Origin of the sequence: Leptospira adleri, assembly GCF_002811985.1 — a bacterium.
In the GTDB taxonomy this organism is placed as follows: Bacteria; Spirochaetota; Leptospiria; order Leptospirales; family Leptospiraceae; genus Leptospira; species Leptospira adleri.
On the sequence record NZ_NPDU01000005.1, the window covers coordinates 1 to 105061 of the forward strand.

A 105061-nucleotide genomic window follows, 5' to 3' on the forward strand; every position below is an offset into this window, starting at 1 on the left:
CATTGTTAGCCGGTGAATTTTTCGGTCCGCTTCCGATGAACGGAGGAACCGGGGTGGAAGAATTGATTCTTTCAAACCGAGTTTCCTCGTCGAAGCCGATCATTCAAACGTCGCCGCCGGCGGACGCGGATAAAATTCTGCAGAGCGGATACAACTTGGAGCTTCAGGAATCGGATTACCAAAGGATTCCGGAAGAATTTTTTCCGGGAACGAGCGTTCCTTCGTTTCCGGGAGGTCTGACTTCCGCAAACGTTGGAACTCAAGCGCCCACTTTTTCCACCCCGGTTCCTCCGTTCATCGGAAGCGGACCGAAAAATTCACCGGCTAACAATGATAAGACGCTTGGATCGATCGGTCCTTTCAATTCAATTGGTTCGAATTCTGAAAAATCGGATCGATTTGCAAAGAACGGATCATTTGTACTCATGATAGTTGCCTACGTCGACATTCTCCAAAACTCCTATCGCATCATCCGTAAGAATCGCTGCGGAACAATAAAGAGAGATCAGATAGGATCCGATCGCGGAACGGTTGATTCCCATAAAACGAACCGATAGTCCGGGAGTTTGTTCTCCCGGTAATCCGGGTTGAAAGAGTCCGATCACGCCTTGTTTTTTTTCTCCCACTCTCAAAAGAAGAATGTTCGTTTTTCCTTCCGTCGATTTCGGTTTACTTTCGCCGTTTACCAAAAGTTTATCGCAAGGAATGATTGGAAGTCCTCTCCAAGTCAGAAACTGCGTTCCGAAAAGGGAAACCGTAGCAGGCGGAACGCCCCTTCGTGTACATTCTCGTCCGAAAGCGGCGATCGCCAAAGGATGAGCCAAGAAGAAGGACGGTTCCTTCCAGACCTTTGTGATGAGTTCATCCAAATCGTCAGGAGTCGGAGGCCCTTTGCGGGTGGAGATTCTTTGATTTTTAGACGCGTGTTTTAGAAGTCCGTAGTCGTCGTTATTGATGAGTTCGTTCTCCTGACGTTCTTTTACGCTTTCGATTGTTAAGCGAAGTTGTTCCTTGATCTGGTCGTGCGGAGTGCTGAACAAATCGGAAACTCTCGTATGCACGTCCAATACCGTTGATATCGCGCTGAGAGTGTATTCTCTCGGTTGTTCTTCGTAGTTGACGAAAGTTTCAGGTAAGGGTTGTTCGTCCTTTTGTCCGCACAAAACGTCGACACTCGTATTGTCTTTGACCCGATTGACTCTCAGAGTTCCGGACTCGAGGGGTTTCCAGTCCAAAAAACGTACGAGCCAGCGGGGCGTGATGGCTCCGTACTGGGGCGCTGTTTTGGTTGTGTTCGCTAATTTGCGCGCGGCGTTGTCGCCAAGGGAATGTTGTGCGGTCGGATCAGCCATGCCGATGTCTCCTGGGTTCTAAATTCCTTTTAGACTGTTCTTGAAAATTAATCTTTTCAATTAAGAACAAGAACCATCGACTTCGTCCTGGTAAATAAACGCACAAGATATTACACATTCTGAAAGTATATTATACATTTATTATGTTTTTTATCGTTGTTTCGATGTTTGTCTTAAGTGAGTTTTCATGCTTAATATTCGCATCAAAAATGAAAATCTTTTTTTGAACCGGAAATCGTTTTATCGTTTTTCTTAAGAGAGTTGGAATTTTGATCCATGGATTATATGATTTGCATACTCGGTTGCGGTTCGATGCGTTAGCGTGTCAAATTTTAAATTCCGCTTTCATCTTTTTGAGAATTTAGAATCTAAGAATGAAATGGATTCGTTATATAATAAGTTTGTACGAGTAACGTAAAGGATGGATTCAACGTTGATCAATATTTTCTATCTTGAGAATTCGAATTGGTTCGATTTTCGGAAGAAACGGTTTTCTTTTTCATTCTCTGAATTCGTCCGGAAGGAATCTTCGAGGCAAAAAAGGTTTAAATATCTTTTCGAGAGAAAATGGTTGTTTAGAACAAAACAAACTTTCAATAAAATAAAGACAACAATTGCTCGGATGCAAACACGATCGGAAGTTCCAAAAATTTATAGAACCCATTCGATGCTCGGACTTGTTCTCATAAACCCCAAATTTTTCAATCCTCTTTTGAGACAAAGAGAAGCATACGATTTCAAAAGAGAATTCTTTCCGAATTCTTTCAATGATTTCGTTTTTGAGTTTTAAAATGGAAATAAGTTATAGAATCTCTGTGAAGCGAGGATGGTTCCTCGCTTGATAGAAAAATGGATTTTCAAAAAACGGCTTTGAAGCGGCATATTCGGACTTTTAGGCTTGACCGTTCCTCAATCCGAATCGACAATCTACGACGTTTCTTCCGTTCTAATTTCTTTTTCCAAACGCGCGAGGGAAGCGGTTGAAATTCTCAGATTGAATGACGTGATGATCCATATTCTTCAAACCATCCTCGAACAAGCGCACGCCGGTTACTGGGAAAAGAATTTTTTAAAAAACACGAGCTATCTTTCACCGGCTTGGAAATCCATGCTCGGCTATGAGGATCACGAATTGGAAAATTCGATTCGGACCTGGCAATCTCATATTCTCCCGGAGGATCTGGATCAAGTTCGTAACGAATTCGAAGAATACCTCAAGTCTTATGACTTAAACCAACTCTACGAATCGGACATTCGCTTTCTTCATAAAAACGGAACGATCGTTTGGTTCCGATGTACTTGTAAACTTGGCGAAGTCGATCCTGACGGTAAGCCGGTCCTCATGCTCGGCACTTACTTCAATGTAACCGAGTCTAAAAAGATCGAGTCCGAATTGAAACTTACGGTGGATCGTCTCGGACTTGCGACAAAAGCCGCGAAGGTCGGAATCTGGGATTTGGATCTGATCGAAGACCGTCTTTCATGGGACGAGGCGATGTATGAATTGTACGGAGTCAAGGCCGCTACTTTTTCCGGCGCCTACGCGGCTTGGGAGGCGGGACTTCATCCGGAAGATTTGGAACGTTGTAGAATCGAACACAAAAAAGCGGTGGAAGGAATCAAGGATTTCGATATGGAGTTCCGAGTGATTTGGCCTAACGGATCCATTCGACATATCAAAGCGATCGCGATCGTTCAGAGAACCGCATCCGGTCGCGCGTTTCGAATGGTGGGAACCAATTGGGACATCACCGAACATAAAAATGCGGAGACTGCTCTCAAAGAAAGTTACGAGTTGACGAAGGTCTTTATCGAAAAGGCGCCTTCCGCGATCGCGATGTTCGATACTAACATGTGTTATATGGCGGCTTCCCAGCAGTGGCTTTCGGATTACGGACTCGTCGGAACCGAAATTTTAGGACATTCTCATTACAAAATCTTTCCGGAGATCGGAGAAGAATGGAAGCAAATCCACAGAGAATGTTTGCAAGGCAAGGTTCAAAGAAGAGACGAAGAATTATTCATCCGTAAAGACGGAACTTCCCAGTGGATCATCTGGGAAGTGCGTCCTTGGTATCGTTCCCAAGACGAAGTCGGCGGCGTCCTCATGTACACGGAAGATATAAGCGTCCTCAAACACAAAGAGTTTGAAAGAAGTCGTCTTGAGGAAATATTAACCCGAACGAACGAAGCGGCGCGTATCGGTTCTTGGGAATTGGATCTCGAAACGAACACGCGAATTTGGAGCAAGGTGACGAAGGCGATCTTCGAACTTCCGGAAGATTACGTTCCTACCGGTCAGGAGGGGGCGCGCTTTTTTAAAAGCGAATCAGAAAGAAAACGGTCCGCGGACATTCTTGCGGAGTCGATCGCCTCCGGAAAACCGTTCGATTTTGAAGTGGAGATCGTCACCGCAAAGGGAAATTTTGTTTGGACCCGTTCCATCGGCAAACCGGAATACTTAAACGGAAAGTGCATTCGAGTTTCAGGTACGTTTCAGAATATTCAGGAACAAAAAGAAAGGGAACTCGCTCTTCAGGGGACGCTGAATATTGTCAACGATCAAAACGAAAGACTATTAAATTTCGCTCATATTGTTTCGCATAATCTGCGTTCGCACGCGGGAAATATCACGATGCTCCTCAAAATTTTGGAGGAGGCGACGACCGACTCCGAAAAAGAGGAAATGATCCGTTACATCAAGAAGGCCTCGGATAGTCTGATGGATACCGTCCTAAATCTGAACGAAGTCGTATCCATTCAAACAAATAAGAATATTCAAAATACTGAAATTTCTTTGAAAGATTATATCGAGAAGGTTTCCCAGACGATCTCCGGAGAAATTCAAAAATACAACGTAAAAATTCACAACTTGGTTTCGGATTCCGTTCGGGTAAAATGTAATACCTCCTACATGGAAAGCATTCTGCTGAATTTTTTGACCAACGCGGTGAAATACAGACATCCCGAACGAGATCCCGAGATCACTCTCAGCTCGGAATTCAGGAGCAACCGGATCGTTTTGAGTATTCGAGACAACGGAATCGGAATCGATCTGAATAAAAACGGCGATAAACTTTTCGGCATGTATAAGACGTTTCACAGCAATCGAGATTCGAAAGGAATCGGACTTTTTATCACGAAAAATCAGGTGGAAGCGATGGGCGGAAAAATCGAAGTGGAAAGCATACTGAATCAGGGGACGACGTTTCGGATCCTTTTTCTTTGAAACTATATTAAAAAATTAGAATACGGTAAAGGTAAAATGAATCTAGAGGAAAATAAACAGATTGTCCGAAGCTATTTCCAAAGAATGAACGAAAAACAATTCACCAGCGCCGTGGAATTGTTAAGCGACGACTTGGTATGGTGGATCATCGGTAAAACCAAGGTTTCCGGAAAGAACGATAAGCGCGCCGTTCAGCTCGGTTTCAAACTTCTGCACAGAACCTTTTCCGATTTTCATTTTTTACTTCACGACTTCACAGCGGAAGAGGATCGAGTTTCCCTTACGGCGGAATCGAAAGGAAAGCATTCGAACGGAAAATTCTATAACAACCACTACCACTTCCTTTTTATCGTCCGTAACGGAAAGATACAAAGCGCGAAGGAATATTTGGACACCGAACACGCGATTTGGATAGAACAACCGGAGAAAGAATCGGTCTCTTGAGTGATATACCTTCTTTAATAACGCGGTTTCAGGAAGGAAGAACTCTAAGTTTAGGAAATATTTTTTAACCCGATTTCCGGTCCTTACAATCTAACTTCTACACCATGAAAATTCTTGCGATCTCGGGGAGCCTTCGTTCCCAATCCACAAATTCCGCTCTACTTCGCGCCATTACAAAAGTAGCTCCGGCCGAAATGGAAATCATCACCTACGATGAATTAGGCGAACTGCCGCATTTTTCGCCGGACATTGACGGGGAAAATTCTCCCGAAGTCGTACTACGTTATCGGAAAGCGTTGAACAACGCGAACGGCGTTTTGATCTGCACTCCCGAATACGCGCACGGAATTCCGGGAGTGCTTAAAAACTCTTTGGACTGGGTGGTCGGTTCGGGCGAATACGTAGACAAACCGGTGATGGCTCTCAGCGCTTCTCCGTCTTATATGGGAGGAGACAAAGCGCACGCTTCCTTGTTGCAAACCCTGAAAGTTATGAACGTAACGGTGGTAGAATCCGCTTCCTTTTGCGTAACCCTTGCGCGCAAAAAAATCAATGATCGGGAAGAATTGATCGATGCGGAAACGAAAGCAAAGTTCGAGAACGCCTTCGCCGATTTTGCAAAAGCGATTCAAACTTCCGTACAAACATCCGCGAGCGCGGATTCTTCCAAGAGCGTCTAACGTATTTAGGCACGCAGCATTTTTACTTTTTCTTTTTTTTGGGACTTGCTTTTTTCTTAGGAACCGATTTCGCTTTTTTGGAAGGGCTTTTCGTATTGGAAATCGTGCCCGTTGAAAGATAAGATTCGATTCTTTCCGCGACGTTCTCCCATCCTTCGTCCAACATCAGATTGTGACCCATATTCGGAAAAATTTGAGGTTCGACTCCGTATGCCTTCGCTGTGAGAGTCACTTCCCACGGGGGAAAAAATCTGTCTTTTTCGCCTCCGATCACGAGGAGAGGAGTTTTGATTTTTTTGGTTTTCGGAAGAGAAAAGATCAACATTCCAAGGAAGGCGAAAAAGGATTCGTCTTGAAGACGGGAAGCGTAGTGAAACGCTTTTGTGTCGCTTAATAATTTTGAAAAGAAAAGTTCCTGGCTCAGTTTTGGATCTTCCACGAGAGGAAACAGGGAAAGTGTCGCAAGAACTCTCAGAAAACGAATCGGATGTTTGAATAACAATTCCAGAGTGATTCTAAAAACTCCGTAGGGAGGAACGCTCGCGAGTAAAACCGCTTTCGGAACATGAGCGGTTTCTAATGTTTTTTGCACGACCAGTCCGCCCATGGAATGGCCTACTAAAACCGTCGATTGCGGCAGTTGATCCAGAACTTTTCGAACGTCTTGAACGTAGTTCGCGATCGAAGTCCAACGAAACGAGCCGGTGCTCGGACTTTTGCCGTGTCCTCGGAGATCGAGCGTGTAAACTTCGTAACCGGCTTTTTGAAAGTAGGGCACAAAATTTTCCTGCCAACACCAGCCTCCGTGCCAAGCCCCGTGAACAAAAAGGATCGGCGGTTTTCCGGTAGTAGAAGTTTTCGAAGATTTAGTCGCGGGATTGTGTTCGTAGTGGACCATAAAAGTGACGAAAATCTCTTCGATCCTCCAAAGACTGCAACGAAAAAACGGAGTGTGTCGTTATAAGAATATAAAATTCGATAATTGAGAAAACACAAAACGCGCGTTTGTCGAATTAAAAATTCTCACCCTTTCGGATTAGAAAAGAAACTCATGTTTTGAAAATCTGCCTTCCGTAAAAACGTAACGTTCCCAATCTCCGTTTTCAAATTCGACGATCGCCTGATGGGCGTTCCTATCTGCGATTCTTCCGCGTAAAACCCTCGGGATCGAAGCGACGGAGAAAGAATCGAGTTTTGCGGTTACGAAAATTTTCTCTTCTTCTTGTTCGATTAGAACGGTCAAGTCGACGGGGTTGGAAGAAGAATTTCGAACGATTTGTATCGTATACGTTCCCGTGAGATTTGGAAATGGACTCTCTGTTCGAAGTGATACATTCATAAGATACCGCCGATTTTATAACAATGATTGTTAAACGAATTTGAACCGAGATTCTATGAAAGAACGCCGTTTGTTTAAAAGAATTCAAAGTCTGCTGAATGCGAAAAGAAAAACGGCATAGGATTTATGCCTGTGCCGACCAGAGTTGGAGATTTTATTTGTGAGGGGAATATTAAAAATATTCAATGTATTTTAGCCGCTTTCAATCGTTTAGAGAGGGCATCGTTTGGAATAGGAGCTTTGGATTAATTTTTCTCCTTTATCCGCAAGATCCGGAAACAACCGGATGTTGATCCCGTATCTTTTTTGAGCGTTTTCGAGTTTGCTCAAACAGATGGAGACTTCCTCCGATTCGGCTCCTTTTGCCCTTTCGACTTTTTCACATTCACATTTGGTTTCGCCGAGCACGGTTGCGTATTCCACAAGCGCGGCGAGTCCCGAATCCGACTTCGTTTTACAATTCCCGAAGGAAACGATCGAAAAGAAGATACAATAAAGAGAGAAAAATTTTCTCATTCTCGAGTCCTTGCCAAATTCCGAAATGATGAAGATTATACGAAGGTCCGTCCGGTTGATTTTACTTACAGCCTGTCCCAAAATCTTATTTTATTTTGTCGAAAAGATCAAGCGGCAAGGTTCTGTCCCAGTTTTATGACAGAACCTTATAAAAATCGAATGAGAAAATCCCTCGAAGCGAAGTTTTGATAAGACATTTTATTTAAGTAAGAGTCAAGGAAGAATCCGATTCGCGACCCTTATAGTCATAGGGCCTTTCACCCTATGTCCGAGAGAAGTCGAAATCTATATTCAAAAATAAGAATATAGAATCAGTAAACGAGTCGATACGCTTTTGAAGTTCCGGCGGGGGCTTCGGGTAATTCTTCAAATCGAAGGTGTTTTTCGCGAACCTGTTCGAATACGGATTGAGTCACAAGGATTTCACCCGCTTCGGCGGTATCTTCACCGAGTTTACTCGCGGTGTTGACCTCGGAACCAAAAACGTCGGTGTCTCCGATTTTCAAAACCTTACCGAACCCGAGTCCGACACAGAGAAGGATTTTTTCCTCGGGAATTTTATCCTGGTTGTAGCTTACAAGAATCTGCTGCATCTTGATCGCGGATTCGATCCCTTTGCCTACGTTTCTAAAGATCACAAGAAAACTATCGCCTTCGGATTTCAAAAGGATTCCATCGTGGTCTTCGATGATCGGGATAAGAATTCTTTCGGACTCGTGAATCGTTTGTAAAAAGTGAATGATTCCGAATCGTTCGACACCTCTTGAAAAGCCGGAAAGATCCGTGAACATCACGCACCATTCTTCGCCGAAAAGATCCCAAATTCTTTGATCGATCTTCGCCTTGTCCGCGCCCGGTTGCAATCTGTCTTGGATCAATTTTTCCAATCTGTCTTCGGAAGCGCTCGCTCCGATCGTTCTTCGAAATGCCATAATACCTCTTAGGAGAATTTAGAAATGAATTCAGGGGAAATTAGAATCCGAACGTTGTACCCAGAAATATCCCTCTGTCAATGGGAATCCGAAACTGTCCTTTCAATTTCGAACGAAATTCGGATAGAATGACCGAAAAAATTTATTATATTAGAATAAATTCTTTTATATGAGAATTTATTCTTGCTAAGATCGATTCTTCTGTTCAATTGGCGGAAAATCCATGAAAGAAAATTTCCGAAATTCCGAGGTCGTTTTTCGAAAGGGAATCTCTCTGTTTAGCCTAACGTGTATGGCGATCGGACTTACGATCGGAGGCGGAGTTTTCGTTCTTTCCGGAATTGTAGGAGCTTCCGTGGGACGTTATCTGCCATGGCTGTATGCGGTCGCCGCGATTCCGATGTTTTTTGCGATCGCGCCCGTAGCCGCTCTGGGAACGATTTTTCCGGCGTGCGGAGGGAATTATTTTTATCCGAGTCGTTTTCTTTCTCCGTTAGTCGCCTTTCTCGGGATCTGGTTTTTTATAGTCACGGCTTCGCTGGGGCAGATGCCTCTGTTTTGTATCGCGACCGCCAAATTTTTGGAATCCTTTTTCCCGGAATCGGAGACGACTCTTGCGTTTTTGATTCTTAGTTTTTTTTATCTCCTCAATCTTTTTGGTCTTCGCTTTGTGGTTTGGATTCAGACTTCGATGGTTGTTCTTTTGGTCGCGGGACTTCTTGTTTTTATCGGTTTTAGCGTTCCCGCGTATGTTCCTTCTTTGCCGAGCGTTTCCGAGTTTCCGGGTTGGAAAAAAATACTCTATGGAGTTTCACTTCTAACTTTTACTTATTTCGGATCGAACGCGATCGTCGAGTTCGGAAACGAAACTACGAATCCCGGGAAGAATCTTTTTAGGGCATTTTTTCTCGCGTTTCCGATCGTTACGATCCTTTACATCGGAGTCGCCTATGCGGTTACGGGTTATATTCCGAAAGGGACAAGCCTTCTCTCCGAAAATCCGGTGACGGAGAGCGCTAAGATTCTTTTTCCGGAATTGATATATTCAGTATTAATCATATTTTGTCCCGTGTTGGCTCTGGGAACTTCCATCAACGGTCTTTTTTTGATTCTTACCAGCTCTTCCGAATTCGTGATTCAAGACGGAATTTTTCCGGAATTTCTAAACCGAAAGTTTTTCTTCGCTTCCTCAAAGCCGATTCTTCTGACTTTGTTTTATATTCTTTCTTTGTTCGGTTTGATCGGAGGTTGGAATTTGGAAATTCTCGCTTCCTATTCCACTCTGGGATGGCTCTTCTTATTCCTTCCTCTTTTGATCGTCTTCTTGAAGCTCGAAAAAAGATTCAGAAACGAATCCAGGATTCTTTTTCCCGCTTCCAGATTTTTTTTGAAGATTTCCGCATATTGGGGTTTGTTCTTCATTCTTCTTTTCATCTTGTTTTTGTTAAACGACCTCAGGGAAGGGGGAAAGTTGCTTCTGCTGCCGTTTGTTTTTGCGGCCGGTTTAGTATATTATTTATTTCGAATGCGTTATCTGCGTCGTTTCGAAAAATACCGGAAGCGGTTTGACAGGAACGAAGAGGATCTCATCCAAATCAGACTTTCGGAGGAAAGAACATGAGTAGAATTTCTTTGACGGAATACGAAACTTCGCCCCAGGAAGTAAAGGAACAATACGAACGTCAGATCGAAAAAAACGGCAAGATTACCCACATGAAGCGTACTCTTCTTCATTCCCTTCCGTCTTACAAGGCGTATATGGAATGGTATGTTCTTAGAGACGAGATAGTTCTGTTTTTGGGAGAACGGACATTTTTGGAAGGCGCCACGCCGCGCGAAATCGCGGAACGATCGGCTGGAAATCTGCTTCCGGTTCCTTGGATCGAAGTGGAGGACGTGGCGGAAGCCGTGCTCTATCTGTGTTCGAATAAGAGTCGTTATGTGACGGGGACGCAGCTCGTTTTAGATGCCGGTCTTTTGACGCGATGAAGAATTTAGATCGATGAAAATCCGAGCGAGGATTTTATTGCCTCTTTGAAAGAAAGTGGTAGGTGTTATGATTTTTGTTCGTTTTTCGTTTTTTATCCTGAGTTTCGTTTTGTTCGGTTGTTTTTATTCTTCTCCGATCCGAACGATCGCCCTCAAGCAGAATACGATTCCCGTAAATTGGGAGGAGAGAACGAACGAGGCCGTTCGGATTCTTCAGGACCTGATTCGAATTCGGACGGAAAGAAAAAACGAAATCGAAGTCGTTCGTTATCTCCAGGCTCTTTTGCAAAAGGAAGGCATTCCTTCCCGGATCTACGCTTCGAAAGAACATCCCGAACACGCCAATCTCGTCGCGGTTCTCGAACCTAAAAAACCGAACGATCTTAAGGGGATCATTTTGGGAAATCACAGCGACGTCGTCGAAGCCGACGCGACCGAATGGACCGTTCCTCCTTATTCGGGACAGGTCGTCGACGGAAAAATTTACGGAAGAGGAGCCTTGGATATGAAGGGCCTCGCGGTGATGCAGCTCGTTGCGTTTTTAGAGTTAAAACGTTCCAACGTAGAACTCAAACGAAAGGTAATGTTCCTTTCCCTCGCAGACGAGGAAAGCGGGAGCGTTTGGGGAGCGCGTTATATGGCGAAGGAACACAAAAACATATTCGAAAATTATGATACTATGTTGAACGAAGGCGGAGTTGCCACGAAGGACGTCGGGATTCCCGGTTCCACGATATTCAACATTCAATACGCGGAAAAAGGAAATCTCTGGATAAAACTCAGGGCAAAAGGACAGAGCGGTCACGGAAGCGCCCCGACCTCAGATTACGCGACTTTAAATCTGATTCGTTTTTACGAAGAAGTTTTGCGCTACGACGTCGGAGTGAGAATCACCGATGAAACAAGGGCTTATTTTTATCAGCTCGGAAAGGTCGCATCCTTTCCCACTTCTTTCTTTTTAAAAAACGCATCCAATCCTTTCATCAAACCCTTTCTTACTGGAACTCTGAAAAAGAGCAAACATCTGGCGGCGATGACTAGCAATACGAAAGCGATTACCGGAATCGAGTCCTTGGAGGGCGACGGATATAACGTTCTTTCCGGAGAAACATTAGGAAAACTAGATATTAGAGTTCTGCCGGGGTTTGATACGAAAGATTACTTCGAAAAAATCCGCGAAATCGCGAAAACGTACGGAGTGGAAGCTGAGATCATAGACGAGATAGGCCCCGACGATTCGCCGTTGGAAGACGAATTGTTTCAGATTCTTGCAAACGTAAGCGTTTCCAAAATACCCGGAAGCGTCGCCGCTCCTTTTATGTCGTCGGGAAAGACGGATAACGCGAGATTTAGGAGAATCGGGATTCGTTGTTACGGACTCAATCCCGCGATTCTAACTTCTAAAGACACGGAAACTCTTCACGGCAAAGACGAAAATATCAGCATAGAAAATTTGAAACTGGGTTCCATGATCCTGTTCGAAACTCTTTATCAGTATGCGACCCCGTAAAAATGACGCTGGACCCGGTGAAAGTCCGGGTCGTTTGATTTTAACTTTTTTAAAGGGATTTTAAGAAGTTGATCAGGTGCGTTCTTTGACGGATATCCAGCCTTAAAAAATGATTCTTACTTTTTTCCGCCTCTCCTCCGTGCCAGAGAATGGCTTCGCTCAGATCTCGTGCTCTTCCGTCGTGAAGATAACGTGTGTGACCGTTTACTTCTTCGAAGAGTCCGATTCCCCAAAGAGGAGGAGTTCTCCACTCCGCGCCGTTCGCTTCTTCGTCCGGTCTTTGGTCGGCGAGTCCTTCTCCCATGTCGTGTAACAAAAGATCCGTATAAGGCCGAATCGTCTGATTGGAAAGATCGGAAAAATTCGAATCCGAACCGGTTAAGATTTTTGGAATATGACAATTTTTGCAACCCGCTTTGAAAAATATTTCCTTTCCGAGGAGAACGCTTTCGTTGGACGCCTTTCTCCTCGCCGGAACCGCGACCAGTTTCATATAGTTCGTGATCGCGTCGATCTTTGATTGGGGAACTTCCGGACTTCCTCCGTTCGCCGCCGCTTGGCACTGAGTCTGTATGGTCGTGCAGTTTTCGTTCGGAAAAAGAGGGGACGTGATTCCCAGATCTCCTAGGAACGCGGCCGAATTTTGACGGATCAAACTCGGGTTGTTCGCTTTCCATCCGAATCTTCCGAGAGTCGCGCCGGAACCGCTTAGGTTTGGAATGTAATTCGGCTTTCCCGAAATTCCGTCCCCGTCCTGATCGTTCGGGTCCGCGAAGGAAAGGATCGTTTTTTCAGGGACCGCTTCCAAAAGACCGAGTCCGATCACTTGTTGCGGAGTTCTCAACGAAAATTTCGCGTCGGCGGCGAAGGGACCGTATCCTAAATTCGAAAAATTGAATATAGGAGAACGTAAGTAATACGCCGAACCGTCTTCGAACCTTCCTTCTATTTCATCGTAGCTCAGAGTCACGGCGCCTTCCTTGGAAACTCCCGCGGCAGAATTCGGTTGAAACTGACCTCCATACTGAGGATCCGGAGAATGCGAATTCGCGCCGGAACTCAAACGAACGAGGCTGAAAACGAGAGCTTCTCCGTCCTCTTCCAAAGCCCTGCCGTTTGCAAAGTGACAGCTAACGCAGGAATTGGAATGAAAGAGCGGGCCGAGTCCGTCCCGATCCGGAAGTGTGGAGGAAAATCCCGGAGTCCAAGGAACTTCGAATACGGCTTGTCCCACGGTAAATTCCGAAATTACGTTCAATGAAACGTTGGGCGCGAATTGCCGAAAGGCCGAACCTCCGAAAGAAAAACTAGTCATCCTGCTTCCTCCTTGAAATTCCTCTCCTTCCTCGTAATCCCAGGGATTGGAGGAGGGAAGATTGGAAAGAACGAGAAGAGCCGCTCCGAGCTCAAAACAGGAAACGTCCGAAGAACAACGGTTCTCCTTTTGAATTCTGCATCCTCCGAAAAAAAAGGAAATCAAAGTAAAAAGGAGAAACCAGATTCTTCCTTTAAACAGATTTTGAGAAAGAATCCGTATGGTTTGTGTCCGATTGTCAAAATACATTCTAAAATTAAAATATTACGGAAGATTGATGGAGACGGGAGTCGCCGCGCCCCAATTTGTCTGGAGGTCCGGTCTTCCCAGGGAGCCCTTAAAATTCCAACCCCATCCGTAGACGGAACCGTCTCCTAAAAGGGCGAAGTTATGGGTCGCACCGCATCCGAAATGGATCAGACCTTTGATTCCTACTACCGCGCTTCCGGGCGCGTAAACTTTGGAAGTCGCGGTTTCTCCGATTCCGAGATTAGCCGTCGTTCCGTTGGCTCCCCAGCCCTTCACGGTTCCGTCGTTTAACACGGCGAAGCTCTGAGTTCCGCCCGCCCAGACGGATACTGCATTTTGAATATTCAAAACTTCTGTTGGATTTGAGGCGGGGCCCGGAGAACCGCTTCCCCCGATTCCCACTTGACCGCTCGCATTCAGACCCCAAGCAAGAACTTTGCCGTCCGATCGAAGCGCCAAGAGATGATCCCTTCCGTTTGCGATTTGTTTGATTCCGCTAAGACCCGAAACTTTGAGAGGAGTGGATTGGATCGCGGTTGCGGAGTCGATCATTCCGTTGCCTAAATTTCCATACTGATTTCTTCCCCAGACGTAAACGTCTCCGTTTGAAGTGAGCGCCGCGGAATGTTGTGATCCGGCGATTACCTGGATTACGTCGTTCAAGCCGACTACCGGAACCGGATTGGAGGAGATGGTGGTCGCCGTCATTCCGGTCGCTCCGTTTCCCAACTGACCTACGTTATTCAGACCGAAGGAGAGAACGGTTCCGTCGGATTTTAGGACGAGTGCGTGATCAAAACCGAAGGCTCCCATAACCGCGTCGTTGATACCCGGGACTTCCATAGGCGGGAGTCTGGTTCCTGCCGCGGAAGGAGTTGCCGGGTCCGTGTTGTTACTTCCGATGCCGAGTTGACCGTTGGCATTGGTTCCCCAAGTGAAGACCTTTCCGCTTTTGTGAATCGCCATCGAATTGTTTTGCGTAAAGTGGATGCTCGAAATATCTCCGATCGAATTCAACTTCGTGATGACATCGTTGATCCCGTCTCCTGTGGAAATCCCCGTTCCCAGCTGACCGAAATTGTTTCTCCCGACAGTGTAGACGTTTCCGTCTTTTAGAAATCCGGAGTGCGCGGCTCCTGCGGAGAGTTTGGTTCCGAAATAAACCCGGATTTCTTTTTGTAGGATCTCCCCGTTTGCAGGTTTCCAGCGAAAAAGAATCGTGTTTTCACCGTTCGCAGGTTTGAAAGCCGGGACTTTCACCAGATTCTTTCCGTCGGAAGAAAGAGTAGGGTCCGCGTTTACGGAGGCGATCGATTCTCCATTACGAATCACTTCTAAGGTTCCCGTTTCCGTCGCGGAAACGCTGGGTTCTAATTTGTAGACGGAAACGATGTCTCCGTCCTTCGGAGAAACGATCTCGAAGGAGCCGCTTGGAGAAGAGCCGGTCGGTCCAAGGGCCAAGGCTAAGGAGGCCAGAGCGTTCGAACCGGATGATTTTTCGCCGCAGCCAAGGATCCAGAAAAGGCTGAAAAGGAAGAGTAATTTGGATTTCATGATTTCCTCTTTTTTAATTGATATCGAGAGTGAATCTCAATATCAATCTAGCCATCCAAAAGAATCGGGAGTCAGAGTCAAGGATTTCTTTCCAAAGGGAAGGGGGTGGAGTTGTTTTTGAACTCGAATTCCTTTGCATTTGACAGAGCGGATAAGATCCGTAAAGTCGTGAAAATTCTTTCCAGGAGAATTCTTCAATGAATCGTAAAACTTGCATTTTTATACTGATCCTTCTTTTGTTATTCGGTTTTTGGAATTGTAAAAAGGAACTGAGCGTTTCTATGGCGACTTCCACCTCCTTGAGCGATAAACTCGCGTTTGCTGCGTTAGGCGGCGGTTCCTGGAAGCCCGAGGCAGGCGCGGAATTCGTAAAGATGCACTTCTATCCGGACGAAGGGTTTCAACTCAAAAAAGTCGAAGTCGATTCCTGTAAGGGAGAATTCAGCGACGCGGTTACGGCCTATATCAACTTCGACGAACTCAGCGCTTCCGCCACGTTAAGCGGAACCAAGGCGACCGTCGCTTTTGAAAAACCGGTTTATTCACGATCAGTAACGATCAACTTCCGAAAGAACAAGGACCTTTGTATCGGAGAAATCCGATTCTACGACGAAAGGGACAAACCGTTCTCCCTCAAACTTCCGAAAATCGTGGAAGGTTCCGCAAAGGCTTCCGAAACCGCAAACCCGGTTTTGTCCTACGACGTGATGAACCTTTTCGATTCCCGTTACGAATACGCTTGGGCCTCCGATAAAAAAGGCAAAGGTGTCACTCTCGATTTCAAATTCAACGAACCTCAAAAAATAAATTCGATCAAGATCTGGAACGGTTATCAAAGATCGGATCAACACTGTTACTCTAATGGAAGGTTGAAGAGCGCGACTTTGACCGGAGACAACGGTTACGTTCAGAGAATAAAAGTCCAAGATATTCTCGGTCCGCAGGAGATCGCCCTGGAAAAAACCTTCGAAGGCTCTTCTCTGCGTTTGACTGTCGATGAAATTTTTGCGGGCAAGATGTACAAAGGATTGGTTCTCAGCGAGATCCGTTTCGGTAAGGATAAGAATTGGATTCTCATCAATCCGATTTCGAGATCCCAGAGCATCGCCGAACAGAATCACCTTCAATTTACTCCGCCGGATTTGGACACGATCTTGAATCACGGACTTCGAGGTTCCGAAGTTTCCTCGCTTCCGGAGGAAATTCAAAGTACGGAAACGATCGCGGAAACGGAACCTAATACTTCCGCGGCTTCTACGGAAGAAACAAACGGAGTCCGAATCGAATCCAACTGGTCCTTGAGAATGCGTTCGGACGGCTCCTTCTTTATGGAAGGAAACACACAGGATCAAAAAAGCGACGAGACGGGTTACGTGAATAAGACGAGCAAATTTTACGCGATCGGAAATTACGAGGTCAAGGAATCGTCGGCGGATTCCTTAAAACTCAGAGTCTTCGGGTATATGAGAAAATATTCATCTTCTTTCGAGGAAAAATACGGAGACATGGACTGCAACGGCTGCGGCAGAGATTGCAACATGGCGGAAACGGATCCGGATAAAAAGGAAATTATTTTTCAAGATTTTATCACGATCAAAAAGTTAAACGGAAACGTCTACGTTCAAAACACGAGTCCGAGTCGTAAGCTCGACTTCAAAACCTTGGAGATGTCTCTGGAGTGAAGTTGTTTCTCGGTTTTATACGGATCTCCCTTTTTCTTTTTCTAATCTTAGAATGTAAAAAGGAATCCGCAGGTTCCGATGGGCAAAGATGGGAACCTGAGGAAAACGATCCCAATCGTCAAATCCGGGTTTCGATTCTTTGGGAGAAAAAAAGTTTTCCGTTCGAGATGGAACTTTTTGAAGGAGCTTCCCAAAGACCGATGGATCTCTGGGCGACCGGAACCGTGAAAAAAATTTCGGAAGCGCCCGTTGCGTCTCCGATCTCCGGAAACGATCTTTATCTCAAACCCGGTTCCAAAAAGAAATTTGTATTAGTGGTTCGTAATACAACCGACCGAGATTTTTATTTTTTTGCGGCCCCGCACTCGATGGAACCAGCGGAAAGCGCTCTGGGTTTTAAGTTTAAATGTCTGTGTATCAACCACGCGTTTTATATTCCTGCCGGTGAAATCTGGTATCGGGTGGTCGAGCTCAGAACCGGAGGAGAAGCCCTGGGAAAAGAATTAAAAATTGCTCATACACTTGTCGGGATGGACGAGGAAAGAATCAAAATCTATCAAAAAAGAATCGGGTCGGGAACTTCTTCCTCAAGCGAGGATTGATCGATTTTGTTAAGCGAATTCGTTTTTTGGTCCGGCAAATTTGAATTCTTAACTTCGAAAAAGAAACGTTGAGGCAAACTTTAATCCTCGAAAAAAAGCTGAGTAGTGCAACTTCCTGTGAGGAAATCCGTCTTTGAAAAAAAAGTTCGAGAATAAAATTCGAAATTCTCTTTGAGATCGGCTTAGAAAAGATCGAAATCAAAGAGAAAGATTCGTTTTGAAAAAGAGGAGGGTCAGTTCTTTCCGTAAGGGGAGTCCGCGCCGCGTCCGCCGCAAAGCACGATCTTGTTTTGAATCCTGCAATTCTGTTTGGATCCGTCAAAAGAGGAACTCATCGTTCCTTCCGCCGAGTTTCTTTCGTCTTGGAAGTCCCCTTCATAGACGCTCGTATCCGGAAACCGAACCTTACCCGGTCCCATCATCGCACCCGCCTGGAAGGTTCCTTCCAACAGAGCGCCGTTTTTAAAGATATAGGTTCCTTTTCCTTCCTTCAGATCGTCCTTAAACGTTCCGTCGAATTTGTCGCCGTTGGCGTATTTGATTCTTCCGGAACCGTTTCTGAGATCGTTTTGAAAGGCGCCTCTGTACTCGTCGCCGTTATCATAGATATAAGTTCCGATTCCCGAGGCGCAGTCTCCTTCGATACAACCTTGAGTCGGCTTTGCGTTCGGGTCTGCGCTGGCGGAACGATTTTCCGCGCCGGAAGAATTCGATTCTTCCGTTTCATTGTTCTGAGGTTCGTCTTCGGAATAGGCCGATCTTCCGGCTCCGCTCGCGGATTCGTTAGGCGCCAACTTCTTATCGCCGCCGGAACACTGGGTGAAAAGAATCAAAAATACGAACGTGCTTAAGAACGTCGAAAGTTTAGAATTTTTTAAAGAGACAAAACGAGCCGCAAAAACCCTAAAGAGAATCATAATTTTCGAATACTGAATGGAAGCATTTCTACCGGAGTTCATAGTCAAAATATTATTAAGTAAGCTGAAATCTGTCAAACCGATTTCTATTTTAAGAGTTCGGAGACCGGCATCGCTTGCTGATTGATAAACGAAGGAAGTTTCGAACGTATCTTTTGATATAAGAATAAATAAAAATGTCTCATAAGAGGATGAAATAAAATTCTATCGAGGACTCTCGTGTCTTTATTTTTTCGAATGAATGATTTCAGCAAAAGTTTAGACATAAATCCGGGAATTCTTTTGCGGGATAGAATTCTAAATTTATACGCATCCGGATAATTTTCCGCGTAGATCTTTGCAAGATGAATCGTCTCCTCTAAGAGATAGTTTTGTCTTTCCGGATCGGGAAGATAAAGAAGTTCTCTGCAAAACGCGAACAACTGAAACGTGTCGTATTGAAAACGAAAGTTGTAATTCAGTGAAATTCTTTTTGCGATTCTTCCCATCTCCTGTAAACTTTCAAACGCATCGTATCCCTTTTTTACGGAATCTTCTTTGTCTTTGCAAAAGGAATCGTAGAGAATTCTGAAATGATCGCTCACCGTCACGCGATCCCAGGTGATATGAAGCAAGGGCGGAATCCTGACCCTGTGGATATAGAGTTGTTGATTTGCAAATTCGGGATCGTAGAGAAGATTTAAAATCACGTTGTCCGAAAGGCGTAAGAATCGGACGAACTCCGAAAGATTTTTTCTTCCGTAAAACTTGCGGATGCTTTTTTTTACGCTCCAGTCCTTTTGAAAAAGCCCGATGCAGACAAAGGTGTTGAGTTCGTTCCAATACGAAGTATTCTTCAAAAACGTAATATTCTTAAAGGAGGACCATCCTCCCGTTTGGCACCAAACGCTGAATCCGATCAGATTTTTCGCTTTTTTTAGTTCTTCTTTGTAGGACGCATATTGCCAGCCGACAAAGGACGGGAACTCTCCGAATCCCTCGTATTCTCTTCTTGCCTGGAATTCCACGAGTTTTGGCCTTTCGTCCTGAAAGAAAAGGGAATTGAGTTTTAGATAACGGAAAAAATCTCCTTCTCCGTATTTCATGGAGATGATCAGGTTTTCTGTCGGAATACCCCGGAATACATTTTCGTAGGTTTTTGAATTCCAGATGAGATCTCCGATCGGATACGCGCCGATCGTCCAGGTCCGGAATATTAATGTTTTTGAATGTTTTTTGAATACGGGAAGAATTTCCTTCAAAAGCCGGTTTGCGTCTTCCGGAGTTTTTAGAAAAAGTCTGCTCCTGAATTCTCCTTGAACGTCGACTCCGTCGGATTCTCCGATTCTTAAAATGATTCCGTCTATGTTTTCAAACTCGGAAAAGAGTTTTTCCAAAACTGAAACAAAAAGAGAAACAACCCGATCGAACTCTCCGCTCGTTTCTTTTTCGATATAAGAGTTGGAAAAGAGAAAGTCGCTCGTGAGAAATACTTTCATCCGATTTTTCTTCGCGGTTTTAAAAAGTTTACGATAGGATTTTTGATAGGATTGAATTTTAGAACGAAGAACAGCCGGATAAAAAGGGAAGTCGACGAGAAAGGAAAGTTCGTCTATCGAGATCGCGTTGTACCCCATCTTGCCGACTCTCTTTACGTAAGAATCGAAATTCTCGCGTATCCTTTTGTGAGTCCTCTTTCTGAATTCTCGGTTTTTTTCTAAAAGCCCGATCGGCGCCTTGGACCAGTTGTGCGATTTGCCTGGAGCCTTTACAAAAAAAGGAGCGCTCGAATCGATGAGCGCTATATCCAAATTCATCTAAGGGTTGTCCTTTTTAAAACGGATCGTCTCGAGAGTTCCCGCGACTAAAATCAAAACTCCTCCCGTGATTTCCCGATAGCCCGGAATGTCGCCTAATATGATCCATGCGAGAAGAATGGAATACACTGGCTGGATGCTGGAAAGAATGCCCGCGGTTTTCAGTTTTAACTGAAACATGGACTTTACGTAAAGAGTGTGCGCGAACGCCGTAAAAAAAGTTCCGAGCAGAATCATAAGGCTCAAAGAACGTATGTTCGTCGGAATCGGATCCCAGTAACAAACCGGTGCGAGAAAAAAAGCCGCAGTAATCGATTGTAAGAACATCACCTGAGCGCTTGCGTGATGGGAAAGAAATTTCTTAGTGATCAGATTTCGATATGAGAAGGTGAACGCGGAAAAAAGACCGGAGAGAATTCCCAAAAACAAATCGTTTCCGGGTTTCAAATCCGGAACGAGAATTCCGACTCCCAAAAGAACCAGAAGCGCGAGAAATAGATCCGTTTTTCTAGGTCTGGTCGCAAAGTAGATTGGTTCGATAAAAACCGTGATGACCGGATGAGTAAACAAGGTGAGAACCGCGATCGCAGGAGAAGCAAGTCGAGCGGACGCGAAGAATGTGATCCAGTGGACCGCCAAAAGAATCCCGCTTCCGAGAGAGGCAAAATTCTCGGACTTGCTCGTGAAAAAAACGGGTTTGCCCCTCCATTTTAAAAAGAGATAGAGTCCGGCGCTGGCAAAAACGGTGCGGCTGAACGTGATCATCCAGACGCTTTCGTCGATCAACTTTGCAAAAAGGATATTTCCGCTGATAAGAAGCATCGCGAACTGAAATTCAAGGAATGTTTTTGTTTTGGATTCTGAGGACATGGAGGACTCTTCAACCAAAAGACGAGAAAGCTTTTTCCTGGAAAACAAAATTGATTTTTTTAAAACGAAAGAAAATCGAAAAAGAGAAGAAACTGTTTTGAAATTGTAAAACGGACCTTTCCGTTTCGAAAAAACGGAAAGGTGGGACTTTTGTTATGCGACTTCGGTTTCGATCGGATAATAACGATTGGCTCGGAGCATACTTTCAAAATCGTTAAACCGAATTCCGTAACGTTTCATCGCAGGATGAACGAACGGCGCCACCATCTGTCTGAGATAGAACGGTTGATTTACCACGAAGTGATGGATTCCGTGAGTGCTTCCGAAGTTAAAGCAAAAGAGGTGAAGAGGTGCCAAAAACCAAACGTTCAGAACTTGAGTCTGCTGATTGATATTTTTCACGTCTCCGTAGTAGTGCATATTGGAAGAAACGATCTGAATGCACGATTGACGGATCCAGTTGGGGATCAAGTAGATCACCGCCGCAGTGTTGAGAAAGGCGCGGGTCGGTTCTAAGAATTCGGAGTAGGGAATAGAATTTTGCAAACCGAGGAATTGACTTGTGTAGTGGAGGAGATTGAGTCCGAGAAAATTGTACCAAAGAGTGTAATAGACGACGAGCCAAGGCCAACTTTCTCTAACGATTTCCTTTCTTTTGAACTTGGGAGCGTCCTTCGCCAATTTTCTAAAATTAAGAATCGCCGAAATGTTTCCGTCGATCATAGCGAAGAACCGAACAAGTCCCGCCTTCATTCCGTTTCCGATCAGTCTTTCCTCGATATCGTCTTTGTTTCCGGAGACCTTGTGATGCAAGGTGTGGATCATTCTTCGATACCAAGGACTGATCGTGTTTCCGCGGAAAATCCAAACGGTCCAGAAGATCAGATTCTGCATCCTTTCGTCGTCTTTGAAGTAAAGATTGTGAATCGTATCGTGTTCTATCTCGTGGAGAAACGAAGCAAAGATCGCGTTAGCGACGATTGCGATCCAGGCCGGAATCGCGTTTGCGACGTAAAGCCCCGCGGTGAGAATCATAAGAGCCGCCGATCCGAACGTGATCGAAGCTCCCAAAAAATCCTGATGTTTCAAAATGGGAAATTTCTTTCTAAGATTTCGATCTCGAAATCGAATCCAACGCATGATCTTGATATTCTTTTCGCGCAACTGGAGTGTTTCCCATTTTTTGGGTTTTCTATTCGGAAGAATTTCTGTTTTCGCAAGTGTCAGAACGCTCATCTGGACCTCTTTTTCGTTTGGAGTTAGCCGTGATCTTAATTCCTTTTTTGGAAAGTGTCGTCTCATTCTATCGATTCGGTCGGGTGACGAAGTCGGAATCGATAAATTGCGGCCGGTAAACGACCGAAATTCCCGCTTGGAGGAACCGTCGGTGTTCGAGGTTTTACGTGAGAATGCTGTGACGATCGATTTTTGTAAGAGTTCCTACAAATACCGAAAAAGAAACTCTACTTGTCAAAAGTAGGCTTCTATGATGGAGGAGAATCTCCCCGAGGTTTTCCCTCCACCTGCGGCGCGACTCATAGAGGGTTGGCGCATTGAGTTTCACTAAGCCGGGCGCGCGGTTTTCACGGCGGATTTTCGGAATTCCGCCGGGTTTCTTTTGAGATAAAACAACGTTCGTTGCTGGAAAAATTAGGACGAATTACGAAAGATTTCCTTTTCTCTCGGAATTCTAAATAGGAGCGAAGAAGGTCTCGTTTTAAGATTCAGCTTTGGTTTTCTTTCAAAGACTTCGAACGATATTCGCTCGGAGTCAAACCCGTATGTTTTTGAAAGGCGCGGTTGAAGGAGGACTTGGTTCTAAATCCGACGGAATATGCTATATCGAGAATACTCTGTGTGGATTCTTCTTTGAGAAGACTACAAGCCTCGGAAACTCGAAAATCGTTTACAAAGACCGAAAAATTCTTACCCAATTCCTGATTTAAGAATTCGGAAACTTGATGCGTGGAAAGTGCGAGTTCGTCCGCGAGATCGCCGAGGCCGAGGTCTTCGTCCCGATATAGACGATCTCTTTCCATCAACTGCATTAGATTTTCCTTAAGAACCTCTCGATCGATTCCCACAAGAAGGGAACGCGCGTATTTTGCCCTCGTCGCTTGTGTGACTTCTTGGAGCTTCTGAAAGAATCCGGGATTTCTATGACCGATCAGATAGGCGGCACAGAGGGCAAATCCCATTCCGCCCGTAGTTAAGATTAGAAAGTCGGGAATCTTCGTGATAAAAAAGAAGGCCCCTAAAGTAAGATGAAGAAGAGAAGCTACAGCGAGAAAACTCAGAATTCTTGCAGTAGGTTCCGATTTCCAGACCTCCCATCTCCAGAGATCCTTAGAACTTTTCAAAACAAGGGAAATGTAAAGACCGATTCCAAAAACGGCAGGAAGTAAAATCCAATCCAAAGGGCTTGGAAAAATCTTTTTGACAAAGATCTCGTGTAGAACCGATTGAATGTCCGGATAAAAAAACAAAACCGCAAAGTAGATCAGAATTCCGGAGAACGGAAGAATGCAGTGAAAGATCGTTTCTTGTTTGGAGGCGGGAAACGATTCTCCCGTGCTCTCTTTGTAAATTCCGTACAACACGGGACCGACGGAGTAGAGCGCCGGGATATGAAGGAGAATCAGCCAGGAAAGTGAACTCTCTTTCGAGGTAAGAATCGAAATGGAACTCCCTTGTAGGATGGACATTCCTAAAAATAGAAATCCTAAAAGATAATTGAGCCGGTTCTTATGAAGGAGGACGATCTGTCCCAGAAACATCAGACAACCCAGGGAGGTTCCGAAAATTCCCATCCAATGAAAGATAGAATGAATTGTATTTGGGAGAAAGTGAACGGATTGTGAGGAAGGAAAACCGAACTCGGACACAAGTGCGAACGTTAAAGGTCCGTGCGGCTTCTGTCAAGGGAGAAAAGCCGGAGCTTCTCCCCCTTGAAAAAGATCAGTATCTAGATCTAGATTTTTCCGGAAAAGGTTTTTTAGGAAGCGCTTCGTTGACTTTGATTTCTCTTCCACGGATTTGAGTTCCGTTTAAGCCGTCAATCGCCGCATTTCCTTCGTCTTTGTTCGCCATTTCCACGAAAGCCAGTCCCCGGGATTTGCCGGAAAGTTTATCAGTGATGATGCGTACAGAGGTTACTTCTCCAAAAGATTCAAAAGCTTTACGGAGATCGTCTTCGGTTGCCTGATAGGCGAGGTTGCCTATGTAAATGTTCATGAGAAAGGGTCCTTACAAAAAATTACTGGCTTTTAATTCTGAAACAGTTACTAGGTGAGACCAATCAATCAGCGGGATTCGGGAGAGAGATGACCTTTCCTGGTTGCTTACATAGTTCAAAAGTTCTCAACTGACCCGGGAAAAGGCAGCTAAAAATTCCAGTCGCGCTCACGGTAGTCAGAGTCAAAAAAATGTCAAGAAAATCTCATATTTTGTGTAAGGAACCGTGAAAAATCAAAACTTAAATTTTACATTTCTTTGATTTTGGGATCCGGTTTGCCCCTATGTCTCGCATACGCGAGCGTTTGCTCTTATTTTTTTGAACTTGGATTTTTTAAAATTCAGTCGTTCGATTCTTATCCTTTTCGATTGAAAAGAATTCTTCCTCGATGTAAGAGACCTTTTTGTTTTGCGGTTGTTGCGACTTCTTTCCGTTCTTCGAATGCCATTTTTCTTTTGTTCGGAAAGATTTTTAGTTTTTGAATGTGAATTGAAAATAAGATTTCCTTCGAACCCGATTCCAAAGATCGAATTTCAAAATTCAAAAAACGGAATCTGATTCTTCCCACTTTTCGTTCTAAAGAAAAGTTTAAGAAGAATTCTTACATTCTTTATTTCATAACGATTGTTATGTTTTATTTGTTGTCCGGATTTTCGAATCTCCTCCGGTATTTTTTCTTCCCTTCTTTTAGAATATAAGCCCGAAATAAGGGAGCTGTATCCGGTTTTCGTATTCTTTCCATGCGATTTGAAATGGAGAATTGAAAATGAAATTCTTATCTTGGAAATATACGGCGATCCTTTGGATCCTCTGCGGATTTCTTTTTTGCAAACCGGAGGAGAAGAAATTCGACGCTCTTTCCTTTTACGATAATATTGCCGACGACGGCGGATTGAAACTTTTCAATCTTCTCAACGAATATCCTTCTTTGAAGGCGGGATTTCAAAGTCTTCAACCGGAACAGTTCAACGTCAGATTGGACAGTTCCATGCGCAAACCCGCTCGCAGAGATATCACCGGTTTTTTGAGAGTTTCTTCCGATATGCTTTTGAAGCCGGAAGCGCGAGTAAGGGAATCTCTTCTCAAAGCGAATACTCTGATTCATCGTCTGAAAGACGCGCCTTCCGGCGCCTTTGAAGGAATTCTTCCCTGGCTGGAAAGAATTAGGAAATACCCGGGCCAGGTTGTTCGAAATCTTTCGCCTATCAGTCAAAAGGCGCTCATCTATCTTTACAATACGTTTAACACGGGTGATACGGAGATAAAATACAAGGAACTTTCCGCGGCGCTTGCGGATCCGGATATGACCGAATTGTTTCAAGATCTGGAAACGGTTCTTCACAAAGCCTTGGTTCAAAATTCAAACGCCCGATCCGGAGTAGAGTCCATTCTCAAAGGAATGATCGATCCGACTTTGAGCGCGGATAAGGTTCTCAAAAATCAGATGATCCGCCTGATCGCCGAAATCGGAAACACGTTTCAACAAAGGGCGGGTTTTAGCGATTTTAAGTCCTCGGATACGACTCTTAAAGATCTGATCGTTAATTTAGAAAAATATTATACTGTCGGAGGTTCGGTCCACGATTCTTCCTCCGTCAACGATTATCGTGATCCGGATTATCCTTCGGACTTCGCGGTCGTACTTACGGAAGTTTTCCGTTATCTCAGGCCGATGCTGACTAACGGAGGATCCTTTACTAAAGATCCGAATGTCCTCTTAGGAAAGGAGTTGAGTAAGAATCTTTTCAATCTCGGATTTTTGACCTCCGTCGAGGATGTCGATTTTTCTCTGAAAGAATTGATCCGTATGGATTATCTTGGAAGGGATCGTGCTTACGGCGGCTTTGAATATAAGATTTCGGCTTTAGAACATCTGCTGTTTCTCCTAACGCTTGCGGATACTTACGGGTTTCGATGGGAGAATCCCGCCGATACTACGATCATGAGTTTGGAACCGAGTTCGGCGAACGGCGGGCCTATGACGGGAGGAGTTCTTACCGTCGGAGACAGCATCTACGCTCTGGGTTCGGCGATGACCGGCAACCTCGGCGTCAAAGCGTTCTTAAATCAAAGTGCGAACGACCAAGCCGTGTTTCGAAACGGGGATTCGAATTCTCCAATTCCCTTTACGATGGGAATCAACACTCCCACGTTAGCGCTTCTCGAAGCTCCCGATCCTTCCACGGTTCCGTCCGCAACGGATCCCGTATTTACAAAGACGATTCCTTTTATGATGAAGTTGATCGTGAACGTGGTATTTTCCGGGGGCGGTCCGTACTATAACAAAAACCGAATCGATTCAAACGGTAATATCTACAGCCTCGACGGAAATCTTTATATGGATTCTTTTGGAAACGATCTGATCTATAAATCTTCTTGGTCCAGTTCCGAGTTTCGCATCAAAGTTTCAGACACGGCTTCCGGCGCATGTACGAACGGAAGTTTGTGCCGTTGGGTCGGTCCAGGCGGAAGAGAAACTAACGCAAATTATGCGAACAACCAATTTACGCCCGTAGCTTCCGGAGTGAACGAAAGCGGCGCGAAAGGTTGGAGCATCCCCATTTGGGAAATCGCAAAGTCCGGTTCCGAAAGGGCTCTGGAATCGGATGAAGAGGCGATCTATAAGAATTTCCAGTGGTTGCTTTCCGAAAAAAGAATGGTCGCAGTGATTCCTCTTCGAGCTTCCTTAGGTCCGGGAGTTCCTTATAAGATGGCGGCCTTTGTGACCGTGATCGCGAACGGACTCAAAGGTTTGATGGGCGCAAAACCTCAGTTCCAAGACGGAGGAAGCTGTTCTTCCAAGATCAACGGAAAGTGGATCCGGCTCGGTTCCCTCTGGAAACCCGGGTGCGCTTCTTCCACTCAGCCGAATTTTAGAACGGCCGGAACTCCGGTCCTTCCGGAGAATTTTTCGACTCTTCCCGGAGACAGTATGTTTTTTTTGGAAGCCTGGGACTACGGAACGAGCGGGAGTAATCCGATCACTTTTAATAGTTTAGGAGATTCTAATGTTTACAATATCTTCTATCCTCCGAGTTCCCAATACGGGGTTTTGCCTCCCGTATTCGCATTCAATTTTCCCGTTATGGAAAGACTTTCCTTTTTGACTTCCGATTCGGTAACTCCTTCTCAAGTGAATTCGTATTGGAATCAGAGAAACAAACTTCTTCCTTTGATCGTTTCTCTCGCAAAAGTCCTCGCGGATCAGAGCGATTCTTTAAATCAAAAAAATCCGTTTCAACTTCTCACAGGACTGAGCGCCGCTTTGACTCGTCCTCTTCTCACGAAGACCGTGGATTTAGAAACGAATTCGGGAGGAACGACGATAACAATCGTAAAGACCGCCTTGCCGAACGGAAGATTTAGAAACAGACTCGCAGGTCAGGACGAATATCTTTTTCGTCAGAATGATCCGGTCACCGAGGAACCGATTCGAAGTCCGCTTTCGGTTTTGATCGAAAAAGAAAGGGGGTTTCAAGACGGAATTTTGAATCTGGTTTCCAAAACGAAACTTTTAACCAATCTTGTTCGGATGTTGGCCGAGATGGGAAGACCGAGCAGACAAACGGGTGCGGATCTTTTTTTCGCCGGCCTTGCATCTTTTTGCGGCGAGATAAAAATTTCTTCGGAGTCGCCTAGTCCGGTTCAGTTCAATCTTCAGACTTATCTTGAAAAGTTGCGGAGCGATCTGGCCGTTTATCCCGACACAAGACCGACTAACGTGTATGATCCTCTCTGGGACGACATGGGAGTTGTCGCGGTCAGATTGAGAGATTATCTTTCGAAAGATTCCGTCTATTCGTTGATTCCGATGTTTGATTTTTCGATGGATCTTATTTTGGAAGTCAAGCCTAGCGGAGAGGAGGTAGTCCATCTTCTCAATCTTTTGGGTTCGATCTTCCAAAATAAATCCGGCGAAAGAGACTTTCTCGTAACCGGTCTTTTGACCTCGGACATGCCGGCACTCATACAAGTGTCCGCGGCTTACGGAAGAAGTATCAACGGAGTTCTTATGGGCTTATCTCTTACGGGAGAATTTTTCAGTTACATAGAAGCGGATATGAACACGCCCTACACGATCCGGGATATCTTCGACGATCTGGATCGACTTACGGTTTCCGATATGGTGCAGAGTCGATCCGGAAATCATTCCCTTCTTTATAGCGCCGGAGTTTTGATGAATCTTTTCGCGGACATCACCGAAAGGGGGAGGAAACCCTTTCCGGATGGGGCCGTCTTTTGGGATCGTTTCAACAAGAATGAAGATTCCGCCACTTACTGGGATAACTTGACCAGTATATTCAGTCGCTAATCGACGGATTGCCTCAATCTAAATCTCTAAAAGCTGAATCCATGGAGCCGGCCCAAAAGGACCGGCTTTTTTTGCGAGGCTCGCTTTCGGATTTCAAAGTGCAAATTCCTTTTGATCCGAAGATGCCTGCGATTTTGAGACAAATATTTTCGTGCTTCAAATCGGATTTGTTCCAATTTCTTCTAAACCCGACTTGAAGTTCAAAGATAAGAGAATCTTGCGGAGGGATTGTTTGCCGGAAGAATCGGAGGTTTCGTCAATTGAGGCCATTTCTTCCATTCTTCGAAGATTGAAGCGGGTTTTGAGCCGTGCATTTTGAATTCTTTACAATCGAAAAAATCGGCTTATCAAAGGAGTGGGGGAGTTTCCACATTTCTTTAAAAAGAACAAGCGTAATAAAAAAATCTTTTTTATTCGAACATTCGAAAAAAAACCAAAATATAAGTATTGAGTAAGTCTGAAATCGGCCCGCTCCGTATTCTTTCCTTTGTTTTTAAGGGAAATAGAACGAGACAGGACGGAGTTTCAGATGCTAATTCAGAAAATCAAATTTATCGGACTCGTAATCTTCATGAGCGCTCTTTGGGTGAATTGCTCCGATAAAAAGAAAGATTCCGGTTTTGATCTTTTGGCGCTTTTTGATATAGGTGGAACTTCCGGCGGGCAGAGTCCGAACGCGTCGGTGATTCCTGCCTACAACAACGTGGACAATAACGTCGCGACTTTGCCTGCGAACTTCGGACAATCGGGGCCTCAGGCTCATCTCTTTATCAATTCGTATGAAAACGTAAATCGATATAAGGACTTGGAGATTCAATTCTCCAAACCGATGAACCGCGCGCTTACAGAAGCGAGCATAACGTTGCAGGGAACTTCCGGAGCTTTGGCAGGACCGGGAATCGGAGCGGAATTTTACTGGGCAAGCGAGCAAAGACTGATCCTCAATCCGTATAGAGAATTAAAACCGGGAGAAAAATACACTCTGTCGATAAGCCAAAACGCTTTGACGGTTTCCAACAAACCTCTCATCTCCTATTCTCAAGAATTTAAGACGACATTAAACTATTCCCTTAACAATTCGATCGTTCAGGGAGCCATGACCCGCGCTCTCAACGGAACCGACGATATTTCTTTTGATACCTCCGCGGATATAACGATCAATTCCACGTTTCAAAATCCGGTGAACGGAGAGAATTATATAGACTCGGTTTATCTGAGAAAAAGCGGATCCGGTTCTTCGATCAAAATTTGTCCGAGCTCCGTACCGGGTTCATCATGTTCTATGAATCCGATCAGTCTAAATCTTTCCGGTTCCGCTCTTCCTCCGGCAATCGGAGGAAACACCTATTACTACGAGATTCAGACAAAGTTCGGGCAGAGTTATAAAAAATACTTCAGCTTCAACTACGGAAATCTAACAAACGCAAACAATCTTCTTGCGAATATTTCAAACGGAGTAATGGACGAAGCGCAGATGCTTCCTTTTCTCGGAAAAGTCATTCAGAAATTTACGACAGGAGCCTTTAAGGTTCAGGACAACAACGGAACTCCGAGAACGTTTCAGGAATTCTTAATAGGACTTCCGGATCACTCAAAAAAGAAATTTTTTGACAACGGCCAATGGAACATCGGAGAGGCTTGTATTCGCCCCGGACAAGCGGGTTCAGGCGGAACCAACAAAATAGACGATTTTAAGAATCAAGAATTTATTTCCGTACTAGGCGCGAAACCCGGCTCCGAAGGAAGAGGTTATTGTTGGGTTCCGTCTTCGACTTATCCTACTTATCCAACTTCGATCGTCGGACCAAAAGGCGCAGAGGATCAGGGAGAATGGGCGTTCGATAAATGGCCGAAAGCTGCTGCTCCTTTCAGCAGATACAACGCTCCTTTGGAGGATTCTTTGGGAGCGGCGAGTATGACGATGGATGTCTACGTTACCGATATGAGACTTCCTTCCTTCGTTAAAAATTCTTCCGGAACACAACTTGGAAATATTTCGGCCGACCTCAAAGTAAATCCTGGAACGGCGAACACTTCTCCCGGACTCGGTTTGGATCTGAGTTCGCGTTATGTGGAGGTTGATCTTTTTATCGTTTCCCGATACGAGGATTGGTACACGATTTTTATTTCGCCGGGCACGCTTATGTATTTCAAGACCACGGCCCGATTGAATTGGGATCCGAATGCAGATCCGAACTTAAACGGCGGAAATAACGCTCTACCTAACATTTATCTCACGACTCCTTCTTTAAGAATGGCGAGAGCCAGAAATTCCCTTTCAGTGGATTCAACGGGAGCCGTTTCTATGGCGGTAAGAACTCCGTTTGCGGTAAACAATTCCGTCTTTCCGAATAATCCGAGTAATGCGGACATCGATTCCGTAACAAATAACTTCTTCGTATTGCCTTGGTCCAATCCTACTTTTCTTCCGATGGGAATCTATTCCGGCGCCGAGGATACGAAAGATTTTATGTACACCGCGCCGATGGAATACATCGCATCCAACGAAGGAGGAGTGGACAACATTCTGGTTCCTTTGATCGGAAGGGGAACGGTTCAAAATCTTGCGGGTGGAACGGTTCCTTACGTAAAGGGAATTATCACTCAGTATATGTTAAAAGACATCGTTCAAAGAATTGCACCTAACGTGCTGAACTCCGTGGTGGGAGCCCTGAGAGACGACGGGGTGACGATTCAACTTCCGAGTTATCTTCCGCCGCCTTTGAAGAACTTTCCTTTGACGGTTAAGATGAAACTCAGACAGGAGAGCGTGATCAAACACGACGGAATCAACAAAGGACTTGTGAGCAATCTGGATCTTTCCTTTTCAAGTAATTACGTGGACCCTCAGGGAAAAGGACTTAGGACCCAGGCCGCAAAATCAGGGATGATTCTTACGCGAAACTCGGCGACTCCGTTTCCATCCGCGTACCAGTTTACTCAAAGTCACGCAAATCCGGGCTTTCTGCTTTCCTTACATTCGGATACGATTTCTCAGGCGGCCTTTCATCTCTGGCAGAGAAGGGGGCTCGACATCAATATGAACAAGGCTTTCATCGATACGATCAACAGTTATTCCGGAGGAAATCCTCTCTTTCAGTTGACGACAACTTTGCTGAAAGCCTCGCCTATCATTACGATTCTCGCGCCGGGAAGAGAAAAATTGCAGGGTTTAGACGGTTCAAACGCGTTAGCTCCGGCCGCGAAACCGTACGACGATATAGAAATGGTCATGGAGCCGGTCTTGGCTCCGAGCGTAAAATTCAAACCGATGACCGGAGCCGGAATCCCAAAGTTGCGGTTGTTTTTTACGGAGATGCAATTGAAGATCGTGGCAAAAAAACCGGCAAGTTGTACGGGGCTTACCGGTGCGGAATTGACCGATTGTGGAAACGATACGAGGCCGAGCGGTTATTCTTACACGTTAGGCGCCGTTCGTATCAGTCTTTCTGCGGACGCGGATTTTAAGTTTATAACTTTCTCCAATCCGAACAACGATCCTAATTTACAAAACTTGAATGCGCTTCAGGTAGTCCTTTCGACTTCGAATCTGGATTATACGGTCGAAGTGTTGGAAGGGCAGGCATACAATCCGTTCGGATTGGATCCGGATGGAATCTACAGCGTGATCGAACCCTTGGTGACTTCTCTCGTGGTTCCATTGATCAACAGCATCTTGAAGGAAGTACCGCTCCCGCCGCAGATCAACTTTCCTAAGTTAAGACATCCCTCGAACAACACAGCTTGCGCGATCAACGCGAGAAGTAACGTTATACAGTTCTTCACTCTCGCAACGGAGAATACTTCGGATCCTTATATGTTAGGCGGAATGAGATTTGTCGGAGCGGCGGCGAACGATCCGAGTTCATTGATCATTTGTCCTTAATGCGGTTCGGACCTTTAGAGAAATCCGTCCGAGGCTTTGTCAAAGAAGGAAAAACGATCCTCTCCTTTGAAACGATTTCAAAACTCGCTTGGTCGCAGGAAGTCCTACCTATGAGAAAGAGAAGAACAACGTTTATTTTGTTTCCTCTTTCTTAAAAAAACGCAAGTTTCTCTAAAAAACTAATTTCAAAATCGGAATTCTCTGCTTTCTAATACTTGCTAAAGAATTTTGATTGATAAAAAATTATGAGCTTTTATTCACAATTTAACTGAACAGTTGTAAGATAAAAAAGGTATTTGAAAATAAATGAATATAACGCTCTATCAGATTTCATGCTACTTAGTGACGACGATTCTCGCTTACAGGACGCTTCACAATTTATTCCTATTTTATAAGAATAGAAAACAAATCTATCTCCTTCACTTCGCGTTCTTGCAGGTTGCCTACGGATTTTACCTTTTATTTTTTACGAAAACGGTCAATGCTGCCAGCGCTCAAGACGCTTTGGTTTGGGAGCGTTTTGAAAACGCTTGCATCCCGATCTTTGGAATGAGCTTAGTCCTCTTTGTAAACAGCTATCGCAGAATTTTTAGCAAAGACTTTGTTTATCTATATATTCTTCTCAACGTGCTCTTATCGGGTGTGATTCTTGCCGATCCGAATTCTTACCATATCGGACTCGCGCACGAACGAAAGTTTCCGGCTCTGGGAATCGTCATCTATGAAACTGACCAACCGCTTTTGGTTCAGTATTTTTATCTTTCCGGAATTCTGATGATTTTCTGGACCTTATTCAAGGTTATCACTCAGTTCTTACGAAACTTATTTAGAAATCTATTTCTCTTAGTAGGTTTGATCATCTTTTTCACGAACGCTTTTTTGGATATCCTGGTCGCGATGGATCTGCTTCCGTTTCCGTACACTTCCCATTTTAGCTTTTTGATTTTGATGTTCTCCGTGGATTCATTCTTAACTCTGAACAAGTCGGGAAGGGAGATTCGGGAAGAATTAAAACAAGCCTTGGTTTCTCCTCAGGAATTCGAAATGAATCCGACTCAATCAATCGGTTCGAAAACGAAAGCAGAAAAGGTGAACGCCGCTTATGCGAAGATCGGTTCTCCTGAAGGAGAGAGGGAACAGATTTTTATTCGGGCTCTCGGAAGTTTGGAACTGGAAAAGGGCGGGGTTCGCATTCCTCAGACTGAGATATCGAGTAAAAAGAAGATGCTCAAACTTGTAAAAATTCTTTTGGTGCGTTTCGAGAAGGGAATCCATAGAGAAGAACTACTGGAACTTTTATGGCCGGGAATGACCGATAAGAATGCGTTAAACAGTCTTCACGCTCTTTGTTTCCGATTGCGGAGAATTATCGGAAACCCGGAAGCATTGGTGTTTTCCGAGGATCGTCTTTTTTTCAGACAGGATCTTGTTCAGACCGATTTTCAGATGTTCGAAAAACACTACGAAGGCGGGGCCAAAGCCCTTAGGAAAGGGGATATGGAATTGGCGATCCAGGAATTTCGTTTTGCGAGAGCCTTTTACAGAGGAGATTTTTTCGACTTTGATTTGTATTTTCCGGAATCGGAGATCAGAAGAGAATACATTCGAAAGAGCCTGATTGAAATATTTCGATTTCTGTGCGAGAAGGACGCGGAAAGAAAAGAGATGGAAGGTCTTTTGGAAGATTCCGCGAGTTGGATTCGTTTGGACGACTTGGACGAACGCGCTTGGAGATTTCACTTCGAAGCGCTCTTACAATTAGATCGGAAGAACGAAGCCCTTCGAAAATACGAGGAGTTTCGAAAGTCTCTGAGGAAAGAATTGGGGGTGGAACCAGAATCGGAAACTCTCAATTTGATCGAAAGAATTCGGTCCGGAGCGGTGAGTCGCGCTTAACGTATTGCGATTCTGGATTTTCTTCTTTCTCGATTTTGATTCTTCGGTGAAGGAATCTGTCTTAAGGAAAGATAACGAACGTTTTGCCATCAATGAACTTCTAATCAATTTATAAGAATGGCTTTTGAAATAAAACGACCATTCTAAAAAAAAGTCATGGACGGATCCGACGCCATGATTAAGTTTCATTAAAATCTCTTAAGCGATAAATATGTTCCAAACGAAAATTCAAAAATCAAAAGTTGGTTTCCTCTTATTTGTAACGATTGTTACAATAAGCGCATTCTCTTGTTCGTTGGTTTACAACGTTACGGGAAGGACGATTTCTTCCTATGCTGAGGATCATCTGATTCCTTATATGCTTGGATCCAAAGACTTGGATTCGATTTGTAGCGCCGGCGTTAGCTTGGCTCCGCTGATAGCTTCCTTTGAAAGAGTGAGTAAAAGTCCTGATCTTCCGGTTCTCGTCGCGATGCTCGGAGCAGGAATGTGCGCGGAAAAAAAAGCGCAGGAAGCCGAACTCCATTATCTCTCGGCGGTTCGTAAGGGAAAGGGAGACGAAGCGACGGACCACCAGGCGGTGGAGATTCGAAATCACGGTCTTGCAGCGAAACGATACGGGGAAGCGTACCGCAGATTCAATCTTTACTACGGGGAATGGAACGGCAAATGTCCTTCCCTTTCAAAGGAAGATCAGTTTTACTATTTGATCGGACTTTCAGCGAGTCTTCTTGCGATTCTTCACGATCGTGCGGCGCAAGGAGTGGGTAACGTTCCCACCGACATTCCTTCGATTGTGTCTAACGCATCCAAATGTCTGAACCCGGAAGAATGGTGGGGAGTGCCCCTCGCGCTGGAAGCAATCATCTGGCTTTCGATTCCGGGCGCAACTCCGGCGGGAAAAGACCCGTTTCAACAACTCGATCGCGCGGTCGCGTTAGGCGACAAGGCGGGCGTGAGTCTTTCACGCGCCTTTCAGATTCAAGCGTTAGCCGGAAGAGGAAACCAGGAAGCGATCAAAAAGGCTGTGATAGAGCACGCTAAACTTTTGGAAAAAGGACAATCGCGACCGGACTATCAGCTTTTGGAAGCCTACGCGGAGCAACTTTCCAGACACGAATCCGATAAAATCTGGATCAAAGAGAAAGGACACAGAGGTCCTTTGCTTCTTGGAAGTTTCCCGCAGGGAAAAAGGGACATGAAGGAAGACGACGATCTACTGAAAGGCCTTTGAACTTTTACGCCATTCTAATTTGAATTCAATTGATAGGAGAACATCCATGAAAAAAATCCGTATATTTTTAATCGCGACCGTAGCTCTTCTGCTGACGTCATCCGTCTTTGCGGCGGATCCGATCAACAAGACGATCTGTATCTTCGATCCTTCCGGAACGCACGGCGATATTTATAAGTCAGCTCTTCGCTATCAAGCGCAGGCTCTCAATTGGGGAATCCGTCTGGAGCCGAAGGCATATACGGACGAGGTAGTTGCAAACTCCGACTTCAAAGCGGGAAAGTGCAACCTCGCGTTTCTGACGAGCCTTCGCGTTCGCGGTTATGTTCCTCAATCGGGATCACTCGAAGCGATCGGTGCGCTTCCTTCCTACGATCTTTTGAAAAGAACGATCGACGTTTTGTCCAATCCTAAGGCAAGACAGCTCAACGTTGCCGGAGAATACGAAACGATGGCGATGTTTCCGGGGGGCGCTGTTTATCTTCTTTTGAGGGATAAGAATCTTCGTTCCATAAAGGATCTCGCGGGAAAAAAGATCGCAACTTTAACGTATGACCAAGCGGCTACGACGATGGTAGACGTCGTAGGATCTTCGATGGTTCCGGCGGAGATCGCCACTTTTGCGGGAATTTTTAACAACGGACGGGCCGACGCGTGTTATTCTCCCGCGGTCGGTTTTAAACCTCTGGAACTTATGAAGGGTGTTGTGCCTAACGGAGGAATCGTTAAGTTTCCGATAGGGCAACTTACGTTTCAGATCGTGGGAAAGACCGCGGATTTTCCTGCGGACTATGGAAATCAATCCAGACAATGGGCCGCCACACAATTTGAAACGATGCTTGAGCTTACAAGAAAAGCTGAGAAGGAAGTTCCTGCGAAATATTGGTTGGAAGTTCCGAAAGAGGAAATCAAGGGATACTTCGAAAAATTCAGAGAGGTTCGTATCAAACTCAGAGACAAAGGCGTTTATCACGCTTCGATTCTCAAACTTATGAAGGGTGTTCGTTGCAAAGCCGACGCAAACGCTGAAGAATGTTCCGATTCCTTAGAATAAAAAACATGGCAAAAAAAATCGTATCCTGGGCGGTTCTGCTCTTTCTTTTCGTACCTCTGGTTCAAAGTTTCGGTCAATTGGTACAAGCTCGAATGCTCGAGCTTGGGGAAACCATCTGGCCGCGTTATGCGGAAATTCGGATCAGCTGTATCGCATCTGAAATCAATTCTCAGGAAAAAGTCGAAGTAAGCGCATCCGATTCCGCGCTTCTCGACGAATTGGATCTCGGATCCGGAAATTCAAAAACCGGCGCTAAGAAGGAGAACGTTCCGGCATCTACCGCGCTGACTCCGTTGGAATTGACTTTCGGGCAAAAGTTATATTGCGGAACGGAGAGAAAACTATCAACGATTACTATCTTTGCGATCGATTATATTCCGATGACGATGGTGATTCTTCTTCTCGTCGCCGGGATCGTATCTACGACGAGACGATATCATATCGCTCTCAAAAATCCCGAAAATCGAAAGGAAGAATTGGCCTCGGAGGGTAGTCAGATCGCCGCGAACCTGATCCTCATCCTTTCCGCTTCTTATATGCTTCCCTTTAGCAAAGGTGTGGAGGCACAGATTCAGATCCTCTGGATCGGCGGATTACTTTTTCTTACGGCGTTGAACGTAAAGAATATTATGAATTCGGAATTTACCAATTTATCGGAAGGACAAGCTACGAGCAGATTGTCAGAAATTCTTCTTGCGATTCCTTTGTATTGTTGGATGGCGCTTGTTTGCGGAATTTATTTTACGCTGATCGAACATCATCCCGCTGGCCTCGCGATTTATCTTCAAAAGCTGACGGCTCACGCGACCCTTTATATTCAGATCGGTCTTTACGTCTGGACCGGAATTTTACTCAGAGATACTTCGTTAGGAAGAAGATTTTTCGACCTTCTGAAACCGTGGAAATTGCCGGCAGAACTTTTAGCGGTAATCGTCGTAATCGCCGCGGCGTTGCCTACCGCATACAGCGGCGCCTCGGGTATCGTTGTGCTCGCGTTAGGCGCGACAATCTTTGTGGAACTGAGAAGGGCAGGCGCTTCTCAGGAAAGAGCGTTAGCCGCAACTGCGATGAGCGGAAGTTTAGGAGTGGTTCTGCCTCCTTGTCTACTCGTAGTCATCGTGGCTTCTTTGAACTTGGACGTGACTACAGACGAACTTTTTCACTGGGGATGGAGGGTCTTTGCCGTTTCCACGACTCTTTTTTTGGTGGTGAGTTGGTTTTTGAGAAAGGGATCTTGGAAGATTCAACCTGAACAGAACGCGCTCGGGAAAACTTGGGAAGTCTTTAAGCCCTTCAGTCTTTATATCTTGATCGCCGTGGTTATCGTCTTCGTTCTCGTTTTCGGTTTGAATACCCATTTCGACGAACATACCGCTCCGTATATGCTTCCCATCGCGATGCTTGCTTTGATCTACTGGGATCACAAACAAAGTCAAAAGGAACATCATCCCGCCTCGGGCGCAAGGGACGTGATCAAAATTTCAAGAACTTCCTATGATACTGGCTCGCACTTGGGAGCGCTTCTGATGTTAATGGGGCTTTCTGCATGTATGGGCGGAGTTTTTGAAAGGTCGAACGTGATCAATCTTTTCCCGACTCAGTTGGGCTCGCCGCTTTCGGCGATGATCATTCTTACATTTGTCTTAGTGATCATAGGAATGCTCATGGATCCTTACGGGGCGGTGATTTTGGTTTCGGTGACGCTTTACCCGATCGCAAAGGCGAACGGGATTCATCCATTGAACTTTTGGATGACCGCGTTAGTCTCCTTTGAATTGGGATATTTGACGCCTCCGGTCGCGCTCAATCATCTCCTGACCAAACACGTCGTGAGGGAATATCTTGAAAAAGAACCGAACCTTCATCACGAGAGTTTTTTTTCAAGATACGAAAGGGTGATCGTTCCGATCATAGTCTTGTTTTTGACTTTGATTGTGACGGCGTTCGGCCCTCTTTTATATCAAAGTTGGAATTCTTAAAATAAGGATTCAGATTCTTCCCTTTAAAAAAAGCACGGAAAAATTTTCCGGGCTTTTTATTTTCGAAAGAATGAGACTTAAAAAAATCTCCGTTCGGAAGATACGGATTGTTATTGTAAACCGCCAATATTTCGGGGAATCCGGAAACCAAATTCGATACCGTTAAAGATTCTTGCAAATCTGCATATCGTAAAAATTTTGATTCTTGAGTTATTTAAAAAAATCAAAAAAGATAAGAATCAAAATTTCCAATCAGAAACGAATGCGTTATAATTCAGAAAAATTGAAAGCCGTCGAAACATTCGAAATAATGAATGTATTTCGATCGGGATCGACGGTTCCGGTTCGTCTAAAAACGGACCGGGGAGAGATGGTCGCGAAATGGACAAAGTCCGCTCAAGGGCCGATCAATAATATTTCGGATTGGATCGGTTTGAATTTGGCGAGAGAACTGGGACTTGATTCTCCGAAGACCTTTATTGTTCACGTAAAAAGGAGAATTGCAAATTCCGTACGGGAAACCGAGATTCGCGAAATGATTGAAAAGAGCGAAGGACTAAATTTAGGAATCGAATATTTGGAAAGTTTTTCGCAGTGCGACTCGGAACAACTGGATCGTATTTCAAAAGAACAAAAGGAACTTTGTTTTCTTTTCGACGTTTTGTTTTTAAACTTCGACAGAGATCGAAACAATACAAACATCATCGGAAATGGAACTCTCTATTCCTGGGTGGATTTCGCGTCTTTGATGGAAGTCATTTGCCTTGTAACCAAGCAATCGCAGCCTCCGACGAGCGTTTGGGAAAGGCTACGTTATCATCCTTTTTATCAAGAGGATTTGAATTTTAAATTCTTAAAAAAAATGGACCGAGAGAGAATTCGGAAAGTCTTAGACGGACTTCCGGACGTATGGTTGGAGGTCTACGATTCCGACGCGTTACATTTAAGAGAGGAACTTTTTTTGAGAATAGATTTTCTTTTGACTAATTTTGAATCCCTTTTTCAAGAAAGAATCGAAAAGATTCAAAAAATTGAATATAGAACGAAAGAAGAGATTGCGGAAGAACAAGGGCGAAAAAGAAAGGATTTCGAAAAGAGGTTCGGCAAATTTTAAGCGCGGGCGATAGAATTTAATACTCCGGCAAAGTCCGATCTTAAATGAGATCGTCATTTTTTTCTAAAGAAGAATGAAACGAAACGCTCGCAGTTTAATCGTCTTTTCCGAATCGCAAGGATTGGATTTTTATAAAAGTGAAGGGTTTGATCGCGCTTAGAGAAATCGGTCAAGAGAAAATATGATTGTCGGAGTTCCTACAGAGAAAGTAAAATAATCGCTTGACTGTATTCAATTTATGTGATATGGAAAAAGCGGCAATTTTCCCCGCCAACCCGCCACCTCCACCCAATCAGGGTGGGGCGCGCGACTTTCACGGTGGATTGTAGGAACTACGACGCTATGATTGATAAGCTGCAGATGTTTTTAACGGAATGAGAAGTCTCTCTTAACGGTGCTTTCTTCTTTGCTTACGGCAAAACTAGGTTTTTCTGGTCACGGCTAAAATCGAAGAAGTTTCCAGGACATTTTTCCCGTAACGTTTTTCGATGATTCTTCCGCAATCCAAAACCAAATCTCTGGAATTTGAAAATTTCTTTCCGGAAAGAGACGACTGAAGCTGCTTCGTAAATTCGGACGAAGGAATTCCGATCGCTGAATAAATTCTATCGGAAGTAAGAATCCAGTATTCTCCTATCTTCAGAGTTACCTTTTTTAAATCGAGTTCCGCCGCCTTGTAATCAAAATAACGGATCTTCGACTTTTCGAAAGGGATCAATTCTTCATTCTTATAAGTAAACGGAGTCATTTCTTGAAAGGAAACGTAACCGAGTTCGCCGGTTTTGGTCTCCAAATAAAAGAGGGAAAGATTTAAGAATGGGATCGGCATCTTGGAAAGAATTTTTCCGATCTTAAAGATCCATTCTTCACCTCTGATTCCGTTTCCTTCGTTGGCTAAGGAAAAAATTCCTTCGAGTCTCGCCTTAAAAGCCGATTCCAAAACGCCGGGGCTCGGAAAACCGGCGAGAACTCCGATACATCCGTCCGCCGTCGGAATGACGTTCACATAATCGCAGTTAGAATCTCCGCTCATTCTCGGGAAAAGAGAGACGTCTATGTTTCTTATCTTCGGAAGCTGAATCCTATAAAACGCTCTCTGAATGGAATCCGCGATCTCTCTCGTTCTTTCGTCGACCGTCTCTTGCGCGGGATGTGCCTCCAATTCTTTTTGCTGGAAGAATTTCAGACGAAACGCGCGGACCAATTCTCCGATTTCGTCGTCCCTTTCGGCGACAGGAGTCTCCTCGTAAACGTCGCTTCCCCAATCTTGAACCAGAGTTACTAGGGAACGCATCGAGGCGTAGATCATCTTTACGGAATAAAAAACGAGCGACGCCAACAACGTAGAAAAGGAAAGAGAAATGGCGAGCCGGATCGACAAAGAGATCGCCTTGTTCTGTCCCAAGGGAGATTTAAGAATGATGTCGTCCGTGACCGTGTAGACTAAAAAGAATAAAAAACTTAAAACAAAGACGGCAACCGGCAGTTTGAGTTTGGAAGGAATTCTTATTAACAATTTATTCTCTCTCTATCACCTTCATCAGCACGATCGAAACCGCAAACAAAACGGTCAAAGGAACAAATAAGAACAACATGGAAATCAAATCCGGTCCCGGCGAAAGAACCGCAGCTGCTACCGCAAGTCCGATGATCGCTTCTCTCCATTTTGAAATCAGAAAGGAAGCCTTTAGGATTCCCAAACTTCCAAGAAGAATGAGTACAATAGGAAGCTGAAAAGATAAACCGAAAATCAAATGGATGTTAAAAAAAATTTCGTAGTATTCGTCGATCGGAAGTCTGGATTCAATATCGGGCGGACGAAAGTTGACGAGAAAGATTCTTAAAAGATTCTCAAACGCTTCCGTCCAACAAAGCCAAACGCCGAACCAGAAAAGAAGAGTGCTAAAGAGGATTAAAAACTTTCCGTATCGATCCGTTTTGGGATCGAGAGCCGGAGAAACAAAACCCCAGAGAAAAAATAAAACGAACGGAAGACCTAAAAGAATCGAGATCATAAAAGAACTCTTCAAATAGATCATAAACGGGGCCATTAGCTTGATCTGATAAAACGTCGCCTGAGGACCGAGAACGTTCTTATAGGGTTGGGCTAAAATTTTATGAATTTCTTCCCCGAAAAAAAGGGAAATTCCCATAATGACCGCGACGACCAACAGAGATCGAATGAGGACCATCCGGAGTTCTTCCAGATGATCTCCTAAAGTCATAAACTTTTCTCGATCTCGAACGAGAGACTCGGTCGAACGTTCCGGCTGAGGGAGGGAAGTGGGTGTGGACTTTTTTTTAGTTCCGGCCATTCCGCGGCTGGTCAGGCAGATTTAGATTTTTTGGATTTGGAAGTTTTCGACTGAACTTCTTCTTTAGGAGCTTGTTCTTGGCTGATCTGTTGAGACGGCTCGTCGGATTCTCCCGTCAAGGATTTGCGAAAAGATCTGATCCCGTCTCCTAAGTCCTTGGCGAGAGAAGGCAGTCTTTTTCCTCCGAAGAGCAAGAGCGCGATAAAAAGAATGAGAAGAATTTCAGTCCATCCGAGTGATCCGAAGACTGCAAGTGGTGCAAGCATAGTAATACCTCAAAAAGTAGGCCTTAAAGCCACCGATCCTAAAATCGGATTTTTGGACCTTTGAAAGTCCGATAATTGGACTTTTTAAGCCGGACACTTATCTGTCAAATAGTTAGTAATTCTCGAAGACCAACCGAAAAAATTGATTTCTTTTCGTTTTTCCCTCCGGATGGAAAACGGTTTCCATTTTTGGGAATTCCTGATAAAGCTGATCTTATGGAATTATCTTCAATCGGTCCCTCCTCGAGCGCATCTCTTTCCGAAGCGCCTTCGATTCAAAATTCTTCGTCTTCCCAAAATGCGATCAGCCAAGGGGCGCCGGAAAAGCAGGAAGGCATCGTAGCTTCCGATCCGATTTCTTCCACCGGAAGTTTTGTAAATGTCGAAGCCTGAATCGATTTCTTTTTTTTGAGAAAGAATCCGAATGTTTTTCCGACAGAAAGCGGGTAAAATTCTTTGAAAATGGGCCGTTTCCTGGCGGTTGTATTCTTAGAACTTTGGAAGTTACCGATACTTTAATTATACCAGGTTTGGAAAAAGACAAATTTCAGTATGGCATTAACCAAAGAGCAAAAACAGGAATTCGCGGAAAAACTGACGGACTTCAAAGTCTATTTGGACGATCTAAAAAAGGAAAGTAACCTTTTCAAGTCTCAGTTGAGAAAGGACCCGAGACTGGAACCTTATTACCAAGTCGCTCTTTCGATCAACGCGGTCAAAACCATCAACACTTGTCTTTTGGTCAACGATTTGAGCGTCGCGATCTTGGACATCAAAAGTGATACCTACTTAAATACGGGGCGCAAAGAAGTCTACAACGCGATCTCTTATATGGAAAAGATCGTTGGCGTCGACTACGAATCGGGTCTTGCGGAAAATAAGGATCTTCTTGCAAAAATCCCCGAATTTACTCCGGTCCAAAGATTGAATTTTATAAAAGCGATTCGTCAAGTAACAAACAAAACGATCGAAGCGTTCGGAACCAACAGCAAATGGAAATGGAGCTTTCCTGAAATTCATTTCAAGATCGCCGTGCTTTGTAAAAATCTTTTTGACTTCCGTGCTTTTGAAAAAGAGAGGGATTTGGAAAATCCGAACTATTACATCCGTCAGGAACATTTCAATTTGGTCTTAGAACTATGCAACTACGCCGCTCAGGAATACAGGGCTAAGTTCGATCTTTCCACCCAGGACGTCGGAGATCTCAAAAAATCCATCGGTATGCTCGAAGTAAACCGGAAGATTCTCCAAACGACCGGGGATGCAACCGAGGATCTCGAAAAAACAAAAACATTGATCGAATCCTTAAAAGAGAAAGTCGAATCATTAGAAGCGGATAAAGAGAAAAAGAAAAAGAAAAAATAGACCGAACGAGTCAGATATATATTATAGGAAAAAAGGAGACTGAATCAAAGATGGCATTGGCAGAAGTCAACGATTCAAATTTTAAGACGGAAACATCCGGGGGACTCGTCCTCGTAGATTGTTGGGCGGAGTGGTGCGGCCCTTGTAGAATGGTTGGACCCGTATTGGAAGAACTCTCAGGAGAGATGTCCGGTGTGGTGAAGATCAAAAAACTCAACGTGGATGATAATCAAGATACGGCTCAGAGTTTAGGAATCTCTTCCATCCCGACGTTGCTCCTTTACAAAGACGGACAACTTGTGGACAAAGTGATCGGAGCTCTCCCAAAAGCGCAAATTAAGAATTTTATCGAAAGACATAAATAATTCTTTTTCCTCTCACAACTTATGCTGAAAGAAACATACAAAGGTTATACGGAATTGCCTAGAGGAGGGTATCTCATCGATACCACCGAGGGATACCTCCAGATCGGCTCTCCGCCGGAAACCATCAAAGACACGATGGGGTTTGAAAAAAAATCCCCATTGGTCTTTATTCTTCCGAACAAATTCTTTCACGTGGAAAAGGGAATCAGCACCGCTGAACTCGAATTTCCCATTTATTATAACTTCTTTCTCAGACAAAAAAAAACGTTTATCGTTTGTACCGAAGAGCAGAGAATACAGCTCATCACCGTGCTCAAAGAATCTTTGATGGGTCCGGAGAACATCAACCTAAAGAGTGAATTCTTAAACGGAGAAGAATCTTTCGGCTTTCCCGATATGAAAGCGGAGATGGCCTACTTCCGAGGATACAAAGGACTCGACGACGTAGTCGATTTCAAAGTGTTCGATTCGGAAAACTCGGTTCACTTCGGCGACGTCGCCATCATCAAGCTGGAATCCGGAGACTTTCTCATCGAAGACGGGGATCGGAAGATCGAAGTTCCCGGAGAAGTCGGATTCAATATCAAATATGATATCGGAGAAAGACCGACCGAACCTTTCCAGGCTCCGATCATAGGAATTACTTGTCTCGGACCTTCCCACGGATTCGATCCGGAAGACAATACTTCCGGTTTTATCATCTGGCTCAATCACCAAGGGATCATGGTGGATCCACCGGTAAATTCTACGGAGTGGCTGAGACAATCGAACGTAAATCCGAAACTTATTAACCACGTCATCTTAACACATTGCCACGCGGATCATGACGCGGGCACGTTTCAAAAAATCTTAGAAGAGAACAAGATCACGATCCACGCGACGGAAACCGTGATGGACAGTTTTTTAAGAAAGTATTCGGCACTTACGAAAATTCCGAAAAAGGAATTGCAGGAACTCTTTCACTTCCAGCCGATCATCATCGGAAAGGCCACGATGATCAACGGAGGAGAATTCAGTTTTCATTATGCGCTTCATTCGATTCCTTCGGTGGGTTTTGAATTCTTCTTTCAAGACCAATCGTTTATGTACACTTCCGATCACTTAAACGAACCGGAAATACACGATAAGATGTATTCTCAGGGAATTCTTCCCGAATCCAGATGGAAATTCTTTAAGGAATTTCCATGGGATCGGAGAATCATCTATCACGAAGCGGGAATTCCTCCTCTGCATACTCGCGTGAGTTATCTCGCTTCTCTTCCGGAAGAGATTCAAGAGAAGATTACGGTGTATCATATCGCGAGAAAAGACATGCCGAGCGGAACTAAACTGAAACTCGCTCGTTTCGGAATCGAAAATACGCTCTATCCCGAAATCACTCCGCCAAAACACATCGAAGCCTATAACCTTTTGGACGTGATGACTCAGATCGATATCTTTCACGGATTCCCGATCGAGAAGGCGAAAGAATTCTTACTCATCGTAAACGAAGAGCGATACAAACGCGGAGACCATATCATCCGCAAAGGAACTCCCGGAGATAAGTTTTACATCATCGCTTCCGGGAACGTAAAGTTCGAAGGACTCAATCAGGACGGCTCGGAAGGGGTTCCCGTAAAAAGATACGGAACTTACGAGTACTTCGGAGAAGCCTCTCTTGTGTTGGATCTTCCCAGAGCGGCGGACGTTTACGCAGAAACCGACGTCTTAGCGCTCACGATCGAAAAAAATAAGTTTTTACAATTCATCAGAAATTCGGACCTAAAGAATAACCTAACGCGTCTTAACGAAATTCGGGATTCTAATTCTTGGAAGGCTCTCGCGGAATCCAGACATTTCCGGGGGCTGACCAGCCACCAGATCACTCAGTTAGAATTGATCATGACTTTGCATAAAGTGAACGCAGGTTCAATTCTTGTAAAAGAAAAAGAATTTTACGGTGATGCCTACATCATTCGGAATGGAAAAGTAAACGTCTATCAGAACGGCAACTTACTCGCTGAACTCACGGACGGGGACTTCGTTGGAGAGATTTACAATATCTCCAAAAACTTTGTTTCGAATTATACATTTCGAGCTGAAGTCGATACGGAATTGTATTCCATTCAGCAGAATGACCTGATCGATTACGTAAAGAAGAATCCCGGCGTTTACATGAGAATGAACACCGTCTATTCGTAGACGTTAGGGAGATTAGAATGGAAAGAGTCCTACAATTCACGGAAGAACACGAAGCGTTCCGTGAAATGGCGAGAAAGTTTTTTGAAACGGAAGTCGCCCCGCATCACGAATCCTGGGAAAAAGCCGGAATCGTTCCGAAAGAAGTCTGGAAAAAAGCCGGTGCAAGCGGTCTGCTTTGTCCGAATATTCCTTCCGAATACGGCGGAGCAGACGCCGATTTTCTATATAATGTAATCATAATAGAAGAATCCGCGAAAATAGGGAACAGCGGATTCTTCATTTCCTTACACAACGACGTGATCGCACCTTATATTTCGACTTACGCGAACGACGAGCAAAAAGCCCGTTGGTTACCGGGATGCGCGTCCGGAGACAGCATTCTTGCGATCGCGATGACGGAACCCGGAGCCGGTTCCGACCTCAAAAGTATCCGAACCACAGCCGTTGAAAAGAGCGATCATTTCGTGGTCAACGGTCAAAAAACATTTATTTCCAACGGACAGTTGGCAAATTTAGTGATCACGGCTGTTAAACATGATAGTGGCGCGATGTCCCTCCTGATGGTGGAAGAGGGAATGAAGGGCTTTGAAAGAGGAAGAAGACTCGAAAAAATTGGTTTAAAAGCTCAGGATACTTCCGAACTCTATTACAACGACGTGATCGTTCCGAAGGAAAATCTGATCGGTAAACAAGGACAAGGTTTTCGATATTTGATGCAGAAGTTGGCGACAGAGCGTTTGGTCCTCGGACTTGCCGCTGTGGAAGCTACTGCGCTCGTTCAGAGAATTACTCTACAATACATCAAAGAGAGACAGGCGTTCGGTAAAAAGATCGGATCTTTTCAGCATATCAAATTTAAGATGGCTGAGATGGCCACGGAGCTGGAGATGTGCCGAACCTTTGCAGATAAGGTCACTCTGGAAACCATGGCCGGAAAGTCGGATACCGCGCAAGCCTCGATGGTGAAATGGTATTCGACTGAAATGCAAAAACGTCACACGGATGAATGTTTGCAGTTCTTCGGCGGTTATGGTTATATGATGGAGTATCCGATCGCCAGAGCGTATCTGGACGCGAGAATCCAGACAATTTACGCGGGAACGACGGAAATCATGAAGGAGATCATAGGAAGAAGCCTAGGTCTTTGAAATAAATTTCCAAGAGTTCCCGTCCAATAAATGGGATAAAAATGAATACCTGCCGCAAATCAGTTAAAGGAAGAATTCTTCCTATTTTAATTCTTTTCATTGCCGGACTGGTTCCGGCGGGTTCTCTCCTCTCACAAGTGACTTGTACGGGCCAGGCCTGTACGATCATTCCGAGCAATATCACTTCTCAGTTCAACGGCCTGGAAAACGAGGTTCGTACAAAATACTTAAACGAAGTCGTCAAATCGATGGCCGACTCGGCGCTTCTAACCAATATCAACGCTTCTATGATGGGTCCGGGGACGATCAATCGATTTCAGGTAGGAGCGGGAGTTTCGGCGGCCGGAACGAAAAACGACGATATCCAAATTCACTATGCGGGGATCAATCTTCCGAATCTTCCGAATGGTGGGGCTTCGATCAGCCCTTCGTTTATGGCGGGAGTCAATCTGGGATGGCTGACCGCGAACGGACCTTCCGATCAGGAAGAGGAAAAAAGAAGTTTTCTGCATAGAATCAATCTTTATGTTCACGGATTCCAAGGAAGTCTGGGACAAGGGGATCTCAGATCCGCTACGTCGTCTTCGTCGAACGATTATAAATTCGCTGGAAATTTTAATTCCTTCGGAGCTACGGTTCGTTTTCAGCTTTTGAAGGAACGTTATACGCGGCTTGATCTTTTCGGTTTTACGGGACTCAGTTTGGGACTCGGTTTTCACAGTAAAACGGAGGATCTTTCCTTGGGATATTCCCCCACTTCGATTCCAAAGGTAGCTTTTGGTCCTGCGACCGGACGTTGGGACGCGGACTTCAACATGGATTACAGGGCTAAAACACAATCGCTTCCGATCGATATTCGAACCGGAGTGCGTCTTTTTTACGTTCTTACTATTTTTGCGGGAGCAGGGATGAGCCAGAACACGGGAAGTTCCAATTTGAATCTTCTCGTTTCCGGTCCGGTCACTCTGACCCTGGACGCTGCGGCCGCGGGTTTGCCTCTTGAATTCTTAAAAGGATATTCTGCTTCTTCCACCGGGAATCTTTCCATCCGTACGCACGGGGACGCGAAAGTAAAAGACAGCGTAAACTATTTGATCGGCGGTGTGGAACTCAATCTTGCCGTTTTTAAACTCCTCGTGGAAGGTCTTGTCTCCGAGAAATTTTATTCCGCAAATGTGGGCGTGAAATTCGCGCTCTGAATTTTGCGGCACGGTTTTTGCATTCTTTCCAATAGGCCATTCAAAGATAAGAAGTTTTTTTTCTTCTTTTGAAAGAATCCGGATTCTTCGTAAGATAGGATTCTTTTTGTCTTATGGACGCTTTGAGAAGGTCTTAAATTCCGATTTGGAAAAGAATTTAGCTTTTGATCCTTTGCTTGTATCGATTTCCGAATTCTTTTTCGCCTTATGAAGATATGATTTATAAGGAGAATGCTTTAGAAATAAACAGAATGTGCCCGAGGGAACCGTTATGATTCAAACAACTACAGAGTCTTCCATTCATATCTCCTGTATTCCGAGAGACGGATCCTACGCCCTCAAAGTGAATATTTCCAATAACGAAATCGGGATCATCTATCGTGTGACAGCCGCGCTTTTTGTTAGAGGTTGGACGATCGAAGAAGCCGTTGCAGAAACTTCGCACGACGGTTATATCAGCGATATCTTCATCATAAAGAACGTTGAAAAACATCCGATGACGGACGAGATGCTTCAGGCGATTCATTCCGATTTGAAGGAAATGTTCTTTCAGGGGGTTTCGGTTCTTAACTATTTGGAGAAATTTCCGGACAAGGCGGAATATCTGAAGAATAAGGAACATTCTCCGATCGAACTTTTCCTGTTCAATTCTCAGGGAAGCGATTGCACCGTAATGGATCTGAGGATGAAGGATCGTCCAGGCATCATTTTTGAAGTGTCGCAGCTTCTCTTTCTTTACGGGATCGATATTCTTTCCTTCAAGGCGGTGACCGATTCGGGTTCCGTTCGCGATACTTTTCTTTTAAGGCTTGAAAACGGAAGCAAATTGGACGAGGCGCTTCATTTTGAAAGGCTGACTTCCGCGCTGAAGAACATTCTTTGATTTTTTCGGAAGCTCGCGTTTTGAAAGCGGTTATTCCAAGTTTAAAATAGGCTCCGCTTTTCTTTGTAGCGCGTCCAAAACACTATTTTATTTAGAAAGATCAAGCCGCAAGGTTCTGTCCCAGTTTAGGTATAGAACTACACAAAGTCTCTAAAAGGCGGAATCTCCCGTAATTTGCGGGAACTCACACAAAAAAACAAAACAGAATTCCCTTTGTCCTTTTCGGCTTTTTGGGAATGTTAAGAAGGTTCAGGGGAAGTGTGTGAGTTCCCACATTTACGTTTTGAGGCGTTCACTCAGCGTAAATTCTTCGGGTGGTAGATTGGAATCTTTGCTTTTCGATTGTTACGACAAAGTTTTTTCTTTAAGAAAAAGATTGAAAACGGAACTTAAGTCCGTTCCGTATCAATTCGGAGCGGAGCCTAAATTCTTAAATTAGAATATTTTATTTTTATGATGTTTCTATTTTCCGAGTTGTCATCCGGTGCGCGACTGTCAAAAAAAACTAAAAATTCCTTTATTCGTTTGCGTGCGGATGCGCGTGAACGGGTTGTTTTAACTTCCAGATCAAAAGCAGGAAACAAAAACAGATGATTCCCGAGGTTAAAAAAGAAACCGCAGGTCCTTTGCTAAAGTAGATCAGACAGAAAGCAAAGGGAGCAAGTCCTCTTCCTAAAGAAGCGAGACTTCGAAACATCCCCAGATTGGTTCCCTGTTCTTCTTTTCCCGATACAAGGGAGACTAACGTGGAAAGGGAAGGATGTAAAAGCGCGCTTCCCGAAGACAAAAAAGTCAAGGCTATAAAAAGCTGATAGGAATTGGATACGAAGTAGAGAAGGGCGAAACCCAATAAGAGCGAGATCGAGCCGGCTCTTACGAGACGAGTTTCCTTCACCTTTCCTGAGATTCTTCTAAAAACCCCGCCTTGGATAAGAACTATGATCAAACCGATATAAACGAAAGTAAAACCGATCTCGCTCGGGGAATAATTCAAAAATTGGCTCAGGTAAAAATTGATGGAGAATTCGAATCCGGAAAAAGCGAAAACAAAGACGAAGTAGAGAAGAGAATACAACACAACTTCCCGATTTTTGGAAGTGAATACTCCCAAGATCGGATGAGCTTTTTTACGGATCATCGTCGTTTGCGGATCCGTTTTTAGAGTTTCTCGAAACCAGAAAAGAATCATCAAAAGATTAAGAAGCGCTACGAAGGTGGCGGCTAACGCGGAAGCCGGAAAAGCGGTGAGAGCAATTTCCGGAAACGTAAGTTCTATGAAACTCAAGTCGACTTTTGCAAAAAGTCCTCCGATCGGAGGTCCCGCGATAAAGCCTAAACCTACGCCCGCTCCGATGAGTCCCATTCCTTTGGCGCGGTCTTTTTCACTGGTGATGTCGGCCATCGCCGCGGAAGCGACGGATATGTTTCCTCCCATCATTCCCGTGATTACCCTGGAAAAAACGAATAGAGAAAAACTTCCCGAAAAAAGCCAAACCGCATAACCGAAAAAACTTCCCAGACTCGTAAAAACAAGAATCGGTTTCCGACCGACTCGATCCGAAATTCTTCCCCAGATGGGAGCGAACGCGAATTGTAAAAGCGAATAAAGACTTGCGACGATTCCACCGAAGAGCGCTACAAATAAAGACCAATCTCCGCCGGACGCTTCCATAAGAATTCTGGTAAGATCCGTGAATTTATCCAAGACCGGGTCGCCTGATTTTGCGAGAAAGATTTTAAGCGTTTCGGGAAAGATAGGAAAGATTACGGAGAATCCCATCATATCGATGAAGACTGTGAAAAAAAGTACGAAGGATAGTTTATTCATGCTCGGGAGGAATGCCTGAAAACAATAGTCTTTCAGGCCATTCCCCTTGTCTCAACATTTTCAAAAAAAGGAAAGTTATTGTTTTCTACTCAAGAGCTGTTTCAGTTCGTCGAGCGTAGTTCTCGCCGCTGCTTTGAATTGTTCCGGAATGGAAGATTCGACTTCGGCGGAAAGACGTATGAAGTTCTCCTGAAGTTTTGCGAGAGCTTCCTGTCTTCCTTCTCCGCCTTTGGAAAGGATATCGGTTGCGTCCTGAACCGTTTTGTTGAGAAGTTCACGAACTTGATTCGCTTTAAAACTCTGGTTCGCTTCTCCTTTTTCCCTGAGTTCTTGGTAGATTTTGTCCAGTTCGGCCAAGGATTGTTTCACTCTTCCTTCTCCGTTTTGAAACAACGCGATTCCCGCGTTCAGAATGTCCATCAGTAGTTTTTCCAATCTGCTTCTCCTCTCAATCGAAATTCTAAAATAGAATCCGACTGTTTTTTGTTTCGAACGTTTGCACCGAGAGTAATCGGTTTTTTCTATTGTATAGAATGAATTACGAATTTTCGATCAGCTTTTTGATCTGATCCCGGATTCTCGCGGCGCTTTCGTAGTCTTCGGTTTTGAGCGCGTTGTTCAAGGACTCTTGGAGAATTTCCAGTTGTGTTTTCGGAAGTTGGGAGATCTTTTCTCTGGCGATGGATTCTCCGGGAATTTCCTCGTCTTTCATTTCGATTCCCGCTTCTTCGATTACTTTTTTAGCGAGATAGATCGGAGCGTTCGCGCGGAGGGCGAGGGCGATCGAGTCGCTCGGTCTTGCGTCCAAAATGATCACGTCTTCGTCCTTTCTGAGAGTGATCTTCGCGTAAAAAGTATTGTCTATGATTTCTTCGATCGAAATTTTAACGATGTTTACGTTCAGAGTCGTGAGGAGAACGGTCATTAGATCGTGAGTCATGGGTCTCGGAGGTTTGGTTCCGTCTAAAACGGAAGTGATGGAATGCGTTTCCAAGGGACCTATGAAAATCGGAACCACTCTGGAATCGGAATCGTCCTTCGTTTTTAAAAAAACCGCGAACCCAACGTTTGTCAGGGAAATATCTGAAATTTTTGCTTCTACGAGATCCATTCCCTTTGGAGGCTATCTTTGCAAACCTTTGGTGTCAAATGCTTTCCCGCGGAAATTAATCCAGTTTCTGAATCCAATCGTGAAAGCCGGCGCACATTTCTCGAACGGTAGGCATGTGGAAGAGAATTCCCAAATGTCCCTGATCGAATTTTACGATTTGATTGTTCTTGGAAGGAAGGGCTCTTAATTCTTCTTCAACCGAATCCACCGGAACGATTTTGTCCAGAGTGCCTAAAACCGAGTAGATCGGGAGTTCGAAATTTCTCTGTAATTCCGTGTAGTTGATCGAACCGTCGAAGGAAAAGAACGCGTGATCCTTGCTCAACTGAGAACGAATGAATTGGAGGATTACCTTCGTGGATTCTTCGCAAAAAATATCTTCGATGAGGAAATACCATTCCGGAGGAGAGATTTGTCTATAACCGACGAAGTCTCTGAGGTTCACAACCTTGGTGCTCAGTTCGAAAGAAACCGTTCTCAAAGAAGAATGAAGTCCCAAAAGAAATTTGAAGAATTTATTTAAGTCCACCGTCGGAAGCGTGGATTGGAGGGAGAATGTAGTCAGATCGAAAATAAAATCGGAAATCGATTTTGTGGGAAGAAGACTGAGTCCCGTTTTGATCGCGTTCATCCCGGGGATGTTAGTCCCTACGGAGACGAAGTTCGGAGAAGTCACCGAGATGATTCCGGAGATCGCTTCTTTCGGATCGGGAAGAGGCACTTTGGTCTGAGGATACTTTGCAACAAAGGTTTCGTAAGCGGAAGCGTAGTATCGAGGAATCATTCCTCCCATACTGTGTCCCATGACGACGATCTTTTCTTTTGGAAAACTTTCCCGGATCCAGTTGAGAACCGCAGGAAAATCCTCTTGGATAAAATCGTCGATCGTCCAACCTTCTTTGATTCCGTTGTAAGGAAGGGTTTGTCTGGAACGCCCGCGCATGTCCATTGAGAAAACCCGATAGCCGTATTTGAGGGCCATCTCTCTTGCGACCTTATCCATCACCGAACGGCGACAGAAAAAACCGGGAATCAAAAGAAGAATTTTTCCGGTGTCGTTTGTCTTTTCCGGTTCGAAACGTTTGAGACTCACCGAAAAACCGTTGCTGGACGGAATGATATAACTCGCATCAAGACGATAAGAACAGTTATACGTATGACAGTCGAAGATGATCGAAGTTACCGGATGAACCTGTCCGGAAGTTCTCGTGTAGTAGAGATGTTTCGCATAGGAATGGAGATCCGCTTTTTCGATATTCTTCTTGGCGATATAAGGGTCCGCTTTGTTGTCCATCTCTCTCGCGACCACAAAGTCGACGACGTCGTAGAGAGAACTGAGTTGTTCTCGGACTTCTTCCCTTTGTTCGTCCGTCATTCGGTCTCTGCGGATTCCCCAGATCATACCGATCGGATTACCTTTTACAAAGAGTGGAATTCCTGCGGCGTAGTTCATCGTTCCGGAAAGGAGATGCCTTAGGTTCGGGTGGATTTTTTCATCCTTCAAACTGCTGAAGACGACTTCGGGACGTTTTTTGGTTTCGACGGCGATGATCGCTTCTCGAATAAAGTTTGCGGAGAGATTGTCCTGGTCTTGGATCGAGACCGGAAGCGCACGGTTAATAAATTCTTGAATATCTTTGAGTCCGATTCTGGTCGCGATTTCCTTCATCTTAAAATGGGTCGCGGAACTTACGATCTTTAGATTCTTATCCTGGATCGCTTCGAAGACTGCGTAGTTGAACATCGGTTGGTTGTTTGTGAAAGTCAGTGCGACGATCTTGTTCACAAAAGAGGACCAGACTTTTTCTAAAAATTTATAGGTATAATCCGGGACCGGAAAAATAAAAATATCATCGGGGGAAACGTTAAGTCCGCTTTTCCCTCTTCTCTTACGAGCGGCAGGTTTTTTTTCCAAGAGTTCAGCCATACTCTGCCAGAATTGTTAGTAAAAACTTCTCTGCCAACCTGGATTTGAGCGGTTTTGAATCTTTTTAGAGGAAATATTTTGTTAAAAGCATTCAAATATTTACGGTTGCTTTGAAATTTCGAAGCGGGATGTTAACCATTTTCAATGTCGCTTTAGTATTCTTGAAAATGAAGTCGAAAAGATATGAGACGCTCTGGCAAAATTTTCGGGCGTGCCCCGGACGACGTTTCGATTTTATCCTAGTTCTTATTTTTTATTGAACAAGGAAACGCCGCCGGGTCGCGTCTCTCCAAGCTCGCGCATTCGCGCTCGTCTCTGCGAGACGCTTCGCGCTTTCCGAACCGCTCACGCAGGATTGTTAAGCGAAGTATTTTTTTACCGAAGGGAGTTTCGATTTTGTTAGATAAGATCGAACTTTTTTTATTTGTTAAGCGAAAACAATTAAACGGAAAAGAAGGATCGGACTTTTCCATTTCTATGTTTTTTTCGGTTTGAGTAAAAATTTTTACAAAATTAATAATTTTAAAGAGAGTGAACTTATAGTTTCCGATCAAAAACGAAAGAGAATCAAAGGTTTTTTTTTGGGGATTCTGTTTTTTACACTGGAGAAGTTTTTTCTAGGTATTTTTTTAGAACCGTCTTCGGGGTATCGGGAAGGGAAAAAGCGAGACGTTCTTTGCTGAGCCAGGTAAAGTTATATCGGATTTTCTTTGATTTTGTTCTTTCCTTGATGAGTTCAAATTCTCTCTTCGCGATGACGGGTCGTCTTGAATCCGGACTTACTCTGTAGAACAAGAATAGCCCCCACCCTCATCGGGTGGAGGAGGCGGGCTTGCGGGAAAATTCGGGAGACTTTTCTCTATCAGAAAACTCATCGTTTCTCAACTCAAATTTTTGCCGCCAGGTTGTCGGAACTACGACAAAACTGGATTTAACAAAAACTTACCTTGAAGAAAACTCGAATTCTTTTTGCCGAGGGAGCCCGCTGCGTTGCTCTGAACCTCTTCACTTGAAGGACTTCCGTTACGCAGTTTTCCATCTTGGAAAACTTGGCTTCATGGCTTCTTTTTCGTGGTCTTCGCCGTCCATAGCTCGAGTCACATTTGCGAAGCGCTGATCGCGGCAAACGCTCTCACAAAAAAACTTCAAGTCCTCTCGGCGGACTTCTTTTTGATTGAGGGCTTGATTTTTTCGGAGGGAGGTTTACTCCGTTGGGCCCAGAAGGACTTGAACCTTCGACCCGCAGATTATGAGTCTGCCGCTCTAACCAACTGAGCTATAGGCCCGGAGTGATTCCAGTTTTTCTGGGAAGTCTCAGTCTTCAAGTGAATTTCTACGAGAAGTTACATTCAGAGGTTTGAATTTAAGAAGAAGGGAGGTTTACTCCGTTGGGCCCAGAAGATGGATGCCGATCTATCTTGCGACCCATAGGGAGCAAGATTTGAGTTTAGAGAGGCATCCGCTGAGTTTCCTTGAACCTTCGACCCGCAGATTATGAGTCTGCCGCTCTAACCAACTGAGCTATAGGCCCGGAGTGATTCCAGTTTTTCTGGGAAGTCTCAGTCTTCAAGTGAATTTCTACGAGAAGTTACATTCAGAGGTTTGAATTTAAGAAGAAGGGAGGTTTACTCCGTTGGGCCCAGAAGATGGATGCCGATCTATCTTGCGACCCATAGGGAGCAAGATTTGAGTTTAGAGAGGCATCCGCTGAGTTTCCTTGAACCTTCGACCCGCAGATTATGAGTCTGCCGCTCTAACCAACTGAGCTATAGGCCCGGAGTGATTCCAGTTTTTCTGGGAAGTCTCAGTCTTCAAGTGAATTTCTACAAGAAGTTACATTCAGAGGTTTGAATTTAGAAAGAATTTTGGAAAATCGGTTCGAGAAAGTTTTTCGGTTCTTCGAAAAAATCCGAGATCGTTTTGTTTTCAGAATCGAACACGAGGTAGACGGAGACGATTTTTTCTTTTTTTTGAAAGAGAAAGTAACGGATCGTGAGAGGATTTCCGGAAACGATTTCCTTTCCTTCGGCGCCGATGGAAATCGTTCCGTTCCATTTCGGCGCTAAGAATTTTTTCGAATTTGGAAACAACTCTTTTAAGAGCGTTCTTAACGATTCTTCCCGGGGTTGGCCTTCCCATTCTCGAAGAATCAACATCCAAGCCCTTCCTTTCGTGGGAATCGCTTTCCAGTGATTTCCATTCCCGTTTGTTTTCACTTCCGCCTTTTCGGGAAAACGAACCTTCAACAGACTGAGAGTAAAAGGAAGGGAGGTGGAATAATAGGAAAGATCCGGATCCAACGGATCGACCGCGTATATTTCATCGGCGATGACGATTGAAAACAGAAACAAGGTCGCACGGAATATAACGTTTTTATAATTTAACTTCGAAAAGGTTTTTACGAAGTTGAAAGGAAACCGTCTCGAAGACAAATACGAATCAATAAATGATTTCATCCAGAGCGAGTTCCCTAAATTCTCCCAGATCAAAGACCGGGATCGAGAACCTGCCTTTTTTATCTTCGAGGGTCGTTTCGGAGGCTTTTTTAAAAAGTGGAATGGTGGAAACTTGGTGGACGATCATTCCTTCCCATTTTCCTTTCACTTCGTAAGCCGCGCCTTCGGCGAGTTTTCGAACCATTTTCGAACGCGATTTGTCGAACTTGTTGATTCTATATTTGTAATATACGGTCTCTCCGTTCCAGTCGTAAAAGACCGCGTAGTTTCCTTTCAGTTCTTGGAAGAATAATTTGATCGTCTCCGGAAAGTCGGGCGACTGAGTAGTTAAGGATTCCTTAATGTCAGCGATTCTTTTTTCGTCAAAAGAGATCGAACTTCGATAGGTCGCCGCCGCTCTTTGAACTTCTTGTGCGAAGGTTCCGAAGATACAAATAAAAAAGAGGACCGAAACGATCCCCTTTTTGGATTTAGGAATTTTAGAATTCAAATTCCATCCTCTAATTCTTCGGCTTCTCCTTTCCCTCCGCCAGGAGAAGAACCTCCGCCGCCGGAGGAAGGGGAACTTCCGCTATCGTTGGAAGGCGTCGTAGAAGTCCCCGGAATTGGAGAAGGATCTCCGGAACGAATCGGCCTTTCTCGGTTGCCCGCTTTGTATTTCGGAGAATCGGATTCCTTGAGATCGAGTTCGCTTCCGGATTCTCCTTTTTTCAATTTTTCAATCGCGATCTTTGCGGCCTTTTTTACTTTTTCGCTCGGATCTCTCTGAGCCTTGTATTCGAGGATTTCGAGAACCGACATATCTCCCGTATCGGTGAGATGTTTGATCGCTCTGAGTCTTACGACCGGATCGTCGTCTCTCGCATAAGCATACAATTCTTCTAATATATCTTTGTCTCCCATGGAAACGAGAGCGGTGATCGAATGGATTTTCAGAGGCTGATAGTCTTTGACTTCGTTTTTACTTTTGATGTTTCGGATCTTATCCAATTCCTCTTTGATCGTAGGCATCGAAGAAACGGATTTCATTTTTCCCAAGGCGCTTACCGAAAAACTTCTTAAGGTGATAGGTTCCTTTGCGTCCTTGTAGATTTCCAAAAGCGGACCTTCCGCTTTTTTATCCTTATTCTTTCCGAAGAAGAGGGCGATCTGCGCGCGGATTTCGGGATCGTTGAAATTTTCATTCAGTCTCGCGATTAGAAACGTGGTTGCGTCCTCTTGCGGAGGGAATTCCCCGAGAGCATCCAAAAGACCGACGGTGAGATTTGAATTTTTGGTAAAGTCCTGAGTTTTCAGAATTTCAAAAAGAATCGGCGCTCCTTTTTCGAGTTTGAGTTTTTTTGTCGCGTAGATCGATTCTCTCTGAATGTCCGGCTGTTCGCTTTTTAGAAGTTTCAGAATCTGATCACTAAACTGAGTGAGTTTGACTTCGGAAACGGTGCGGATCGCGTAGACCTTCATCATCCAATCCGGATCCTTTTCCAAAATTTTTCCGAGTTGTTCAATCAGAGCTCCGGAATGTTCGGGAGGAAAGTCTTCCAATTCCCGAAGAGCCATCGCTCTTTCCTTCGTAGTCCCGAATTTCAAAACCTGAAGTAGGACGTCCTTCTTTTTTAAAATCTGTTCTTCGGAAAGTTTTGCCGGTTTGGCTTGGGGTGCGGAGAAAACCGTCTGACTCGCAAGGAAGATGAGAAGAATAGTTGCAAAAAATGGAATGTAATTCACGAGATTTCGAGCGGTCTTTTTTGAATTAATTCTGGAGTTTGGAATTTTGTTCTTCCAGTTCTTGGATTTTTCTGTTGAGTTCATTGATTAAGTGTTGGTTTTCTAAATTTTGGCGGAACTTTTCGATCAGAAATCGAATGTCTCCCGTGAGTTCTTCGATATTCCAAGGTTTCTCCACATACCGGCTGAGTCCTCCGTAATTGATCGCGTGAATCGCGGAATCCAAACCGGCTTGTCCCGTGAGCATGATCTTGATGGAATCGGGAAGTCTTCTGTGGACTTCCTCCAAAAACTGAGATCCTTTCATTCCGGGCATCACTTGATCGGCGATGATCACTTCGATGACGAATCCGGATTGTTGGATCTCTTCCATCAGAGCCAAACCTTCTTCCGCGCTGCTTGCGGTTTCGATTTCATGGCTTTCTCCGAATTCGTTTCGAAGTTGCTGTTGGATCGTTTCCAATACCGATACTTCATCATCGACACAAATGATATAACCTTTATTCATAATCCCGTACCCAAACCGGAAAGTCTCTTCAGAAAGAGAATTGCGTCGTTTTCTCCGGAAATGTCAAGAGGTTATATCGATCGACGCGAGAATTACTCCGACGGAAGTCCTGATTTACTGCGAAGCGATCGTTTGGATCCGAGTAGAAAAATAGTTCTTTCCGTCTAGTTCCGGATGTGCAATGCAAAATCGAATCCAGTCCCGGATCCGGATTTGATTCGGATTTTCCAAGATCAAACCGGAGCGAATGTCCTTTGGTTCCTTTTCCGAAAGGTCAGACACAGGATCGGATGAAAAAAGTTCCGGGGCTTCCCGTTTCAAAATTTCTAAAATGGAGAATCTTACGTCCCAAGCGACCGATTTCTGGTAACGAATTCCAAAAAGGGATTTCTTTCTGGAAAGACGAGGTCGATCAAAGGCCTCATACCCGGTGGAACGACAATGCGTGCGACCTCCGTTTCTTTGAAAGTCCACTCCTTTTAAAATCATTCTTCCGTATGCGAGGTGTTTGGCGAAAGAAACCGCGATTCCGGCCATATTGAGGGACGGATTCTCGAGAATCGGAGCCTCGGGGAAGAAAAGAGAGCGTAACGTTTGATCGAGAGGATGTGTGGAAAAGTAGATCCATTTCGGATTCGGGAGATCAAAAAGATACGCACAACCTCCGAACCAGGTGAGAATCGGAATGTTCGGTGGAAGAATCCTTCGAAAGTGAAATAACGTTCCCCGGGAAGAATCGACGCTCAGGACCGCGTCCGGAAGAATTCCGGAATTCAAAAGCCAACCCAGCGAAGTGTCCGAAGCCAAAAGATGAAAGCAGTTTCTGTTTTTAAAAATCCAATCCGTCTCCGATTCCAGAGAAGGGCTTGCTCCCGTGAAGACCAGAGTCCGGTCATGAAAAAAATTCTTCTTTGAACCCGAAAAAATTCCGGAAGAATTCAAATTCCTGCATATACTCGAAACGTTTCTGACCTCGTTGCGAATCCAGATCTTTTGAAAGTAATCTTTGGCGGACCGATTTTGAGAGGTTTGAGAATTCGGTTTGAGGGAATCCAAAAATTGAACCGTCAAATCCGGGAATTTGCGGCTGTAGACGGGATGTAAGAACGGAGTAACTTTGGCTGTGTTTTCAAAAATCCATTGTGTCAGAGGTTTTTCTAAAAATTTGTCCAGGCCGAAGATCATTCGAATCTGGTGGCCTTTTTCCGAATACGAGCTCAAAAGACGTTGGAAGAATTTTTCGGCGATCGGTTTGAGGGAGGAGATCGGTTCTACGATGAGAAGTTGAACGGGGGTTTCCCTTTTTTTGAGATAAGATTCTACGTGATAGCCAAGAGCGAAGCCGAAGATAAGAATCGTTTCGTTCGGCGAATCCGGAATCGGAATTTGTTCGGAGAGTCTTTCTCCTTCGGATATGGGATTGAATCTGGAATGAAAAAGGAAACCCGATTGGGTTTCCTCTAAGTTTAACGTTCCGTTTGGATTGGAAATGAGACGGTAGATAAGCGAAGACCTCTTAGTCCTCTTTTTTCTCGGCTACTTCTTCCTCTTCGTCGTCATCGTCGAGTTTTTCCTCGTCTTCATCATCCTCGTCGTCATCGTCATCATCTTCGTCTTCCTCATCGTCCTCGTCTTCATCATCCTCATCGTCTGAGTCAAGACCGTCTTCGTCTTCGTCGCCATCGAGGATCGGGCGAGGGGCTTCTTCTGGAATAAAATCTTCTTCGGTATCTTCTTCCGCGATCGGAGCCTGAGGGGCTTCGAAAAGTCCGTTGAATTTAGAATAGGACGCGTTTGTGATGTTCGCTTCTTGATCGAGCTGAACCCTTTCTTCTTTTGTGAAGTAGGCGTATTGCACTTCTTCCGTTGCAAGAGCAAACATCGCCTGAACGGCTAATTTTCTCGCTTTGATTTTTTTAGGGAGTTCTAATCTTTCGATTCGGTCCAACGTGTGGAATCCGGCAACGGCCTTTTCATATTTGTTGCGTTTGGCGAGTTCGATGAGAGTTACGATGTCAAATTCAGGATTAAGTTGGTTCATTCGGATTCCCTGGTAGATTCGAAAGGACGTTCAAAATACCATGAAACTGGGGAGAGATGGGTTGTCAAACGCTTATCGTCCGCATTTCAGAGAAAACTCTTTTTTGAGAACCTCCAAAAAAAACTGTGAAAAGTGCAAAATTATGTCGCATTAGGTCTCGTTTTCCATTCTTCCGAAATCTCTTAGGAAGGGAGAACGCGGGTTCTCTGAGCTTGGTTTATTCCTTGAATTTAGAGCCGGAACGCTTTCCTCTGGTATTATCCATGAATTCGGAACCAGATTTCCGCCTTTTCTTTCCCCCTTTTACTGGAAGTTATGTAGCATTGATGAACCGATTTCTCCTTTTTACACTTTTAGCCCTTTTTGTATTCCAATGTGCTCCTTCCGAACAGCCGAATTTAGGGGTTCAGAATTTCCAAGGAATCACCTTGGACGGAAAAGAAATCAAACTTTCCGAAGTGACCGCTCCTCGTCTGGTTGTGAACGTCTACGGCCCGAACTGCGTTCCGTGCATCAAGGAACTTCCGGCTCTAAATTATCTCTACCAGGAAATTCAAAAAGATCCTAAGATCCAATTTTATATGGTGGTGGACCCAGCCCTTTTTTTTGACGATCCGGAAACGATGTCGCAGGAAGAACTTCTTACAAAGGCAAAACCTTTGGTTCAAGAGGAAGCGCGGAAGTTCGGAATTCAGGTTCCGATCCTTCTGATGAAAAAACCGTTCCGGGTGAGTCGGTCCGATTCGATCGTCACGGGAACTCCGGAGACGCTTCTTTTCAAAACGAAACCTTTCGTTCTCTATTATAATTTTATCGGACCGATCAGTGAAGAATCGAATCCGGCGAAACTTTCCACGGATCAAAAGGTCCTGTTTTTCAAAAGGATGGCCGGATCTTCATGAGAAGTTTGATCGTTCGTTTTAAGGACTGCGAAGGTCCTGGAATCCTTTTGGATTCTTTGAAGGAAAGAAATTATAGAATTTCGTATCACAACGCTTATGATACGAGAATTCAACCCATTCCGGACGCGCACCTGATCTTCGATCTTATCGTTCTTCTCGGGGGACCTCAGTCGGTCGCAGACCCGTCTCTCTTTTCTTTTTTCGAACCTTGGTTCAACCTGGTGCGTTATGCGTCTTTGATACCAAACCGAAAGGTGATCGGAATCTGTTTGGGTTCTCAGATCATCTCGAAAGCGTTAGGCGGAGAAGTCAGAGCGGGTGAGAAGGGGCCCGAGGTCGGTTTTTCTGACGTGAGCGTCAAAGAATCGCATCCCGTTTTGAACGGAACTTCTTCTTTCCCCGCGTTTCATCTTCACGAGGACGTTTTTACGATTCCGAAGGGAGGAAAACATCTTTTGAAAAGTCCGATGTATCCCAATCAAATGTTTTCCTTTCAGGATAGAATTTTCGGAATTCAGTGTCATCTCGAAGTAACGGCTCCTATGCTCCAAGTCTGGAAAGGAGTGCACTCGGATTTTATTCGTTCCGCGGGTTGGGTTCCTGGACCCGATACGGAATCTCTGAGGTCTCAGATGGAAACGTCGGGGCGTAAAATTTTCAACGCGATTCTCGATCTATGAAGTTCGAAAAATCCAAAAGCAACATTTCAATAACGTAATACGGAAAACTGATATGATTCAAAGCATTCTCCGGGTAATCCTTGGAAGCAAATTCGAAAGAGATATAAAAAAACTAATCCCGATCGTTCAACAGATCAATTCTCTGGAAGAAAAGACAAAAGCGATGAGCGACTCGGAACTTTCTTCTCAGACGATTCGATTTCGGGAAAGACTGGCCAAGGGAGAAACCCTGGACGCCATTCTTCCGGAAGCGTTTGCAACCGTAAGAGAGGCTTCTCTTCGTACGATGGGAATGCGTCACTTCGACGTTCAGATGATGGGCGGGATCGCTCTTCACGGCGGCAATATCGCCGAGATGAAAACGGGCGAGGGAAAAACTCTGACTTCCACTCTTTCGGTTTATCTAAACGCCCTCGCCGGAAAGGGAGTTCACGTGGTTACAGTGAACGACTATCTCGCAAAACGGGACGCAAACTGGATGAAGCCGATCTACGACTTTCTCGGTATTACGGTCGGAGTGATTCAGCACGATATGGATCACGAACAAAGAAAGGTCGCTTACTCCGCGGACATCACGTACGGGACCAACAACGAATTCGGTTTCGATTATCTCAGAGACAACATGGTTTCTCACAGAGATCATAAGGTTCAGAGGTCTCATTTCTACGCGATCGTGGACGAGGTCGACTCGATCCTCATCGACGAAGCTAGAACTCCTCTGATCATCTCCGGTTCTTCGGACGAGACGACGGACAAATACGTTCGTATCAACAAAATCATTCCTAAATTGATCGAAGGCGAAGACTACGAAGTCGACGAAAAGGCGCGTAACGTTCTTCTTTCCGAAAAGGGAGTTTCTCACGTCGAGGAGATTCTCGGAATCGACAACCTCTACGCTCCCGAAAACGTGGACTTGGTTCACCACGTTCACCAATCTCTCAAAGCGCATAAGATCTTTCAGAAGGACGTGGACTACGTCGTTCAAGGCGGAGAGGTCATCATCGTGGACGAATTCACGGGCCGTCTTATGGCGGGAAGAAGATATTCCGACGGTCTTCATCAGTCCCTCGAAGCGAAGGAAGGCGTTACGATCGCAAAAGAATCTCAAACACTCGCTTCGATCACGTTTCAGAATTATTTCCGAATGTATGACAAACTCGCCGGTATGACCGGAACCGCAGACACCGAAGCCGAAGAATTTAGAAAGATCTACAACCTCGACGTGATCGTGATTCCGCCTAACGTTACGGTGAAAAGAAAAGACTTCCCGGATCGTGTCTATAGAACCGAAAAGGAAAAGTTCGACGCGATCCTCGGGGAGATACGCGATCTTCAGAGCAAAAAACAACCGGTCCTTGTGGGAACGATTTCCATCGAAAAATCCGAAGTTCTTTCCAGAATGCTCTCGTCCGCTGGTATTCAACACAACGTCTTAAACGCAAAGTTTCACGAACGGGAAGCCGAGATCGTTGCAAACGCCGGAAAACCCGGCGCGGTAACGATTGCGACCAACATGGCGGGAAGGGGAACCGATATCGTTCTCGGTGGGGCGCAACTCTACAAAGAAAACCTCGAAACCTGGAAGGACGAAGACGATCTCGTTCGACAATTCAAAGAAGCGATTTTAAAACAAGATCTCGATCACGCCGAAATCCTCGCTCAAAAAATGGATTCGGGCGCGAAACAAAAAAGAGCCTCCGAAATTCTTGGGTCCATAAAAATTTGGAAAAAGAACCACGAAGACGTTTTGAACGCCGGCGGTCTTCATATTCTCGGAACCGAAAGACACGAAGCGAGACGGATCGACAATCAGCTCCGAGGTCGTTCCGGTCGTCAGGGGGATCCCGGTTCCAGCAGATTCTATCTTTCACTTCAAGACGACCTCATGAGAATCTTCGGTTCGGATCGTATCTCGGGCTTGATGAAATGGGCAAACATGCCGGAAGGACAAGAGATCGAGAGTAAGATGGTGAGTAACGCGATCGCCAGGGCTCAGAAGCGGGTGGAAGGCCATAACTTCGATATCAGAAAACATCTTCTTGAATACGACGACGTAATGAACCGTCAAAGAATCGTTATCTACAAAATGAGAAACGAAGTCCTCGAAAACGAAGACATCGCTCCTCTCATCCACGGATTTATAGAAGAATCCGTGGAAAACCAAGTAGTCACCCACTGCGAAGGAAACAATCCATCCGCTTGGAATCTGGAAACTCTCAACGAATGGCTGGAAGGTCTGGATCTCGACGTCAAAATCAAAGAAGAGGATTTCAAAAAAACGAAAAATCCTCAGCTCGCTCTGTTCGATACGATCAGCGCCGCGGCGAAAAAACGTTACGAAACAAGAACGGAAAGCATCGGCAAGGAAATCTGGAAACTCTTGGAAAGAAATATTTTCTTAGACATACTGGATCATCGCTGGAAAGAGCATCTCTATTCCATGGATCATCTGAGAGAGGGAATTTGGACCGTAGGTTATAGCGAAAGAAATCCTCTCGTGGAATACAAGCTGCAAGGTTTTAGAATGTTCGACGTCGCGATCGAAAATCTCAAAAACGAAGTCGTCAACTTTCTATTCCGAGTGGAAGTGAGCGAAAATTCAAAACTTCCGGAAGAGAAAAAAGAATATAAAAAAGTGGGACAAGAAGTCACCGGAGGATTTCCCACCTTGCAAGGCGCAAACCAGAATTCCTCCAGATCCAACGGATCGACGGTGACTGTCACGACGAGTTCCGGCGGCGGAACCGAAAGAAAGACGAGCCGGAGAAGAAAGAGGTGAAAGCCTCCGTAAAAATTCTTATCGCGTCGGTCGGCGCAGGGTTCTTGGTTTCCTGTGTTACTCCTCCTCCGCCGAAAGGATCCGCAAAGCAGATCTTTGCGGATTGTATGGAAACCTTCGGCGATAAGGAAAAATGCGAGAAGCTGGTTCTCAAACAACTCCTTGGATCCGGACAAGCGGCCAATCCCGAAACCGGAGCCGTGGAAAATCAAATCGCTGCCGAGCCGGCCCTGGATCCGGAAATCGAGAAGAATTTACGGCTTCGCTCCGAGATTAAGGACACGCTCCAGGGTCAAAATCGAATCTTTGTGAAAGAATTTTTAGGAAATCCGGATCAGGTTCAGTTTCGAACCAACAGTATCGAAGCGTTCATTTACACAAGACCCATCAGTCGTCACAAACCGGGCGCCAAGCCGGACCTTGAAATCCGGGTTCTCTTGCGGAACGGGACCGTCGTCCGTGTCGAACACGTAGCCCCTTAAGCTTAGTTTGACCCTATAAAACGCGGTCGGTGCCCTGTTTTTGGGCATTCGAATCGAAAAACGTTTGTAGAGGCGCTCCTACCTAAGAAATGTGGACTTTAAATGCAGGTCCACTGGCTCAGCAGACTTCTCATTCTGGCTCTCACTGCGGTAATCGTATTACCCTGTGAAGAAGACGGAACGTTTGACCTCGCATTCCTAGATGTCAAAAGATCGGAAGTTTATTCCTCTTCCGTAAAACACATCGAAAATAAGGAAACGAATGCACAGTTGTTGTGCGAAATCGATTCTCAGGAATTTGCGCTTCGTTTGAGAAGCCGCTACGATTTTTTAGACCTCGTTTTTTCCGGTCTCTTTGAACTTTCCAAATCGACGATAGAATTCTTTCAGAGAAACTTCTTCGCGCCAAAAACTCAGTACAATTATCTCCTTTCCTCCTTACTGCTCAATCTTCCTCCCCCGATCGCTTAATTAGAAAAATAGAATATTCTATCGTTGGAATTGTATCCGATGATAAGTCTCAATTTAGTGCGCCGCACTGAATCGGGAGAGAAAGCCTAAATAAAGACAGATTTGGTCTTGGAGATTCGTACAACTTGATCCGCAAACATACAAAACTGGAAAACTTATGAAAAAGATTTTCACGCTCTTAATTCTGCTCTCGATGCAATCCATTCTTCCGGAAGAATCTAAGACCGCGTCTTCTCCTTCGAACGGAGAAAGACCCGGACTCGGAGTCCCGATGACTTCGACTCAATCGGAAAATCCGATTCAAGCCGAGGCTCCGAACGGAATTCCGGTCGAATTCAGTCTGGATCTCAAAACTGCGGAAGAAAAACTCTGGAGAAACAACCTTCTCTTGCTCGCTTCTCGTTTTAACATCGACGCGCGCAAAGCGGGAATCGAACAGGCCGGACTTTACGCAAACCCGAACATCTTCATCGATCAGAGTATCTTTGCGGAACCGACTCAAAGATACTTCGACTTTACGCGTTCCGGACAAACCGTAGTTCAAATCCAACAATTGTTTTTGCTCGGCGGCAAGATCGGCAAAAGAGTTCGTGTCGCGGAATTGAACGCTCGTATGAGCGAACAGGAATTCTACGATCTCGCACGCGGACTCGTCACCAAGCTGCGGAAACTTTTCTACGCGATCTACTACTATCGTCAGGCGATCACATTCTACGATCAGAGCCTCGAGGCCCTTGGCAGAACGGTTTCTTCCGCGGAAATGGGTTACAAAAGAAGGGCGATTCTTCAAGCCGAAGTCCTGCGTCTCAAAGCCCTTTATTTCTTTCTCAAAAAAGAAAGAGAAGATTTGAATATTAGAATTTTGGAAAGGGAAGCGGACTTAAGAGTTTTGTTAAACGACGATTCTCTCCGCAACACGGAAGTAAAAATCGTTCCTCAGATCAACGAAGACTTTTTGGACTTCCTGGAGCCGGCCAAACTCAAAAGGGAAGAACTTTTGGAGCTCGCAAGAAACAAAAGGCCCGATCTCAAAAAAGCGATCCAAGCTCTTCGTTACGAAGAAGCCAACTTGGAATTACAACACGCGAACGCAATCCCGGATCTTGCCTTCGGCCCGATGTACAACCGGGGAGGAACCGCGTTTCAAAACTATTGGGGGATCACGGCTCAATTGAACATTCCCATCTTCGATAGAAACCAGGGAAACATCAAGGCTTCCGAAAAGGCCATTCTTTCCAAAAAGCAGGAATTGAAAAACACACTTCTCGAAGTGGAAAACGAGGTCGCCGTTTCGATCGAGACCGCCAGGGTCAAAGACAACCTCTATAGAAAATTCAGAAATACCTATACGAAGGAATATTTGGATCTTTCGAAAGATATGATTCTGAGTTATGAAAAACGTTATATTACGATTTTGGAATTCGCCGATTTTTTTGAAACGTATCGTTCCAGCGTAGTAGAAATGCTGAGACTGCAAACGGATCGTATGGACGCGATCGAGGGAATCAACTACTCGGTCGGGCAGGGAATTCTCATTCCGAAACTATCGGAACCCGTATCGAATCCAAAGAAGGAAGACTGATCATGAAATTACCATTTACGAAACGAACCACATTCATTCTTGGAATCGCGGCTTTTATCGCCGTCGTTTCACTCGCAATTTTAGGACTTTCCAAACGGGGAAAACCGAGCATTCACCCGCCGAGTAAGGCGATCGTTCACGATAAAGGAGAATGGATCGAATTCAAAGAGAACAGTCCCGGTTTGGAAATCATAAAAACCGCGCAGATCGGTAAGGAAGGGGAATTTGTGGAAGTGGAAGCGCCCGCGCGTTTGATCGCTTCTTCTTCTCCTTCGATGAGCGGAGGTGAAAAGATCATTCTTTTCGAGTCTGCGGATCTGAACGATCTCTACGTGGGTTATATTCATTCTAAGAACAGCCTGAATCGTTCCCGAAAAAATTTGGAAAGAATCAAGGACATGTTCAAACACAGGGTCGCCACCGAAAAAGATCTCATCGAAGCGGAGACCGAAGCCGAGAACGACGCGGCCGAACTCGCCGAATTCGAAGGAAAACTTCGCGCCGTCGGTTTGAATCCCGCCGAACTCAGAAACGCGAGCGCTCTGAGCGCTTGGATCATCTGCGACGTTCCTGAATCTCAGCTTCAGAGTTTGAAAAAAGGGAAGAAGGTAAAACTCAAATTTTCCAGCTTTCCGGAGATCGCGTGGACCGGAACCGCAGAGGCATTGGGAGACAACGTGGATCCTACGACTCGGACGGTTAAGGTAAGAATCGCGGTTCGCAACGAAGGTTACGTTTTGAAACCCGGGATGTTTGCTACGGTTCGTTTTCCGGAAGATAGAAAGGGCGATACTGTCGTGATTCCTTTCACTTCGGTGATCACAGTGGAAAGCAGAAGTTACGTTTTTGTGGAGGAATCTCCCCGTGAATTTTACAAAAGAGAAGTGATTCTCGGAACTTCCGGAGAGGAGCGAGTCACGGTTGTGGAAGGACTTTCCAAAGGCGATCGGGTCGTCGTGGAAGGAACCATTCTACTGAAAGGACTCAGTTTCGGTTTCTAACATGAAAGATTTGAAATTCCTAAGTATAATTATAATATCAATTTTTTTGAATGTTTCCCTTTTGGGGCAGACTCAAAAAAAAGATCCTAAGTCCGATCCTTCCCCAGAATGGGTGGAGGAACCGGACGGTAAAACCAGGATCGGAAAAGAAGGCGCGAATGAGAATTCCATCAACGGAAAAGCCCTTCCGAATTCCACGAACTTTCTCGTTTACGGCGCAAGCATCGGTTCTCCCGGAAGTATCAACCTTAACGTAGGTTACTACTACAAGGATGTCGTTCTTCGCGCATCCGGAGGAAAATGGAATCCGCACTGGTGGGGCGGTCAGATCGATATCGGATATAGCTTTTGGAAAACCCCCGTCGTAGCGCATAGCGTTTCTCTTGTATTCGGAAAATTTGAAGTGGATCCGTTCCAACCCGAAGTGGGAAGAGGCGGACAAAATTCTTATCCCTCCGGTTCCTCCTTTCCGGGATACAGTCATAGGGATCCTACTTACGAGGATTTGATCATCCGTTCCTACGTGACGGAACAGAATCCCACGCTGGCTTTCTATCTCGAACACGAAAGCCGGGACCGGCAAAAGGTTCATTTGAATCAGCAATACGTGGGTTTGACTTACGATTTTCTTTTGGGGAATTTTTTCCTCCAGCTCGGCGGCGGGATCGGAAAAGGGGATTATAAGAATCCTCAACTTTTGATTCAAATCGGTTATCTTTTTGATACGAGGTCTTCGGAATGATTCGTAATCTTATCGAAGTTGTACTTCGTTACCGCGTCGCCACTCTCGCCGCAACGATCGCTTCTATCGCATTCGGAACCTGGGCTTGGATCGATATTAGAAAAGAAGCATATTCTGATATAGCCGACACTCAGGTTCGTCTGATCGCAAAGTTTCCCGGAAAGGCCGCCGTCGAAGTGGAAGAGCGCGTAACGATTCCTATAGAAAGGGTTTTGAATGCGATCCCTAAGGTCGCGGTCAGAAGATCTAGGACGATCAACGGTTTAGTCGTATTTCAGTTCGTGTTCGAGGACGGGACCGACGACTATTTCGCAAGAACGAGACTTCTCGAGCGGGTGAGAGACGCCGACATTCCCGCGGAAGTGGAACCCTCCTTAGGACCTATGAGTTCTCCCGTGGGTGAAATTTTCAGATATGTCGTGGAATCCAACGCGAACCACACTCCTATGGAACTCAGGACGATCCAGGATTGGGTAATCATGCCGAAGATGTTGCAGATCCCCGGAATCGCGGACGTAGTCACCTTCGGAGGATTGCCGAAACAGTATCACGTAGTCACGACTCCGGATAAATTGATTCGTTACAAACTTACGATCAACGACGTGATCAAGGCGATTCAGGAAAATAACTTGAACACGGGAGGGAACCTTCTCCTACAGGGGGAACAGGGTTTTCCGATCCGTTCTTTGGGCGCGATTCGTGATCCGAAACATATCGAAAACATCGTAGTAAAAACCGTGAACGGGGTTCCTGTCTTCATACGAGACTTGGGAACGGTTGAAATTTCACATCCGATTCCGAGCGGAGTTCTCGGTTATACGGTTCAGAACGATCAGGAAGGTTTGATCGACGTGGATTCTTCCGTACAAGGTTTGGTCGCCATTCGCAGATGGGGCGATCCGAATATCATGGGAGAAAGAATCCGGGCCCGGGTCAAAGAGATCAACGAAAACTATCTTCCGGACGGGGTTCAGATGAGAACCACGTATGACAGAACCGATCTCGTAAACTACACGTTACGCACCATCGGAAAGACCCTCGTAGAAGGTGTGGTCGTCGTCAGTTTGGTTCTGATCTTTTTTATCGGAAGCGTAAAAGCGTCGATGGTCGTCGTGGCTACGATTCCTTTTGCGATGTTGTTCGCGTTTTTGATGATGAATCTCACCGGGATTCCGGCCAGCTTACTTTCGTTAGGCGCAATCGACTTCGGAATCATCGTCGACGGAGCGGTGATCATGGTCGAGAACATCATGCGTCGATATCGGGACGCTTCTCCTTCGGATAAAACGAAGGGAATCATCCGTTTTACCGTGGATGCCGCTTCCGAGGTGGGGACGGAGATTATATTCTCCATTTTGATCATCGTCCTTGCGTATCTTCCCATCTTTTCATTTGAAAGAATCGAGGGACGTCTTTTTAAACCGATGGCTTTTACGATCTCGTTTGCGATTCTCGGAGCTTTGATTTTTGCGATGACTGCGATTCCGGTCATGATGTCGTATATCTATCGAAATTATTTCGAATCCGCAAATCCGGGACCGATCGAATGGCACAACCCGATCTACGAATGGGTGGAGAAAAAATACGAAAGGCTCATAGAATATCTTGTGGAAAGATCGAAGAGGGTAGTGACGATTTGTTTCTCCGTTGTGGGAACGTTACTCGTCATCGGAGGTCTTTCTCTTGGAACCGAATTCTTACCCGAAATGGACGAGGGCGGTTTTAACCTAAGAATTTTCTTTCCGGTGGGAATCTCCTTGCCGGAATCCAGAAAGTTCATTCCGAAGATCAGGCAAATGATCTATAAGAACGAACAGGTCAATGTGGTCCTTTCTCAGTTGGGAAGAAACGACGACGGAACCGATCCGCTTCCTCCGAACCGTTTGGAAGTCCTTGTCGGATTAAAAGACTACGACGACTGGAAGGAAAAGATCACCAAACAAGAGTTATTGCTCCGAATGAGAAACGATCTGGAGGCGGGACTTCCCGGAGCGAGGGTGAGTTTTTCACAGCCTATCATGGACAACCTTTCCGAGGCGATTATGGGAACCATCGCGGATCTTGCTGTTTTCGTGTCCGGAAACGATTTGAAGGTGATGCGTCAGATCGGAGAGGAGATCCTCGAAATCGTAAAAGAAATGAAGGGCGCGAGCGAATTCGGGATCGAACAGGAAGCGGACAGCTCTCAGTTGACGATTCGGATCGATCGGGAAGCGGCGGCGCGTTTTGGAATCAACGTGAGCGATATCCAACAGATGGTCGAAGCGGCGATCGGGATGCAGAGAATCGACACCCTCTATGAAGGTCCTTCCGATATTCCGCCAAAAACTCCGGCGCGTTTTGGAATCGTGGTGCGTTTTTCGAAAGATTATCGAACCTCGCAGAGGGCGATCGAAAATATGCCGATCATTTCTCCGAAGGGAGAACGGATTCCTCTATCCGAACTTGCGCAAGTTACCTTGGAAGAGGGACCTACTATGATCTTTCGACAGGAAGGAAGAAGAACCGTGACCGTCCGTACGAACATTCGCGGAAGAGACCAGGGCGGTTTTGTCGCCGAATTGCAAAAACGAGTCAAACAGAAGATAAAACTTCCCGAAGGATACGAGATTCGTTACGGAGGGCAGTATGAAAATCTTTCCCGAGTCGGAACTCGTTTGATGATGGTGATTCCGGTGACGATTGCGATCATCTTTGCGGTTCTCTATCTACTTTATAAAAACTTTAAGTATGTGTATGTTGCATTGGCCTGTCTGCCTCTTTCTCTTGTGGGAGGCATTTATGCGTTATTGCTTCGAGGATACTATTTCAACGTTTCCGGAGGTGTGGGATTTATTTCCCTCTTCGGAATTGCGACGATGTCGGGCGTCCTTTTTGTCTCCAGGACCAATCATATCCTGAGCGAAGACGACGACCTCAGTGTCCGCGAAGCCGTGAAAAAGGCCGCGGTAATTCAGCTTAGACCCATGCTCATGACGATGCTTTTGGCTCTTCTCGGTTTGATTCCGGCAACGCTCGCTTCCGGGGTCGGATCCGATGTGCAAAGGCCTTTGGCAACCGTGATCGTAGGAGGTTTGTTCTCCGCGCTTCTTTTGGTTTTGACCGTATTGCCTTCTCTCTACCTGATCTTGGTGGGAGAAAGAAAAACCTACGGAACTTCGAAGAAAACAAGCGAACCTCTGGAACCTTATACCTATTTGGATCAATATACGATGGAAGAATACGAGGAAGAAGAATTGACCTTGCCCAAAGGCAACGGCAGAAAGAAAGGTGTTCCTTCCAAGGATAAGAAGGGAAAGACGAACACTTCGAGTAAATCGAAAAAGAAATAAACCCGACTTCGGGAATCGGTTTCGATTGGTTCCCGAAGTTTCCTTCTCGTTTTCTAAAAATACGATCCGAATTTTGAAAATTCATCCCCTACTTGAATGAAGAAGGTTGAAGTCCTTTGAAATTTTCTTCGATTGAACAATACGATCAAAAAAATAAATTCGAAAATTCTAATTTAGATGTTTTTAAGATTCTATCGAATATAACGGCATTCTAAAAAAAGAAAATTTCGTTCTTCGGATTCGAGCGATAGAAAGAATGAACGCGGACTATAAAGCCGACTCTTCCCTTGTAATCATTAAAAAGCGATTCGAGGTTTTTACCTGCCCCCATTCTTAGGATCAGTGTAATATTTGAAAATTCTCTAAAGAAGGACGTCTAAAATATTCTAAGCCTTGAGGCTAAAAGACGACCGATTGATACGATTTTTTTTTGGATGGGTCGAAGGAAAGCAATTCGAGGTCGGAAGGAACCGACTTCTTTGCGGAGCCGGGTTCTTTATCTAAGTGCGAGATAATATTCCGATATGTATAAAAGTTGCTGCTCGGTCAAAAGACTTTCTTTGGCGAAGGGCGAGGGTGAATCCATTTCTTTTTTTTGAATTTGTTTTCCCGCCGATGTCCCTGCTTTGGAATAGAATTCTTCCCAGGAAGTTTTTGATTTTTGCAAGATATCTCTGAATTTCATAATGCTTTCTCTTTTAAAAAAAGGCGCTCCGTGAAGAAGCGCCTTTCGATACTTTCTAACTAAGGATGTTGGTTCAAAGTATTAGAACTTCGCAACAACACCTAAGGTAAAACCGTATTGGTGATCGGATTTCTCACCGCTTTGGTTTACGAATTGTTTACCGGTCGCCCAGTCTCTACGCATATCGAGTTTGATTAACAGGTTTTCGGTGAAGTTCCAAACGGGAGTCACAGTAAAAGTTTTATACTGTCCCGCGTTTCTCGTTCCGCCGTAGTTCTTGTAATCGTCGCTCATTGCTTCCAGAACTTGAGCTTGAGTGATTCCATAAGCGCCGGTTACCGGGTTCGCCGCCAAAGCCGCTACGACTGCGTCTGCAATCGCGGCGTCGGTCGCTTTTTTGTAATCGCTCAGGTAAGTGTTCGCTCCCATGAAAGGGTTGAAGGTTGTCAAAGCACCGTTGTTGTGTTTATCGTCGATGTACTCGGCACGGACGTTCACACCCCAAGCCTCGTTGATTTTGAACTTCGCCCAGATACCGTAAGCCTTATAAGTAGTCTTGATATCACGCTTGTTGTTCAAACCCCAGAAAAGAGTGTCTTTGTTGAAAACCTCTGCACCGTTCGCATCTACGTTATACTTTCTTTGATCCAAGCCGCCGTTCGCCAGTGCTCCGGATTTTTCACTCCAAGTATAGTCTAAGTCGATCGTAATTCTGTCCGTCGGAGTGATGGAAAGAATCGCGTGGTTCATGAACCAATAGTCCTTGTTGTATTTTGCTCTGTGAGGATTAGCTACGTTGTATTTTCCGAGGTTTGGATCTCCGTTGTTAGCTAATTCGGTCGCAAGAGCTGCTTTCAGAGGATCGACACGAGAAGCGGCTCCGTCGCTGGAATACAATGTGTTCCAGGTAATGGAGAGTTTGTCTTCGATCAACTGACCTTTGATCTGAGTTCCGACCGCCTTTCTTTCAGACTGGCCTTCCACGAAGTAACTCTTTCCGGCAGCGCTACCGCTGTAAGTCGGATCTGTGATAACGTTCAATGGAGCGGTCGTCACATTCGCAGGGGAGTTATAACCGGTACCAGCTCCGCTGTTGTAGATATAAAAGGTTCCAGCCCATTTATCAGTAAACTGCGTTGTTAACCGAGCACCGGTGTGAATGAAGGGGATCGTATTTTGGAAGATCGCGCCTATCGAGTAGTTCGGGTTGCTCATAGATTCGAGAACCTCGTAACCGATATGCGTAGCCATCTTTCCTACGTCCAATGTCATTCCTTTGAGAACCGGGAAATACATGCTAACGTATGCTTGTTTCAGCATATTGTAGTTGTAGATGCTGTTGCTCTGAGAATACGGAGCTTCCTGAAACGCGTTGTTTTGACCGTTTTGGAAGTCGATTCTAAAACCCCAAGGAGAACTCTTTTCAGCGGCTTTCTGGATCGTAAGAGCCACGGCGTTAACCGCAAAGTTCTTGTTGCTGGTTTCAAAAGCACGGGTAGCATCGATGTCGCTTCCTTGTTTCGGGTTAAGATTGTACATATAATATACATCTGCAAACCCGGAAAACTCAACCTGATCATACCATTTCTTATCTTCCGGCTCGGCCGCTTTGGCCGGCGCGGGCGCTACTGCCGCTTCCGCTGCAGGCTTCTTCGCAGTCTGGGCAAAGACTTGGGAAGTTCCTACGAGGCAGAGGACAGAAGCGACGAGGCTTAATGTTTTTATTCTCATCATTCTCCTAAATCTCCTATGCCCTTTATATGCAAGATGCGTGCCAGCGTTTAAAAAAGGGAATTTAGCTGAAAAAAGTGCAGAATTCTTTAGATCTAAAGGGTTATTGTGCTTAGAGTTTGAGACAAGAATGAATAACGGGACTTTTTATTGGGACAAATGCTTAAAAAAAAGGCAGAATCAAGAACGGGTCAAAGTGGAATTCTTTGGAGAAGAATTTCTTTTTGATTCTCGGAGGGATTTTCCAAGACATAAGACAGAAGCTGGGAAAGAATCGGGCCGATTTCCTTCGGAGGAAGCGCCGGTCTGTGTTTGAGAATATCTTCTCCCCGAACTGCGAGTTCGGTTACAAGAAGCGCCGGAGATCCCTTCGCCAAGTTCAGGATTCGGGAAGGATCCAGGATCGACCGGAGGGAAGGCTCGTAAACGTGGCAAAGTTTGAGGATGTGTTCAAGGACTACCAAAAAATTCTCCCGGGTCGCGTGGACGCAGGTCGGATGGAGAAGAATTTTTCGGATCTCGCCATCGCTGATTTCGTTTCTATCCTTCCAACGAAGAATTTCCTGGAGAATCCCCGCAAAGAAAAGGGAATCCTTTGTGTTGTGATTGGAGTAACGCAGATCCTTTAGGAATTGTTTGGAATGACTTCCTACGGCAAACGAACCGAACAGCCACGCGTGGAGAAACGTCAGACGAAGACTCAAAGGAAACGAAGGAATCTCCTTCATTTTTTCCGCCGCCGGTTCGTTCTCCTTTGGATAGAGGACGACGTTCGTGAACAATTCTAAGATTTCAAATTTTTTGAAAAGTTGGAGCGAGGGAAACGGATCCGCACTTTTGAGAGTTTTATTGAGTTCGTCGTGGACTCGTTCCCGGGAAACCTTAGCCGTGATATTTCTGCAAGCTCGGATCGCTTCCGCGGTGTGAGGATCCAAGGAGAATCCGAGGCTGCTCACAAAACGAAGCGCTCGGATCGGTCTGAGTCCGTCTTCGGTGAATCTTCCGATGGGATCTCCGATCGTTCTTATGATTTGGTTTTGTATGTCTTTTACTCCTTCGTGTTCGTCGATCAGAATCTTTCTTTCCAAGTCGAGAGCGAGCGCGTTCATCGTAAAGTCCCTGCGTTTTAGATCCTCGCTCAGAGAAACTCCGAATTCCACGCTCTCGGGTCTTCTTCCGTCCACGTAGTCCGCGTCTTTTCGAAAGGTGGTGACCTCGTAGGCTCGATCGTGAAACAAGACCGTGACCGTTCCGTGTTTGAGTCCTGTGGGAACCGTTCTTTTGAAAAGGGAAAGAATCCGTTCCGGCAGAAGAGAAGTCGTGAGATCGAATTCATCCGGTTCTCTGTTGAGAACCAGATCCCGGACGGAGCCGCCGACCACGTAACATTCCCCGCCTGCGTCCAGGATCGTCTTTGTGAGGGAACGGATGTCGGAGCGAAACGGTTCGGGGATCTTCCCGATCAAAACGGAAGGATCCAACTCAGTCATTTTGAATCATTTTTTTCCAGAGATTTCCGTATCGATCTCGAAGCGTGGCGTTGTTTTCCAGAATCCGATCGATCTTTTGTTTCCATTCCGGATCGACGGTGATCTGGCTAAAGGGGAGCTCCGTTTTTTCGGAAAGAATTCTGTCGATCCCGAGTGCGGTCTTTTCGGTCGCGAACTCGCAGAGTTCCTTGGTTTCCGAAGTTTCCTTTTCGGAAAGACAAAGGAGGAGCATCTCCTCGAACTTTTCCTCCTTTTGCAGAGAAAGAAGTTTGTTTCTGAGGGAGTTCCCACATTCCAAAAAGAATCCGACTGCGAAGAATAAAATCCAGATTCTTCCCAAAGACGGAAATCCGTCCCTGTTCCAGGAATTCGTTTTATTTCGTAAAGGCTTCGTTGGCGAGACGGTCGGCGAGTGCGTTTTTTTCACGGGGAACATGGGTGATCTGGAAAGATTGCAGCGTGGAAACGAGTTTGTCCACTTCCTTTTTGTATTCCAAAAGATTGGGATGTTTTACCTTGTATCTTCCGCTCACTTGTCGGACTACGAGTTCGGAATCCATAAACGCATGAACGGAATCAAACTTTCTTCGAATACATTCTTCGAGACCTCGTTTGAGAGCGGACCATTCCGCGACGTTGTTTGTGGCTTCTCCGATTTTTTCGGAAATGGTGAATTCTTCTTTGTCTCCGAGAAGTCCGGCGACCCCGATCGACGCAGGTCCCGGGTTTCCTTTGGAGGCTCCGTCGCAAAAAATCCGGATCAAGAATTCTTATCTCCGCGAAGGAAATCCGTCACGAATAAAATCGGTTTCCAAATAAGAATGTAGAACAACAGAAGCCCTCCTTTTACAAAGGCGCTCAGGAAATTCAGAATGAATTCCAATCCCCAGCTCGTAAAAGAATACGTCGCTTCCGGCATAAGAAACGTAAATCCAAAAAGAAGAATCCCGAGTCCGAGAAGAATCAATTGTAAGACCGCGTTTCCCAGAAGAAAGGACGCAAGACTTGCGAGCGTGAAAAATAGAGCGATACGAAGTCCGCGTTTTTTGATTTCGAAGTTCATAAAAAGACTGTGCATTTCCGAGTTTTTTGATCCTTGCACGAGATTGAGTTTCTTTGCCATGTTGAAAACAACCGCGTCTTTCGTCGAGTTTTCCCTAAAAAACTTTACGCATCCCGTCGGTCGCGGCATTCTCTTCCAAAGATGATCCGACAAAAACTCCAAGACCTCGTGGATTCTCTTCCGATCAGCCCGGAAAGAAATTGCTCTTATTATCCGGATCGTTTGAGCCAGATTCAATATCTTCCGTTTCAAGGAGAGATCGCCAAAGAGGCTCTTCAGTTTTTTTTCGATTCCGGTTTTCGTCGAACGGGAAATATTCTCTACCGAGCCGCTTGCAACGGTTGTCAGGATTGTCTGAGTTATCGAATTCCCTTGGATCTTTTTGTTCCGAGCCGCAACCGCAGAAGGCTTTTGAAAACGAATTCCGATATAAGAATTCGTTTCGCTCCGCCCGAACTCACGACCGAAAAGGAAATTCTCTATCTTCGTTATCAAAGATCCCGCTATGAAAATTTCGTAAGCGAAGAATCGGATCAGGAACTTTTGGAAGGAATGCGTTGGAATCTTTTCGGAACTCCAGAAAATTCTTTGGAGATGACCCTTTGGTTAAACGAAAGAATCGTAGGCTTTATGATCTTGGACACGGCGGGTGATTCTCTTTCCGCGGTCTATTCGGTTTACGATCCGGATTATCCGAACCGAAGTCTGGGAAGTTTTGCGATTCTTTGTTCCATCCTTCACGCGCAAAAATTAGGAATGAAATTCTACCACCTCGGTTATTTTCTTCCGGGACATCCGGATATGGATTATAAAAAGTATTGGACTCCCTCCGAAATTCGGGAACCGGACACGAATCTTTGGATCCGATCGGAAGAGTTTCGAAAAAAGCATCCCGACTTCCTTTGGAGTTAGGAGTTCCCACGCTAAATCATACTTGTCAGTTCCGTTTCTTCCCGTAAAACGGATGAATATGGCAAAAAAAATCATCGTCGTCGGTGCATCGAGCGGAATCGGAAAAGAACTCTCACTTCTTCTTTTGGAACAAGGACATACGGTGACTCTGGTCGCCCGTCGCGATAAGGAATTGAAATCCATCGCCGCCCCATTCAACACATCCAAGGAAACAAAAGCCTTTATTATCAAACAGGACGTTACCGATTTCGATCAAGTGGATTCCGCGTTTCAAAAAGCGGTGAAATCCATGAAGGGACTCGACGAGATCTACTACGCATCCGGAATCATGTACGATATCAAACCGGAAGAATTCGATACTGCGAAAGATATCGAGATGTTGAACACAAATCTTCTCGGTTGTGTGGCTTGGTTGAATCCCGCCGCGTTCTACTTTCAAAATCAAAAGAGCGGAAAGATCGTCGGAATTTCTTCGATCGCGGGAGACCGAGGCAGAAGAGGAAACCCCGTTTACAACACTTCGAAGGCAGGAATGAATACTTATCTCGAAGCGCTTCGAAATCGCCTCGGAGTTTTAGGAATCCAAGTGCTTACCGTAAAACCCGGTTTTATCGACACCGCGATGACTCAAGGATTGAAAGGACTTTTTTGGCTGATCTCCGCGAAGGAAGCGGCAACGATCATTCTCAAGGCGGCCGACGGCGGAAAGGAATGTATCTACGTTCCTGCCCGTTGGGGACTCGTGGGGCTTATCATCCGGATGATTCCTTCCTTTATCTTCAAACGTCTTTCTATCTAAACCTGAATCGATCGAAAGGGTAAAACACTATGGCAACCGCAGGCAAATCTTCTCCGAAAAAGAAGTCGGCATCTTCCAAAACCGCAACGGTAAAAAGCGCAAAGGCAAAGAAGTCTAACGTAGATATTTTTCTTCCCGAAGCGACGAAGGTTTCAGCATGGGGAATGAATCACCATTCGATTTCACCGGTCGTTTTTCCGGAAAAAGAAGAGGACTTTAAAAATCTCTTCGCTTACGCGGAGCAAAAGAAACTAAAACTCACCTTTCGCGGAGGCGGTTGCAGTTACGGAGACGCGGCGACCAACACGAAGGGAGTCGTCATCGATATCTCTAAATTCAATCGAATTTTGGAATTCAACGCAAAGACCGGAATTCTAAAAGCGGAATCCGGAGTTACGATCAAACAGCTCTGGGAATTCGGAATCGAAAAAGGATATTGGCCTCCCGTAGTCAGCGGAACCATGTTTCCCACGTTAGGCGGCGCTCTTTCGATGAACATCCACGGGAAGAACAATTTCGCAGTGGGACCGATCGGAGATCACGTTCAAGAGTTCACCTTCATGACTCCGGACGGAAAAGTTCTCACCTGTTCTCGAAAGAAGAATCAGGATCTATTTTTCGGAGCCATTTCCGGTTTCGGAATGCTCGGCGCGTTTTTAACCGTAACGATTCAGTTGAAACATATCTACGCTGGAAAGATGAAAGTATGGCCCGTGGTCAGCAAAAATCTCCAGGAAATGTACGACTATTTCGAAAGGGAATATAAGAATTCGGACTATCTCGTGGGTTGGGTGGACGCCTTTGCATCCGGAGATTCTCTCGGAAGAGGGCAGATCCACAAAGCGGTTCATTTAAAAAAAGGGGAAGATCCCGATTTTCCGGAGAACTGTAAATTAGAAAATCAGAATCTACCGAGCACGTTTTTGGGAATCATACCCAAGTCCTGGATGTGGGTCTTTATGCTTCCGTTTTCAAATAATTTGGGAATGCGTCTCGTAAATTTTGCGAAATTTATTTCCGGTTATCTCACAAACAACAAACCTTATATGCAGGGGCACGCAGAATACGCCTTTCTTTTGGATTACGTTCCGAATTGGAAGTTTATGTACAAGCCCGGCTCGATGATCCAATATCAGAGTTTTATTCCGAAAGAGAACGCGGTCGACGCGTTTTCCGAAATTCTTAAAATCTGTCAAAAAAGAGGAATCATCACATGGCTCGCCGTGTTTAAAAAACACAGACCCGATCCGTTTTTACTCACACACGCATTGGACGGATATTCGATGGCGATGGACTTTCCCGTGACTTCCGGGAACAGAAAAAAACTCTGGGAACTCGCGGGTGAGTTAGACGAAATCGTTCTGAAATTCGGAGGAAGGTTTTATTTCGCGAAGGACAGCACGCTTCGTCCGGAAATCGTTCAAAGGGCGTTTCCGAAAAAGAATCTGGAAACCTTTCACGCGTTAAAGAAAAAATACGATCCGAAAGGAATTCTCGAAACCGATCTCTACAGAAGAATTATGGGAATCTGGTGATCGGATGAGTCGTGTGAAGGCGTATCTCGGCGAGCTAAAACGAAATTCGGATCTCAGAGTTTTTCTTTTTGTATTCGCGTTAGGCGCCTTCTTTCGTCTTTTTCGTTTGGATCTTCAGAGTCCCTGGGAAGACGAACTCTTTTCGATTCGCGCGTCCTCCGAATCTTCCCTGACCGCACTCTGGGATTGGATGAAAAACGATCCGCATCCGCCTCTCTATCAAACTCTTTTATTTTTTTGGTTTCAGACCTTTTCTCCGACCGTGTTTTTCGGAAGGTTGCTCAGCGCGATCGCCGGTCTTTTGGTTCCGCTTGCGTTTTACAGATTCGCTCCGGGAAATCTGAACGGAAGAATCAAGGTTTCCGTTTCCGCGTTACTCGCGCTTTCCACCGGACTTATCTATTATTCGCAAGAACTGAGATCGTACAGTCTTCTCGTTTTGTTTTGTACGATACAGCTCGCTTACGTACTTCGCTCCGTCTACGAAACCGAACAAGAACGTGGAACCAAAATTTACTTAACGGTTTTGGCTGTTTCTCTTCTCGCTTCCTACACGCATTTTTTCGGATTTATCTGGTCAGCTTCGGTCTTCTTAGGAATGTTCGTTACGTCTTGGATCTATACAAAAGAATTTCCAAAATCGGAATTCTTATTGGGAGCCGGATTTGCAGTATTGTTCCTTCCCGCACTGTATCTCCTTTTCAACTCGGATAAGATCGGAATTGCATCCTGGATCCCGGAAGCCGGATTGACCGCCTTTATCGTCTTCTTTGATTTGATCTTTCATTCCGGAATTTTCAAAAAGTTCATACCGGGCATCGTCGCTTCTGCGGCATTATTCATAGGGTTTGCCTCCCTTTATTTCCGCAAAAAAGAAGGCGGGCCGCAATCGTCGGATTTTGGATCGGAACATAAGAAATCCGTAATTCTTTTGAGCTTGGTGCTTTTGATATTTTCGATCGTCCTCGGAATTCTTTCCTCGATTCAACCCTTGATTACGGCGAGAAATCTTTTGGTGACGGCGCCGACGTTGTATTTTCTGATCGCGACAGGATTTTCGCTTTTTCCGATCTACAAAGGGAAACGGTTGGAGACCATTCTTATCATCATCTCGTTGGTTTCTCTCTATAACTTCACCCGTCATTATTATAAACCGTATAAGGAACAGTGGAGAGAAAGTTCGCAATATATTCTATCGGAGATCAAGGATCACCCGGAAGAATATACGTTACTCTGTTCTTCCCATTCCTATAATATGGAATATTTTCTAAAGACGGCGCGCATCTCGGGGATCGCCCCGAAAATCTACAGCAAAGAAGAGGCTGAACTTTTTATCAAAGACGCTAAAAGGAAGAATCTTGTGATTTTGGAAACTTCCTGGAAATATCTTGACTCGAAGGAAATAGACGCTCTGTTTTCAAAAGAAGAATTCGATCGAAAAGATCAGTTGTTTTACGGAATGAGAGTCATCGTAATCCGTAAATAAAAATCCGGAATCTTAAACTATGAAGAAAAAAAATATTACCTACGTCATCCCGTGTTTGAACGAAGAAAAAACGCTCCCTCTCGTTTTAGAGAAGCTTGTAAAACTAAAGAAAGATCTAAAACAATACAACGTTGAAATTCTTGTTTCCGACAATGGAAGCGAAGATAAGTCGATTGCGATCGCGAAAAAATTCGGAGCGAGAGTCGTAAACTGCAAAGAACGCGGTTACGGCGCTGCGTTGAACTTCGGAATTACGAACGCGACCGGCGAGATCGTTCTTTTTGCGGACGCCGACAATACATACGACTTCCTGGAATCGCCGGCGCTTCTCGCGGAGATGGAAAAGGGAGCCGAGTTCGTGATCGGATCCCGTTTGAGCGGAACAATTCATAAAGGTGCGATGCCTTTTCTGCATCGATATCTCGGAACTCCAGTGATCAATTGGATTATCAATCTCTTATATTCAAAAAAAGGAAACCGTGTTCAGGACGCGAATTCTGGATTTCGTTGTTTTCTAAAAAAGAAATATCTGGAATGGGAGATCGAAAGTACCGGAATGGAATTCGCGTCCGAAATGCTCGTTAAGGCTTTAAGAAGCGGAGTCAAACTTTCGCACGTTCCGATCAGTTTGTATCCGGATGTGGCGGGAAGAATTCCGCACCTCAGAACTTGGAGAGACGGAATGAGACACCTTTTACAGATTCTCATTCATTCCCAGCAGCTGTTTTACTATTCCGGTTTTGCGCTTTTTTTTACGGGTTGGGCGATCACGATTCTTGGATATTCTACCGGAATTATCGCCATCGGTCCGTTTCATATTTTCGGAATCCATTCCTTAACAGTTTCTCTGTTGATCGCTACTCTCGGGCAAACCGTTTGGGCGATCGGTTTGTTTTTGGCCGCACGGAAGACCTCGGAGCTGAGTCTTTATTCTAAATTGAATCATCTTTCGGAAGATCTTTTGTTTTGGTATTCCGCGAGAATGATCTTGTTTGTCGTTCTGTTGTTCGGTTTTATCGTTTTTCGCTGGTGGAGAAATTCTTTTCAAGTTTTGGATCTCGAAAGGGAAATTTTGATGATCAGTTTCTTAAGCGTTCAAATACTAAATCTCATCGGACAAACTATCACCGCCCATCTTCTAAAAAGAACATAACGAGAGGACTCCGTAGGGAGTCCAAATCCTTACCCTAAACTGAAAAACTATTTAGGATCCAAAAGGGAATGTCTGTAGGAGCTCCTACATTGGTGACTGTCTACTTGCAAAAAGTATGATTTTCTGATAGAGCAAAGTCACAGAAGTTTTTCCCGTCACCGAAACTCAATGATTCGCTCCCTATGCGTCGCTCATCACCCCTCCACCCAAGAAACTCGGCGCGTAGCTCCCAATGGGTCGCTATGCAGGGCGGAGCGCGCGACTTTTACGGAAAGGATGCCGTAGTTACGACATTCTTTTTTTAAAATTGGAATACACTTACGGGTCAGGCGGTGGCAAGGGAAAGTTAACCAGAAACGCGCTGCGGTTTTTTTTTTGGTTCCTAACGTTCGTCAAGAAATATCGCGACGCTTTCTCTTTCCAAACAGATGAAAACTTTTATCTTTGCAACGCGCAGTGATGGTTTTATCTAAGATTCAAATTTCGAACTCTCGCCAATCAAAAAATGGAACTGAAAAATTTAAAAGGAAGAATCCGTACTTCCACAAAAGTAAGTGCGCGTAAAAATCATTGTAAAAATCCGGAAGGAACGAAAGCCAAAATGGAAAAAGAAAAGTTAAAATTCTTATCGTAGCGAATACGTTTTTAAGGTAAAATCCAAAATTTTCTTTTCATCTTTTAAACTGTAGAATCGATTTGGGTCCGGAAAACGCACCGCGATCTTTTCTTTGTATTGTTTTTCCGGAAGATTCGGATCTCTCGGCGGATATAGATCGTATTCTAGAATCGAATACGATTGAATATTCTGTTTTTTTAAAATTTCTTCCAGATCCAAGGCTTCCTTGGGCTCGGTTACCGAAAGATGGATCGCGGTTAGATAGGAGTAGCCGATCAGATAATTCGTAAATTGTCCTTTGTGAACTACAATCTTTCTTTTTTGAAACTCGCTTTGAATCTCGTTGTAAGGACTGATCGCTCCGAAAAGAATCTTAAATCCTTCTCTCGTGAACTTGTAGTTATAGTAAAGGCTCGAAGCGGCTAGAAGAACGAGGATAATTCCCGCCTTTGGAAATTCCAAACTTCTGCGATAAAGAAAGATAAAGATTCCGGCCGAGAGAAACAGATATCCGGATTCTAAATATCTTAAACCGAAGTGATGAACGCCCGCAGTGTAAGGACTTAAAAACGAAATGGAGAATACGGTTCCAAGTCCGACGAGTCCGAGCAGGGATTCGCCGGAAAGTTTCTTTTTGCGGATCAGGTTAGAAAGAACTCCGAGTATCAAAACCGTATAAGGAGCGGCTTTTAAGAATCCGGTTTTGCTTTCGTCCCCGAAAAGATAACCTTGAAAGATGGAGATTTGTTTTGCGATCGAAAACTGGCTCATCGCGTCTCCTGAACTTACGAGAAATCGAATTCCCATCGGATGGCCGGAGTAGACAAAGTTCAAAGAGCCGATAATTGCGAAACCGAGAACGGCGCCTAACGTTGCAAACAATAGATATTTTTTTAATCCGTTTCTGGTCTCCTTCTGAAAAAAGGAAAGGACCCCGAATAAAAGGATCGGGAACGCGGATTCCGTTCTTAGAAAAAATGCAGTCACTGCGACGAGCCCGGAGGCGAATGAGAATATTCTAAAATACGAATCTGTTTTATCGTTCTCTGATTCGGTAAAATCCGCAAATACGGAACTGATTACGAAAAAAGCAAAAGAAAGAAGAAGGAGGTTGTTCAAGGGAACCTCGGAAAATTCTTCCGAAGAAAGAACGGGAAAGCTGAGTGAAAAGGGAATCAGCGTTCCGATCAAAAGAATCCAATTCTGCTTTATGAACAAAGAAAGCATCCGATCGAAGACGATCATACATCCTAGCAGACAAAGGAGCGGAAGAAAGGTGATGATTTTCGGACCGAAAAGATAAGCGGGAAGTCCGTTGATCAACGCGAACAGAGGAGGGTATTGGAATAGACAATTTCCCTTTGTGCTGTTTTTTAAAAAAGCCCAAGGATAATCGAACGGAAAAAAACGGAACGCGGGATCTAAAATTTTACCGGGATAGGAGCATTCCGATTTGGAGACCGCTTCCGCCCCATTCTGAGCAAACGCGATTGTTTGATAGTATTTGATTTCGGAATCACTGGAAATAAAAGGGAAAACCCGATCCAATTGAGAACGATTGAAAATCAAAAAAACGAAAACGATCAGATAAAAACCGTATCTAGCGTAAGGATGTGTCAGGCGATTTAGCATCTTGGGTTTATTCCGTAATGATGATATGAAATGGATCCGTTTTTTTTGCGTCCTCGAGTTCTTTTTTGATATCGGAATTCGGATCCGTTCTTCTAAGGACTTCCGCCTTTTCCCTTCTGCACGCCGATGAATACGGATTTTGGCGAATACATCTGGAAAGCAACGAAATGGCGAGATCCTCGTATTCCTTTTTTCTCCTGAGAATCAGGGACGCTAATACAAGAGTTTCCTCCGAGCGGATCCATTTTTCGTTCCTCGCGACTTCGTCGATAGGGTAGGACACTTTTTTTCGATTTTCCGAAATATTCTTCTCTTTGTATATTAGAAAATTATCAAGTTCTATTTCGTTTTGAAGGGAGGCGAGGATCACGTTTCTCAGTCTTTGTTCCCAGATCAATTGAAAACAAAAAACGCTTAAGATCAGCAGGAAAGAATAAAAGGAACTCTGAAAAAGAGGCTTTTCGGTTTGTATCACACGGGTTTTGAAACCGAATCGAATCTGCAGTAAAGAAAGGGAAAGCGCGATCGGAACGAGAAAGTGTTGTTCCCCTATGTTAAAATCGAAAAATTCGTGAAATGCTATAAAGATAAGAACAGAAGAAAGGAATATTCCTAAATTTGAATTTTCCACTCCTTTGGACCGGATCATCATGAGGGAAAGATAAACGAGATAGGATGCGATCGAGAGAAAAAGGACGGAGCCGACGATTCCAAAGCTGGTAAAGGTTTCCACGTAGAGGTTGTGAGCCTGCGGATAGGAGCGGAAGGAGTGCAAAAAAAGATAAAAGTCTTCATAGCCGATCGTGCCGGGTTGAATATTGGGAAGATGGGCGAGGAGGGAGTCTGCTTCCGGACCTAAGCCGAAAACGGGAGAGTTCCGCACAACCGATTGAAAATGGAAGGACCAAAGAGAGAATCGGATCCAGAGAGTTTCAGGATTGAGATACTGAGTGATCGATTCTTTTCCCGATAAGAAAAAGATTCCGGATCCGATGAAAACAAATCCTAAAACAGCAAGAGCGATCATTTTCCAAATGGAAGTTTTTTTACCTAAGCGGAAAACAAGAAGGCACGCTCCCGCAGCGAAAAAAGCCAACATACTGGCCCTGGAATGGTTGAGAAACGTTAGATAGATCGCGAGAATTCCTCCCGGGAGCAGAAGTATCGAGTAGATTGGAAATTGGAAGGCTGTATATAAAACGACAATTGCGGTGAATGCGGAGATCACCGCAATCGCAGAAACCGGAAAGCCTACGTAAGTCAAAAACAAAGGAGGTTCCCAAATCGAAAACGGCCAGACTGTGTGAACCGCGGAGAAAAGATTTACGGTATTTAAGAGAAGATCAAAAGAAAGAATTAAGAGAAGGCCTTTTTTGATTCCCCTGTTCGGGTAGGAAGAAATTAGAAAAAAAATCCCGATTCCGGAAAGCAAAAGAGAAAGTTGTAAAAAGCCGGCCTGCGACTTATACGATAGGATTGAGGAAGTTAAGACGGAAAGAAAAAAGAGAATCAGGAGCCCGTGGAATTTTTGAAATCGGAATCTTTTCGGAAGCAAATATAAAAAAGAAGCGAGCACAAAGATCAAGACCGGAATCGATTTGATGCTGGAAAAGAGCGGAGGAGAAGAAGCGAACGCAACCGTGTGAATAAAAAGAAAAATCGGAGAAACGTTTTTCAAAAAAAGAAAAATAGAAAACGAAAACGCGGCGACGTAGAGAAGTTTAAGATTTAACTTTTGAGGAAAGTAAACGACGGGAGCGCGGTTGATTCCGTTGATCGTCGATATTCCGATTAGAAAAAGACAGGCCAATAAAAAGAAAGGATGAATTCGGTTTAATTTTTTCTTCTTAGCGATTACAAAACAAACGACCCAGACGAAAAGTGTGAAGACGAGCGTGTCTCTTGAAAGCGCCGGATTGGAAGGATCGAAAAAAAATAAAAAGCCGAAACAAAAACAAAGGAGAAGAATGGGTAAAATTTTTAAATTGAGAAACCGGCTCATTTAAGTTTTTGTACGATCGATGAAAAGAAGATATATGCAGGCTATCTTCTCTCCCTGTTTTTAGCAATCAAGATTCTCCCGGATAAAAGACTCGAAAGTCGTGCGAAAATCACAAATTCTTCCGATACCAAACTTGTCTATTTTTATCCTTCGAATTTGCGAAGTAGTACTCATCAAATTCGCGGAACTTTTCTTTTCTGAGAATTGGCGGAAGAGATACGTATTTATTTCGATAGAGATCCAAATATTTTTCGAAGTCAACGAACGTGAAGAAAGGAATTTTTTTTAATTCCTCCATCGTCTCCGGCGAGTAGCTGAGAATTTTCCAGGTCGCGCCGAGGTCCGCGATTTGGAGGGCGTCGTACTCGTTTGTTTGATTTTCGGGATCGGTAAAAAGTAAAATTTGTATCTTTCTTTTTTTTAGGTAATCGATCGGAGCCGTTTTTTCATGTCCGATTCTTCCTCTCGTTTGAGACGTTAACCGCGCGATCGTAGGATCCGTTAGTCCCGCCTCGGTTTCGATCGCTAAGACCGGATTGAGATAGTAGATAAAAATACATTCCGAACCTGCAAACGCGACTCTTGCCTGAGAAGACTCGAAATGTTTTCTCCAAGGCGTTAATTTTGTTTTCAGTTTCTCCGTGGTTTCCCTTTTGTAGATTTGATTTTCGTCGGCGATGTCGTGCAAGATCGGAAGAGTCGAGCCCTTGTAGACGTCCCAGCGAAGGAGGATCAGAATCGGGATGAAATAAACCGCGATCGTACGGAATCGATTCCAAAAAGCGCGCTTAGAAATTTTAAGCGAAAGCCCGGATTCTACCCATACAAACAGGAGTGGAAGAATCGGGAGATAAAACCGCGCGAACATAAAATCCCCGCCGATCCATGTATAATAGCCCGCGTACAAAAACGGAAAAACAAAAAGAAGAATCCAGTCGAAGTCTTTCGATCCTTCCTTTAGCCGCAAAAAGCTCCGAAGTTTTCGGTAGAATAAGAATACGGAGAACCCGAGGATCGGGATCAAAGCGTAATACATTTTTAAAAAGAGAAATAAATATAAAAATCCTTGCCCGAGATAGGAACTTCCGCCCGACTTCGCATAGAACGTATTGGGCAACAGATTTCCATAATATTCTAATTTCCAAATATAGAAAAAAACGGGAGCCGTGTAAAGGAACGAGGGAAATAGAAAAACCTTTTCTCGGAACAAAGTTTTCAGAGAAAAATCCGGATTTTCCTTATGAAAAATCAAGCCGATGTAAATTCCCGCGAGTCCGTGAAACAAAAGTCCGTCCGGTCGATCGAGACAGGAAAGGGAGGAGAAAAGGATTCCGACTATCCGATTATAATACGTTACTCGCCATTCCGAGGTCAGGTGATAGGCGGCTGCGAGCAACAAGAAACCGTGTAAGGAAGTTTCGAGTCCTCCCGTAGCAAAGACGCGGTTGTGATGTAAAAAAACAAAACAAGAAAGAGCAAACGGAAGCCGGAAAGAAGAGGCTGAATTCCTTCGGTTCCATAGTAATAAATAGATACAAACGCCGAAAAAGGAAAGGATCCCCAAGAAGTAAGATACGAAAATAGGATTTATCGCTTCGGTGAAATGCGCGGGGGTTAAGAGTATGGTCCATAAAAAATTCGTATAACCTTCGACTCTTTCTCCCACGTTAAACACCATTCCTTTTCCGTCCGCGAGGTTCTTCGCATAACGTAAAGAAATGAATGCGTCATCCGAAATCCATCGCATCTGATAAGTGGAAATCAAGCCGAATAAAATCAGCAGAATGCTGAATGTGAAATACAAAATGCGCTTCAAAGTTACACTTCCTTCTCTGAAACGGAATCGGGAAAACATCCTATCGATACTCATGTTTTTCTGGACGGCCAGGAATTTCCTTGAAGGAATGATCGATCCGAAAAACTTGTAACTGAATGATCAGGCCGCTGGGCACGCTTCCTAAAACGAAAGCAGAATGGGATCTTTGGTTCCAGTCCGGGGAAATCATTCCTTATTTTCAACCGATCCTTTCCGTAGAAAGAGATTCTATCTTCGGATATGAAACTTTGGGAAGGTTTAGGGATCAATCCGGAAATGTTCATTCTCTCGGCCCGTTTTTTTTGGACGCGGAGACAGGAGTTTTGGATCCGCAAGAAAGAAAAGAAATCTACAATCTCAAAAGGGAAGTGGATCGGGATCTTCGTAAGAAGGCGATCCTTCATCTCCTCAAAAATCAGCATCTTTTTCCGGACGCAAAACTCTTTTTAAATATTTCTCCCGCGTATATGAGGGACCATATCGAAGAGGAGGCTGCCGATTCTTATACGATACGTCTCGTGAAAGAACTCGGACTCGATCCTTCTAAGATCGTCATCGAAATCGTCGAGGAACACTTTGACGGAAGTTTAGAAAGTCTTAGACCTTTGATTTCTCGTTACAAAAAGGAAGGTTTCCTCGTCGCGATCGACGACCTTGGTTCTCGTTCTTCCAATCTCGATCGAATCGGAATTTTTCATCCGGACATTTTGAAGGTCGATCTACAGATGCTCAGAAATTCCGTTACATCCAGAAATTTTCAGGAAATTCTTTTTACGATCTCAAGACTTTCCGAATCGCTCGGATGTTCCCTTCTTTTTGAAGGAATCGAAAACGAAAAGGAACTCTTCCAATCCCTCACATACAGCGCCCGTTTTTTACAGGGATTCTACTTTGCTGAGGCTCTTCCCGATATGATCGGACAAGAAGAATTAAAATTGCGGTTCGCCACGTTGCACGAACTATTTTTCAATTATAAAAGATATCAATTGATGAAGCAGATCAAACGAGAGAACGAGCTGGAGGAAAAACTGAATCTTTCGGGAATTACTGTTCACGAGGACGGGAATCTTCACGGAGTTCAGATTCAAAACCCGGGCGTACTGAGCGATTTTGTTTTTAGAATCTACGTCACAAACCTAACGGGAAGTCAGGTTTCTCCCAATTATATGAGAATCGGGGAAGTTTCCATGGACACGGACGATTCCTTTATCGGAAGAAACTGGAGTTGGAGACCGTATTTCCTCGAACAATTCTATAAATCGATGAAAGACACCCGCGCGGAATGGATCATCAGCAATCCCTATTACGACATCAGTTATAGCATTTTATTGATCACTTACAGCAAAAGACTGCCCGACGGACACGTCCTTTTCGTAGACGTGCAAGTTCCTGAATATTAGAAAAACATTGAATGCAATGGCGTCAGGCTTGCGCCTGATTCGCTTCCGCAAGAAGGCGGTTGACGTTGTCGATGTATTTTTTTCTTTCTCCGGGGCGGGAAGAATTTCCCTCGATCGAAAGTCCGACGTATAAATTTCCGTCGGCGTCCTTTGTCACGGAACGAATCACGCCGAACGCGGTCAAAGGCGCCTGCATCTTAAAGAAGATATCGAAGGTGAATCCTGCTCTTTTGGTAAGATCCTGATTCAGATCCGGATGGTTGATCTTCGCCTTCAAACCGCCGGTAGAAATGTTGACGATCGGAAATCTTTCTTTGACTAAAACCGTGTTTGATTCCCGGATCCGATCCACCATCTCGAACGTGAGCGTTTTGATCTCCATTACTTCCAGAATATCGATTTCTCGATTCCGATTTTGCGCGTGGACGTAGCCGATCGGGATCGCTTGTTCTTCGTGATTCAGGTAGATGACGGGGACGATAAGTTCGGATCTGATTTTTTGATTCGCATATTCGATGATCTTCTTTCGAACGTCGTCCTTATCGCCGATTTCGCTTTCGTAGTCGATAAATCCTTCGTGATCAAAGGGCGCATAACTTGCAGGCTTTTGCGTATCCGGGATGAATAAAATCTTTCGCGTCTTTTTTACGAGGTCGAACTTGTCTCCGATGCTGCGAAAGACGTCGATTTTAAGGATATCGTATTTCGATTTCAGCTTCGTTTCATAGTCGGCGAAGTTAACTTTGACGGATGTTGGAATATTGAAAAGATTTGCGTCGATCGTCGTTTTGCTCGTGCGGATATTCGTAATCCATACGGTCCCTTCCGGAGGAGCGATTCGATTGAGACTTCGTTCCTTGCTCGCGATCGAGATGTCGGAGACTCCGAGGATCAGCTGATTGCCCGGTTTTTCGTCCAGGACTTCACAATCCAATTCCACATACTTCGCGAGAAGTTTTGTAAGGGTGACTTGGCTGTTCAAAGGAAACGCGTTCGGAGTCTGGGTCTGAATCAAAATTTTAGTCGCGTCTTTGGAAACCTGTAAAATTTTTACGATTTGTTTTACGATGCCGGGAGACTGAGCGACGATGTCGGTTTTTACGAGAAATTTCGAAATAATGTGAAACTTTTTCGCGGGGTCTCCGACCGTTTCTTTATCTCTTTTTTTTCTCTGAATTGTTTCCATAGTTTTTCAAAGCAAAGGAGGGGAAATTCTCTTGATCTCAGTTCTCTGTTTACCTTTTATGTACTAGGTAAGGAATAAGAATGTCAAACCAAACTTACCGCGACTCCGAATATTTAGACGGACTATCCGGAGATGAACTTTTCAGTCTTCAGATCGGTCTAACTTACAGAGATTTTCTCGTCCTCCCTGGATTTATCGACTTCCATCCCTCCGAAGTTGAGCTTGAAACCAGACTGACTCGAAATATAAAACTAAAAAGACCTTTTATAAGTTCGCCGATGGATACGGTAACCGAATCGCAAATGGCCATCGCGCAAGCGTTGATGGGCGGAATCGGAATCATTCATTACAACAACACGATCGAAGAACAGGTCGCTCTTGTTGAGAAGGTAAAACGTTTTGAGAACGGATTCATCACCGATCCTGTGATACTCGGACCAAAGAACGTAATCAAGGATTTGGATTGGATCAAAGAACACAAAGGTTTCACAGGAATTCCAGTCACCGAAGACGGAACAAGAAATACGAAGCTCGTAGGAATCGTAACCAACAGAGATATCGATTTTGAAAAGAATCGAGACATCACACTTGATAAAGTGATGACTACGAACGTAATTACCGGTAAAGCGGGAATCACTTTACAAGAAGCGAATGATATTATCAAAAAGTCCAAGATCGGAAAGTTACCCATTTTAGATTCCAATGGAAAGTTAGTGTCACTTGTAAGTCGATCCGACTTAAAGAAGAATAAAGAATTTCCGGATGCCTCAAAAGACGAAAGTAAAAGACTGCGCTGCGGTGCGGCCGTATCCACATTGATGGAATCGAGAGAAAGAGTCGCGGCTCTGTACGACGCGGGCGTCGACGTGATCATCATCGACTCCGCGCAAGGAAATTCTAACTATCAAATCGAGATGATTCAATTCATCAAAAAAGAATTTAAGAATCTGGACGTTGTCGCGGGAAACGTTGTCACTCGAGGACAAGCCGAAAATCTCATCCAGGCGGGCGCGGACGGCCTTCGGATCGGAATGGGCCCGGGATCCATCTGTATCACCCAGGATACGATGGCGGTCGGCAGGGCTCAGGCGACCGCGGTATTTCAAACCGCCAAACATGCCGCAAAATATGACGTTCCTGTCATAGCGGACGGAGGAATCTCGAATATCGGAGATATCGCGAACTCCCTCGCAATCGGCGCGTCTACTTGTATGATGGGATTTATGTTTGCCGGAACCACGGAAGCGCCGGGAGAGTATTTTTATGAAAACGGAATCCGCCTCAAAAAATACAGGGGAATGGCCTCGATCGAAGCAATGAAAGCCGGCGGGGACAAACGTTATTTCAACGAAGGACAAAAAGTGAAAGTGGCGCAGGGTGTGAGCGGTTCCGTCGTGGATCGTGGATCCATTCTGAACTTTATCCCTTATCTTTCTCAGGGACTCAGACTTTCTTTCCAAGATATGGGTTACAAATCCATTCCTGAAATTCACAAAGCGTTAAGAAACGGAGCGATTCGATTTGAAAGACGTTCCGAATCCGCACAGGCTCAGGGTTCCGTTCACGGACTCTATTCTTTCAGCGCGCCTACGATGAGGGCGGAGTAAGTTTGATTCGGATTCTTGCGTCGCTCTTGATTTTTTTGGCGTTCGCCGTTCCTCGCCAAGAAACAAACCCGCAAGGATCCGCGAGTCCAAGAGTCGCGCAGGAATTGGTCGCGAGACTCGATCAGGCCCTTGCGAAGTCGACTCAGGGTTTGATCAAAGGAAATCTGATTCTCATCCGGAGATCCGGAGAAACCTGGACCTGGGACGTAAGCATTTTCCGAAAGGACGAAGACACTCTTTATCTTTTTGAAAGCAGGGGAAGAGGGTTGGAATATAAGATTCTGATCAAGGACGAAGGCGAGCAAATCTACGCGTTCAACGTACTGTCCAAAAAGATCTTTCGAAAGGTGGACGAGGAAAAATACGAACAACACCTTTCTACCGGTTTTAGTTTTATGGATCTTTCCGGAGTTTCCTATCAGGCCAACTACAACCCGATCGTCCAGAGCGATTTGAAAACGACCGACAATTCTTTCAAAAGAGTTTCTCTCAAACCCATCATACCGTATTTCTACTCCAAGCTGATTCTATTGTTGGATTTGGAATCCCTAAAACCGACACGTCTTGATTTTCACGACAAGGACGGAGTTCTTTTTAAAACGATGAACATCAAATACGGACCCGTAAAAGTAAAACAAAACCAAAAGATCGGAAAGGAAGAACTCGCGAACCGCTTGGAAATGTTGGATCTGAACACGGGGTCTATCAGCGTATTAGAATATACTGAAATTGATAGGGAAGTGAAACCGGACGCTTCTTTGTTCGATCTCGCAAACCTAAACAGATAGGAATTCGTTTTGGAAGAAACGATTCTATTTCGAAAAGATTGGGATCCGAATCTGGAATTCTTCTTGAGTCGCGAGGAAATTTCTCATCTGAAAGCGCTTCGGATCTATTCCGAAAAAAAAATCCTGCGAGTGCTCGACGGGATCGGCTCGGAGTGGGTCTACGAAGTGGAAGCGGGCGCCAATCGAGGAATTCTTAAAAAAACAGTAACTCATCCCAAACCGAATCGCATTTCCGGAATCGCAACGGCGATTCCCAAAGGAAACCGGCTCGAATGGCTCTTACAAAAAGGAACCGAACTCGGTCTCACTCATTTTTACTTTTTAAACTTCGAACAATCCGATCGAAAAGATTTTAACTTGGAAAGGGCGCAAAAGATCGCGGAAGAGGCGGCCTCTCAGTCCAAACAGATCTTTCTTCCGGAAGTTTACGCGCCCGTTTCTCTCAAGGAATTCTTAAAATCCAAAGAGCCGCAAAGTTGCTCTTTTTATTTTTTGGATCCAAGGGGAGAATCGGGATTAAAACCGGAATACTTTCGAGATGCGATTTGGATCGTCGGTCCGGAAGGCGGTTTTCGAGAGAAGGAGATCGATCTTCTCAAAGAGAGGAATGTCTTAGGAGTAAAAGCCGGCGATTCGATTTTAAGAATCGAGACCGCAGGGATCTTTGCGGCCTCGATGTTTCGATACTTTACTTATTGAGCGCGCTGTATTGTAAATACAAGCTAACGATATTGCAGTTCGTAGTGCAAGCGCTCGTGCACGTGTTTAGGTTTTGCAAATTGGAACTCGTAACGGTCGATCCCCAACGTTCCGCACAAACCGCGTTGCAGGAATCGATCGAACCGCCCGGACCGCAGGCGAGGATATAATTGAAAACGGCCTTATCAGTGGTTTCATCATGTCTCGAATGACAGCCACTCAGAACAAGGAAAAACAAGAGCGAAATTAGAATGATGGAAGACAGCTTTCTCATAAGGTTAAGTTCCCTAGCAAGGAATTCCTCGTAAATCAAAAAAGATTGGACATAGACGGATTCCCGCACAAACTTTTTTTGTCGTAGTTATGAAAGTGAACGGAAAAAAACTTCCTCTTTCCGAATTGAAATCGTCCCAGATTCCCGACCTTTTAGAATATCTGAAAATCAGACCGGAGATGGTTGCGATTCAGAGAAATGGAAGTATTCTCAAGAGAGAGTTTTGGGATCAAACTGAATTGCTGGAAGAAGACCAACTGGAAATTCTTAGGTTCGTCGGTGGTGGTTGATTCTAACGTTTGGTTTCATCTCGGTTTGTATCCGATTTTAGATCTTGATTTTTGCAAAAAGGAGAATCTAAACGTATTCGAACTTCCTAAGGTTTGGATGGAATATCCGGATTTGGTTCCTTGGATTCAGATCCGCGCCAAGAACGTAAGTCCGAGAGAATTAGATTCTCTCGTAAAAACTCTGTTAGACAAATACCCGACGATTCCCTGGATTCTCAACGACTACTGGAAGGAAGCGATTCGGATGGATTGTTTTGGAGCCCACGTCGGAAAAGAAGATTATGAATCCTTGAACGAAGAAGAAAAAATTTCCCTCCGAGAATCGAAATTATTTTTAGGAACCTCGTCTCATACGATCGAAGAAGTGAATACGTTGGATTCTTCCCTTTGGAATTATACCGGTTTGGGCCCGATCTTCTCGACCGAAAACAAGGACGACGCTAAATCCGCAATCGGCACCGAGTCCTTGACGAAACTTTCCAGATCCGCTTCTTTGCCCGTGACTTTGATCGGCGGAATTCAAGTCTCAAATTTAGATCGGATTTTGGATCAGGGTTCGTTTCTGCTTTCCAGCATTTCTATGGTATGTTTGGAGGAAGAATTTCGGGCTGCCGCGGAAAAAATCCGAGCGAGAAAGCGGTAACTTTCAATTGACTCTGAACTTATGTCGTATAGGATGCCTTTAGGATGAAAAAGCCTGGTGAAATCATACATCTCTCCGCGAAAGACGATCGGGATTACCTCCTGGATTACCAAGTCATTCAGACGGAAACATTAGGAAAAACAGATATTCTAGGGGTTCCGTTTGACAATGTTTCGCAAGACGAGGCCGTAGCAAAGATATATCGTTTGCTGGAAGAAAAAGAAAGGTTTCATCACGTTCTCTTTTTGGATCCGATCAAAATCATGTCGGTTCGAAAGGGGAAAAAGCTACACAGAATCACGGAAAAAGCAAGCCTGATTCTTGCGGAGGGCGCGGGCCTGCAATGGGCTGCGTCTAGGCTTGGAAAAAATCTCAAAGAGAGAATTTCTCCCATCGCTTTGATGATGGATTTGGTCCGTCTTTGCGAACTTAGAAATTATTCCATCTTCATGCTTGGCGGAAAAGAAGACGTGATCGAAAAAGTTTATTTTACACTTTCCCGTCATTTTCCCGGGGTTAGAATCGTAGGACGTCACGCGGGTTATATGAATCCGCAGCGAGAATTGATGGTCAAGGAATCGATTCGAAAGACAAGTCCGAATATTATCTTTCTTGCAATGGATTTTCCGGAACAGGAAATCTGGATCGAAAACAATACCGCATTCTTCGGTCATTCGGTGATCATCGGTGTGAGCGGTTCTTTAGACATTCTTTCCGGAAAAGTGAGAAAGGCGCCTAACTTTTTCAAACTGAGAGGTCTGATCTGGGTTTGGAGAATCATCAGCAAGCCTTGGAGATTGTTCCGTCTTTTTAGAATGTTCCAGTTTTTCACAGTCGTATTCTTCAAATCTCTTTTCCGCAAAAAATCTTAGAATCGTTTGATTGCTAAATCACACGGACGGGAATGTTTCTGTCGGTAGAAAAGATATTCAAATCATCTAATGGATGATGAAAAAGAACTTGCAAAATTGAAATTTTGAATACAGAATTTATAAATGACTGAACCAAGTTTTATCACTTTGTTTGTGACGATGCTCTTAGGTTTCGGTTCCCTTTTTGGTTTTTTACACCAGGTTTGGAAGCAGTTGTTCTCTCAACTGAAAGAATCGGAAAAAGAAGTGAAATCAGAACTTGCCACCGTACGATCGGAAATGAAGTCGGATCTTGCGACGGTGCAAACGGAAATGAAGTCGGATCTTGCGACGGTGCAAACGGAAATGAAGTCGGATCTTGCAGCTGTGCGAACTGAAATGAGAACAGATCTTACAACTGTGCAAACGGAAATGAGAACGGACCTTGCAGCTGTGCGAACTGAAATGAGAACTGATCTTACAACTATGCAAACGGAAATGAGATCGGATCTTGCGAGCGTACGAACGGAAATGAAATTAGACCTTGCAACAGTAAAGTCGGAGTTGAAATAGGATATCCGTAAGATAGAATCCCGTTTGGAACGTTCTATTTCTGGACTTGGTGAAAGGATTGATATTTTAATAGATCACTTTTCACTTCGACTGGCAACGGATCTTCCCAAAAAAAGAAAGAGGCTCCAAGGCTGACTTTAGAAATACAACACGGTTTTTGAAATCGAATCCAAAAAAGCCTTCGAATTTTTCCGAGGGCTTTTTTTATCTGTAAGATCGAATGGATAAAAATGAAATAAGATTACGAAATTCTAATTCATTCCGGACGCATCAATGGAAATAGAATCGTATCTCGAATCGAGTGCGAGTTAGTAAGAAGCATTACCAAACGATCGATTCCGATTCCGAGTCCTCCGGTAGGAGGCATTCCGTATTCTAAAGCTCGGATATAATCTTCGTCCATCATAAAGGCTTCATCGTCCCCGGCTTCCCTTTGTCTTACTTGTTCCTCGAATCTTTCTTTCTGATCGAAAGGATCGTTTAACTCGGTAAAGGCGTTTCCGATTTCCCTTCCGGCTACGTACGGCTCGAAACGTTCCACGAAACCCGGTTTTTCCGGATTGGATTTTGCAAGAGGGGAAAGTTCCGTCGGATAATCCGTGATAAAAACGGGTTGTATCAGATTCGGCTCCGCCTTATCGGAGAAAACCTCATCCGCGACTTTCCAGATAGACTGACATTTGGAAACGTCGACCTTTTGTTCGGATGCTTTTTTCTTCGCTTCTTCCAGAGTCGTGATTTGACTAAAATCGATTCCGCTGTATTCTTTGATGATGTCCACGTAGGTGACTCTTCGCCAAGGCGGGGATAAATCGATCAAATCCTTTCCGTATTGAATCTTCAGAGTTCCGCAGACTTTTTCGGCCAGATATGTGATGAGTCTTTCCGTAAGATCAAGCATGGAAGCCATATCGCCGAAAGCCATGTAGGCTTCCATCATCGTAAATTCCGGATTGTGTTTCGTCGAAGTTCCTTCGTTTCGAAAGTTACGATTGAGTTCGAAAACGCGGTCCATACCGCCCACGATCAACCTTTTTAGATAGAGTTCCGGAGCGATTCTTAAAAATAACTGCATGTCGAGAGTATTGTGGTGCGTGACGAACGGTCTCGCCGCCGCTCCTCCCGCGATCGGCTGCATCATCGGCGTTTCCACTTCCAAAAAACCCTCGTTTGTCAGAAAACTTCTGATTTCGGAAACGATCCTGCTTCGAGTGATGAACGTTTCTTTTACCGCGTCGTTGACGACCAAGTCCACATAACGCATTCTGTATCTTTGCTCCACGTCAGCAAAAGCGTCGTAGATTACCCCGTCTTTTTCTTTCACGACCGGAAGAGGGCGGATGCACTTTGCGAGAAGTTGAACGCCGGTTAGGTGTAAGGTGATTTCCCCTTTTTGAGTCGTGAAAAGATAACCTTCCAAACCGATGATATCTCCCAGGTCCAAGGACTTAAAAAGGGAATAGGTCGCTTCTCCGAGATCGTCCCGAGTCGCATAGAGTTGGATGATTCCGGCGCCGTCTTTGAGATGGGCAAAACTCGCTTTTCCCATCACTCTTTTGGAATGAAGTCGTCCGCCGAGTTTGTAGATCGTTTCCGGTCCCGTCGGAGTTTTTTCGTATCTTTCCACGATCTCCTTGGATTTAGAATCCGGAAAAAAACGAACCGGATAAGGATTGATTCCCTGTTTTTTGAGTTCTTCGATTTTTTGAATTCTTTGTTGAATGAGTTCGTTTGATTCTTTTGCGTCTAACATTACGATTCTATTTTCCTGGGAGTATTTGATAAAAAGTTCTGGCTAAGTTTGTGAATACGAGTTCGAATCCTTCTTCGGTTAAAAACCAATTGGATAAGCTCGTCCGATCCGCGAGTGGAACGATATGGACTTTGAGACCCGCCGGTCCTAAAACGGATTCGTAGATTTTTTGATTGAGAGCGGACTCGAATCTTTTGGAAAGAATCAGAATATTCTTCAATTGACGATCGAGGCCGATTTTCAAAAGGGATTTCGAAAAATTCTTCGCTCCGGCCGGATAGGGTTCGAGTTTGTAGATGAGAATTTTGGATTCTTCCACACCCAATCCAACGAGAGTATTTTGAATTTCCTGAGTGAGATCCAAACCGATTCCTAAATCGGAATTTGCGGTCGCCGGTGAATAGAGAACGATCAAAATTCCAGCATAACCTTTTTTGAATCCGTCCGCCGCGTTTTTTAGAATGTCTCGAGGAAGAGTTTCTTTCACTTCCAAAACGAGAGCGTCGCTTTTCGGAAACGGGCTGTCCTTTACTAAAAACAAAGGTGAGAGAAAAACGAATCCTAAGATCAGAAGCAAACAGAGGAAAAATCCGGAAAGGAATAACCGCGCTTTGTACAATACTTCCTGTACGGATACCGGTCCTGGATTTGCAGACATATAGAACGAGAGTTTTTCCCAGGAACCAAATTACAAGAGGAATTTAGACGCGTTCCAGTCGTGTTTTGCGTCAATTTCTTTATCTTTTCAATCAAAACCGAATTCTTCTTTCGGTTTCGAAAAAAGGTTAGAATCAAGGGATCTGATTTTTTTCGGATGAGTCGTTACCGTAGAGCATTGCGGCTTCGAGTTCGATCGTAACTCGGGGTTCGACCAACTGAGCGACCGTTTCCACGATATCCGCGGGAGGTTTGTTTAGAGAAAGCATAAGGTCTTCCCAACTTGCCCTGAGTCCGATAAACTTTACGATCGCATAACCCAACATCAGCGCGTTTGCGAGGTTGTAGAAGGAATAAGCCCAATTTTTATGGAGGTAGTTCGTAACAAATCCGAACAACAACTGAGTCAAGAGAGCGTATTCCGCGATCACGTAAAGCGCGGGCATTGCGGTTCTTCCGATGACCTTCGGAGTTCTGCTGAATGGAATTTGTTTTCCGGTGACTGCTTGGTTCAAAGACATCAAAACTCCGGCGAGATTGACCGGAATGAGAAGCAGATTCAGCGCGTAAACCCGGAAGACGTCCTTCCAACGATAGCCCATTTCGACAAGATCCATTCCGTAGAGAAAGAAATAGGGAAGGGAAGAAATCGCGATCCAATAGGTCTCCATTCCTTCGCCGAGAGGACTTCCCATCAAAATCACCAATCCGATATTTACAGCCGCGATCGAACCTAGATAGTGAACCCGAAAGAACGCTTCCACAAACTTCGCAAGATTCCAAGGCCATTGAAAGACGTGACCCAAAAGTTTAGGAAGAATGATCAATCCGCCGTTCGCCCATCTTCTTCTTTGAATGAGAAGAGAACCGAAGTCGGAAGGAGTCGCGCTGTAGGCGAGACGTTCCGGATAGTTGTATAAATTCCAGTTCACATCCAAAAGATCGATGCTCGATTCCGTATCTTCGATCACGGTATTGTCTTGGATATAGCGATGGATCTTGTGTCCTCGTTCCTCGTAGACGGTGCAGATATCGAGAAGGGCTTTGTGACGGAGCATCGCGTTCGCTCCAACCCAAAAGGTCGCGCCGAAATGTGTGAACCCCTGATGGATCTGATATTGGATATCCGTGGTAGCTCCCGCCATTTGTTCGAGAAGACGAGGAGCTCCCGGAATCGCGCTGTAGGGAGTTTGAGCGACGGCGACTCTTTCGTTTTGAGGAGAAGCCATAACTTGCGCGAGTTTCAAGACGTAGTCCGGAAGAAGCATGCTGTCCGCGTCCAAAGTAATCAAGAATTCGGCGGAGGGAATTTCAAAAGAAGAATCCGAATTTTTCGTTTCTTCGAGAATGGTTCCGTGAGATTCTTCTCTTTCCTTCCATTTTTTTCCCAAAAGATAGATGTAGCTGTTTAGGTTCATCGCTTTGTTCGGAAGATGCGATAGGTTCAGATATCTCTTCCTCTCGAAGCTCGTAAAATTTACGGAGAAAAGACAAGAAAGGCGATTGTATTCTTTTTCGATTCTTTCGAAAGAGGCACCGCCCCGTGCAAGAAGATCCTCCAATTCGAGAATCCTTTCCGAATGCAATTCTTCCCATTTTGCAAAGAACCGATCTCTCATAAAAACGCGGGTATGTTCCGGAAGTTCTCTTTTGATGGAATGATCGTCATAGTTTAGAATTCGATTCCGAAACCAGAGGGAAACTTTTTCATAGTGACGGATCAGTTCTTCGGTTTCACAGGAAGAATCCAGCGATCCGGCGCGTTTGCGTTTTAAAAATTCGGCCTTCGCCAAGGATAAGGGAGCGTTCGCTTCCTCAAATTCTTGTTGGAGAGAAACCGGGAGATTTCTCATTTTTTGAAGGGCTTCGAAGTCGGAATAATTTTTCGGTTGAGGAGGGTCGTCTATGAGGAGAACCACCCTTCTGTTCGGATAGTCTTGGAGGGCTGCGGACAAAAGTGTTTCCCGGACGATATCCAATTCTTCCTTGTAGGAAGGAACTAAAACGGCAAGAGGTGGAGAATCCGTTTTGTAGATTTCTTCCAATTTTTCCCTTTCGAGAGGATCGTGTTTGAGGAGCCTTTTGAAATAACCCAGACGGGTGAATTGATAAACGAAGTTCCCGTAGGTGAGTAACGTGATGATGACGATGAATGCGATTTGACCGATCGCGGCGAAAGGCCTGTGATCCAGGATTTCTTCTATGAGGATTTGAAACATCTCGATGCACGCGAAGGCACAGGAGACGATCGTCAGAAAAAGGAAAATGCGTGTGATCCAGATCTGGTTGTTGTAATACCGATTCGTTTTCGAATTCATGGATTCTGCTACAAGAGCTGGATTCTTTCTCATCTAAAATATACTGAATCTACTATATCAAAAATTACCCTTCGTTATGTAATTCATAATTATTGCCGAGCGCGGGAAATTTTTATCGAGTTTATAAAATTTAAAGAATTCTAATAAGAATAAGGCGAGTTTCCTTGTGTGGACTTTTGATTCTTCTGGCATACGATGTAACGAGGATTTTCCAATTGTTCAATGAACGTTGCAAGGTCGCATTTCCCGTCGATGAAGATTCGTTTTACCTGGAAAGGATCTCCTCCCGGGAGATTTGCACCGTCTTCGGTCGTAAGGAGCGCTTTGTAACCGGAATTCTTGGCCAACTGAATCAAAGTTGGATTGTACCATCCGCAGGGCCAAGCGAGGTAATCGATTGAAACTCCTAACTTTTCTTCTAAGATCTTTTTCGATTGCTTGAGTTCGAAGAGGGCTTCTTTGTTTCCCTTTCCCGGAACCTTGTGATCGACCCAGGTGACAAGATTGTCTTTTGGATTCCAGGGATGGCTGTAAGTGTGGGAACCGATCTCAAAGAGCGGGTTTGCGGCCAGTTCCTTGATGTCGGACCATTCCAAGTATTCTCCGTTTCCGATTCCTTTGGGACCGGAGATGATCCAAAAAGAAGCGGGAAAAGAATGTTTCTTGAGTGCTGGAACCGCGTTTAAGACATTCTTCCATCCGTCGTCAAAGTTGAGGACGATGGAGCGATCCGGAACGGCAGTTCCTTTTTTCATATAAAGAAGGAGTTCCTTCATCGAAATCGGATGATATCCGTGAGAGGAGAGATATTCCATCTGTTCTTCGAATTTTTTCAAGGAGATGACGGTTTCTCCCGGTTCCCGATTCTCTTCCGTTACGATTTCGTGATAGATCAAAACGGGAATTCCTTTTGGGTTTAGGATCTTCTGTGTGTGGAATTCTTTTTCAGGCGAACTACAAACCTGGAAAGAAACTAAGATCAGAACCAAGGCGATTCCGGTGGGCTTTAAAGTTTTGGCTTTGATCGGATGCAAAAGTCGATTTCGTTTTCGGAAGATTCTAAGATTCATTTTTAAAAGGCATATCTCCCAGATAATTCTTCTTACCGATGTCCACTCCGTTATGACGCAGGATGGAATAAGCGGTCGTAATATGAAAATAGAAATTCGGGATCGCGTGTTGAATTGCAAATTCTTTTCCGGTCAGATACTTTCCTTCCCAACGCGGCTGCGAGATTTTACGATCCAAGGATTCGTTAAAATCTTTTTCAGAATAAGTTCCGAGATAAGAGAGGACCGATTGGATTCTTTCTTGGAGTTCGGGAAGAGTTTTTTCCTGGTCGTCGTGTTTGGGAGCTTCTTTTCCGGTCAAACGCGAAACTCCCAACTTGGCTGTGTCGCAGGCGATTTGAACTTGTTTGATCAGATGAAACTGATCCGGAGCAAGTCTTGAATTCAAAAGAACCTCTACGTCGAATTTTTTGGTTTCAGCGTAAGAAGCGGCCTTTTCCAAGAGAAGGCTTAAGTTGCGGAGCATCTTTGAGAACTGGAGAATCGTAATTTCGAAGAGCATTTTTTGTCCTATTGGTTATTTGGTGAGAGTTTTTTTTCAAGAATTTGAGAGCTGAACATTTCAGATAGAATTTTTCGGGAAAGAAACGTTCCGTAAGAATCCTTTCAGAAAACGATAAACCTTCCGATCGGAATTGGATGAGAAAGTCAAGAGAAGAAATTCGAGCCGTCGTACCTACGACAAGGTTTACGAGTGAGTTTTATCGTTGGAAAAGAAGAGTTTTCGTGATAGAGGAATGTATTCCGCTTTTTTCCCGCGGACCCTCCACCTCCACCCGAAGAGGGTGGGGGCCATTTCGGTCTTACCGAAAAATTGTCGGAGTTACGACGCGGCTTAGCTCCACGGCGTCTTTCAGGCTCACTCGCCATCCCTGGCACGCGTCGCATTTGCACGCTCTCTATGGATCGCTCCAAATGCTCTCGCCTGAAAGCTTCGAGTCCGATTTCACGATCAATGATTGTTAGATTTAAAAAATGGAGGAGATCTTTGCTCGAGAGGGGACTCGCCGTTACGCAGCATCCACATCCTGTGGCGCTTAGCTCCACGGCGTCTTTC

Annotated in this window: 87 protein-coding genes, 3 tRNA genes and 1 pseudogene; 45 read left to right on the forward strand and 46 right to left on the reverse strand. The window is 44.8% G+C overall.

What is annotated here, in order from left to right; translation table 11 throughout:
- Window positions 1-259: 259 nt before the first annotated feature.
- Together CH376_RS24155 and CH376_RS02810 are read right to left on the reverse strand one after the other, a co-directional pair.
- The gene (locus CH376_RS24155) at window positions 260-427 is read right to left on the reverse strand and encodes a hypothetical protein (protein ID WP_165783618.1); all 168 of its coding nucleotides are present in this window, start codon (window positions 425-427) and stop codon (window positions 260-262) included.
- Complete coding sequence (locus CH376_RS02810) at window positions 414-1352, reverse strand: family 2A encapsulin nanocompartment shell protein (protein WP_100783970.1); 939 nt, start codon at window positions 1350-1352, stop codon at window positions 414-416. Before CH376_RS02810 ends, CH376_RS24155 begins: the two co-directional genes overlap by 14 nt.
- A 1006-nt stretch (window positions 1353-2358) precedes the next feature.
- Here CH376_RS02810 and CH376_RS02815 point away from each other — a divergent pair.
- The 3 genes from CH376_RS02815 to CH376_RS02825 all read left to right on the forward strand — a co-directional run bounded on the left by CH376_RS02815 (window position 2359) and on the right by CH376_RS02825 (window position 5705).
- The gene (locus tag CH376_RS02815) at window positions 2359-4581 is read left to right on the forward strand and encodes a PAS domain-containing protein (protein WP_100784085.1); all 2223 of its coding nucleotides are present in this window, start codon (window positions 2359-2361) and stop codon (window positions 4579-4581) included.
- Window positions 4582-4617: 36 nt separating this feature from the next.
- Complete coding sequence (locus tag CH376_RS02820; protein WP_100783969.1) at window positions 4618-5025, forward strand: nuclear transport factor 2 family protein; 408 nt, start codon at window positions 4618-4620, stop codon at window positions 5023-5025.
- A gap of 104 nt (window positions 5026-5129) precedes the next feature.
- Window positions 5130-5705 carry an NADPH-dependent FMN reductase gene (locus tag CH376_RS02825; RefSeq protein WP_100783968.1) on the forward strand — a complete coding sequence of 192 codons (576 nt, stop codon included), beginning with the start codon at window positions 5130-5132 and terminating at the stop codon, window positions 5703-5705.
- A 22-nt stretch (window positions 5706-5727) separates the two neighbouring features.
- Here the strand turns inward: CH376_RS02825 and CH376_RS02830 are convergent, their stop codons facing one another.
- From CH376_RS02830 to CH376_RS02845, 4 genes are all read right to left on the reverse strand, one after another.
- Window positions 5728-6603: an alpha/beta hydrolase gene (locus CH376_RS02830; protein WP_100783967.1), complete on the reverse strand. Its 876-nt coding sequence runs from the start codon at window positions 6601-6603 to the stop codon at window positions 5728-5730.
- Window positions 6604-6741: 138 nt separating this feature from the next.
- Window positions 6742-7044, reverse strand: a complete 303-nt coding sequence (locus CH376_RS02835; protein ID WP_100783966.1) for a hypothetical protein — start codon at window positions 7042-7044, stop codon at window positions 6742-6744.
- A 210-nt stretch (window positions 7045-7254) separates the two neighbouring features.
- On the reverse strand, window positions 7255-7560 hold the full coding sequence (locus tag CH376_RS24160; protein WP_165781668.1) for a hypothetical protein: 306 nt from the start codon (window positions 7558-7560) through the stop codon (window positions 7255-7257).
- A gap of 311 nt (window positions 7561-7871) precedes the next feature.
- Entirely contained in the window at window positions 7872-8492 is a 621-nt protein-coding gene (locus tag CH376_RS02845) for an adenylate/guanylate cyclase domain-containing protein (protein WP_100783964.1), read from the reverse strand.
- Window positions 8493-8715: 223 nt separating this feature from the next.
- On the opposite strand from CH376_RS02845, the gene CH376_RS02850 reads away from it, so the two are divergent.
- The 3 genes from CH376_RS02850 (at window position 8716) to CH376_RS02860 (ending at window position 11991) form a co-directional block, all read left to right on the forward strand.
- Entirely contained in the window at window positions 8716-10113 is a 1398-nt protein-coding gene (locus CH376_RS02850) for an APC family permease (protein ID WP_100783963.1), read from the forward strand.
- A complete protein-coding gene (locus CH376_RS02855; protein ID WP_100783962.1) occupies window positions 10110-10481 on the forward strand; it encodes an SDR family oxidoreductase in 372 nt (123 codons plus the stop codon). Before CH376_RS02850 ends, CH376_RS02855 begins: the two co-directional genes overlap by 4 nt.
- Window positions 10482-10548: 67 nt before the next feature.
- Window positions 10549-11991 carry a M20/M25/M40 family metallo-hydrolase gene (locus tag CH376_RS02860; RefSeq protein WP_100783961.1) on the forward strand — a complete coding sequence of 481 codons (1443 nt, stop codon included), beginning with the start codon at window positions 10549-10551 and terminating at the stop codon, window positions 11989-11991.
- Between the two features lie 49 nt (window positions 11992-12040).
- On the opposite strand, the gene CH376_RS02865 is transcribed toward CH376_RS02860, so the two are convergent.
- Window positions 12041-13555: a di-heme oxidoreductase family protein gene (locus CH376_RS02865; RefSeq protein ID WP_100783960.1), complete on the reverse strand. Its 1515-nt coding sequence runs from the start codon at window positions 13553-13555 to the stop codon at window positions 12041-12043.
- Window positions 13556-13570: 15 nt separating this feature from the next.
- Window positions 13571-15109 carry an RCC1 domain-containing protein gene (locus CH376_RS02870; protein ID WP_100783959.1) on the reverse strand — a complete coding sequence of 513 codons (1539 nt, stop codon included), beginning with the start codon at window positions 15107-15109 and terminating at the stop codon, window positions 13571-13573.
- Window positions 15110-15306: 197 nt separating this feature from the next.
- On the opposite strand from CH376_RS02870, the gene CH376_RS02875 reads away from it, so the two are divergent.
- Together CH376_RS02875 and lsa20 are read left to right on the forward strand one after the other, a co-directional pair.
- Window positions 15307-16791 (forward strand): NADase-type glycan-binding domain-containing protein, encoded by a 1485-nt coding sequence (locus CH376_RS02875; protein ID WP_100783958.1) that lies wholly within the window; start codon window positions 15307-15309, stop codon window positions 16789-16791.
- Window positions 16788-17393, forward strand: coding sequence for an LIC11469 family lipoprotein adhesin Lsa20 (gene lsa20 / locus CH376_RS02880; protein ID WP_100783957.1), 606 nt, complete (start codon window positions 16788-16790; stop codon window positions 17391-17393). The genes CH376_RS02875 and lsa20 overlap by 4 nt, the downstream gene beginning before the upstream one ends.
- Window positions 17394-17626: 233 nt before the next feature.
- On the opposite strand, the gene CH376_RS02890 is transcribed toward lsa20, so the two are convergent.
- From CH376_RS02890 to CH376_RS02915, 6 genes are all read right to left on the reverse strand, one after another.
- A complete protein-coding gene (locus CH376_RS02890; protein WP_100783956.1) occupies window positions 17627-18352 on the reverse strand; it encodes an MORN repeat-containing protein in 726 nt (241 codons plus the stop codon).
- Between the two features lie 44 nt (window positions 18353-18396).
- The gene (locus tag CH376_RS02895) at window positions 18397-20106 is read right to left on the reverse strand and encodes a glycosyl hydrolase family 67 (protein WP_100783955.1); all 1710 of its coding nucleotides are present in this window, start codon (window positions 20104-20106) and stop codon (window positions 18397-18399) included.
- The gene (locus CH376_RS02900; RefSeq protein ID WP_100783954.1) at window positions 20107-20976 is read right to left on the reverse strand and encodes a DMT family transporter; all 870 of its coding nucleotides are present in this window, start codon (window positions 20974-20976) and stop codon (window positions 20107-20109) included.
- Window positions 20977-21129: 153 nt separating this feature from the next.
- Entirely contained in the window at window positions 21130-22212 is a 1083-nt protein-coding gene (locus CH376_RS02905; protein WP_100783953.1) for a fatty acid desaturase, read from the reverse strand.
- 488 nt (window positions 22213-22700) lie between these two features.
- On the reverse strand, window positions 22701-23753 hold the full coding sequence (locus CH376_RS02910; RefSeq protein WP_243394646.1) for an AraC family transcriptional regulator: 1053 nt from the start codon (window positions 23751-23753) through the stop codon (window positions 22701-22703).
- A 181-nt stretch (window positions 23754-23934) separates the two neighbouring features.
- Window positions 23935-24210, reverse strand: coding sequence for an RNA recognition motif domain-containing protein (locus tag CH376_RS02915; protein WP_002152104.1), 276 nt, complete (start codon window positions 24208-24210; stop codon window positions 23935-23937).
- 767 nt (window positions 24211-24977) lie between these two features.
- Here CH376_RS02915 and CH376_RS02925 point away from each other — a divergent pair.
- From CH376_RS02925 to CH376_RS02955, 7 genes are all read left to right on the forward strand, one after another.
- Window positions 24978-28523 (forward strand): hypothetical protein, encoded by a 3546-nt coding sequence (locus CH376_RS02925; protein ID WP_100783951.1) that lies wholly within the window; start codon window positions 24978-24980, stop codon window positions 28521-28523.
- A gap of 529 nt (window positions 28524-29052) precedes the next feature.
- Window positions 29053-32409, forward strand: coding sequence for an Ig-like domain-containing domain (locus tag CH376_RS02930; protein ID WP_100783950.1), 3357 nt, complete (start codon window positions 29053-29055; stop codon window positions 32407-32409).
- Between the two features lie 306 nt (window positions 32410-32715).
- Window positions 32716-34305, forward strand: a complete 1590-nt coding sequence (locus CH376_RS02935) for a BTAD domain-containing putative transcriptional regulator (protein WP_100783949.1) — start codon at window positions 32716-32718, stop codon at window positions 34303-34305.
- Window positions 34306-34516: 211 nt separating this feature from the next.
- A complete protein-coding gene (locus CH376_RS02940) occupies window positions 34517-35539 on the forward strand; it encodes a hypothetical protein (RefSeq protein ID WP_100783948.1) in 1023 nt (340 codons plus the stop codon).
- A 46-nt stretch (window positions 35540-35585) separates the two neighbouring features.
- Window positions 35586-36593: a putative solute-binding protein gene (locus CH376_RS02945; protein WP_100783947.1), complete on the forward strand. Its 1008-nt coding sequence runs from the start codon at window positions 35586-35588 to the stop codon at window positions 36591-36593.
- A 5-nt stretch (window positions 36594-36598) separates the two neighbouring features.
- Window positions 36599-38572, forward strand: coding sequence for a TRAP transporter large permease subunit (locus CH376_RS02950; RefSeq protein WP_100783946.1), 1974 nt, complete (start codon window positions 36599-36601; stop codon window positions 38570-38572).
- Window positions 38573-38882: 310 nt separating this feature from the next.
- Window positions 38883-39686, forward strand: coding sequence for a HipA family kinase (locus CH376_RS02955; protein ID WP_125231897.1), 804 nt, complete (start codon window positions 38883-38885; stop codon window positions 39684-39686).
- 421 nt (window positions 39687-40107) lie between these two features.
- Here CH376_RS02955 and rktP read toward each other — a convergent pair whose 3' ends face one another.
- The 3 genes from rktP to CH376_RS02970 are packed head-to-tail and all read right to left on the reverse strand — an operon-like array spanning window position 40108 to window position 42267.
- Window positions 40108-41202: an Arg-Lys translocation region protein phosphatase RktP gene (gene rktP / locus CH376_RS02960; RefSeq protein ID WP_100783944.1), complete on the reverse strand. Its 1095-nt coding sequence runs from the start codon at window positions 41200-41202 to the stop codon at window positions 40108-40110.
- A 1-nt stretch (window position 41203) separates the two neighbouring features.
- Window positions 41204-42001, reverse strand: coding sequence for a twin-arginine translocase subunit TatC (gene tatC / locus CH376_RS02965; RefSeq protein ID WP_100783943.1), 798 nt, complete (start codon window positions 41999-42001; stop codon window positions 41204-41206).
- A gap of 11 nt (window positions 42002-42012) precedes the next feature.
- A complete protein-coding gene (locus CH376_RS02970; RefSeq protein WP_100783942.1) occupies window positions 42013-42267 on the reverse strand; it encodes a Sec-independent protein translocase subunit TatA/TatB in 255 nt (84 codons plus the stop codon).
- 216 nt (window positions 42268-42483) lie between these two features.
- Here CH376_RS02970 and CH376_RS24165 point away from each other — a divergent pair, with 216 nt between their 5' ends.
- From CH376_RS24165 to CH376_RS24170, 8 genes are all read left to right on the forward strand, one after another.
- A complete protein-coding gene (locus CH376_RS24165) occupies window positions 42484-42660 on the forward strand; it encodes a hypothetical protein (RefSeq protein WP_165781673.1) in 177 nt (58 codons plus the stop codon).
- 159 nt (window positions 42661-42819) lie between these two features.
- Window positions 42820-43632, forward strand: a complete 813-nt coding sequence (locus tag CH376_RS02980; protein WP_100783940.1) for a hypothetical protein — start codon at window positions 42820-42822, stop codon at window positions 43630-43632.
- A gap of 50 nt (window positions 43633-43682) precedes the next feature.
- On the forward strand, window positions 43683-43997 hold the full coding sequence (gene trxA, locus CH376_RS02985; protein WP_100783939.1) for a thioredoxin: 315 nt from the start codon (window positions 43683-43685) through the stop codon (window positions 43995-43997).
- Between the two features lie 21 nt (window positions 43998-44018).
- A complete protein-coding gene (locus CH376_RS02990) occupies window positions 44019-46178 on the forward strand; it encodes a cAMP/cGMP-dependent 3',5'-cyclic-AMP/GMP phosphodiesterase (RefSeq protein WP_100783938.1) in 2160 nt (719 codons plus the stop codon).
- Between the two features lie 17 nt (window positions 46179-46195).
- On the forward strand, window positions 46196-47326 hold the full coding sequence (locus CH376_RS02995) for an acyl-CoA dehydrogenase family protein (RefSeq protein ID WP_100783937.1): 1131 nt from the start codon (window positions 46196-46198) through the stop codon (window positions 47324-47326).
- Window positions 47327-47367: 41 nt separating this feature from the next.
- Window positions 47368-48525 (forward strand): Lsa36 family surface (lipo)protein, encoded by a 1158-nt coding sequence (locus CH376_RS03000; RefSeq protein ID WP_100783936.1) that lies wholly within the window; start codon window positions 47368-47370, stop codon window positions 48523-48525.
- 271 nt (window positions 48526-48796) lie between these two features.
- Window positions 48797-49408, forward strand: coding sequence for a hypothetical protein (locus tag CH376_RS03005; protein WP_100783935.1), 612 nt, complete (start codon window positions 48797-48799; stop codon window positions 49406-49408).
- Between the two features lie 262 nt (window positions 49409-49670).
- Window positions 49671-49847, forward strand: coding sequence for a hypothetical protein (locus tag CH376_RS24170; RefSeq protein ID WP_165781672.1), 177 nt, complete (start codon window positions 49671-49673; stop codon window positions 49845-49847).
- A 78-nt stretch (window positions 49848-49925) separates the two neighbouring features.
- Here the strand turns inward: CH376_RS24170 and CH376_RS03010 are convergent, their stop codons facing one another.
- The 13 genes and pseudogenes from CH376_RS03010 to CH376_RS24185 all read right to left on the reverse strand — a co-directional run bounded on the left by CH376_RS03010 (window position 49926) and on the right by CH376_RS24185 (window position 61072).
- On the reverse strand, window positions 49926-51236 hold the full coding sequence (locus CH376_RS03010; RefSeq protein WP_100783934.1) for an MFS transporter: 1311 nt from the start codon (window positions 51234-51236) through the stop codon (window positions 49926-49928).
- A gap of 75 nt (window positions 51237-51311) precedes the next feature.
- Window positions 51312-51671 carry a phasin-related domain-containing protein gene (locus CH376_RS03015; protein ID WP_420843517.1) on the reverse strand — a complete coding sequence of 120 codons (360 nt, stop codon included), beginning with the start codon at window positions 51669-51671 and terminating at the stop codon, window positions 51312-51314.
- Window positions 51672-51774: 103 nt separating this feature from the next.
- On the reverse strand, window positions 51775-52347 hold the full coding sequence (locus CH376_RS03020) for a bifunctional nuclease family protein (RefSeq protein WP_100783932.1): 573 nt from the start codon (window positions 52345-52347) through the stop codon (window positions 51775-51777).
- 55 nt (window positions 52348-52402) lie between these two features.
- A complete protein-coding gene (locus CH376_RS03025) occupies window positions 52403-54274 on the reverse strand; it encodes an alpha/beta hydrolase (RefSeq protein ID WP_100783931.1) in 1872 nt (623 codons plus the stop codon).
- A 1212-nt stretch (window positions 54275-55486) separates the two neighbouring features.
- A tRNA-Ile gene (locus tag CH376_RS03040) sits at window positions 55487-55560 on the reverse strand.
- A gap of 103 nt (window positions 55561-55663) precedes the next feature.
- Window positions 55664-55805 (reverse strand) — tRNA-Met (locus tag CH376_RS24175).
- Window positions 55806-55908: 103 nt separating this feature from the next.
- Window positions 55909-56050, reverse strand: a tRNA-Met gene (locus CH376_RS24180).
- Between the two features lie 77 nt (window positions 56051-56127).
- Window positions 56128-56730, reverse strand: a complete 603-nt coding sequence (locus tag CH376_RS03055) for an acyltransferase (protein ID WP_100783928.1) — start codon at window positions 56728-56730, stop codon at window positions 56128-56130.
- The gene (locus CH376_RS03060; protein ID WP_338063530.1) at window positions 56714-57187 is read right to left on the reverse strand and encodes an LIC_11959 family protein; all 474 of its coding nucleotides are present in this window, start codon (window positions 57185-57187) and stop codon (window positions 56714-56716) included. Before CH376_RS03060 ends, CH376_RS03055 begins: the two co-directional genes overlap by 17 nt.
- 29 nt (window positions 57188-57216) lie before the next feature.
- A complete protein-coding gene (locus CH376_RS03065; protein ID WP_100783927.1) occupies window positions 57217-58539 on the reverse strand; it encodes a HEAT repeat domain-containing protein in 1323 nt (440 codons plus the stop codon).
- Entirely contained in the window at window positions 58481-58963 is a 483-nt protein-coding gene (locus CH376_RS03070) for a response regulator (RefSeq protein ID WP_100783926.1), read from the reverse strand. The genes CH376_RS03065 and CH376_RS03070 overlap by 59 nt, the downstream gene beginning before the upstream one ends.
- A 114-nt stretch (window positions 58964-59077) precedes the next feature.
- Window positions 59078-60184: a 6-hydroxymethylpterin diphosphokinase MptE-like protein gene (locus tag CH376_RS03075; RefSeq protein WP_338066227.1), complete on the reverse strand. Its 1107-nt coding sequence runs from the start codon at window positions 60182-60184 to the stop codon at window positions 59078-59080.
- A gap of 295 nt (window positions 60185-60479) precedes the next feature.
- Window positions 60480-61072: pseudogene (locus tag CH376_RS24185) on the reverse strand (DNA primase).
- Window positions 61073-61267: 195 nt separating this feature from the next.
- On the opposite strand from CH376_RS24185, the gene CH376_RS03085 reads away from it, so the two are divergent.
- The 9 genes from CH376_RS03085 (at window position 61268) to CH376_RS03125 (ending at window position 72975) form a co-directional block, all read left to right on the forward strand.
- Window positions 61268-61906 (forward strand): TlpA family protein disulfide reductase, encoded by a 639-nt coding sequence (locus CH376_RS03085; RefSeq protein WP_100784083.1) that lies wholly within the window; start codon window positions 61268-61270, stop codon window positions 61904-61906.
- The gene (locus tag CH376_RS03090) at window positions 61903-62586 is read left to right on the forward strand and encodes a type 1 glutamine amidotransferase (RefSeq protein WP_100783924.1); all 684 of its coding nucleotides are present in this window, start codon (window positions 61903-61905) and stop codon (window positions 62584-62586) included. Before CH376_RS03085 ends, CH376_RS03090 begins: the two co-directional genes overlap by 4 nt.
- A 52-nt stretch (window positions 62587-62638) precedes the next feature.
- Window positions 62639-65365, forward strand: coding sequence for a preprotein translocase subunit SecA (gene secA / locus CH376_RS03095; RefSeq protein WP_100783923.1), 2727 nt, complete (start codon window positions 62639-62641; stop codon window positions 65363-65365).
- 20 nt (window positions 65366-65385) lie between these two features.
- Window positions 65386-65847 (forward strand): hypothetical protein, encoded by a 462-nt coding sequence (locus CH376_RS03100; RefSeq protein WP_420843518.1) that lies wholly within the window; start codon window positions 65386-65388, stop codon window positions 65845-65847.
- A gap of 102 nt (window positions 65848-65949) precedes the next feature.
- Complete coding sequence (locus CH376_RS03105) at window positions 65950-66318, forward strand: hypothetical protein (protein ID WP_100783922.1); 369 nt, start codon at window positions 65950-65952, stop codon at window positions 66316-66318.
- A 271-nt stretch (window positions 66319-66589) separates the two neighbouring features.
- A complete protein-coding gene (locus CH376_RS03110; RefSeq protein WP_420843519.1) occupies window positions 66590-67900 on the forward strand; it encodes a TolC family protein in 1311 nt (436 codons plus the stop codon).
- A gap of 2 nt (window positions 67901-67902) precedes the next feature.
- Complete coding sequence (locus tag CH376_RS03115) at window positions 67903-68901, forward strand: efflux RND transporter periplasmic adaptor subunit (protein ID WP_100783920.1); 999 nt, start codon at window positions 67903-67905, stop codon at window positions 68899-68901.
- A 1-nt stretch (window position 68902) separates the two neighbouring features.
- On the forward strand, window positions 68903-69643 hold the full coding sequence (locus CH376_RS03120) for a hypothetical protein (protein WP_100783919.1): 741 nt from the start codon (window positions 68903-68905) through the stop codon (window positions 69641-69643).
- The gene (locus CH376_RS03125; protein WP_100783918.1) at window positions 69640-72975 is read left to right on the forward strand and encodes an efflux RND transporter permease subunit; all 3336 of its coding nucleotides are present in this window, start codon (window positions 69640-69642) and stop codon (window positions 72973-72975) included. Before CH376_RS03120 ends, CH376_RS03125 begins: the two co-directional genes overlap by 4 nt.
- Window positions 72976-73471: 496 nt before the next feature.
- Here the strand turns inward: CH376_RS03125 and CH376_RS03130 are convergent, their stop codons facing one another.
- From CH376_RS03130 to CH376_RS03155, 6 genes are all read right to left on the reverse strand, one after another.
- On the reverse strand, window positions 73472-73660 hold the full coding sequence (locus CH376_RS03130) for a hypothetical protein (RefSeq protein WP_100783917.1): 189 nt from the start codon (window positions 73658-73660) through the stop codon (window positions 73472-73474).
- A gap of 81 nt (window positions 73661-73741) precedes the next feature.
- Window positions 73742-75391 (reverse strand): outer membrane beta-barrel protein, encoded by a 1650-nt coding sequence (locus tag CH376_RS03135; protein WP_100784081.1) that lies wholly within the window; start codon window positions 75389-75391, stop codon window positions 73742-73744.
- A gap of 191 nt (window positions 75392-75582) precedes the next feature.
- The gene (locus CH376_RS03140) at window positions 75583-76881 is read right to left on the reverse strand and encodes a CCA tRNA nucleotidyltransferase (RefSeq protein WP_100783916.1); all 1299 of its coding nucleotides are present in this window, start codon (window positions 76879-76881) and stop codon (window positions 75583-75585) included.
- Window positions 76874-77221 (reverse strand): hypothetical protein, encoded by a 348-nt coding sequence (locus CH376_RS03145; protein WP_100783915.1) that lies wholly within the window; start codon window positions 77219-77221, stop codon window positions 76874-76876. Before CH376_RS03145 ends, CH376_RS03140 begins: the two co-directional genes overlap by 8 nt.
- 34 nt (window positions 77222-77255) lie before the next feature.
- Window positions 77256-77645, reverse strand: a complete 390-nt coding sequence (locus CH376_RS03150; protein ID WP_100783914.1) for a ribonuclease HI family protein — start codon at window positions 77643-77645, stop codon at window positions 77256-77258.
- Complete coding sequence (locus CH376_RS03155; RefSeq protein ID WP_100784080.1) at window positions 77642-77959, reverse strand: hypothetical protein; 318 nt, start codon at window positions 77957-77959, stop codon at window positions 77642-77644. Before CH376_RS03155 ends, CH376_RS03150 begins: the two co-directional genes overlap by 4 nt.
- Before the next feature lie 126 nt (window positions 77960-78085).
- Here CH376_RS03155 and CH376_RS03160 point away from each other — a divergent pair, with 126 nt between their 5' ends.
- Genes CH376_RS03160 through CH376_RS03180 form a run of 5 tightly spaced genes read left to right on the forward strand, consistent with a single transcriptional unit; the run spans window position 78086 to window position 83829 of the window.
- Entirely contained in the window at window positions 78086-78856 is a 771-nt protein-coding gene (locus CH376_RS03160; RefSeq protein ID WP_100783913.1) for an arginyltransferase, read from the forward strand.
- Between the two features lie 58 nt (window positions 78857-78914).
- The gene (locus CH376_RS03165; RefSeq protein WP_100784079.1) at window positions 78915-79655 is read left to right on the forward strand and encodes an SDR family NAD(P)-dependent oxidoreductase; all 741 of its coding nucleotides are present in this window, start codon (window positions 78915-78917) and stop codon (window positions 79653-79655) included.
- 29 nt (window positions 79656-79684) lie between these two features.
- Window positions 79685-81190: an FAD-binding oxidoreductase gene (locus tag CH376_RS03170; protein ID WP_100783912.1), complete on the forward strand. Its 1506-nt coding sequence runs from the start codon at window positions 79685-79687 to the stop codon at window positions 81188-81190.
- A 4-nt stretch (window positions 81191-81194) separates the two neighbouring features.
- Window positions 81195-82676, forward strand: coding sequence for a glycosyltransferase family 39 protein (locus tag CH376_RS03175; RefSeq protein WP_100783911.1), 1482 nt, complete (start codon window positions 81195-81197; stop codon window positions 82674-82676).
- Between the two features lie 19 nt (window positions 82677-82695).
- A complete protein-coding gene (locus CH376_RS03180) occupies window positions 82696-83829 on the forward strand; it encodes a glycosyltransferase family 2 protein (RefSeq protein WP_100783910.1) in 1134 nt (377 codons plus the stop codon).
- Window positions 83830-84454: 625 nt separating this feature from the next.
- Here CH376_RS03180 and CH376_RS03185 read toward each other — a convergent pair.
- The 3 genes from CH376_RS03185 to CH376_RS03195 form a co-directional block, all read right to left on the reverse strand.
- Window positions 84455-86077, reverse strand: coding sequence for an LA_3751/LA_3752 family putative glycosyltransferase (locus CH376_RS03185; RefSeq protein ID WP_100783909.1), 1623 nt, complete (start codon window positions 86075-86077; stop codon window positions 84455-84457).
- A gap of 7 nt (window positions 86078-86084) precedes the next feature.
- Complete coding sequence (locus CH376_RS03190; protein ID WP_100783908.1) at window positions 86085-88079, reverse strand: O-antigen ligase family protein; 1995 nt, start codon at window positions 88077-88079, stop codon at window positions 86085-86087.
- A 109-nt stretch (window positions 88080-88188) separates the two neighbouring features.
- Window positions 88189-89934 carry a hypothetical protein gene (locus CH376_RS03195; protein WP_207767158.1) on the reverse strand — a complete coding sequence of 582 codons (1746 nt, stop codon included), beginning with the start codon at window positions 89932-89934 and terminating at the stop codon, window positions 88189-88191.
- A 77-nt stretch (window positions 89935-90011) separates the two neighbouring features.
- Between CH376_RS03195 and CH376_RS03200 the strand changes: the two genes are divergently transcribed.
- Window positions 90012-91295 (forward strand): EAL domain-containing protein, encoded by a 1284-nt coding sequence (locus CH376_RS03200; protein WP_100783907.1) that lies wholly within the window; start codon window positions 90012-90014, stop codon window positions 91293-91295.
- Window positions 91296-91317: 22 nt separating this feature from the next.
- Here CH376_RS03200 and CH376_RS03205 read toward each other — a convergent pair whose 3' ends face one another.
- Window positions 91318-92481, reverse strand: a complete 1164-nt coding sequence (locus CH376_RS03205; protein WP_100783906.1) for a DUF1577 domain-containing protein — start codon at window positions 92479-92481, stop codon at window positions 91318-91320.
- 80 nt (window positions 92482-92561) lie between these two features.
- On the opposite strand from CH376_RS03205, the gene guaB reads away from it, so the two are divergent.
- The 3 genes from guaB to CH376_RS03220 are packed head-to-tail and all read left to right on the forward strand — an operon-like array spanning window position 92562 to window position 95575.
- A complete protein-coding gene (guaB, locus tag CH376_RS03210; RefSeq protein ID WP_100783905.1) occupies window positions 92562-94088 on the forward strand; it encodes an IMP dehydrogenase in 1527 nt (508 codons plus the stop codon).
- 2 nt (window positions 94089-94090) lie between these two features.
- Window positions 94091-94876 (forward strand): outer membrane lipoprotein-sorting protein, encoded by a 786-nt coding sequence (locus CH376_RS03215; protein ID WP_100783904.1) that lies wholly within the window; start codon window positions 94091-94093, stop codon window positions 94874-94876.
- A 9-nt stretch (window positions 94877-94885) separates the two neighbouring features.
- Window positions 94886-95575 carry a 16S rRNA (uracil(1498)-N(3))-methyltransferase gene (locus CH376_RS03220; protein WP_100783903.1) on the forward strand — a complete coding sequence of 230 codons (690 nt, stop codon included), beginning with the start codon at window positions 94886-94888 and terminating at the stop codon, window positions 95573-95575.
- Here the strand turns inward: CH376_RS03220 and CH376_RS03225 are convergent.
- Window positions 95565-95849 carry a hypothetical protein gene (locus CH376_RS03225; protein WP_100784077.1) on the reverse strand — a complete coding sequence of 95 codons (285 nt, stop codon included), beginning with the start codon at window positions 95847-95849 and terminating at the stop codon, window positions 95565-95567. The two genes, CH376_RS03220 and CH376_RS03225, sit on opposite strands and share 11 nt — an antisense overlap.
- A gap of 89 nt (window positions 95850-95938) precedes the next feature.
- Between CH376_RS03225 and thiS the strand changes: the two genes are divergently transcribed.
- The 4 genes from thiS (at window position 95939) to CH376_RS03245 (ending at window position 98206) form a co-directional block, all read left to right on the forward strand.
- The gene (thiS, locus tag CH376_RS03230; RefSeq protein WP_100783902.1) at window positions 95939-96139 is read left to right on the forward strand and encodes a sulfur carrier protein ThiS; all 201 of its coding nucleotides are present in this window, start codon (window positions 95939-95941) and stop codon (window positions 96137-96139) included.
- Complete coding sequence (locus CH376_RS03235; RefSeq protein WP_100783901.1) at window positions 96048-96782, forward strand: thiamine phosphate synthase; 735 nt, start codon at window positions 96048-96050, stop codon at window positions 96780-96782. Before thiS ends, CH376_RS03235 begins: the two co-directional genes overlap by 92 nt.
- Window positions 96783-96826: 44 nt before the next feature.
- The gene (locus CH376_RS03240; RefSeq protein ID WP_100783900.1) at window positions 96827-97654 is read left to right on the forward strand and encodes a WecB/TagA/CpsF family glycosyltransferase; all 828 of its coding nucleotides are present in this window, start codon (window positions 96827-96829) and stop codon (window positions 97652-97654) included.
- A 123-nt stretch (window positions 97655-97777) separates the two neighbouring features.
- Window positions 97778-98206, forward strand: a complete 429-nt coding sequence (locus CH376_RS03245) for a hypothetical protein (protein ID WP_100783899.1) — start codon at window positions 97778-97780, stop codon at window positions 98204-98206.
- 256 nt (window positions 98207-98462) lie between these two features.
- Here the strand turns inward: CH376_RS03245 and lysS are convergent, their stop codons facing one another.
- The 5 genes from lysS to CH376_RS03270 form a co-directional block, all read right to left on the reverse strand.
- Window positions 98463-99959 (reverse strand): lysine--tRNA ligase, encoded by a 1497-nt coding sequence (gene lysS / locus CH376_RS03250; protein ID WP_100783898.1) that lies wholly within the window; start codon window positions 99957-99959, stop codon window positions 98463-98465.
- Window positions 99960-99966: 7 nt separating this feature from the next.
- Window positions 99967-100617 (reverse strand): hypothetical protein, encoded by a 651-nt coding sequence (locus tag CH376_RS03255; RefSeq protein ID WP_100783897.1) that lies wholly within the window; start codon window positions 100615-100617, stop codon window positions 99967-99969.
- A 133-nt stretch (window positions 100618-100750) separates the two neighbouring features.
- A complete protein-coding gene (locus tag CH376_RS03260) occupies window positions 100751-102967 on the reverse strand; it encodes a glycosyltransferase family 2 protein (RefSeq protein ID WP_100783896.1) in 2217 nt (738 codons plus the stop codon).
- A 107-nt stretch (window positions 102968-103074) separates the two neighbouring features.
- Complete coding sequence (locus CH376_RS03265; protein ID WP_100783895.1) at window positions 103075-104004, reverse strand: polysaccharide deacetylase family protein; 930 nt, start codon at window positions 104002-104004, stop codon at window positions 103075-103077.
- Window positions 103994-104506, reverse strand: coding sequence for a DUF1993 domain-containing protein (locus CH376_RS03270; RefSeq protein ID WP_100783894.1), 513 nt, complete (start codon window positions 104504-104506; stop codon window positions 103994-103996). The genes CH376_RS03265 and CH376_RS03270 overlap by 11 nt, the downstream gene beginning before the upstream one ends.
- Between the last annotated feature and the right edge of the window lie 555 nt (window positions 104507-105061).

Bases quoted from the DNA above. Each gene is read 5' to 3' on its own strand.
- CH376_RS03010 (WP_100783934.1), bottom strand. From the start codon at position 51,236: ATGAATAAACTATCCTTCGTACTTTTTTTCACAGTCTTCATCGATATG.
- CH376_RS02860 (WP_100783961.1), top strand. From the start codon at position 10,549: ATGATTTTTGTTCGTTTTTCGTTTTTTATCCTGAGTTTCGTTTTGTTC.
- CH376_RS03190 (WP_100783908.1), bottom strand. From the start codon at position 88,079: ATGAGCCGGTTTCTCAATTTAAAAATTTTACCCATTCTTCTCCTTTGT.
- CH376_RS02955 (WP_125231897.1), top strand. From the start codon at position 38,883: ATGAATGTATTTCGATCGGGATCGACGGTTCCGGTTCGTCTAAAAACG.
- CH376_RS03135 (WP_100784081.1), bottom strand. From the start codon at position 75,391: ATGAGAATAAAAACATTAAGCCTCGTCGCTTCTGTCCTCTGCCTCGTA.
- CH376_RS03165 (WP_100784079.1), top strand. From the start codon at position 78,915: ATGGCAAAAAAAATCATCGTCGTCGGTGCATCGAGCGGAATCGGAAAA.
- CH376_RS03240 (WP_100783900.1), top strand. From the start codon at position 96,827: ATGAAAAAGCCTGGTGAAATCATACATCTCTCCGCGAAAGACGATCGG.
- CH376_RS02815 (WP_100784085.1), top strand. From the start codon at position 2,359: ATGATCCATATTCTTCAAACCATCCTCGAACAAGCGCACGCCGGTTAC.
- CH376_RS03235 (WP_100783901.1), top strand. From the start codon at position 96,048: ATGGAAGTATTCTCAAGAGAGAGTTTTGGGATCAAACTGAATTGCTGG.
- CH376_RS03170 (WP_100783912.1), top strand. From the start codon at position 79,685: ATGGCAACCGCAGGCAAATCTTCTCCGAAAAAGAAGTCGGCATCTTCC.
- CH376_RS03270 (WP_100783894.1), bottom strand. From the start codon at position 104,506: ATGCTCTTCGAAATTACGATTCTCCAGTTCTCAAAGATGCTCCGCAAC.
- CH376_RS24155 (WP_165783618.1), bottom strand. From the start codon at position 427: ATGAGTACAAATGATCCGTTCTTTGCAAATCGATCCGATTTTTCAGAA.
- CH376_RS02945 (WP_100783947.1), top strand. From the start codon at position 35,586: ATGAAAAAAATCCGTATATTTTTAATCGCGACCGTAGCTCTTCTGCTG.
- CH376_RS03005 (WP_100783935.1), top strand. From the start codon at position 48,797: ATGATTCAAACAACTACAGAGTCTTCCATTCATATCTCCTGTATTCCG.
- CH376_RS02980 (WP_100783940.1), top strand. From the start codon at position 42,820: ATGGCATTAACCAAAGAGCAAAAACAGGAATTCGCGGAAAAACTGACG.
- CH376_RS03055 (WP_100783928.1), bottom strand. From the start codon at position 56,730: ATGAAATCATTTATTGATTCGTATTTGTCTTCGAGACGGTTTCCTTTC.
- CH376_RS02895 (WP_100783955.1), bottom strand. From the start codon at position 20,106: ATGAATTTGGATATAGCGCTCATCGATTCGAGCGCTCCTTTTTTTGTA.
- CH376_RS02825 (WP_100783968.1), top strand. From the start codon at position 5,130: ATGAAAATTCTTGCGATCTCGGGGAGCCTTCGTTCCCAATCCACAAAT.
- CH376_RS03200 (WP_100783907.1), top strand. From the start codon at position 90,012: ATGATCAGGCCGCTGGGCACGCTTCCTAAAACGAAAGCAGAATGGGAT.
- CH376_RS02925 (WP_100783951.1), top strand. From the start codon at position 24,978: ATGAAATTCTTATCTTGGAAATATACGGCGATCCTTTGGATCCTCTGC.
- CH376_RS02865 (WP_100783960.1), bottom strand. From the start codon at position 13,555: ATGTATTTTGACAATCGGACACAAACCATACGGATTCTTTCTCAAAAT.
- CH376_RS03265 (WP_100783895.1), bottom strand. From the start codon at position 104,004: ATGAATCTTAGAATCTTCCGAAAACGAAATCGACTTTTGCATCCGATC.
- CH376_RS02995 (WP_100783937.1), top strand. From the start codon at position 46,196: ATGGAAAGAGTCCTACAATTCACGGAAGAACACGAAGCGTTCCGTGAA.
- CH376_RS03225 (WP_100784077.1), bottom strand. From the start codon at position 95,849: ATGAGAAAGCTGTCTTCCATCATTCTAATTTCGCTCTTGTTTTTCCTT.
- CH376_RS02915 (WP_002152104.1), bottom strand. From the start codon at position 24,210: ATGAACATTTACATAGGCAACCTCGCCTATCAGGCAACCGAAGACGAT.
- CH376_RS03160 (WP_100783913.1), top strand. From the start codon at position 78,086: ATGATCCGACAAAAACTCCAAGACCTCGTGGATTCTCTTCCGATCAGC.
- CH376_RS02810 (WP_100783970.1), bottom strand. From the start codon at position 1,352: ATGGCTGATCCGACCGCACAACATTCCCTTGGCGACAACGCCGCGCGC.
- CH376_RS02970 (WP_100783942.1), bottom strand. From the start codon at position 42,267: ATGCTTGCACCACTTGCAGTCTTCGGATCACTCGGATGGACTGAAATT.
- CH376_RS24165 (WP_165781673.1), top strand. From the start codon at position 42,484: ATGGAATTATCTTCAATCGGTCCCTCCTCGAGCGCATCTCTTTCCGAA.
- secA (WP_100783923.1), top strand. From the start codon at position 62,639: ATGATTCAAAGCATTCTCCGGGTAATCCTTGGAAGCAAATTCGAAAGA.
- CH376_RS03065 (WP_100783927.1), bottom strand. From the start codon at position 58,539: ATGAACTCAACAGAAAAATCCAAGAACTGGAAGAACAAAATTCCAAAC.
- CH376_RS02990 (WP_100783938.1), top strand. From the start codon at position 44,019: ATGCTGAAAGAAACATACAAAGGTTATACGGAATTGCCTAGAGGAGGG.
- CH376_RS03115 (WP_100783920.1), top strand. From the start codon at position 67,903: ATGAAATTACCATTTACGAAACGAACCACATTCATTCTTGGAATCGCG.
- CH376_RS03205 (WP_100783906.1), bottom strand. From the start codon at position 92,481: ATGGAAACAATTCAGAGAAAAAAAAGAGATAAAGAAACGGTCGGAGAC.
- CH376_RS02830 (WP_100783967.1), bottom strand. From the start codon at position 6,603: ATGGTCCACTACGAACACAATCCCGCGACTAAATCTTCGAAAACTTCT.
- CH376_RS03260 (WP_100783896.1), bottom strand. From the start codon at position 102,967: ATGAGAAAGAATCCAGCTCTTGTAGCAGAATCCATGAATTCGAAAACG.
- CH376_RS03085 (WP_100784083.1), top strand. From the start codon at position 61,268: ATGAATTCGGAACCAGATTTCCGCCTTTTCTTTCCCCCTTTTACTGGA.
- CH376_RS02905 (WP_100783953.1), bottom strand. From the start codon at position 22,212: ATGAGCGTTCTGACACTTGCGAAAACAGAAATTCTTCCGAATAGAAAA.
- CH376_RS02870 (WP_100783959.1), bottom strand. From the start codon at position 15,109: ATGAAATCCAAATTACTCTTCCTTTTCAGCCTTTTCTGGATCCTTGGC.
- CH376_RS03180 (WP_100783910.1), top strand. From the start codon at position 82,696: ATGAAGAAAAAAAATATTACCTACGTCATCCCGTGTTTGAACGAAGAA.
- thiS (WP_100783902.1), top strand. From the start codon at position 95,939: ATGAAAGTGAACGGAAAAAAACTTCCTCTTTCCGAATTGAAATCGTCC.
- CH376_RS02820 (WP_100783969.1), top strand. From the start codon at position 4,618: ATGAATCTAGAGGAAAATAAACAGATTGTCCGAAGCTATTTCCAAAGA.
- CH376_RS02930 (WP_100783950.1), top strand. From the start codon at position 29,053: ATGCTAATTCAGAAAATCAAATTTATCGGACTCGTAATCTTCATGAGC.
- CH376_RS03070 (WP_100783926.1), bottom strand. From the start codon at position 58,963: ATGAATAAAGGTTATATCATTTGTGTCGATGATGAAGTATCGGTATTG.
- CH376_RS03195 (WP_207767158.1), bottom strand. From the start codon at position 89,934: ATGTTTTCCCGATTCCGTTTCAGAGAAGGAAGTGTAACTTTGAAGCGC.
- guaB (WP_100783905.1), top strand. From the start codon at position 92,562: ATGTCAAACCAAACTTACCGCGACTCCGAATATTTAGACGGACTATCC.
- CH376_RS02950 (WP_100783946.1), top strand. From the start codon at position 36,599: ATGGCAAAAAAAATCGTATCCTGGGCGGTTCTGCTCTTTCTTTTCGTA.
- CH376_RS03175 (WP_100783911.1), top strand. From the start codon at position 81,195: ATGAGTCGTGTGAAGGCGTATCTCGGCGAGCTAAAACGAAATTCGGAT.
- CH376_RS02890 (WP_100783956.1), bottom strand. From the start codon at position 18,352: ATGAACTCCGGTAGAAATGCTTCCATTCAGTATTCGAAAATTATGATT.
- CH376_RS03255 (WP_100783897.1), bottom strand. From the start codon at position 100,617: ATGTCTGCAAATCCAGGACCGGTATCCGTACAGGAAGTATTGTACAAA.
- CH376_RS03120 (WP_100783919.1), top strand. From the start codon at position 68,903: ATGAAAGATTTGAAATTCCTAAGTATAATTATAATATCAATTTTTTTG.
- CH376_RS03125 (WP_100783918.1), top strand. From the start codon at position 69,640: ATGATTCGTAATCTTATCGAAGTTGTACTTCGTTACCGCGTCGCCACT.
- CH376_RS03155 (WP_100784080.1), bottom strand. From the start codon at position 77,959: ATGCACAGTCTTTTTATGAACTTCGAAATCAAAAAACGCGGACTTCGT.
- CH376_RS02940 (WP_100783948.1), top strand. From the start codon at position 34,517: ATGTTCCAAACGAAAATTCAAAAATCAAAAGTTGGTTTCCTCTTATTT.
- tatC (WP_100783943.1), bottom strand. From the start codon at position 42,001: ATGGCCGGAACTAAAAAAAAGTCCACACCCACTTCCCTCCCTCAGCCG.
- CH376_RS02935 (WP_100783949.1), top strand. From the start codon at position 32,716: ATGAATATAACGCTCTATCAGATTTCATGCTACTTAGTGACGACGATT.
- CH376_RS03185 (WP_100783909.1), bottom strand. From the start codon at position 86,077: ATGCTAAATCGCCTGACACATCCTTACGCTAGATACGGTTTTTATCTG.
- CH376_RS24160 (WP_165781668.1), bottom strand. From the start codon at position 7,560: ATGAGAAAATTTTTCTCTCTTTATTGTATCTTCTTTTCGATCGTTTCC.
- CH376_RS03025 (WP_100783931.1), bottom strand. From the start codon at position 54,274: ATGGCTGAACTCTTGGAAAAAAAACCTGCCGCTCGTAAGAGAAGAGGG.
- CH376_RS02875 (WP_100783958.1), top strand. From the start codon at position 15,307: ATGAATCGTAAAACTTGCATTTTTATACTGATCCTTCTTTTGTTATTC.
- CH376_RS02835 (WP_100783966.1), bottom strand. From the start codon at position 7,044: ATGAATGTATCACTTCGAACAGAGAGTCCATTTCCAAATCTCACGGGA.
- CH376_RS03245 (WP_100783899.1), top strand. From the start codon at position 97,778: ATGACTGAACCAAGTTTTATCACTTTGTTTGTGACGATGCTCTTAGGT.
- CH376_RS02845 (WP_100783964.1), bottom strand. From the start codon at position 8,492: ATGGCATTTCGAAGAACGATCGGAGCGAGCGCTTCCGAAGACAGATTG.
- CH376_RS02855 (WP_100783962.1), top strand. From the start codon at position 10,110: ATGAGTAGAATTTCTTTGACGGAATACGAAACTTCGCCCCAGGAAGTA.
- trxA (WP_100783939.1), top strand. From the start codon at position 43,683: ATGGCATTGGCAGAAGTCAACGATTCAAATTTTAAGACGGAAACATCC.
- CH376_RS03110 (WP_420843519.1), top strand. From the start codon at position 66,590: ATGACTTCGACTCAATCGGAAAATCCGATTCAAGCCGAGGCTCCGAAC.
- lysS (WP_100783898.1), bottom strand. From the start codon at position 99,959: ATGTTAGACGCAAAAGAATCAAACGAACTCATTCAACAAAGAATTCAA.
- CH376_RS03090 (WP_100783924.1), top strand. From the start codon at position 61,903: ATGAGAAGTTTGATCGTTCGTTTTAAGGACTGCGAAGGTCCTGGAATC.
- CH376_RS03140 (WP_100783916.1), bottom strand. From the start codon at position 76,881: ATGACTGAGTTGGATCCTTCCGTTTTGATCGGGAAGATCCCCGAACCG.
- CH376_RS02910 (WP_243394646.1), bottom strand. From the start codon at position 23,753: ATGTTTCTGGGACAGATCGTCCTCCTTCATAAGAACCGGCTCAATTAT.
- CH376_RS02850 (WP_100783963.1), top strand. From the start codon at position 8,716: ATGAAAGAAAATTTCCGAAATTCCGAGGTCGTTTTTCGAAAGGGAATC.
- CH376_RS03105 (WP_100783922.1), top strand. From the start codon at position 65,950: ATGCAGGTCCACTGGCTCAGCAGACTTCTCATTCTGGCTCTCACTGCG.
- CH376_RS03000 (WP_100783936.1), top strand. From the start codon at position 47,368: ATGAATACCTGCCGCAAATCAGTTAAAGGAAGAATTCTTCCTATTTTA.
- CH376_RS03130 (WP_100783917.1), bottom strand. From the start codon at position 73,660: ATGAAATTCAGAGATATCTTGCAAAAATCAAAAACTTCCTGGGAAGAA.
- CH376_RS03020 (WP_100783932.1), bottom strand. From the start codon at position 52,347: ATGGATCTCGTAGAAGCAAAAATTTCAGATATTTCCCTGACAAACGTT.
- CH376_RS02900 (WP_100783954.1), bottom strand. From the start codon at position 20,976: ATGTCCTCAGAATCCAAAACAAAAACATTCCTTGAATTTCAGTTCGCG.